General features: G+C 61.0%; 103 protein-coding genes, 2 tRNA genes and 1 pseudogene (1 of these 106 cut by a window edge). 51 read left to right on the top strand and 55 right to left on the bottom strand.

Annotated features, from left to right (window positions below; all coding sequences use genetic code 11):
• On the top strand, positions 1-3,679 hold the 3' portion of the coding sequence (smc, locus tag NZ585_03525) for a chromosome segregation protein SMC (GenBank protein MCS7079106.1). The gene continues 107 nt to the left of window position 1, outside the view; 3,679 of the gene's 3,786 nt are visible here — the last part of the coding sequence; its start codon lies beyond the left edge, outside the window; its stop codon occupies positions 3,677-3,679.
• 663 nt (positions 3,680-4,342) lie between these two features.
• On the opposite strand, the gene lpxK is transcribed toward smc, so the two are convergent.
• From lpxK to NZ585_03510, 3 genes are all read right to left on the bottom strand, one after another.
• Positions 4,343-5,488, bottom strand: coding sequence for a tetraacyldisaccharide 4'-kinase (lpxK, locus tag NZ585_03520; GenBank protein MCS7079105.1), 1,146 nt, complete (start codon positions 5,486-5,488; stop codon positions 4,343-4,345).
• Between the two features lie 26 nt (positions 5,489-5,514).
• Positions 5,515-5,599, bottom strand: a tRNA-Leu gene (locus NZ585_03515).
• A 4-nt stretch (positions 5,600-5,603) separates the two neighbouring features.
• Positions 5,604-6,806 (bottom strand): RDD family protein, encoded by a 1,203-nt coding sequence (locus NZ585_03510; GenBank protein ID MCS7079104.1) that lies wholly within the window; start codon positions 6,804-6,806, stop codon positions 5,604-5,606.
• 340 nt (positions 6,807-7,146) lie between these two features.
• Between NZ585_03510 and NZ585_03505 the strand changes: the two genes are divergently transcribed.
• The 4 genes from NZ585_03505 (at position 7,147) to NZ585_03490 (ending at position 14,073) form a co-directional block, all read left to right on the top strand.
• Positions 7,147-8,346, top strand: coding sequence for an aminotransferase class I/II-fold pyridoxal phosphate-dependent enzyme (locus NZ585_03505; protein ID MCS7079103.1), 1,200 nt, complete (start codon positions 7,147-7,149; stop codon positions 8,344-8,346).
• A 391-nt stretch (positions 8,347-8,737) separates the two neighbouring features.
• Complete coding sequence (polA, locus tag NZ585_03500; GenBank protein MCS7079102.1) at positions 8,738-11,410, top strand: DNA polymerase I; 2,673 nt, start codon at positions 8,738-8,740, stop codon at positions 11,408-11,410.
• Positions 11,411-11,612: 202 nt separating this feature from the next.
• Complete coding sequence (gene hslU / locus NZ585_03495; protein MCS7079101.1) at positions 11,613-12,998, top strand: ATP-dependent protease ATPase subunit HslU; 1,386 nt, start codon at positions 11,613-11,615, stop codon at positions 12,996-12,998.
• Between the two features lie 19 nt (positions 12,999-13,017).
• Complete coding sequence (locus tag NZ585_03490; GenBank protein ID MCS7079100.1) at positions 13,018-14,073, top strand: fibronectin type III domain-containing protein; 1,056 nt, start codon at positions 13,018-13,020, stop codon at positions 14,071-14,073.
• Here the strand turns inward: NZ585_03490 and NZ585_03485 are convergent.
• A complete protein-coding gene (locus NZ585_03485) occupies positions 14,041-15,408 on the bottom strand; it encodes a S8 family serine peptidase (protein MCS7079099.1) in 1,368 nt (455 codons plus the stop codon). The genes NZ585_03490 and NZ585_03485 overlap by 33 nt on opposite strands.
• Positions 15,409-15,545: 137 nt before the next feature.
• Positions 15,546-15,998, bottom strand: coding sequence for a DUF721 domain-containing protein (locus tag NZ585_03480; protein ID MCS7079098.1), 453 nt, complete (start codon positions 15,996-15,998; stop codon positions 15,546-15,548).
• Between the two features lie 260 nt (positions 15,999-16,258).
• Between NZ585_03480 and NZ585_03475 the strand changes: the two genes are divergently transcribed.
• A complete protein-coding gene (locus tag NZ585_03475; protein MCS7079097.1) occupies positions 16,259-17,722 on the top strand; it encodes an NADP-dependent isocitrate dehydrogenase in 1,464 nt (487 codons plus the stop codon).
• Positions 17,723-17,929: 207 nt separating this feature from the next.
• Here the strand turns inward: NZ585_03475 and NZ585_03470 are convergent, their stop codons facing one another.
• From NZ585_03470 to NZ585_03455, 4 genes are all read right to left on the bottom strand, one after another.
• The gene (locus NZ585_03470; protein ID MCS7079096.1) at positions 17,930-18,628 is read right to left on the bottom strand and encodes a hypothetical protein; all 699 of its coding nucleotides are present in this window, start codon (positions 18,626-18,628) and stop codon (positions 17,930-17,932) included.
• A 150-nt stretch (positions 18,629-18,778) separates the two neighbouring features.
• Positions 18,779-19,702, bottom strand: a complete 924-nt coding sequence (locus NZ585_03465) for a hypothetical protein (protein MCS7079095.1) — start codon at positions 19,700-19,702, stop codon at positions 18,779-18,781.
• A gap of 39 nt (positions 19,703-19,741) precedes the next feature.
• Positions 19,742-21,928: a sodium-translocating pyrophosphatase gene (locus tag NZ585_03460; protein ID MCS7079094.1), complete on the bottom strand. Its 2,187-nt coding sequence runs from the start codon at positions 21,926-21,928 to the stop codon at positions 19,742-19,744.
• 201 nt (positions 21,929-22,129) lie between these two features.
• On the bottom strand, positions 22,130-22,966 hold the full coding sequence (locus NZ585_03455; protein MCS7079093.1) for an alpha/beta hydrolase: 837 nt from the start codon (positions 22,964-22,966) through the stop codon (positions 22,130-22,132).
• A gap of 106 nt (positions 22,967-23,072) precedes the next feature.
• Here NZ585_03455 and thrB point away from each other — a divergent pair, with 106 nt between their 5' ends.
• Complete coding sequence (thrB, locus tag NZ585_03450; protein ID MCS7079092.1) at positions 23,073-24,050, top strand: homoserine kinase; 978 nt, start codon at positions 23,073-23,075, stop codon at positions 24,048-24,050.
• A 184-nt stretch (positions 24,051-24,234) separates the two neighbouring features.
• On the opposite strand, the gene NZ585_03445 is transcribed toward thrB, so the two are convergent.
• Together NZ585_03445 and NZ585_03440 are read right to left on the bottom strand one after the other, a co-directional pair.
• Positions 24,235-25,575 (bottom strand): hypothetical protein, encoded by a 1,341-nt coding sequence (locus tag NZ585_03445; protein MCS7079091.1) that lies wholly within the window; start codon positions 25,573-25,575, stop codon positions 24,235-24,237.
• Between the two features lie 85 nt (positions 25,576-25,660).
• Positions 25,661-26,926: a protein kinase gene (locus tag NZ585_03440; GenBank protein ID MCS7079090.1), complete on the bottom strand. Its 1,266-nt coding sequence runs from the start codon at positions 26,924-26,926 to the stop codon at positions 25,661-25,663.
• 167 nt (positions 26,927-27,093) lie between these two features.
• Here NZ585_03440 and NZ585_03435 point away from each other — a divergent pair, with 167 nt between their 5' ends.
• From NZ585_03435 to NZ585_03410, 6 genes are read left to right on the top strand one after another with little or no spacing between them, the layout of a single operon-like run.
• The gene (locus NZ585_03435; GenBank protein ID MCS7079089.1) at positions 27,094-27,744 is read left to right on the top strand and encodes a hypothetical protein; all 651 of its coding nucleotides are present in this window, start codon (positions 27,094-27,096) and stop codon (positions 27,742-27,744) included.
• A gap of 9 nt (positions 27,745-27,753) precedes the next feature.
• Complete coding sequence (locus NZ585_03430) at positions 27,754-28,575, top strand: RNA methyltransferase (protein MCS7079088.1); 822 nt, start codon at positions 27,754-27,756, stop codon at positions 28,573-28,575.
• Positions 28,572-29,471 carry a ChbG/HpnK family deacetylase gene (locus tag NZ585_03425; protein MCS7079087.1) on the top strand — a complete coding sequence of 300 codons (900 nt, stop codon included), beginning with the start codon at positions 28,572-28,574 and terminating at the stop codon, positions 29,469-29,471. Before NZ585_03430 ends, NZ585_03425 begins: the two co-directional genes overlap by 4 nt.
• Positions 29,464-30,486, top strand: coding sequence for a glycosyltransferase family 2 protein (locus tag NZ585_03420; GenBank protein MCS7079086.1), 1,023 nt, complete (start codon positions 29,464-29,466; stop codon positions 30,484-30,486). Before NZ585_03425 ends, NZ585_03420 begins: the two co-directional genes overlap by 8 nt.
• Before the next feature lie 53 nt (positions 30,487-30,539).
• The gene (gene prfA, locus NZ585_03415) at positions 30,540-31,613 is read left to right on the top strand and encodes a peptide chain release factor 1 (GenBank protein MCS7079085.1); all 1,074 of its coding nucleotides are present in this window, start codon (positions 30,540-30,542) and stop codon (positions 31,611-31,613) included.
• Between the two features lie 19 nt (positions 31,614-31,632).
• Positions 31,633-32,076 carry a (deoxy)nucleoside triphosphate pyrophosphohydrolase gene (locus NZ585_03410; protein MCS7079084.1) on the top strand — a complete coding sequence of 148 codons (444 nt, stop codon included), beginning with the start codon at positions 31,633-31,635 and terminating at the stop codon, positions 32,074-32,076.
• A 1-nt stretch (position 32,077) separates the two neighbouring features.
• On the opposite strand, the gene NZ585_03405 is transcribed toward NZ585_03410, so the two are convergent.
• The 4 genes from NZ585_03405 to NZ585_03390 form a co-directional block, all read right to left on the bottom strand.
• Entirely contained in the window at positions 32,078-34,282 is a 2,205-nt protein-coding gene (locus NZ585_03405) for a diguanylate cyclase (GenBank protein MCS7079083.1), read from the bottom strand.
• A 132-nt stretch (positions 34,283-34,414) separates the two neighbouring features.
• Positions 34,415-35,503 (bottom strand): 23S rRNA (adenine(2503)-C(2))-methyltransferase RlmN, encoded by a 1,089-nt coding sequence (rlmN, locus tag NZ585_03400; GenBank protein ID MCS7079082.1) that lies wholly within the window; start codon positions 35,501-35,503, stop codon positions 34,415-34,417.
• A gap of 163 nt (positions 35,504-35,666) precedes the next feature.
• Positions 35,667-38,135 (bottom strand): SpoIIE family protein phosphatase, encoded by a 2,469-nt coding sequence (locus NZ585_03395; GenBank protein ID MCS7079081.1) that lies wholly within the window; start codon positions 38,133-38,135, stop codon positions 35,667-35,669.
• A gap of 150 nt (positions 38,136-38,285) precedes the next feature.
• Positions 38,286-38,693: a hypothetical protein gene (locus NZ585_03390; GenBank protein MCS7079080.1), complete on the bottom strand. Its 408-nt coding sequence runs from the start codon at positions 38,691-38,693 to the stop codon at positions 38,286-38,288.
• 94 nt (positions 38,694-38,787) lie between these two features.
• Between NZ585_03390 and NZ585_03385 the strand changes: the two genes are divergently transcribed.
• The 7 genes from NZ585_03385 to NZ585_03355 all read left to right on the top strand — a co-directional run bounded on the left by NZ585_03385 (position 38,788) and on the right by NZ585_03355 (position 43,988).
• Positions 38,788-39,969, top strand: coding sequence for an acetyl-CoA C-acetyltransferase (locus NZ585_03385; protein MCS7079079.1), 1,182 nt, complete (start codon positions 38,788-38,790; stop codon positions 39,967-39,969).
• A gap of 42 nt (positions 39,970-40,011) precedes the next feature.
• A complete protein-coding gene (locus NZ585_03380) occupies positions 40,012-40,356 on the top strand; it encodes a hypothetical protein (protein ID MCS7079078.1) in 345 nt (114 codons plus the stop codon).
• A gap of 102 nt (positions 40,357-40,458) precedes the next feature.
• Positions 40,459-41,943, top strand: coding sequence for a hypothetical protein (locus tag NZ585_03375; protein ID MCS7079077.1), 1,485 nt, complete (start codon positions 40,459-40,461; stop codon positions 41,941-41,943).
• Entirely contained in the window at positions 41,940-42,665 is a 726-nt protein-coding gene (locus NZ585_03370) for a hypothetical protein (GenBank protein MCS7079076.1), read from the top strand. The genes NZ585_03375 and NZ585_03370 overlap by 4 nt, the downstream gene beginning before the upstream one ends.
• A gap of 13 nt (positions 42,666-42,678) precedes the next feature.
• Positions 42,679-42,954, top strand: coding sequence for a hypothetical protein (locus NZ585_03365; GenBank protein MCS7079075.1), 276 nt, complete (start codon positions 42,679-42,681; stop codon positions 42,952-42,954).
• The gene (locus NZ585_03360) at positions 42,951-43,265 is read left to right on the top strand and encodes a hypothetical protein (GenBank protein ID MCS7079074.1); all 315 of its coding nucleotides are present in this window, start codon (positions 42,951-42,953) and stop codon (positions 43,263-43,265) included. Before NZ585_03365 ends, NZ585_03360 begins: the two co-directional genes overlap by 4 nt.
• Before the next feature lie 3 nt (positions 43,266-43,268).
• Positions 43,269-43,988, top strand: a complete 720-nt coding sequence (locus tag NZ585_03355; GenBank protein MCS7079073.1) for a tetratricopeptide repeat protein — start codon at positions 43,269-43,271, stop codon at positions 43,986-43,988.
• A 117-nt stretch (positions 43,989-44,105) separates the two neighbouring features.
• Here NZ585_03355 and NZ585_03350 read toward each other — a convergent pair whose 3' ends face one another.
• Entirely contained in the window at positions 44,106-44,942 is an 837-nt protein-coding gene (locus NZ585_03350) for a formylglycine-generating enzyme family protein (GenBank protein ID MCS7079072.1), read from the bottom strand.
• Positions 44,943-45,250: 308 nt separating this feature from the next.
• On the opposite strand from NZ585_03350, the gene NZ585_03345 reads away from it, so the two are divergent.
• Positions 45,251-45,829 carry a thioredoxin family protein gene (locus tag NZ585_03345; protein MCS7079071.1) on the top strand — a complete coding sequence of 193 codons (579 nt, stop codon included), beginning with the start codon at positions 45,251-45,253 and terminating at the stop codon, positions 45,827-45,829.
• A gap of 9 nt (positions 45,830-45,838) precedes the next feature.
• Complete coding sequence (locus NZ585_03340) at positions 45,839-46,489, top strand: riboflavin synthase (GenBank protein ID MCS7079070.1); 651 nt, start codon at positions 45,839-45,841, stop codon at positions 46,487-46,489.
• On the opposite strand, the gene NZ585_03335 is transcribed toward NZ585_03340, so the two are convergent.
• Entirely contained in the window at positions 46,483-47,943 is a 1,461-nt protein-coding gene (locus NZ585_03335) for an insulinase family protein (protein ID MCS7079069.1), read from the bottom strand. The two genes, NZ585_03340 and NZ585_03335, sit on opposite strands and share 7 nt — an antisense overlap.
• 196 nt (positions 47,944-48,139) lie before the next feature.
• Between NZ585_03335 and NZ585_03330 the strand changes: the two genes are divergently transcribed.
• From NZ585_03330 to NZ585_03320, 3 genes are read left to right on the top strand one after another with little or no spacing between them, the layout of a single operon-like run.
• Positions 48,140-49,984, top strand: a complete 1,845-nt coding sequence (locus NZ585_03330; GenBank protein ID MCS7079068.1) for an ABC transporter ATP-binding protein/permease — start codon at positions 48,140-48,142, stop codon at positions 49,982-49,984.
• 29 nt (positions 49,985-50,013) lie between these two features.
• Entirely contained in the window at positions 50,014-51,618 is a 1,605-nt protein-coding gene (gene murJ / locus NZ585_03325) for a murein biosynthesis integral membrane protein MurJ (GenBank protein MCS7079067.1), read from the top strand.
• A 51-nt stretch (positions 51,619-51,669) separates the two neighbouring features.
• Complete coding sequence (locus tag NZ585_03320; protein MCS7079066.1) at positions 51,670-51,840, top strand: hypothetical protein; 171 nt, start codon at positions 51,670-51,672, stop codon at positions 51,838-51,840.
• Here NZ585_03320 and NZ585_03315 read toward each other — a convergent pair.
• Together NZ585_03315 and NZ585_03310 are read right to left on the bottom strand one after the other, a co-directional pair.
• Positions 51,837-53,012, bottom strand: coding sequence for a trypsin-like peptidase domain-containing protein (locus NZ585_03315; GenBank protein MCS7079065.1), 1,176 nt, complete (start codon positions 53,010-53,012; stop codon positions 51,837-51,839). The genes NZ585_03320 and NZ585_03315 overlap by 4 nt on opposite strands.
• Positions 53,013-53,029: 17 nt before the next feature.
• Positions 53,030-53,860, bottom strand: a complete 831-nt coding sequence (locus tag NZ585_03310; GenBank protein ID MCS7079064.1) for an NAD(P)-dependent oxidoreductase — start codon at positions 53,858-53,860, stop codon at positions 53,030-53,032.
• Positions 53,861-54,033: 173 nt separating this feature from the next.
• Here NZ585_03310 and NZ585_03305 point away from each other — a divergent pair, with 173 nt between their 5' ends.
• The 6 genes from NZ585_03305 to NZ585_03280 all read left to right on the top strand — a co-directional run bounded on the left by NZ585_03305 (position 54,034) and on the right by NZ585_03280 (position 60,661).
• Entirely contained in the window at positions 54,034-54,156 is a 123-nt protein-coding gene (locus tag NZ585_03305) for a hypothetical protein (GenBank protein MCS7079063.1), read from the top strand.
• Positions 54,157-54,313: 157 nt separating this feature from the next.
• Positions 54,314-55,669, top strand: a complete 1,356-nt coding sequence (locus NZ585_03300) for a DUF92 domain-containing protein (protein MCS7079062.1) — start codon at positions 54,314-54,316, stop codon at positions 55,667-55,669.
• 45 nt (positions 55,670-55,714) lie between these two features.
• Complete coding sequence (locus tag NZ585_03295; protein MCS7079061.1) at positions 55,715-57,652, top strand: bifunctional serine/threonine-protein kinase/formylglycine-generating enzyme family protein; 1,938 nt, start codon at positions 55,715-55,717, stop codon at positions 57,650-57,652.
• A 209-nt stretch (positions 57,653-57,861) separates the two neighbouring features.
• The gene (locus tag NZ585_03290; GenBank protein ID MCS7079060.1) at positions 57,862-58,452 is read left to right on the top strand and encodes a formylglycine-generating enzyme family protein; all 591 of its coding nucleotides are present in this window, start codon (positions 57,862-57,864) and stop codon (positions 58,450-58,452) included.
• A 132-nt stretch (positions 58,453-58,584) separates the two neighbouring features.
• Entirely contained in the window at positions 58,585-59,214 is a 630-nt protein-coding gene (locus tag NZ585_03285; GenBank protein MCS7079059.1) for an HD domain-containing protein, read from the top strand.
• Positions 59,189-60,661: a carotenoid oxygenase family protein gene (locus tag NZ585_03280; protein ID MCS7079058.1), complete on the top strand. Its 1,473-nt coding sequence runs from the start codon at positions 59,189-59,191 to the stop codon at positions 60,659-60,661. The genes NZ585_03285 and NZ585_03280 overlap by 26 nt, the downstream gene beginning before the upstream one ends.
• A gap of 408 nt (positions 60,662-61,069) precedes the next feature.
• Here the strand turns inward: NZ585_03280 and NZ585_03275 are convergent, their stop codons facing one another.
• From NZ585_03275 to NZ585_03240, 8 genes are all read right to left on the bottom strand, one after another.
• Entirely contained in the window at positions 61,070-61,330 is a 261-nt protein-coding gene (locus NZ585_03275; protein ID MCS7079057.1) for a hypothetical protein, read from the bottom strand.
• Between the two features lie 43 nt (positions 61,331-61,373).
• The gene (locus tag NZ585_03270; protein MCS7079056.1) at positions 61,374-62,294 is read right to left on the bottom strand and encodes a hypothetical protein; all 921 of its coding nucleotides are present in this window, start codon (positions 62,292-62,294) and stop codon (positions 61,374-61,376) included.
• Between the two features lie 74 nt (positions 62,295-62,368).
• A complete protein-coding gene (locus NZ585_03265) occupies positions 62,369-63,007 on the bottom strand; it encodes a class I SAM-dependent methyltransferase (protein MCS7079055.1) in 639 nt (212 codons plus the stop codon).
• A gap of 15 nt (positions 63,008-63,022) precedes the next feature.
• On the bottom strand, positions 63,023-63,790 hold the full coding sequence (locus tag NZ585_03260; protein MCS7079054.1) for an SDR family oxidoreductase: 768 nt from the start codon (positions 63,788-63,790) through the stop codon (positions 63,023-63,025).
• Positions 63,791-63,792: 2 nt separating this feature from the next.
• Positions 63,793-64,596: a thiazole synthase gene (locus tag NZ585_03255; GenBank protein ID MCS7079053.1), complete on the bottom strand. Its 804-nt coding sequence runs from the start codon at positions 64,594-64,596 to the stop codon at positions 63,793-63,795.
• Between the two features lie 22 nt (positions 64,597-64,618).
• Positions 64,619-64,822 carry a sulfur carrier protein ThiS gene (gene thiS, locus NZ585_03250; protein ID MCS7079052.1) on the bottom strand — a complete coding sequence of 68 codons (204 nt, stop codon included), beginning with the start codon at positions 64,820-64,822 and terminating at the stop codon, positions 64,619-64,621.
• Between the two features lie 108 nt (positions 64,823-64,930).
• The gene (locus tag NZ585_03245) at positions 64,931-65,314 is read right to left on the bottom strand and encodes a peptidoglycan-binding protein (protein ID MCS7079051.1); all 384 of its coding nucleotides are present in this window, start codon (positions 65,312-65,314) and stop codon (positions 64,931-64,933) included.
• A 60-nt stretch (positions 65,315-65,374) separates the two neighbouring features.
• Positions 65,375-65,914 (bottom strand): hypothetical protein, encoded by a 540-nt coding sequence (locus NZ585_03240; protein ID MCS7079050.1) that lies wholly within the window; start codon positions 65,912-65,914, stop codon positions 65,375-65,377.
• Positions 65,915-66,337: 423 nt separating this feature from the next.
• Here NZ585_03240 and NZ585_03235 point away from each other — a divergent pair, with 423 nt between their 5' ends.
• Positions 66,338-68,053: an N-acetylmuramoyl-L-alanine amidase gene (locus NZ585_03235; GenBank protein ID MCS7079049.1), complete on the top strand. Its 1,716-nt coding sequence runs from the start codon at positions 66,338-66,340 to the stop codon at positions 68,051-68,053.
• A gap of 311 nt (positions 68,054-68,364) precedes the next feature.
• On the opposite strand, the gene mutL is transcribed toward NZ585_03235, so the two are convergent.
• From mutL to NZ585_03220, 3 genes are read right to left on the bottom strand one after another with little or no spacing between them, the layout of a single operon-like run.
• Positions 68,365-70,341 carry a DNA mismatch repair endonuclease MutL gene (gene mutL, locus NZ585_03230; protein ID MCS7079048.1) on the bottom strand — a complete coding sequence of 659 codons (1,977 nt, stop codon included), beginning with the start codon at positions 70,339-70,341 and terminating at the stop codon, positions 68,365-68,367.
• A 36-nt stretch (positions 70,342-70,377) separates the two neighbouring features.
• Positions 70,378-72,870 carry a primosomal protein N' gene (gene priA / locus NZ585_03225; protein MCS7079047.1) on the bottom strand — a complete coding sequence of 831 codons (2,493 nt, stop codon included), beginning with the start codon at positions 72,868-72,870 and terminating at the stop codon, positions 70,378-70,380.
• A 52-nt stretch (positions 72,871-72,922) separates the two neighbouring features.
• Positions 72,923-74,590, bottom strand: a complete 1,668-nt coding sequence (locus NZ585_03220; GenBank protein ID MCS7079046.1) for a ribonuclease J — start codon at positions 74,588-74,590, stop codon at positions 72,923-72,925.
• A gap of 147 nt (positions 74,591-74,737) precedes the next feature.
• Here NZ585_03220 and NZ585_03215 point away from each other — a divergent pair, with 147 nt between their 5' ends.
• The 3 genes from NZ585_03215 to NZ585_03205 all read left to right on the top strand — a co-directional run bounded on the left by NZ585_03215 (position 74,738) and on the right by NZ585_03205 (position 77,095).
• Positions 74,738-75,553 carry an ABC transporter permease gene (locus NZ585_03215; protein MCS7079045.1) on the top strand — a complete coding sequence of 272 codons (816 nt, stop codon included), beginning with the start codon at positions 74,738-74,740 and terminating at the stop codon, positions 75,551-75,553.
• Positions 75,554-75,880: 327 nt separating this feature from the next.
• Entirely contained in the window at positions 75,881-76,609 is a 729-nt protein-coding gene (locus tag NZ585_03210; protein MCS7079044.1) for a DUF4339 domain-containing protein, read from the top strand.
• Positions 76,610-76,651: 42 nt separating this feature from the next.
• A complete protein-coding gene (locus NZ585_03205; protein ID MCS7079043.1) occupies positions 76,652-77,095 on the top strand; it encodes a hypothetical protein in 444 nt (147 codons plus the stop codon).
• A gap of 12 nt (positions 77,096-77,107) precedes the next feature.
• Here the strand turns inward: NZ585_03205 and NZ585_03200 are convergent, their stop codons facing one another.
• Together NZ585_03200 and NZ585_03195 are read right to left on the bottom strand one after the other, a co-directional pair.
• Positions 77,108-77,377 (bottom strand): hypothetical protein, encoded by a 270-nt coding sequence (locus NZ585_03200; protein ID MCS7079042.1) that lies wholly within the window; start codon positions 77,375-77,377, stop codon positions 77,108-77,110.
• Between the two features lie 141 nt (positions 77,378-77,518).
• On the bottom strand, positions 77,519-78,370 hold the full coding sequence (locus tag NZ585_03195) for a sterol desaturase family protein (GenBank protein ID MCS7079041.1): 852 nt from the start codon (positions 78,368-78,370) through the stop codon (positions 77,519-77,521).
• Positions 78,371-78,570: 200 nt separating this feature from the next.
• On the opposite strand from NZ585_03195, the gene NZ585_03190 reads away from it, so the two are divergent.
• Positions 78,571-79,452, top strand: a complete 882-nt coding sequence (locus tag NZ585_03190) for a hypothetical protein (GenBank protein MCS7079040.1) — start codon at positions 78,571-78,573, stop codon at positions 79,450-79,452.
• Positions 79,453-79,581: 129 nt separating this feature from the next.
• Here the strand turns inward: NZ585_03190 and NZ585_03185 are convergent, their stop codons facing one another.
• Both NZ585_03185 and NZ585_03180 read right to left on the bottom strand, forming a co-directional pair.
• Positions 79,582-80,187 (bottom strand): superoxide dismutase, encoded by a 606-nt coding sequence (locus NZ585_03185; GenBank protein ID MCS7079039.1) that lies wholly within the window; start codon positions 80,185-80,187, stop codon positions 79,582-79,584.
• A 132-nt stretch (positions 80,188-80,319) separates the two neighbouring features.
• Positions 80,320-80,925 (bottom strand): hypothetical protein, encoded by a 606-nt coding sequence (locus NZ585_03180; protein ID MCS7079038.1) that lies wholly within the window; start codon positions 80,923-80,925, stop codon positions 80,320-80,322.
• On the opposite strand from NZ585_03180, the gene NZ585_03175 reads away from it, so the two are divergent.
• Positions 80,924-81,601 (top strand): CoA pyrophosphatase, encoded by a 678-nt coding sequence (locus NZ585_03175; GenBank protein ID MCS7079037.1) that lies wholly within the window; start codon positions 80,924-80,926, stop codon positions 81,599-81,601. The two genes, NZ585_03180 and NZ585_03175, sit on opposite strands and share 2 nt — an antisense overlap.
• Positions 81,602-81,619: 18 nt before the next feature.
• A pseudogene (cmk, locus tag NZ585_03170) lies at positions 81,620-82,336 on the top strand ((d)CMP kinase).
• A 60-nt stretch (positions 82,337-82,396) separates the two neighbouring features.
• On the opposite strand, the gene NZ585_03165 reads toward cmk, so the two are convergent.
• From NZ585_03165 to NZ585_03155, 3 genes are all read right to left on the bottom strand, one after another.
• A complete protein-coding gene (locus NZ585_03165) occupies positions 82,397-83,260 on the bottom strand; it encodes a DUF445 family protein (protein ID MCS7079036.1) in 864 nt (287 codons plus the stop codon).
• A gap of 87 nt (positions 83,261-83,347) precedes the next feature.
• Positions 83,348-83,677 carry a DUF962 domain-containing protein gene (locus NZ585_03160; protein ID MCS7079035.1) on the bottom strand — a complete coding sequence of 110 codons (330 nt, stop codon included), beginning with the start codon at positions 83,675-83,677 and terminating at the stop codon, positions 83,348-83,350.
• A gap of 143 nt (positions 83,678-83,820) precedes the next feature.
• Positions 83,821-85,071 carry a PilT/PilU family type 4a pilus ATPase gene (locus NZ585_03155; protein ID MCS7079034.1) on the bottom strand — a complete coding sequence of 417 codons (1,251 nt, stop codon included), beginning with the start codon at positions 85,069-85,071 and terminating at the stop codon, positions 83,821-83,823.
• Between the two features lie 544 nt (positions 85,072-85,615).
• On the opposite strand from NZ585_03155, the gene NZ585_03150 reads away from it, so the two are divergent.
• On the top strand, positions 85,616-86,431 hold the full coding sequence (locus NZ585_03150; protein MCS7079033.1) for a dihydroorotate dehydrogenase electron transfer subunit: 816 nt from the start codon (positions 85,616-85,618) through the stop codon (positions 86,429-86,431).
• 46 nt (positions 86,432-86,477) lie between these two features.
• On the opposite strand, the gene NZ585_03145 is transcribed toward NZ585_03150, so the two are convergent.
• The 14 genes from NZ585_03145 to NZ585_03080 all read right to left on the bottom strand — a co-directional run bounded on the left by NZ585_03145 (position 86,478) and on the right by NZ585_03080 (position 99,129).
• Positions 86,478-87,389 carry an ABC transporter ATP-binding protein gene (locus NZ585_03145; protein MCS7079032.1) on the bottom strand — a complete coding sequence of 304 codons (912 nt, stop codon included), beginning with the start codon at positions 87,387-87,389 and terminating at the stop codon, positions 86,478-86,480.
• Positions 87,390-87,405: 16 nt separating this feature from the next.
• Positions 87,406-88,344 carry a hypothetical protein gene (locus NZ585_03140; GenBank protein MCS7079031.1) on the bottom strand — a complete coding sequence of 313 codons (939 nt, stop codon included), beginning with the start codon at positions 88,342-88,344 and terminating at the stop codon, positions 87,406-87,408.
• A 107-nt stretch (positions 88,345-88,451) separates the two neighbouring features.
• Complete coding sequence (locus tag NZ585_03135; protein ID MCS7079030.1) at positions 88,452-89,180, bottom strand: lysophospholipid acyltransferase family protein; 729 nt, start codon at positions 89,178-89,180, stop codon at positions 88,452-88,454.
• A gap of 13 nt (positions 89,181-89,193) precedes the next feature.
• Positions 89,194-89,550 carry an aspartate 1-decarboxylase gene (locus NZ585_03130; protein MCS7079029.1) on the bottom strand — a complete coding sequence of 119 codons (357 nt, stop codon included), beginning with the start codon at positions 89,548-89,550 and terminating at the stop codon, positions 89,194-89,196.
• A gap of 38 nt (positions 89,551-89,588) precedes the next feature.
• Positions 89,589-90,077 (bottom strand): hypothetical protein, encoded by a 489-nt coding sequence (locus tag NZ585_03125; protein ID MCS7079028.1) that lies wholly within the window; start codon positions 90,075-90,077, stop codon positions 89,589-89,591.
• A 40-nt stretch (positions 90,078-90,117) separates the two neighbouring features.
• Entirely contained in the window at positions 90,118-91,098 is a 981-nt protein-coding gene (gene panC / locus NZ585_03120) for a pantoate--beta-alanine ligase (GenBank protein MCS7079027.1), read from the bottom strand.
• A gap of 50 nt (positions 91,099-91,148) precedes the next feature.
• Entirely contained in the window at positions 91,149-91,580 is a 432-nt protein-coding gene (locus NZ585_03115) for a hypothetical protein (GenBank protein MCS7079026.1), read from the bottom strand.
• A 6-nt stretch (positions 91,581-91,586) separates the two neighbouring features.
• Entirely contained in the window at positions 91,587-93,032 is a 1,446-nt protein-coding gene (locus NZ585_03110) for a DUF58 domain-containing protein (protein ID MCS7079025.1), read from the bottom strand.
• A 58-nt stretch (positions 93,033-93,090) separates the two neighbouring features.
• On the bottom strand, positions 93,091-94,245 hold the full coding sequence (locus tag NZ585_03105; GenBank protein MCS7079024.1) for a hypothetical protein: 1,155 nt from the start codon (positions 94,243-94,245) through the stop codon (positions 93,091-93,093).
• Between the two features lie 48 nt (positions 94,246-94,293).
• Entirely contained in the window at positions 94,294-94,920 is a 627-nt protein-coding gene (locus NZ585_03100) for a carboxypeptidase-like regulatory domain-containing protein (protein MCS7079023.1), read from the bottom strand.
• A gap of 12 nt (positions 94,921-94,932) precedes the next feature.
• Positions 94,933-95,541 (bottom strand): hypothetical protein, encoded by a 609-nt coding sequence (locus tag NZ585_03095; GenBank protein MCS7079022.1) that lies wholly within the window; start codon positions 95,539-95,541, stop codon positions 94,933-94,935.
• 43 nt (positions 95,542-95,584) lie between these two features.
• A complete protein-coding gene (cobS, locus tag NZ585_03090) occupies positions 95,585-96,346 on the bottom strand; it encodes an adenosylcobinamide-GDP ribazoletransferase (protein ID MCS7079021.1) in 762 nt (253 codons plus the stop codon).
• The gene (locus NZ585_03085; GenBank protein ID MCS7079020.1) at positions 96,343-98,793 is read right to left on the bottom strand and encodes a Smr/MutS family protein; all 2,451 of its coding nucleotides are present in this window, start codon (positions 98,791-98,793) and stop codon (positions 96,343-96,345) included. Before NZ585_03085 ends, cobS begins: the two co-directional genes overlap by 4 nt.
• A gap of 162 nt (positions 98,794-98,955) precedes the next feature.
• The gene (locus NZ585_03080; protein MCS7079019.1) at positions 98,956-99,129 is read right to left on the bottom strand and encodes a PLDc N-terminal domain-containing protein; all 174 of its coding nucleotides are present in this window, start codon (positions 99,127-99,129) and stop codon (positions 98,956-98,958) included.
• 6 nt (positions 99,130-99,135) lie between these two features.
• Here NZ585_03080 and NZ585_03075 point away from each other — a divergent pair, with 6 nt between their 5' ends.
• The 4 genes from NZ585_03075 (at position 99,136) to NZ585_03060 (ending at position 100,902) form a co-directional block, all read left to right on the top strand.
• Positions 99,136-99,348, top strand: a complete 213-nt coding sequence (locus NZ585_03075) for a hypothetical protein (protein ID MCS7079018.1) — start codon at positions 99,136-99,138, stop codon at positions 99,346-99,348.
• 79 nt (positions 99,349-99,427) lie between these two features.
• A complete protein-coding gene (tpiA, locus tag NZ585_03070) occupies positions 99,428-100,231 on the top strand; it encodes a triose-phosphate isomerase (GenBank protein ID MCS7079017.1) in 804 nt (267 codons plus the stop codon).
• Positions 100,232-100,261: 30 nt separating this feature from the next.
• Entirely contained in the window at positions 100,262-100,783 is a 522-nt protein-coding gene (gene secG / locus NZ585_03065; GenBank protein MCS7079016.1) for a preprotein translocase subunit SecG, read from the top strand.
• Positions 100,784-100,822: 39 nt separating this feature from the next.
• Positions 100,823-100,902 (top strand) — tRNA-Leu (locus NZ585_03060).
• Between the two features lie 18 nt (positions 100,903-100,920).
• Here the strand turns inward: NZ585_03060 and pdxT are convergent.
• Complete coding sequence (gene pdxT / locus NZ585_03055; protein MCS7079015.1) at positions 100,921-101,532, bottom strand: pyridoxal 5'-phosphate synthase glutaminase subunit PdxT; 612 nt, start codon at positions 101,530-101,532, stop codon at positions 100,921-100,923.
• 391 nt (positions 101,533-101,923) lie between these two features.
• Between pdxT and NZ585_03050 the strand changes: the two genes are divergently transcribed.
• The 6 genes from NZ585_03050 to NZ585_03025 all read left to right on the top strand — a co-directional run bounded on the left by NZ585_03050 (position 101,924) and on the right by NZ585_03025 (position 109,319).
• A complete protein-coding gene (locus tag NZ585_03050) occupies positions 101,924-104,521 on the top strand; it encodes a hypothetical protein (protein MCS7079014.1) in 2,598 nt (865 codons plus the stop codon).
• A 175-nt stretch (positions 104,522-104,696) separates the two neighbouring features.
• The gene (locus tag NZ585_03045) at positions 104,697-105,203 is read left to right on the top strand and encodes a 4Fe-4S binding protein (protein ID MCS7079013.1); all 507 of its coding nucleotides are present in this window, start codon (positions 104,697-104,699) and stop codon (positions 105,201-105,203) included.
• Positions 105,204-105,460: 257 nt separating this feature from the next.
• Complete coding sequence (locus NZ585_03040) at positions 105,461-106,558, top strand: bacteriochlorophyll a protein (protein ID MCS7079012.1); 1,098 nt, start codon at positions 105,461-105,463, stop codon at positions 106,556-106,558.
• Positions 106,559-106,657: 99 nt separating this feature from the next.
• Positions 106,658-107,920 (top strand): ArsA family ATPase, encoded by a 1,263-nt coding sequence (locus tag NZ585_03035; protein MCS7079011.1) that lies wholly within the window; start codon positions 106,658-106,660, stop codon positions 107,918-107,920.
• Positions 107,921-107,973: 53 nt separating this feature from the next.
• Entirely contained in the window at positions 107,974-108,636 is a 663-nt protein-coding gene (locus NZ585_03030) for a c-type cytochrome (protein ID MCS7079010.1), read from the top strand.
• A 113-nt stretch (positions 108,637-108,749) separates the two neighbouring features.
• Complete coding sequence (locus NZ585_03025) at positions 108,750-109,319, top strand: c-type cytochrome (GenBank protein ID MCS7079009.1); 570 nt, start codon at positions 108,750-108,752, stop codon at positions 109,317-109,319.
• A 268-nt stretch (positions 109,320-109,587) separates the two neighbouring features.
• Here NZ585_03025 and NZ585_03020 read toward each other — a convergent pair whose 3' ends face one another.
• Complete coding sequence (locus NZ585_03020; GenBank protein MCS7079008.1) at positions 109,588-110,706, bottom strand: phosphotransferase; 1,119 nt, start codon at positions 110,704-110,706, stop codon at positions 109,588-109,590.
• On the bottom strand, positions 110,675-112,048 hold the full coding sequence (locus NZ585_03015; GenBank protein MCS7079007.1) for a PEGA domain-containing protein: 1,374 nt from the start codon (positions 112,046-112,048) through the stop codon (positions 110,675-110,677). The genes NZ585_03020 and NZ585_03015 overlap by 32 nt, the downstream gene beginning before the upstream one ends.
• Positions 112,049-112,235: 187 nt before the next feature.
• Here NZ585_03015 and NZ585_03010 point away from each other — a divergent pair, with 187 nt between their 5' ends.
• Positions 112,236-112,853 carry a HEAT repeat domain-containing protein gene (locus NZ585_03010; GenBank protein ID MCS7079006.1) on the top strand — a complete coding sequence of 206 codons (618 nt, stop codon included), beginning with the start codon at positions 112,236-112,238 and terminating at the stop codon, positions 112,851-112,853.
• Between the two features lie 287 nt (positions 112,854-113,140).
• Complete coding sequence (locus tag NZ585_03005; protein ID MCS7079005.1) at positions 113,141-114,076, top strand: formylglycine-generating enzyme family protein; 936 nt, start codon at positions 113,141-113,143, stop codon at positions 114,074-114,076.
• A 273-nt stretch (positions 114,077-114,349) separates the two neighbouring features.
• Here NZ585_03005 and NZ585_03000 read toward each other — a convergent pair.
• On the bottom strand, positions 114,350-114,880 hold a 531-nt coding region (locus NZ585_03000; GenBank protein ID MCS7079004.1), incomplete at its 5' end, for a Uma2 family endonuclease.

Here is a 114,880-nt window from a genome sequence, read left to right as displayed (position 1 = left end):
CGGCAAAAGCAACATCGTGGACGCCATTGCTTGGGTGCTAGGTGAACAGTCGGCCAAAAATCTGCGCGGCGGAAAGATGGAAGATGTCATCTTCAACGGTACACGCAATCGGAAACCGCTCGGTATGGCCGAAGTCTCGCTGACGTTGACGGCGGTGCAGGATTTGGTCGAAGGGCGACCCGTCGCCGACCCGGACGACGATCCAACGGCCGCGCTGGCCGCCGCCAACGAGGCCGCACATGACGAAGCCGTACAGGACGACCGTGCGCCGGATGCAACACGCCGTCGCCGTCCGCTCCATCTACCGCGTTTGCTGGCGGGTGAAACAATCACCATCAGCCGGCGGCTTTACCGCAGTGGCGACAGCGATTATCTGATGAATGGTCGCCTCTGCCGTCTGCGCGACATTCAAGACTTCTTCAGCGGGACGGGTTTGAGCCGCGCCCACTACGCCATCATTGAGCAGGGGCGCATTGGGCAAGTGCTCTCCTTAAAGCCGCAGGATCGGCGTGCGCTGATTGAAGAAGCCGCCGGCATCGGACGCTTTAAGGCTAAGCGTCACCAAGCTGAACTCAAGCTTGAAGCCACCCGCCAAAATCTCGCACGGCTGGACGACCTCATTGGCGAAATTGAGCGTTCCATCGCCAACCTCAAGCGCCAAGCGCAAAAGTCGCGCAAGTTCGTCGCCCTACGTGAGGAACTCCGCGCCGCCCAGCGCCGATACTTTGCGCTGCTGTGGACGCGATTGCAGGCAAGCCGGTCCGCGGCGGCAGAGACCTGCGCTGCGCTCTATGCCGAGCGTGATCGGCTCGCAGCCGAACTTGCCCGTCTGACGGAAGCCGTCGCCGCCGCCCGTGAAACAGCCCGCCAGGCCGAAGAGACCCTCAACGCCGCGCGACAGACCGCCGCCGCCGCTGAAATTGAGCGTGACCGCTTACGGCACACCGGAGCGAACCTAGAAGCCGAACTAGTTCGCATTGACGAGCGCGACGCCGAACTCGCCACTGCACTTGAGCAAACGCAGCGGCGGCGACGGCTCATCGAGAAGGCGCTGGACGCCTCTAGAGCCGGCAACGACCAACTGGTGAATGAACTGGCGCGGCAGGAGCGTGAGTTAGCGTCCGCTGAAGCGCGTCATCGCGAGCTGGGAACGGCGCTGCGGGAGGCCGAAAGTGCGTATGAGGAAGCCCGCCGCCGGCACCTCCTCCATCTGACGCGCGCCGAACGCCTGCGGCATCAATCGGAGCAACTTGCCGAAACAGACACCCGCCTGTCCCGTCAGTCGCAATCGCTCAAACAGGAACGGCAACGCGCAACGGAACGCCAAGCACAGGCACAGTCCGAATGTGCGGCAGCGGAACAGCGTCTTACTGAACTTGAACAACGCTGGGCTGCCGTCAAAGCCGACGCCGACGCTGCGCAGGCCGAACTCGACGCCATGGACGCCACCCAGAAACGGTTACAGGAGCGCTTGAGCGAGATGCGACGGGCGCAGCAACGCGCCGAAGACCGTCGTCAAGCGCTTGAAGAGCTTGATCGCCGCCACGCCTACTATGCGGAGACCGTTCGCGCCCTGCTGGAGCGGGCAAATGACATCGCCGGTTTTCATCCGCTCGGCACACTGGCCGATTTCCTAACGGTTGTGGAGGGCTACGAGTCGCTTGTGGAAAACGTCTTGGGCGACACCCTGCAAGCGGTCGTTGTCCCTACACCGGCGTCTGCCCGCGCGGCGGCCGAGTGGCTGACGAAGGCTCAGGTTGGACGGGTGACGCTGCTTGTCGCCGGCGTGCAGGGTGGGGCCGACGGCACATCCGGTGTGGCCGCCGCCAAACCGACTTCGCCTCCGACGCGCCTATGGGACGTGCTGGGCGTCCCGGAGCATTTGGCGCCAGCTTTCCGGCAGGCCTTTCCGGAATTGGCCGACGCCGTCCTTGCGCCGTCGCTTGACGCTGCATTGGAGGCCGCCGCCGATGCGCCGGTACCGTGCCTGATTACACCGGCGGGTGAGCAAGTCAGCGGCGGCGTCCGACTGACGGCCGGCGGCGGTGCGGCGAAGAGCATCTTGCGCGTCAAACGCGACATCCGCGCCCTGAAAGCTGAGGCTGTGGCGCTGGCGAAAGACATCGCCCTCCTGATGCAGGAACAGCAACAGATGGAGGTTCGGCGAACAGCAGTCGCGGCCAACTATGCCGCGCTAGACGCCGAACTGCGCCGTTTGGAAACTGAACGCGCCGCCCAAACGGTAGAACTCGGCCAGCGCCGCCGCGAGGTGGAGCGCGCCCACCAGCACCTCGCCGTCATTGCCGTCGAGCAGCGGCAACTCGCCGCCGAAGCCGAACAGCTTGCGGCCCGTCGGACGAAACTAGAAGCAGAACTCGCAGAAGCCGTCGCCCAGCGTGAAGCCGCAGAACAAGCGGTTCTGACCGAACAACAGCGCGCAGCAACGCTTCGCCCGGCGGTCGAAGCCGCCGCGCAAACGCTGGCGGAGCATCGTGCGCAGGCTGCAAGCCTGCTGGAACGCCGCCGGGCGGCGGAGAGCGAACTACGTCGTCTGGAGCGCGAATGGCGCGAACTCGATCAGACCTCCGCCCAGCTCACACTCGAACAAACCGCGCTCCAGACGCGGCGCACCGACGTTCGGCGGGCACGCGCTGATGTGCAGGCGCAAGAAGCGGCGGCGGAGACGGCGTTGGGTCGGGCGCGTTGCGCCGTTGCCGCAGCTGAGTCCAATCTCACAAACTGCCGCAATGCATTAGACGGTCTAGAAGCCGAACTGCGGGGCGCACAGGCGGCGGAACGCGATGTGCGCGACCGGCTGTCCGTCGCCGAACTGGAGGCTGCCAAAATCGTCGCCGAACTCGATTACCTTGCTCGTCACTGCCACGCCGAACTGGGCTGCACGCTTGAAACCCTCCCACCGCCCGCCGCCGAAGGACCGTCGGAAGCGACGCTCGCAGAAACTATCACGGCGCTCAAAGAGGCGATTGCCGCGCTCGGCTCTATCAACATGCTCGCCGTGGAGGAACTCGCTGAAGCTGAACAACGCTACGAGTTTCTAACGGCGCAACGGACTGACGTTCTTGAATCACTGGCCGCAACGGAGGAAACCCTGAAGGAAATTCGCCGCCGGACAAAACATCGCTTCCGTGAGGCCTTTGAGCGCATCAACGCCTACTTTGCAGAAACCTTTCAGGAGTTGTTCGGGGGCGGACGCGGAGAAATGCTGCTGATTGAGCCGGACGACCCACTAGAGTCAGGTATTGATATTGTGGCTCAACCGCCGGGCAAGCGGTTGCAATCCGTTCTACTGTTGTCCGGCGGCGAGAAGGCGATGGCAGCGATAGCGCTTATTCTGGCTATCTTTCGCTATCGGCCGAGCCCGTTTTGCGTCCTCGATGAAGTGGACGCCCCGCTTGACGAAGCCAACATTGATCGCTTTACGGAAAAGGTCCGCGCCATGGGCCAGCACACGCAGTTTCTCATCGTGACGCACAACAAACGAACCATGGAAGCCGCCGACTCGATTTACGGCGTCACGATGCCAGAGCCGGGCGTCTCAAAACTGCTTTCCGTGCGATTTGACGACAAACCTTCCGTTGCGCCCGCCGCGACGGATGCCGCCGACGGCTCAGATTCCACAACCGACATCGACGCCAACGCACTGGGCGTCGTCGGCTGACGCTGGGCGTCACAGGTACACACCAGCGACGAACCGAGCGCCGGATGGAAGCCGTTGCAGCCGCTGACGGAAGCGGTAACGCCCACGGGGGTGGTCGGCGGCGCAGCTTCCAAGGGTGGCGCAGCTTCGAAGCGCAGCGCGGCGGCGCGCTGTGCCTCGGCTTTGGCCTGAATTTCACGCAGCCCGCTGGCGACAAAGGCCGTGGCCATTTTGTCCATCCGGTCGGTGACGACACGCGCAATCCACTGTTCACCAAACAGTCCAGCCAGCGGGTGGATGTCGTGCGCGCGCGGCCGCCAAACGCACATAAACAGCCGTACGTCAGCGTCCGTCGCGCCGTTCGGATTGGGGCGCACCTGGACGTCGCACTGAAAAAAGTCCGGTGAACCTTCGGCGGCCGAGTAGGCGATCTCGCCAGTCGCTGGATTGACTCGCCGGTACATGACAAACTCCCACGTAATGGGCGCGACAATCGGTACGCGGACGCAGAACCGCCAGCGCGTCACGTCGTCGCTGTCGGCGACCGGCGTAATCTGTTCAATAATCGGCATGTGCCGCGCAAAACTGCGTGGGTCAGCGAAGAACTCACACAACTGCTCAATAGTGGCCGGCACCTCAAAAATCCGCCGTAGGTGAGCACGAACAATGAACATCTGATGTGCTTCAACGCCTGTCGTGGGTTGACGCGGCGCCGCTTGGCGGCGCAGACGACGGCTTGCGGTAGTACTTGCCCTTCTTCCTCACAATCGTTCGCAGCAGTAGACTTTTCAAGCCTACTTCATCTTCAAATCGGGTTTTGATTTCCACAACGGAAACCGGCAGACCACCGAAGTCAAAACCTTCGACCTTGACGGCATCTTTTTCGGTCGTCACCAATCGTTCTGCCCCGGCCGCTTTAGCTTCCGCCGTCAAAGCGGCGATGTCGGCCGCGGTGTAGGGATGATGGTCGGGAAAGCGTTTGGTGAAGACGACATTCGCACCCAGATTCGCCAGATCATCCTCGAACACAACCGGCTTGCCCAGCGCAGAAAACACCCCGATTGGCTGTCCAACCAGTGTTCGTTGCGCCTGTGGGCGACGGGTTCCGAGTTCGTGGACGCCGACGATATCGTGGTAGGCGAAAAACACTGGCGCTGTCACGTCGCAGGCGGCAAGGACGCCCAGCAGGTGCTCTTGGTCGAAGGTACGGTCCGAGCGCGTCACCACGACGGCGTCCGCGCGCTTGAGGGCGTAGAGCGGTTCGCGCAGGCGACCGAAGGGGAGCAGTTCGCCGTCACCGAACGGGTCGGTGGCGTCCAGAACTAGAATGTTGAGATCGCGCTGGAGCTGAAGATGTTGGAAGCCGTCGTCCAACACCAACACGTCGCAGCCGTAGGTCGCTTCGGCGAATCGCCCGTTGGCGTAGCGATCTGCGCCGACGATAATCTTCACATCAGGCAACCGCCGCGCCAGCATCAGGGGTTCATCGCCGGCCGTCGCCCAGTCCGGCGGCGGCTGTCCGTCATTGAGGACGAGGCGTGCAGTGGAACGCCGCCCATAACCGCGCGTCAGAATAACTGTCTCGTGACCTTCGTCCGTCAGGTAGCGCGCAATGTATTCCACCAGCGGGGTTTTGCCCGTTCCCCCAACGGTGATGTTCCCGACCGAGATGACCGGTTTCGTCAACGACTTCGGTTTGAGATAGGCCGTTTCGTACAGCGCTATTCGTAGGCGGACGCCAAATTCGTAGAGTTTGGCCGGTGCATAAAGCGCCGCCCGCAACGTGGGCGACAGGGTATCAGGATTGACGGCCGACAGCGGCCACGGCATGAATCGCGTCCGCTCCTTGCTTGGAGTGCCGAGGGCGGGACTCGAACCCGCACGCCCCTTGCGGAGCAACGGATTTTAAGTCCGTTGCGTCTACCATTCCGCCACCCCGGCTCGCTTACCCGCTCGTCCGTTTATCGTCGGACGGTAGCTCGACGTACCACTCACGGACGAGTTGCGTCGCCGAAACGTATTCATGCCAACCGCGCTGGTTGCGGTCAATGAGAACCCACAGAAAACCTGCGCCCAGCGGCAGAAGAGACACGCCACATCCGATTGTGCGCAGTAACGCTTGGACAGCTGTCAGTTCGTGATCTTCGTAGATGCTGACTACCCGCAGCCCCATGTACATCATCCCGAACGTCTGTCCGGCGACCGTCACCGTCCCAAACAGGTACATGCCGGCAATAAGCGCGGCGGACGACGCCAAAATCGCCGCCACACCTGGATGCACAAGCGTCACGCCCGTCACCACCACAACGCAGAGCAGTGGTAGGCACGAAAGCGCCACAACAGCTGCGTCTATCAGTCCAGCCAGCGCCCGCTCACGAACAAGCGGACGAATTCGCCGTAGTACGCGGGTCGGCGCCGGGGAAGCTAACGGGGCCGGCGTTGCTTGAGCAACCGGCGATGCAGACGGCGGCGCAGCGGGTGCTGGCGTTGTCGCTGGTGTTGGTGGTTGATTCAACAGGAGATCAAAGTCCCCCAGCGCAGCGTCTAGTTCGCCGGCGATTTCACCGATGTCCACTGGCGGTGCAGCAGGCGGCGGCGCAACCACCGCCGAACTGTTCAACGTCAGGGTGTCGTGGGCGGCGGCGCTGACGCGACGTGGTGGAAAGGTCACCGGGCGGGGCGACTCCGCCGCCCGGCGGACACGCTGCAGCGCGCCGCGTACCAGTGGGTTTTCAACAGCTTCAAGATTGTCAAGGGGCGTCTCTTTGCTCGCGTGAACCGCTTCCGACAAAGGCTCAGCCGCAAGGTCGTCAACCAGCGGTGGGATTGAAGCCAGGTGTTCATCCCGCCGCCGGTGTTGTCCCTCGCTGCGCTGGTCACGGCGGGCGGCTTCAAGCTCGGATTCCATCATCCGGCGGGCCTTGACTTGCCGGACGCGCGCGCTCAACTCGGCCCGCCAAGCCGGTACATTGCCAACCGACTGCACCTCACGGGGAAACGGCCCACCTGCGCCTATCGCTTCCGTACTTGTGGGTGGCAGTTTACTTTCCATGCGCGCCGGAACGTGACGAACGGCAATGATATGTCCGCAGCGCCGACAAACCCGTTCACTGTCGGCCTGAATATACCCGCAAACAGAGCAAATCATGGTTTTCCAGTTGGAAAACGCGCCCATGCACCGTTGCGACGACTCATCGGTGCGGGCAGCCGGTGACTCCCTGGTCGAACGATGCCTTGGTAACGACGTGCCCTGGTTCTGAGCGCGCGACTTTAACAAAGCACCCGCCGGGCGTCAAAGTGAAAGTAAAAACTTAGCTCTCAAAGCAGAAAGGAATGAAGGATCACAGGTTCCGAAGCGCCAAGATATCTTGGACGGCGCTTCACCGAAGCCTTTCGCTGGCGTCACCAGTAGGGATAGCGTAAGGTTGGCCACACGTCCAGCGTGATGCAACATACACACAGCTCACCCTGTGTCGAGGCAAGAAACGATGTCAGCTCCCATGCCTTCCCCGGCGATAACGAATCTGCGCTTGTCGGCGCGCTTTGCGGATGTCGGCTTTTCAGAAATCGTCCGTATTCGCAACCGTGTCTTGGAACTCAAAGCAGCTGGCGAGACGGTACACCAGTTTGAAGGAGGTGAGCCTTTTTTCGAGACTCCAGAAACCATCAAAGCGGCGATGCGCCGCGCACTAGCGGAGAACAAAACGCGCTATGCGCCGTCAAGCGGCATCCCGCCGCTGATTGAGGCCATCGTTGATAAGCTGCGCCGAAAAAACGGCATCCCGGCCGAGCCGTCGCATGTGGTTGTCACCGTCGGCGGCATGCAGGGTTTGTACGGCGCGTTCAACGCGCTGCTTGATCCGGGGGATGAGGTTTTGTTGCTGTCACCCTACTGGACGCCTACCCGTGACCTCATTCACATGACGGGCGGGCGAGCGGTTTGCGTTGAGACGGCGCGGATGCTTGCGGAGGGGGTCGAGGCTGCGCTGGCGGCGCGGCTGACAGCCCGCACGCGCGCGATTCTCGTCAACACCCCCAACAATCCGACGGGCCAAGTGCTCACTCGCGCCAACTTGGAGGCCGTCGCCGAGTTCGCCCGGCGGCGCGATTTGGTGGTGGTGTCAGACGAAGCCTATGAAGATTTGGTCTATGACGGCGAGCATGTTTCCATCGCCGCCCTGCCGGAGATGTACGCCCGGACAATTTCAGTTTATACGCTGTCGAAGTCGTACGGGATGACCGGCTGGCGCATCGGCTACGCCGTTGCGCCGGAGCCGTTTATCACGGGCATCAAAACCTCCGTTCTCTACTCGACAAATGGCGTGAGTACGCCGACGCAGTGGGCGGCGTTGGCGGCGTTGCGCGACATACCGGAAAGCTTCTTTGCGGAGCAGCGGGCGGCGTATCGGCGGCGGCGCGACCGGCTCATTGCCGGACTCAACGAACTGGGCTTGCCTGTCAGTCCTGTGCCGGACGGCGCATTTTACGTCTTCCCGGATGTCACCTCCCTTGGCGGGACGAGCGCCGAGATTGCCCTCCGTCTGCTCAATGAAGCGCGTGTGGCGACCGTGCCAGGCACGGCGTTCGGTTGCGCCGGCGAAGGTCACTTACGCCTGAGTTATTCGTTGTCGCTGGAAGCCATTGAACGTGGGTTAGAGGCTCTGCAGCAATATCTCGCCCGGCAGTGACCCCTGTCGTCCGCCCGTTATGTTGGCTGGCTGGCGTCGCGCTGTCCCAAAGAGGCTATGCGCCATGACGGAGAAGGCGCTGTGGTTTCGGCGCAATTGCGAGCAGTATGTGGCGGAGTGGTCGGCGGACGAGCGGTTGTGGATAGCGGAGGCGGCTCCGTATCCTTGGAATCTTTGAAGCATAGCACGGACGTACCCTGCTTGAGGGGCAGTGGTTGGGGTCTTACGACAAACGAGGGTGTTTGATTCCGACGGGCGTGGAATGAGAAGAAGCCGCTTTGAAGCCGGTGGGAACGGCTCACGGCTCTACCGTCAACAACCGATGAGGCATCCGACGCGAAGCGAGACAACCCGCGCCGGACGATAATACACTGGGACGGGACGACTGTTTATGACCACCGCGCCTGCGCCGCGTCATCGAATCTTTCTAGTGGACGCCATGGCGCACATTTACCGCGCCTACTACGCCGTGCGGGGGCTGGCGACTCAAGCGGGGCAACCCACCAACGCGGTGTTTGGGTTTACTTCAATTCTCCGCAAGCTGCAAAAGACCTACACGCCGGAGTACCTCGTCGTGGCCATGGACTCGGCCGCGCCGTCCTTTCGCAAGGCTTGGTACGACGCTTACAAAGCCCACCGCGCCGAGATGCCGGAAGACCTCCAAGAACAGATTCCGGTCATTGAGGAAGTCTGCGACGCGCTGCGGATTGCGCGCGTCAAAGTGGACGGTTATGAGGCGGACGACTTGATCGGCACGCTAGCGCGGCTCGCCGTCGAGCAGGGGCTGGAGGCCGTCATCGTCAGCAACGACAAGGACATGGCGCAGCTTGTCGGCGACGGCGTCAGTCTGCTGCGCGTGGATACCAAGTCAGGCGAGTTTGTTCTGTGCGACCGTGCCGGGGTTGAGGCGTGGATAGGGGTTCCGCCGGAGCAGGTTGTTGACGTGCTGGCCCTGTGGGGTGACAGTTCGGACAACATCCCCGGCGCTCCCGGAATTGGCGAAAAGGGGGCGGTGCAGATTATTCGCCAGTTCGGCTCGCTGGACGCAGCGCTGGAGCGTTACGCCGAAGTGTCGCGCAAGACCTACCGCGAGGCGCTCCGCGACCACCAAGCGGCCATTCGACTGGCTAAGCGGTTGGTGACGATTTGCCGCGAAGCGCCTGTCGTCCTCGATCTTGAAACCTTTCGCAGCCGTCCGCCGGATGCGGCCGCCTGTCATGCGCTGTTTTCTCGGTTAGAGTTCAAGGCGCTCACTGCCGAGTTCGCCAAACTGCTCGTTGCTCCGGCGGCGGTGCCATCCTCAACGCCGACAGTTGAAATCCTGACGAACTACCAAACGCTCGCAAACCCGGCGGAACTCCGCCGTGCTCTGGATAACGTGTATGCGCGCGACCGCTGCGCCTTTCATTTTGAAGATGAGGCCGGCGTGGTAACGCGCGGCAGTCTATCGTTCGGCGTCGGTCACGCACTGCATTTTGAACGGACGCTGCTTGACACGGAAACGACGGCGGCCCTTCTGGAAGTTCTCGCCAACGGCTTGATCGAGAAAGCCGGTTACGACGCTAAGCAGGCGCTGTACCTTATCAACTGTCCCCCCCACGGTGCAGCCTCGCCGGAGTACGCCCTCGATCCGACGCGAACCTTCCGCTTTGAAAGTTTGACCGACGATGTGTTGCTCGCGGGCTACCTGCTTGATCCGGGCGTCAAGGCCGAACGTCTGACGTTGGCTGCGTTGGCTGAAACACACCTTGCGTTGGACGCCGCCGCATACGCACAGCTCGATCCGGCGGATGTCGTGTCGCGCCTGCAGTCAGCGCTGCGGAGAAAGTTGACCGACGAGGGCTTGCTGAATGTCTATGAAACAATGGAACTGCCGCTGATTCCGGTGTTGTACGAGATGGAGTGCGCCGGCGTCCGCATCGAGCCGACGCCGCTCGCGGAGCTTGAGACCGAACTGCGGGCTGAACTGGAACGACTGACGACCGAAATTCACGAACTGGCGGGCGGACCATTCAACATCAACTCGCCGCAGCAGGTGGCCGAAGTCTTTGAACGGCTCAACTATGAAACCTCAAAGAAGACGGCGACCGGCAGGATTTCGACCAGCGCCGATGTGCTTGAAGAGCTAGCGGAAAAGTATGATTTGCCGAAGTTGATTCTGGAGTACCGGGAGTACGAAAAGCTGCTCAACACCTACGTCACTGTCTTGCCCCGCTTGGTTCATCCCAAGACCGGCCGTCTGCACACAACGTTCACCCAGACGGTGACGGCGACCGGCCGCCTGTCGTCGGTGCGACCCAATCTGCAAAACATTCCTGTACGGACGGAGCTGGGCCGTCGGACGCGCCGGGCGTTCGTCGCCGAGGAGGGCAACTTGCTTATTTCGGCTGACTACTCGCAGATTGAGCTGCGTCTGCTAGCGCACATCACCGGCGATGCGCGCATGACGGCCGCCTTTCAAGCTGGGGAAGATATTCACGAGCGGACGGCGCGCGACGTGTTCGGCGCGCAGACGCCGGAGGAGCTGCGCGCCACCCGCCGCTTGGCCAAGGCGACTAACTTCGGGATTGCGTACGGCGTTGGGGCGTACGGTTTGGCGCGCAACGTCGGCATCGGGCGCAAGGAGGCCAAAAAGGCGATTGATGCCTATTTCGCCGCCTATCCGGGGATCAAGCGGTATATGGACGAGACGCCGGAACAAGCGCGGCGGACGGGCGTTGTGCGGACGCTTTACGGGCGCTTACGCCGCATGCCGGACTTGCAGAGCCGGAACTTCACGCTGCGCGCGCGCGCCGAGCGGGAGGCCATCAACGCGCCGATTCAGGGGACGGCGGCGGACTTGATGAAGCTGGCCATGATCGCGGTCGCTGATCAACTACCGCGCGTCTTTCCACGAGCGCGGTTGGTGTTGCAGGTGCACGACGAACTACTGCTGGAAGCGCCGGCGGAGGATGCGCCGGGCGTGGCGGCGCTGGTCAAGACGGCAATGGAAGGCGTGGCGACGTTGACCGTCCCGCTGGTTGTGGAAACCCGTATCGGCGCGAACTGGCTTGACGCCAAGTAGAGTTGCAAGGCTTTCCATCCGACTTTAGATGTGAATGCAGTGGAAGCCTGTAATGGGAGAGGCGCGGCATTGCCGTTCGTCCGTTGACAAGCCGGGCCAATCAGATTATGTGCACGTAGGCGGCCAAGGTTCCGCCTACGCTGCCGCCGGCTGCTCGGCGGGAACGTTCATTCTCAAGTGAAGCCTCTGCGTCGTTACCTCCATGGTCATCTACTTACCCGGTACTGTTGAAGAAACGCCGCGACTTGACGACCTTACACCCCGTCAGATTGTTCAAGAACTCGATAAGCATGTGGTTGGCCAAGCGGCGGCAAAGCGCGCCGTTGCCATTGCGCTCCGCAACCGGGTACGCCGCCAGAAGCTGCCGCCCGACCTCGCTCAGGATGTTATCCCAAAAAACATCATCATGATTGGCTCTACCGGCGTCGGGAAGACGGAAATCGCCCGTCGTCTGGCTCGTCTAGCCAACTCACCGTTTCTCAAGGTGGAAGCCTCCAAGTTCACCGAAGTTGGCTATGTCGGGCGGGATGTGGAATCCATCATCCGCGATCTGGTGGACATTGCGGTTGACTTGGTGCGCGAGGAAAAAATCGCCGAAGTCGAAGAAAAGGCACGCCAAAACGCCGAGGAACGTCTGCTGGACATCTTGTTACCGGCACGCCGGGACGGCGAATCAGTCCTACCGGAAGACGAAGCCGCCTTTCAGCGGACGCGCGAAAAACTCCGCCAGCAGTTGCGGGAAGGGAAGCTCGACAATCGGATTGTCGAAATTGAGGTCAAGGAGCGTAGCTTCCCGTCCGGCATCGAAATCATCACGCCGCAGGGCGTCGAGGAGATGGACATCAACCTCCGCGACATGCTGTCTGGCCTCTTTCCAGGCACACGCACTAAGCTGCGTAAGATGTCCGTCAGTGAAGCCATTGAGTACCTCGTGCAAGAAGAGGAACAAAAGCTGGTGGACATGGATCAGGTGGCGCGGCTGGCGGTTGAGCGCGTCGAAGAGTCCGGTATTGTCTTTCTTGACGAAATTGACAAAATCGCCGGACGCGAAAACGGCAGCGGCCCAGATGTCTCCCGCGAGGGCGTCCAGCGCGATATCCTGCCGATCATTGAAGGCACAACGGTCAACACGCGCTACGGCATGGTGCGCACTGACCATATCCTGTTTATCGCCGCTGGAGCGTTTCATGTTTCCAAACCTTCCGATCTGATTCCGGAACTCCAAGGGCGGTTTCCGATTCGTGTCAATCTGGACCCGCTGACCAAGGAAGACTTCAAACGGATTTTGACAGAACCGCGCAACTCGCTGATTCGGCAGTACGTCGCCCTGCTTGAAACCGAAGGCGTCACCTTGGAAATCACTGAAGACGCCATTGAAGCAGTGGCCGACTTCGCTTACACGGTCAACCAAAACACTGAAAATATCGGCGCGCGCCGGCTGCATACGGTCATGGAAAAGGTGCTGGACGAGGTTTCCTTCGCTGCGCCGGATTTGGAAAACAAACACTTTAGGGTGGACGCCGAATACGTCCGCAAGGTGTTGGCCGACATCGTCCAGAATGAAGACCTCAGCAAGTACATCCTGTAGCCGGGCAGTCCGGCGCTGGATGCAGTTGGGGCTGGTGTGGAGTGGATTGGCCGCCGTCGTCGGCGGGTTTGGCTGCGCCAAGGTCGGCCCGCCGGTTCCGCCGCCGCGCTTTACATTGGCGGCGGCTGGCGACCTAACCGTCACGCAGTACGGTGAGCAGATCGTTTTGCGCTTTACCAGACCGGCGCGGGCGGTGCGTGCCGAGGTTCTGCGCCGTGTTGAACCGCGCGATGCGCCGCCGGCGCTGCCGGAAGACGTTTTCCTGCGCGAGGCGCGGCTGATCGGCTTCCTTGATGAGGCGGCGTTGGCGGCGGCTGTGTCGGTAACCTACACTGACCGATTTGACCCGCAAGACGCCGGTTGGTCCGGCCGACGGATTCGGTACGCCGTGCGCTTGGTGGACGCCCAGGGGCGGCCGTCTCCGTTGTCGAGTTATGCCGTCGTTTATCCGGCGGCGGCTGTTGCGCAACCACCCGACGAACTGCGCGCCGAAGTCACGCAGGACGCCGTGCGCCTAACGTGGCGCCCGCCCACCAGCAACCTCGACGGCTCGCCAGCCGCCGATGTGCAGTTCAATGTCTATCGGCGGCGAACGGACGGTGGAGTGCTCTCGCGGCGCAATGACGTGCCGTTGACCGCTCCAACCTTCGCCGATACTGACTTTGTGTTTGGGGAAACGTACGAGTACGTTGTGCGGGCGGTCAGCCTTGTTCGCGGCGAACTGATTGAAAGTCAGGACACACCGCCGTTGCAGGTGCGCCCAGTAGACACCTTCCCACCGGCCGCGCCAACCAATGTAACCGGCGCTTCGGCTGCCGGGTTGGTGAATTTGTTTTTTCCGGCGAATACGGAAACCGACCTGCGCGGCTATCTCATTTATCGGAGCGAGGTTGAGAGCGAGCCAGGGAAGGCGTCTCCGCCGATCAAGCTGACGCCGACGCCCATTCAGCGCACGACGTTTCAGGATCGCACCGGCATCGGCGGCAAGCTCTATCGGTATTTCGTGACAGCGGTAGATATTTTCGGCAATGAAAGCGCGCCCTCAAACTCCGTTGAGGTGGAGGTAGTTCCCTAACCTTGGTGTGTCGCCCCCGTTGAGGGCAGCGGCGACCGCCAGCCGGGCGTTGACCACGCCCCATCCTTGGCGGTCGGGATCAACGTTTGGGAGTCGCCGCGCTGTACGGATGAGAATTCGCTTGACTTGCTGTGGCGTGAGGCGCGGGTTGACTTCCAGCATCTGCGCCACAATCGAGGAGACAATCGGCGCGGCGAAGGAGGTGCCGTCCACGTGTTTGTAGTGGCCGGAGATGACCTTCTCATTGCGCATTTTGCCTTCCACAAGAAGACGGAGTTGGTACGGCTCAAGGTGGGCGGCCGCGTCCAATTCAGGATCAATGCCGGCGTGCTGCGCTAGAAGCGACTTGAGTTCGCTGTCCGGCGCGTGCGTGAGCTTTTCGTAGAGTGCGGCCTGCTGGGCCGTCGGCGTGCCTGGCAAAATCGGTGCAGCAATCCAAATGCTGGGCGCAATGACTTCCGGCTTCTGAAGACCGTCGGGCGTGACGCCGTAGCTGGAGTGGTAGACATCGTGTTCGTTGGGGTCAAGCGTATTCTTGTCGTCGAAGCCGCCGACGGCGATGACTGACGGAGCGCTAGCGGGCGGCAGCACCGGATGTTCCGCTTGGTGTCCGGCATTGCCGCTGGCCGCCACCACGACGACACCGGCTTTGACCAGTCGTTCGGCTGACTGGGAGAGGGCATCTTCAAGGTAGGACGCCTCATAGTCGCCGCCGCACGACAGGTTGACGATACGGATGCCAAAGCGTTCACGGTTGCGATACACCCAATCCAGGCCGCGCCGAATGTCGTCGTGGTAAATCCGGCGCGTTGTGCCGACCTTGACCAGTACCAGTTTGGCGCTAGAGGCGATCCCACGGTACAGCCCCTTAGAGAGAAAGCCATTCCCCGCCGCCACAACCGAAGTCATCAAACCGTGCCAACTGGATTCATCCGGCGTGGATAACTCGGCTGGGTTGGCGCGGCGCGTCAGGATGTTGTGGTAGTGCAGAATGCGGTTGACTGGCTGGGTAATGTCTGGGTGAGCATAAAAGCCGGAATCGAGAAATGCGATGGTGACGCCGCGTCCCGTATAGCGCGGACTCGCGCCCAACCGTAATGGCGTCGGAAGGATTTTGAAGCGAGGGAGCGCCGCCCCGTCGGCTGAGGGCAGATACAGACTGACTCGTGCGCGCGCATGCGCGAAGCGGTCAAAACAGTCCCGGCAGATGCCCTCCTGCTCATCCCAGTACGGTAGATTGAGATGGAGCAAGTCGCGCGACAAGCGCGACATCGTGGAGGGGTCAACCCGCAGCTCGTCATCCAGCGCGTAGTGGCAAACAGCGCAAAGAAACATGAAAGCGTATGACTTTGCCCGCCCCAGACGGGTGGAGGTGAAGCTACCGCGCAAGATGTGGCCAAGCAGGTAGGATTTTACCGTTGGCCTCAGGGTCGTGCATCTATCACCGCCGCAGCGCGCAGCGGGAGTGACGCCTACCCGCAACCGCGGCCCAGACACACGGCCGCCAAGCGGAGGAACTGTGTACGCAGGTCTTCGTCGGCAATGGCTTGTGCGCCGGCGACAATCTCTTCAGGGAGCAGTTCAGGGCGCATCGCCGCCGGCAGTGGTGACGCCGCACGCGACGGCGTACGGGCGACAAACCGCCGATCCACGACAAGGTGAATTCGCGTCACCAGCGGCTGCCGCAAGATGCTGTTGAGGCGGAAGAGGATCTGGGGGGCAAGCGCCTCCAGTTGGCGTTTCCAGCGGGCGTCCTGCACTGCCACGGTGAGGGTTCGGTCGGTCAGCGTTATCGCTCGACTGACCTTGAGCGTTGCGTCACCAACAGCCAATCCCCACGCGGCGCAGCAGGCGGCGGAAACAACATCCGCCTGCCCATCGGCGAACTTGATCACATCGGGAATCAACCGCGCGATACTTTCCACAGCGACCTCGGACAACCTCCTCGATTCAGCGAACGAGCATATCAAAAGAGTTGTTCGGCGGCTTCTGTTTCATTTCAGTAAGCGCGCCAAACTCCTACGCTCTCCACACAAGCGGCAGTATGTCCCTTGGCATCAGACCAGCGACAGGCTGCCTACAGGTCGGCGCGCCGTCGCACTTCCTTGACCGTTCTCATGAAGCACACTAGACTCGCGCCATATTCGTACGCTTTCGTACATTTTCCTTTGAGGTCATCAACGCCATGAAGTTTCATATCACGGAGGACGGCAAAAAACTGGTGACGCTCATTCCGGGGGACGGCATCGGACCGGAGTGCATTGCGGCGACACGGCGCATTATTGAGGCGGCCGGCGCGGCGGTGGCCTGGGAAGAACGCGCCGCCGGAGCGAGTGTTTTTCAGCAGGGCGTGCCGTCGGGTGTTCTGCCTGAAACGATTGAATCCATTACGAAAACGCGCGTCGTGCTCAAAGGGCCGCTGGAAACGCCGGTCGGCTTCGGTGAGAAGAGCGCTAACGTCACCTTGCGGAAGTTGTTTGAGACTTACGGGAATATTCGCCCGGTGCGTGAAATGCCGGGCGTCGTTACGCCCTTCACCGGTCGGCGGCTTGATCTGGTCGTTGTGCGTGAAAACGTTGAGGACCTCTACGCTGGCATCGAGCACATGCAGACGCCGGGCGTGGCGCAGTGTTTGAAGCTGATTTCGCGCAAGGGCTGTGAGAAGGTTGTTCGGTTGGCGTTTGAATTGGCCCGTTCAGAAGGGCGAACGAGAGTACACTGCGCCACAAAGTCCAACATCATGAAGCAGACCGAAGGCATGCTCAAACGCACCTTCGAGGCCATTGCGCCGGAATACCCCGACATTGAAGCCAACCATATCATCATTGACAACTGCGCGCATCAGCTTGTGAAACGGCCCGAGCAGTTTGATGTCATCGTCACCACGAACATGAACGGGGACATCATCAGCGATCTCACGTCAGGACTCATCGGCGGCTTGGGCTTTGCGCCGTCGGCGAACATCGGCAGTGAAGTGGCGATTTTCGAGGCCGTCCACGGCTCAGCGCCGAAGTACGCCGGCAAGGATGTCATCAATCCGACGGCGGTGCTGCTGTCGGGCGTGATGATGCTGCGGCATCTGGGTGAGTTTGAAGCCGCCGCTAAAATCGAACACGCGCTGCTTGTCACGCTTGAGCAGGGCATCCTGACCCGTGATGTCGTCGGGGATGAAAAAGCCGTCGGGACGCGCGCCTTCACCGACGCCATCATCGCCAACCTCGGCAAAAAGTCGGAGAACTGGCGTGTGCGTGATTACAAACCGCTTCAGATGCCGGTATTTCCGTCTACGCCGGATGTAGTAAAGGTGGAAGTTCGGCGTACCGTCGGCGCGGATCTTTTTGTCGAGACCGGGCAGTTGCCGGAGCAACTGGGTCCGGCGTTGGAGGCATTGGCGGAAGGAACAGCGCTCAAGCTCAAGATGATCTCTAATCGGGGGACAAAGGTCTATCCGTCGGTTGGCGCGATGACGGACTGCGTGGATCATTACCGTTGCCGCTTCATTGGGCGCGACGCGGCGAGCGATGTAACGGACGCGCAGATTCTTGAGTTGGTACAACGCATCGGCGCGCAATACCGCTGGATGCACATCGAGAAACTGCAAGAGTTTAACGGCGAGGCGGGTTATACGAAGGCGCAAGGAGAAGACTAGGGCGCGCTTTCCAAGACAACGTAGCGATTGAGCCGCTACCTTTTGGGCGATTCACACCGGCCATTATCCGCTTAGGCGGAAGTTGCTCTAGAGCCGTTTCACGGGCGCGGCAGCGGAGCGAGCGGGACAGCCAACAACACCGGTTGACGACGGCGGTTGCTCCGCCGGCGGCCGCCGTCACCACGGTGGCGTTGTCCCACCAGCCCGCTAGGGCGTGGCGGTACGCGGCAGCAGGCGAAAGAAACCTTCCACATCCCACCGATATTCACCCGACAACGCCGGCATCGGCGGTTCATTCGGTCGCGGCGCGGCACGCTGCGCCAATGCTGCAAAGCTCTTGGCGTCGAAGCGATACAGAAGGACGCCGGACGCCATAACGCCCCGCGTCCCGGCCAGCTCGCGCTCCCAGTCGGCGTCGAGCGGACGGAGGAACAGCAACACCACGTTGTAATCCCGCCCGGCGTAACGGGCGACATCCGCTGCAATCGCCGCCAGCGAAGGCGCGTAATAAACCCGCTTGCCGGAAATCGCCAGTAGGTGCGGCGGGTGGGTGGGAATCTCAAAATCGGGTGAAAAGACAATGTCGGATTCGGTAACGGCTGCGCGGACAAACCGCCCCAACGGTTCAATGACCGGAGACGGTTCGGGGAAAAGCGTCTGAAACTTGGCGTGCGCCGGCGCAACATAAGCCGACGCGGCGACGAGTAAGGCGGCGACGACGCTCCAGCGTCCGGCGCGATGCACCGACCACGCCGGCGCAACGTCCGTCAAAACGGCGGTCGGAAGCAGAACAAAAGGCGTCGTCGCCATCGGCAACACAAACTTCAGTGCACTGAAGTCATGAATCGCCGAATGGTTGCGGAGGGCGTACACCTGCAAGAAGCAGGGGACGGTAAAAAGCGTCATCGTCCAGACGGCAAGTGAAACGCCGGGCTGCAACTCGCGCCCGCCCGCCGCCTGCCGCCACAACCAACCGCCAAGGACAAAGCATCCAGCTAAAGCGAGAAAAGCGAGGACCGGGCCGAGCGTTCCAAACTGCGCCGGGACATACTCGCCCTAGAAGACGGCGTTGAACCGCTCCGTTAGGTTGGCGTTGACTTCCGTTGCGCCGATGCGCTCTAAGAATCGCTCCTTCAGGCGCGGCAGCATGCCCAGAACATACAGTTGGGCAAAGAACAGCAACAGCGTAACCAGCCCGCCCAAGCCAAACCGGACGCTGCGCAGCAGCCAGCGCTTCAGTGACCGCCACGGGAGCGGAATGTCGCCGTCAACCAAACGCTTTACGTAGGCGACCGCCAACAGACAAACAAACAGCCAATCGCAGGCGACGCCCCACGCCGTTATCAAAACCAGCCATCGGTCACAGGCCGGACGAGCGGCAGGAAAGGCGTCACGCAGCGCCTCTAAAAAAACGAACAGCGTAAACGGCAGCAAGACCGCTTGGTCGGCGAAATAGACGTTCTGGTACCAGTAGAGCGGACCCGGCGATAGCAGCGCCAGCGCCGGTGGCGCCGTCGCCAGAAAGGCCGCCGGCGCACGATCCAACCGCAGCCGGCGCAGTACGAGAAACGCCGTTGCGCCCAACATCAGGGCGATGAGCGCATGGTTGATGAGGTTCCACTCCATAATGGCGCGAATGGTCGGCTCACCGTCGCGCAAGACGCCGTAGGCGTAAGCCGTCAGGACAAACCCCGGCGGATAAGACACATACGGATCGCGGCTGACTAGCGTTGGGAACTCGATAGACTTAGGCTCGTCTAAAAGCGCCAAACCGAGCGCCCAATGTCCCTCGGTGTGCCAGTTGCGTGCGAAGCGGAGCGTATTGGCCGTCAGCCACTGGTGATGTTCATAGCTCAATTGCCCAAACCAAGGACGGCGCAGAAATACCGTGTAGGCAAACAACCCCAACGTGACGCCGGTCAGCGCCAAACCGGCGACGATGGTTTTCGGGTAAAGCACCGGCAAGGTCACGCAGGGCATAGCGAGAGACGACTGGGAAGCCGTCCCTTTGAGCGTCGTTCAGATAAACAGCGGCGCCATCACCAGCGTAATCGTCGCCAGCAGTTTGATGAGCACGTGCAGTGACGGCCCGGCCGTATCCTTGAACGGGTCGCCCACCGTATCGCCCACAACGGCCGCTTTGTGGGCGTCGCTCCGCTTGCCGCCGTAAGCGCCGGTTTCAATGTACTTCTTGGCGTTGTCCCACGCGCCGCCGCCGTTGTTCAAAAACAACGCCATCAGAATGCCAACAATCGTCCCGATCAGAAGCAACCCACCGACGACTTCCGCACCCGTGGCACTGACCGAGGACATGCCCTGTGAGATGTAAATCTGACGAAAGACAACCCCGACAACAACCGGCGTCAGGACAACCAATGCGCCCGGCAGAACCATTTGCTTGAGCGCGCCGCGCGTCACAATGTCCACACAGTGGCCGTAGTCCGGCTTGCTTGTCCCCTTCATGATGCCGGGGTTGCTCTTGAACTGCCGCCGCACTTCCGTAATGACTTCCTGCGCCACCGCACCCACCGCCTTGATGGCCAATGAGGCAAAGAGCATCACGAGCATTGCGCCAATCATCGCGCCGATGAACACCTCCGGCTTGGCCAAATCAATCCGTTCCAGCGTCGGGCCGTAGGTGAAGGGCCAGTAACTGCGCACTTCGTCCAGATAAGCGGAAAACAACAGGAATGCCGCCAGTGCCGCTGAGCCGACTGCGTAGCCCTTGGTCAGCGCCTTGGTCGTATTGCCAACGGCGTCGAGGCGGTCGGTTTTCTCGCGCACCTCATCCGGTTGCTCCGACATTTCTACAATGCCGCCGGCGTTGTCCGTGATGGGTCCGAAGGTGTCCATAGCAAGAATATAGCCGGCTGTCCCCAGCATCCCCATCGTCGCCACCGCCGTCCCAAAAAGACCCGCCTTAGCGAAACCGGAATTCATCCCAAGGTAGTACGAAGTTAGGACGGCGATGGAAATCACAATGACCGGGATAGCCGTGGACTCTAAACCGACCGCGATGCCTACGATGACGTTCGTGGCGGGGCCGGTCTTGGAAGCGTCAGCGATGGATTTCACCGGCCGGTAGCGATATTCGGTGTAGTACTGTGTGATGAAGACAAACGCCAGCGAGGTCAAAATCCCGACGACGCCACAGCCGAAAAAGCTCAGGTAGGCGTTTGGCGCGGCCGCGCTCGCCAGCAGCCACTTCGACGCCACGAAAAACCCGGCCGTCGCAAGCACGCAGGTTAGGTAGAAGCCTCGGTTGAGCGCCTTCATCGGGTCGGCCTTTTCATCCGTCCGCACCACCATCACGCCCACCATCGAAGCTAGCAGCCCGAAGGCGCCGACTACCAGCGGATACAGCAAAACGCCTAACTGCTGAGACTTTTCAAATGCGGTCACATTCGCCGTAAACAGCGATGACGCCAAAATCAGCGCGCCGATGTTTTCCGCCGCCATGGATTCAAACAGGTCCGCGCCGCGTCCAGCGCAGTCTCCAACATTGTCACCGACCAAATCGGCGATGACGGCCGGATTGCGTGGGTCGTCTTCTGGGATGCCGGCCTCAACCTTGCCGACCAAATCCGCGCCCACGTCCGCCGCCTTGGTGTAGATGCCGCCGCCTAACTGCGCAAACAGCGCCACAAACGACGCCCCAAAGCCATAGCCTGCAATAAGCAATGGTATCTTGCTCGTGTCGGTGAGGTTGAGCAGGTTCACCACGGCGAAAAGCCCGGCGACGCCAAGCAGCGAGAGCGCCACCACGAGCAGGCCTGCCACCGCTCCGCCCCGCAGCGCTGCCTGAAGCGCGCCGTTGAGACTTGTCAGCGCTGCCGCCGCCGTGCGGATGTTGGCGCGAATTGAAATCCACATGCCAATGTAGCCCGACGCCACTGAACAGGTCGCTCCAAGCAAAAACGAAACCACCGTAACAAGCGCCAGTACGCGCGGGTCCTTGACGGGATCGTTCATGCTGGGCGTGCGGACGAAGGCGTAGAGGATAAAAATCAAGGCTGCCAACGCCACAGCCAAATAAGCAATCGTTACATTTTGACGCCGCAGGAAGGCTTCCGCACCTTCCTTGATGGCGTCGGAAATTTTTCGCATTGCTTCCGTTCCCGTTTCGAGCGCTAGCACGTTTTTGGCGAGAAAAGCGGCAAAGCCGAGCGCGATCACGGTGAGTCCAAAAATGACGGCATACTGCATAACCAACCAGTTCCAAGGCACAGCGCGTCGCAGATCGGCGCAGCGCCGGTTCCTTTCAAATCAGATAAGAGGCGGTGAAACAAAAGGTAAACTTTATAACGCTGCGTCGGTGCGCTTCAACCGGCTACGAACCGTATGGCGCGAAGCGTCCGTGCGCCAAGCAGTCTTCGCTGCGGCTTGGCGTCAGCGGCGTCGGACGGCTTAGGGGCGGTAGGCGGGCAACGACTCCGTACGGAAAAAGTTCACCAGCAATGCGGCGCACTCGTCCGGGTATTCCAGCGTTGGCAGGTGTCCGGCGTCGCGCACCGTCGCCGTTTGTCCGCGTTGGATACGATCGAACATGGCGCGGTGGACTGTGGAAGGCAGTACGTCGTCGAAAGCGCCGCGCACGAGCAAAATAGGCAGCGGAACGTGGCGCAGGGCGTCCCAAAAACGAGTCCGGATCACCACGTCCCGGACGGATCGGGCTAACCCATAGGCAGCGCGCGGGTCGGTCGCAGCAAAGTCTTCGTAAAGGTCGGTTCGATATGGTTCCGGTACACGTCGGTAGCGCCACAGCAACAGTTGGCGGACGTAGGGGATGGTCGCCGCTTCCTGCAAGAGGATTCGCGCCTGCATCAGCAATAGATCGGTTTCCACCTCGCGATCCGATCCGGACGGCGGCGGCGGGCATTCCGTCCCGATCAAGGTCAGCGAAGAAAAGTTCTGGGGGCGCTCACGAGCGGCCAGCAGCCCCACAACAGCGCCAATGCCCTGTCCGACCACATGGGCGTCCCAACCGCTAACATACCGGAGAACGGCGTGTAAGTCGGCGACGGCATCCTCAACCTCAAAGCTCACACCCAGCGTCGTAGCCAGTGACCGTCCCGTACCGCGCGGGTCATACAGCACGCACCGGTGCAGCTTGGACAACCGCTCGACCAGTGGCGACCACATCCGGCAGGTCGCCGCCCAGCCGTTGACAAAAATGATCGGGAGTCCCTTGTCGCCGACGACCTGCACGTAGAGCCGAACACCGTCTGTATCCAGAAAGGGCATCGCTGTTTGCCGTCTCGATTCGTTCCCTTGCCGCCAAAGTCGCCATGGTGTAATCCGTGGCTTGGTTGAGAAGCGTCCGACCGGAAGCCATCAACTAAGAGAAAGCATGGCGGCGCGAAGTTTTGAGATTTGTGTTCCGGCGTCAACCGCCAACCTAGGCCCTGGCTTCGACACGATGGGACTGGCCCTTAGCCTGTACCTTCGGGTGCGGGGACGAGTCCGACTGGAGGCCGCCGACTGGCGACTATCGGCGGCCGGCCGGCATGCGGCCGGCATCCCGCTTGACCCTGAAGAAAACCTCATCTGCCGTGTCGCCCGCCACACGGCGGCGCGCGCCTACGTCAATTTACCGCCGCTTGACCTGCACATCATCAACGACATTCCACTTGGCAGCGGACTGGGCAGCAGCGCTGCCGCTATTATCGCCGGAGTAGCCCTCGTGGAAGCCGTCACTGGCATGGAGTTCGCCCAGAGCGAGTTGTTACGCCATGCCATGGTGTTTGAAAACTACACGGACAACCTTGCTCCGGCGCGCTACGGCGGTTGGATTACGTCTTGTGGACGCGCCAACGGAACACCGATTCTGTTTCACCGCACTTTCCCGTCGGACATCCACCTAATCATCGTCACGCCGGACTTTGCGTTGCCGACCGAACAGATGCGGGCGATTCTGCCTGACGCCATCCCGCGCGCCGAAGCGATTTTCCAGATGCAGCATGTGATGATGTTTATCGGCGCACTGGAACACCGGCGCTACGATCTGTTGCGCGAGGCGATGCGCGACCACCTGCACCAGCCTTACCGAGCACCGTATGTGCCGGGTTTGACCGAGATTTTGGAACTTGATTGCGACGGCCTATGGGCAACGGCGCTGAGCGGCGCTGGCCCGTCGGCGCTGGCGCTAGCGTCACACAACTTAGACGGTATCGCTGCGGCCATGCAGGCCTGTTTTGCCCGCCATGGCCATCAGTCGGAGGTGTACCATCCCCGCATTGAAACTACTGGGCGGACGATTCGCTATCTGCGCCCGGAGGAAGAACTCCGCCCTGCCGCAACGACGACAGCGACCACAACGGCGGGCTGAGGAAGCGGCGTTAGTAAAGCGACGCCTCGGCGTGAGCTGCGTCAGATGGTTGGCAGGCTAATGCGCCACACTGCCTCGGGAAAGCACACCTAAGCGCCATCGCAGCGCCATCTGCTGGGAAGCAGCACCGGCGCATGGCTCTGCCGCCCAGCGTAGGCAGAGAACAACAGCCGCGGCCGCCTGGCTACGGCAACCGTGAAAGCGCTTCCTGAACTTGATTCCGCCAGAAGGGGTCAGTGTCCTTCTCATTGAGTTGAAGGACAGCCTCATAGCTGCGGCGGGCGTCGGTGAAATTTTGCAAAGCCGCCTGCGCCCGCGCCAGATTCCACTGCACGCCCGTTTCCAGCGTTCGATCCGGAGACTGGCGCAGTTCAGCCAACGCCGCCCGCTGCAGTTCCACCGCTTTCTTCAAGTCACCCGTCTCGCCGTACACGACACCCATCCAAGCGAGGAAAGCAGTTTGCAGACGAGACGAACGAGCCGTGCGTTGCACGCCGCGCCCGATTTCAATCGCTCGCTGAGCCTCCTCGCGCCGGCCAAGTCGCAGTGCGGTTTGCTCCAGCCAAACAGCGTTTTCAATGACGCCCCGTGCGCCGTCATCCAACGCCGTGTAGGCTTCAAGCCCCATCTCAAACGCGGCGTAGGCCGTTTCTAGGTCGCCGAGCCGGAAGAAAATACGTCCGGCGGCCGTCGCCAGCATGGCGTCTAGCTCACGGTCCACGAGCGGGCGACCGCTCAAGTTCGTACGGGCGGTGACGTTTTGAACAAAATCAAATCCGGCGGTCGCCGCGCGCCGCGCTGTGTCCAACGCTTTCCCTTCAAGGACATCCAAGTAGGCGGCGTGTACCTCTGACAGCAGAAGGGCGCGTTGGTTACCGGCGTTCTGGCCCAGATCGCGGGCGCGCTTGAAAGCCTCGCGCGCCTTGGCCGCTTGTCCAAGGTCCAGAAAAGCGGCACCGAGCAGGTAAAGCGCCGACGCTTCCCGTCCGGCATACTCCACCTCATCGAAGATGCGCGTCGCCCATGCAAAGCGCGTCAGCGCAATACGTGAGTCATCCGGGTTAGCAAGGAAATAGTATCCGAGGCCTTCTTTGAAAAAACGCTCCGCTTCAATGGCGCGCGAAGCTGTGTTTAGGACGGCGACACTCGTCGGCACAGGCGGCAGGCCCACAAGGAGCTGTCCAAACTTGCCCGGCCCGGTCGCCACCGGCGCTACGCGGCGCGTAATGACCAACCGCCCTAACTCCGACCAGTTTGCCTGCAATTGATGGCGCGCTAGCACGGCGTCTAAGACGACGTTCCACGGCTCATCTTGGGCGACCACCGTATCGGCGACCCGTTGCCACTGCTGGGCGTCAGGAAAGTCAAAGCGGACACCAGCCTTTACCAGAATCCCTTGGATCACGTCCGGGAGTGAGCAACTCCGACATTCAAAACGAATGCGTGCGCCCACAAAGCCGGGATCGCCGTAACGCAGTTTTGGCTTTGGGCCGGGGACGGCCTGCGCCGCGGCAAGCGTCGTCACACAACACAACCAGAGGAGGGCGGAAAAGACCACGGGTGAACGCATGTTTGCTTTGCCTTGTCCGGCGTTTGGAAACGCCCCATGGTTACGAAAAGATGTACAACAGGAAGCCAAGGATAACGGCAACTGCGACGACAACCGCCGCCACCACCCAGCGCAGCCGCGTCTCGGTGTCGGTAGAAGTTTGACCGTATGTCGCCAAGCTGCCCCCTGTCCAAGTGTAACCCGCCGACGAGGTGCCCTCTGCTGCTGCGCCGACGACCCGAGATTGACCCTCGGTCGGAGTAGGCTCGGTGGCGGCTGGACGCCGGGCCGACTCGGAGGCGGGCGGCGGTCCGTTACGCGGCGTGACGGAGGCGGTTAGGATTTTCTCCACCAGCGGCGTCACCGGGTCAAACGATGGACTGACGAGTCGTGCGACTCGTTCCAGTTCCTCGGCAAACTCCTGTGCGCTGGCCGGCCGGTCAGCCTTGGACTTCGCCAACGCGCGCATCACCAGTCGGTCAAGCGCCTCCGGGATTTCGGGGTTCAGGCTTCGTAGGCTTGGCGGCGGCTCGTTTGCATGCAGCAGGGCGACCGCCACCGGCGTCACCGCTGTGAACGGCACTCGTCCGGTCAGCATTTCAAAGAGGACGATGCCCAGCGAGTAGATATCCGAGCGGGCGTCCAGTTCCTGCCCGGTGCATTGCTCCGGCGACAAATAGTGCGGCGAGCCGATGATCATGCCTTGGCGGGTCAGCGGCGGGCCGCCCTTCGAGGTGTCCGTCACAATCTTGGCGATGCCGAAGTCAATGACTTTGACAAAGTACGACCCATCAGGTTGAGGAGAGACGAAAATGTTTTCCGGCTTGATGTCGCGGTGGATAACTCCACTACGGTGGGCCGCTTCCAACGCCCCGCACACCTGACGCGCAACAGCAATGGCGGTGGTGTATGGCAGCTTTTTCTCTCGCTCGAGAACCTTCCGCAGCGACTCCCCTTCAAACAGTTCCATGACGATGTAGTTGATTTGATCGTCCGTGATGCCGAAGTCGCTGACGGCGATGGCGTTCGCGTGCCGAATTCGCGCCATCGCTTGTGCCTCGCGTTGAAAGCGCGCGACGGAAGTGGCGTCGGAAACCAATGACGGATGTAGTACTTTGATCGCAAGCGGAATATCCATCAAGACGTGGCGCGCGCGATACACAGACCCCATCCCGCCTTCGCCAATTTTAGCCTCGATGTGGTATTTCCCATCGAGCGTACGGCCGATTAGGGCGTCGCTTTCCACCGCATCCAAAGCGCCGCCGTCAAACGGACAAAACCGCATGTTGTCGTCGAATTCCTTGCCGCAGAGAACGCAGCGCTTCATAGCTTTAGCCAAATCAGAAACACAACGGAAGGAGAGGACGGACGTCGCGCGACAATGCTGGGCAACTGTGGGCGGAACGCGCCAGACTGTACAGAAGCCGTCTTTTGATTGTCAAACAGACTCTTGACCTTTCCCGGCGCGGTCGCCAGACGTCGTTGGCGTCAATCATGTGGCAATGGTTGCGGAACGCTTGGGAGCGCAGTGAAAGCGTACTCGATATATTAGCTAAACTACACCAAGACAACACGTTGGCGCGCCTAGCGGCTGGGGAAATCCGCGTGTCGGAAGCGCATCTCAACACGGCGCTGGCGACGACGCCCATGCGCGGCGTGCGCGACGTGTCACTCATTACGTACGACGGCGGTTTTACCATCACGGCGCGGAGCGAGCGATTTTTCCTCGCGCGCGTCAGCGTACCATTGCAGATTGAAAGCGTAACGTTTACCCGCTACCGACGACGAGTTTACCTTATCCCGGCCGGTCGCGTCACAGTTCAGGGGACAACCCTGTGGCAGCGCGCCGCCGCCTACTTACTAAGTTTGTTGTTCCGCCGCCTCCTCGGCGACGCCCAGGCGCTGCGCGAAGCGGGCGATCCTTCCGCCGGCATCCACTTTGACGGGCGCGGCCTTGAAGTCAACTTGAACCGGATTCCAGAAGTGCGCGCGGCGCTCAATTTGGAATATGTCATCGCTGGTCGCCGACTGCGGCCGTTGCACTTTGTCACAATAGACGCCATTACCCCCGTCACCGGGTACTTCTTGGTTCGCTCCTCCATCAACTGGGATGAAGTGGCCGACGCCTTGCGCCGGACCGACTAAACTGTCCCCATGCTGATTGAAACCATCACAAGTCGAAATAACCCGCTTGTCAAACGCTTTCTCGCCGCGCGTGACGGGCGTGAACGGCGGGTGGTTTTCATTGAAGGGATTCGGCTGGTGGAGGAAGCCCTACGCAGTGCGCTTCCCTTGGAAGCTGTCGCCTACAGTCCGCGTTTGTCGGAAACATCGCGCGGCGCAGCACTACTCAGCGCGCTGCGACAGCAACCCTGTCGCGGAGCCCTGCTGCCGGAAACGCTCATGGCGCACATTAGCGATGTTGAAACCGCACCCGGCGTCGTCGCTCTTGGACGCCGCCCCATCGCTGCGTTCCCCGACGCTTGGGGTGACGAGTCGCCGTTGTTCGTCCTCGCCGATGGTCTGCAGTCGCCCGGTAACCTTGGTGCCCTGATTCGGACGGCGGAGGCCGCCGGCGCGACGGCGGTGATGGCGACTGTCGGAACGGCCGACCCCTTTCAGCCAAAGGCGCTACGGGCATCCGCCGGAGCGATCTTTCGCCTACCAATCCTTGCTGGCCCGGAAACAATGGCGCAAGTACGCCGGCTGCGTCAGCAGGGCGTTTGCTTGGTCGCCGCCGACCCGCACGGCGATACGCCGTATGACGCTTTTGACTGGCGGCGTCCGGTCATCATTTGGTTTGGTTCGGAAGCCCACGGCCTGCGCACTGCAACCGACAGCGTTCAACAACAGTTTGACGCGCGTCTCGCCATTCCAATGGCCGGCCGCGTGGAATCCCTGAATGTCGCCGTCGCCGCCGCGATTTTGCTCTATGAAGCGCGACGGCGGCGGGCGGTGGGAGCGGGAGCTGGATGACGCGCCGGCGGCTCATTGTCAATGCGGATGACTTTGGTATGTGCGTCGGCGTCAATACTGGCGTCATCCGTGCGCACCAGTCCGGCGTCGTCACCAGTACGACGCTGATGGCGAACGGCGCAGCCTTTGACGACGCTGTGGCGCGCGCCCGCGACTGTCCAACACTTGGCGTCGGCGTCCATCTTGTCCTCTTAGGCGGGCCGCCGGTTGCGCCGCCGGCCGCCGTGCGCAGCCTGCTGGGGCCGGACGAAACCATGCCGAACGACTTCGGTGTTTTTCTGCGGCGGCTCGTGCGGCGTGAACTCAAGCCGACGGAGATCGAAGTGGAGTTCCGCGCCCAAGTGGAGAAGGTTTTGGCGGCGGGATTGCAACCGACACACTTCGACAGCCACAAACACACACATGCCCATCCCTTGGTGCTCGATGTGATGCTGCGTGTAGCCGAAGCCTACGGCGTCCGGTACATACGGCGTCCCTACGAACGTCTTACCTTCGTCTCAACGACCGGTTTGCGGCTGGGTGAAGTCGTAACCTTCATCAAACAAAAAGTTAGCGCGCTGGCGTTGGTTCGTTACGAAACGGTTTTCCACGCGCGATTGCGTACAACGGGCCTGCGTGCGCCGGACGCCTTTTTCGGGTTTGCCCACACAGGATTGCTTAACCCGGCGCTTCTCTGCTACGTACTTCGCCTTTTACCTGTCGGCGTGAGCGAACTAATGTGTCACCCGTCTGATTGGGACGACACCCTCCGACGCTACCCGACGCGCTTGAAGGAAGCGCGGGTACGAGAGCTGGCCGCCCTGACGGACGCCCGCGTGCGGGCGGAAATCAAACGGCGAAACATTCAACTCGTCAACTTCAGCGACTTACAAATCACCACGAATGACTATGTTTGACGCTGCAGAGCGCCCAGACTCGACGCCGGAACTCTCTGTGGTCATCCCGATGCACAACGAAGAAAGCAGCGTTGAAAAGCTGTACGAGCGGTTGTGCGCCGTCCTTGAGGCTCATTACCCATCCTTTGAAATCATCTTCGTGGATGACGCCAGCTGTGACCAGACCTACCAGCGGTTGACCGACATCGCCGCCAGTGACTCACGGGTGACGGTCATCAAACTCAAGCGTAACTTCGGCCAGACGCCGGCCTTGGCCGCCGGATTCGATTACGCCCGTGGCGAGATCATTGTCTCAATGGACGGCGATTTGCAGCACGATCCAGCTGACTTACCCGCCTTGGTGGAGCCGATCTACGCCGGCTACGATCTTGCGAGCGGCTGGCGGCGCAAGCGGGTGGACAATCTCGTGCTGCGGCGCATTCCGTCGCGCGTCGCCAACTGGTTGATGGCCAAGCTGTCGGGCGTCAAACTCCACGATTTCGGAACGACTTTCAAGGCCTACCGGCGCGATACCATCAAACGCATTCGGTTGTATGGTGAGTTGCACCGCTTCATCCCAGCGCTTGCCAGTTGGAACGGAGCGCGGATCATTGAGGTCCCCATCAAAAACGTCAACCGCGAGGACGGGCGATCACACTACGGTCTGTCGCGGACCTTTCGCGTACTGTTTGATCTCGTCACCGTGCGTTTTTTGCTCAAGTATGTCACCCGTCCACTGCACTTTTTCGGCATGCCAGGCCTGCTGGCGCTGTTTATTGGCCTCGGCATTTGGGTTGTCCTGACGGCCAAGAAGCTCTTAGTCGGCGGGGATGTTTTTACGGTGCATGCGCCGTGGATGATGATGGGCATGCTGTTGATTCTGGCGGGGATTCAGCTCTTCTCGACCGGTCTGGTGGCGGAGTTGCTGGCGCGCACCTACTTTGAGTCGCAGGGGCAGCCGATTTACACCGTGGAAAAGGTGGTTCACTATCCGTCCGCGCGTCCGCCGGCCTCTGCGACGGCTTTACGCGATTAACCGCCTCGCGTTCCGACGACGCGGTGACGACACATAGTTCACCTCCGTTGGTTATGTTCGACAAACTAGCCGCTCTGGAAGAAAAATACGACGCGCTGACGGCGCAACTGAGCGATCCCGAAGTTGTTTCAGACGCTGCGCGTTACGCCAAACTGGCCAAGCAGCACAGCGAGTTGGCGGAAGTCGTTGAAAAGTTTCGTGAATATAAGGCTGTCGAAGCCAATCTCGTGGGGGCGCGCGAACTTTTGAATGAAACGGACGACCCCGACCTGGCGGCGTTGGCGCGCGAAGAAATCGCGTCGCTCGAAAAACAGCGGGAAGCGTGCCACCTTGACCTAGAACGGCTGCTGACGCCCAAGGATCCCAATGACGGGAAAAATGTCATCCTAGAGATTCGCGCTGGAACGGGCGGCAATGAAGCGTCGCTGTTTGCCGCTGAGCTGATGCGAATGTACTTGCGCTATGCCGAACAACAGGGCTGGCGGGTGCAGATGCTCGATGAATCGCTGTCGGAAGTTGGCGGCTTGAAGGAAGGCATTGTGTTGATTGAGGGAACGGGGGTGTACTCCCGCCTCAAGCATGAGTCGGGCGTCCACCGCGTCCAGCGCGTACCGGCGACGGAGTCCGCCGGCCGCATCCACACCTCGACGGTGACGGTGGCGGTTTTGCCCGAGGCGGAAGAGGTGGACATCGAGATTGACCCGAAGGACGTACGGATTGACACCTTTTGTTCATCCGGTCCCGGCGGCCAGTCGGTCAACACAACGTATTCAGCCGTCCGGCTGACGCACTTGCCGACCGGCATTGTGGTTTCGATACAGGATGAGAAGTCGCAGATCAAAAACCGCGAGAAGGCGTTTCGGATTCTGCGCGCCCGTCTGCTTGACTTGGAGCGCCAAAAGCAGCACGAAGCCATCGCCGGGGAACGGCGGGCGCAAGTGGGAACAGGTGAACGCAGCGAGAAAATTCGCACCTACAACTTTAAGGAAAATCGCGTTACGGATCACCGCATCGGGCTGACGCTGCATCAACTGGACTCCGTGCTGGAGGGTGAGCTGGACGACCTGCTTGATCCGCTGGTCGCTCACTTTCAGGCGCTCAAAATGCAATCTGAAGTCGCCGCCTAACCATTTTTCGGGGGCGGGTATGGCGGAAGGTTTACAACCGACAACGACACTGGTAGCGGCGGCCGTATGCGTGGACGGCCCGCGCGTCCTGCTGACGCAGCGGCCGGCTGGAGGGCGATTCGCCGACCAGTGGGAATTTCCGGGCGGGAAGCTTCACTGGGGCGAAGAGCCGGAAGCCGGGCTGCGCCGCGAACTAGAGGAAGAACTAGGCGTTGAGATTACCGTAGGTCGCCCGCTGCACGTCATCCACTATGCGCTGGATGCGCACCAAGCCTTCGCCGTGGTGTTTTACTGGGCGCGAATTATCGGCGGCACCATCTCCTTGCGCGCCGTTCAGGACGCGCGCTGGCTACAGCCGGCTGAAATGGATGACTTGGCGATTTTGCCGCCAAATCGCCCGGTCGTTGCGCGACTGCGTCAGTGGGCGGCGCATCCTGACGGGTTACGTCCGCAGTTTGATTGAGTTAGGCCGACGGCAGGGGCGGCGGCCCGGCTTCCGGCGGGTTGGGGACTTGCCAGAAACCGCTGGGGCGCGGGCGTCCGGTCGCTTCGGCCTCGACAATGCAGACGCGGTTGCGGCCATGCTGCTTGGCGCGGTAAAGCGCACGGTCGGCGAGTTCAAGAAGTTGCTTGTGGTCGTCGGTATCGGACGGCATCGCTGCTACGCCCAGACTGATGGTGAGTTGTCCGCCCGGTTGCGATTCACGTCCAACGAAAGGATATTCGGCTACACGCCGGCGCAGACGCTCGGCCAAAATTGCTGCTTGGCTTTTCGGAGTGTTCGGCAGCAGCACTACGAATTCCTCGCCGCCGTAACGCGCCAGCAGGTCGCTGCGCCGGAAACAACGCTCCATCAAGCGCGCCAAGTCCTTGAGCAACTCATTACCCGCTTCGTGACCGTTGGTGTCATTGAAGTGCTTGAAGCGATCCACATCAAGCATGATGATGGAAAGCGCCTGCCCTGTACGTTGCGCCAACTCCGCTTTCCGGGCCAGCTTTTCCATAAAGTAGGCGTGGTTGAAGAGTCCCGTTAGGCCGTCAGTGATGGCGCGGTGCTTGGCGCTGTGGTAGGCGCGCAGCATCGCCTCAAATTCGCGTTTCTGGGCAATCAGCGCCTTGACGCGCATGATGAGTTCCTTGCGGTTGACCGGCTTGGTCAAAACCTCGGTTGCTCCTACTTCAAGACCACGTAGTTTCTCGGTCGTTTCTGGCGAAGCCGTCAACATCAACACCGGCAAATACCGGGTCGCTTCGGTTTGCTTGATGAGACGGCACAACTCGTAGCCATCCACCGGCCCGAGGGCGGCGTTAATCAAGACAACATCCGGTAAGCGAGTGAGTTGCTCGAAGTAGCTAGCGTGCAGCGTTGCAGGGGTGTCGTGGCTGGACGCCGCAACAAGCTGCGCCTTGAAGCCTTCGCCTTCCAAGATGTTACGCAACAGATGGCTGCTTTCAACCTCGGTGTCAACAATCACCACTTGCGGAGCTTCGGCCGGTAATGGAGCGACGCGATGCGGTAGCTGAAAGGTCAACCGACAACCGCGCGTTGTATCGCCTTCCACTGTGAGGGTCGCGCCGTGGAGTTGGAGAATCCGGTGTGTGACGCTCAAGCCCAACGCGACGCCCCGCAGAGGCAGCCCGGCGGCACCGTTGTGGGTCAGGCTGCGATAGGTCGCCAGACGTTGCTCAGCGACGATGCCAGTCGTGTTATCCTGAAGCGTCACCACGAGATTCTGGATATTGTTGGAAATGCGGCGTAGTTCACCGGTCAGCCGAATGATCCCGCCGCGCGGGATGAAGCGCAGCGCGTCATCAAGCAACTGAGAAAACGCTTCGTACAAGCGCAACTCGTCGCCGACAAGCATCTCACAGGCCGGGTCCAGCGTCACTTCCAACGTCACTTGCCGCCGTTGCGCGATTGGCGCAAAGGACGCTTGGAGCGATTGGAACATTCGCGCCACCGAAAACTCCCGAATGTCTAATACGTCGCCGCCGCGTTCAAGCCGCACCAGGCGCATCAGATCATCCACGATGTGCAGCAACGCTTGCCCGCCAGCTTCAATATGACGCACAAACTCGCGCTGCGCATCGGTCAGCGCTCCATACGAAGCGTCCTGCAGCATTTCGCAGTAGCCGAGAACCGTCGTCAGCGGGGCACGCAGTTCATAATCAACGTTGGCGATAAACTTTTCACGGTCGCGGATTGCTTGTTCACCCAGTTCCGTCAGGCGCTCCACCGCATGGCGAGTCGCCTCCAGCTGGCGGCCTAGTTCGGCAAGCTGGGTTTCAGCTTCCGTCAAGCGAGCGCGCCAACCGCTCTCACGAAGCAAAAAGGCCCAGCCCAGTTCGCGGCCGTCCAGCGCCTGCTCGAGATTGACCGCCTGCGCATACTCAACCAACAACGCCCCGCACAGCAGATAATCAAGCGTGAACCGCCGGATCAGCAGTGTGGGAACATCTTGCGTCGCAAACGGAAAACTGGGTAAGGCGCTGCGCGAAACCGGCGTTAGCCGATCCGCCTGAATTGTCGCCAACCGTTCGGTCAGCGTTGCTTCGAGGGTTTCGCGCGCATACTCCTCATAACCGACCGAGGTCAGCAGCCGAAAGCGCTCGTCGTCAAAGAAGGCGACCGCCAGCGGCGCGTCCCCCAACCGACGCGATAAGCTCAAAGCTGACTCCTGAAGTCGATACATCAACTCCGGCGTGAGCAATTTGGAAACCCACACCCGTAGAGACACAACGGACGACCTCTCCCAAGTGGAAAAATCTCCACGCCGACGCTGAATAACCGCGCTGGACGCTCATGACGCCGACAGCCCAGCGGCGGCCAGCATGCCGCAGGCGGCGAAGATATCACGTCCGCGCGGCCGACGAATGTAGGTTGGAAGTCCCTTAGCGCGCAACACCGCCTGAAACTGTGCGATGCGCTCCGGCGGGGACGGACGAAACGGTATACCCGGCGCTGGATTATGCGGAATCAAGTTGACCTTCGCCGCTTCGCGGGCGCGCAACGGCGATAGCCAGCGCAGCAAGGCGCGCGCTTCGGCCTCACTGTCATTGACACCGTCCAGCAAAACATATTCAAACGTAATGCGTTCTCCCGCGCGCAGGGGAAACTCTAAGCAGACCTGACGCAGGGCCTCCAACGGGTAGGTGAGGTTGACCGGCATCAATCGAGCACGCAGTTCGTCAGTCGGAGCCGTCAGAGAAACCGCCAAACGGGGACGATCTGGCTCACAGCCCAGGGCAGCGATCTTAGGAACAATCCCCACCGTTGAGAGCGTCACCCGGCGAGGAACGATATGCAGACCTTGCGGATCAGCCAGCACGCGGAGCGCCTGCATGACTTGCTCGTAGTTGAGCAGCGGTTCACCCATCCCCATGAGCACGAGGTTGACATTCGCCGCCTGTGCTGGCTCGGGTCGCCGACCAGCCTCGCGGAGTACATAAAGAACCTGGGCGACGATTTCGCCGGCCGTGAGGTTGCGTTGCAGCCCCAATGTCCCTGTCGCACAAAACGCGCACATCATCGGACAGCCGGCCTGAGACGAAAGACAGAGCGTGACTCGCCGCCCGTCGGGAATCCAGACGGTCTCAATGGCGTGGCCGTCGCGAACGGTGAACAAGTAGCGCCGCGTCCCGTCGGTCGCATCAAAAACCTGTACCAGACGCAGGGGCGCAAGGTTCAACTCCGCAGCCAACGCCAAACGCAGGCTTTGCGGCAGCTCGTGGATGTCCTCAACCGACGTGACAAGTCGCCGGTGTAGCGCGTGAAAGATTTGTCGCCCGCGGTAAGCTGGCAGCCCGCGTTCCGCGACATACGCGGCGAATTCCCGGCTGGTCAGCCCCAACCAATCGATCCCGGATAATGTTTCCCGCGTAGATCGCATCCTTGACGCTCCTCTGGCTAGTGAACGAGACGACGCACCTGTTGCGTCAGCATGAAAGCACGGCGCTCCGCCGACTACAAAGTTGTGAGGGCGAGTGTGCTAGTGGAGTGACGCTCCCGGGCCGGCGATCCGCTCACAAGGGTTTTGAGGTTTGCGGCGGCCGTCAAAACTCAACGCACACAACTGTAATTTCAGCATTCGGCGCTTTGAGCGGCGCACCGAGAAGCTGCTGTAAGCGCTCGCGTCCCTGGCCAACAACGGCGGCCGGGAATTCCTGCGCCGGAAGCTCGCCGAAGGTCGCCAACAACGCCGCCGTTCGCCGAGCCGTCGCCTCAGCGTCGGGAGCTAAACCACACAACTCCCCAACCCAATCGCTGGTGAGGACTAGGTAACTGCCCCGTTCAAGGTAGGCGGTGTCGCTGCGCCAGCAGCCGCCGGTGAGACTTTGCAGCGGTGGATTAAGCACATATGGCAGGTCGGCCGGTCGGCGAACGCCGCCGTCATGTTCCGGCTTGAGCGCTACCGGTGGAACATAACCGGCATTGCAGTACGTAAACGTCCCAGCCTGCACGTCGGCGATGCCGTACAGTAACCGCACCTGCGCATTTAGGCGTTGCAGACGCGGCGACAGAAACTCGTTGAGGCGCTCAACAACCCGCGCTGGACAGGTCGAATGGCGCGCAGCCTTGGATTTGATGGCCGCCAGCGCAGCCGCCATCAGCAACGACGCCTCTAGTCCTTCTCCACTGACTTCCCCGATAGCTAGGCCGACACGGTGCTCTGTCAACGGCAAGATGAGAAACCACTCCCGCCCTTGCTCCGGCAGATGCGCGTATTCCGCCGCCACGCGCCGCTGCGCATCCCGAAAACCAGACGGCGGAAGCAGATTGCAGTGAATAAGCCAGCGCACGTCTAAGTCTTCGCGCCACCGTTCGAGCCGGAGCCGATCCCGTACGTAACGCGGTGCCAGATCGAACGCTTCGTTGCGTGTGCGACGTGACGGTGGTCGCCGCCAAGCAAGCGCTGCTGGCGCCGCCGCCGCTGCGCCGCCAATGAGGAACACCGGCTCGAAGCCATAGGGAAAGCGGAGCGACCACAGGATCGGTGACAGACCACCGATCAGTGCACAGCCGAAAACCACCGTCGGCCAACCATACATGAATAATGTCCAGAGTAGCCCGCCAAGCAAGAGCAGATAACCAATCACTGTCACCCCAGTATTGGCGAAAATGGGCAATCCAATCAGTCCGACACCTAGCCCAACCGCCAGTGCAGCGGAAGCATCCCGAAGTCGGTCACGGGCAAACGCCGCCAGTGGTAGAAGCCAAACGGTGATGATCCAGACGTCAGTGAAACACTTCACCATGATTTCCCGACCCGGCCAGTATCCGAGGGCAAACTCCTGCGACCAAGCTGAAAAATCGTGCCAAGGCAGGACTGGACGGCCACACTGCCACTCAACAACGGCTTCAACTGCCAACACCCACAGTGCTAAGGCCAATCCACCAACCCACAACCGCACGACCTGCTCTGGCGGCAGCCATCCACGTCGCGCCAACCGATACACATCCCCTAGTAGTTGACGCTGCCGCTTCCAGTCATACGACTCCGTCACCGCTAGAGAAACAAAGCTCATCGCCCAGACGCCCAGCGCCGCCGCGCCAAACATCACCAAACCCAACAGGAGCAGCAGCACTCGGTCAGTCGTGTCTAATGACCCTATAAACTCTTCCTCTGTAATCACGGGCTCCTGCCAAGCGAAAGGCGCGGCGACGGTTAGCATGGAGGCGCTTGGCAAAAGTAGAAATGACGCGGCGATCACGACGGCAGTGACGAAAACGGTGCGTGATCCCATCGCCCCTTGCAAAACGCCGCGCCCAAACACAATGAGCCATGGCAGCCACAGAGCTAGAGCCAACAATCCGACAAGAAACCGCCTACCGACGGCGTTGGGTTCAACCGGACGCGGCGCTTCAGCCTGAGTCAGCCCCAATGATTGTAAGGTTTGCCCTTCAAAAACCACCTCGACGAAGGGCCACTGCGCATGGCCAGTTTTCCAACGGCGAATGTAGTCGCGACCACGTCCCGGAAACGGGCTTTCGCGAACCACAGGAGGGACTTCCGTGGTCGGTGGCGGGGCGATCCCGGCTTCGGCTAGAAGAAACGCCCGCCATACCGCAAGTGCCGTAGAGCGTTCGAGCTCACCAGAACGAGCCGCCGTTTCCGCCGCTGGCATGCGCCGATACACCGCGAAGAATCGAAACTCTCCTCGGCCAGTCAGCGTCAGCCGATAGAGATGACTGTTGTCCGGCGCAAGAAAAGCCGACTCCCAGTGGGCTTGGTCAATTGGGTGAGGCTGACAGCGCAGGCTCACTTGGTAAGCCGCCAGCGGTTGGTCAGCCAAGTCCGGCGGACGCAGACGTTCCAAGAGACGTTCAGCCCGCGCCCGCGCTTCCGCTTTGGGTAAGCGCAGTATAGGCGGCGAGTACACTTTGCTGCTGCACAGCGCGAGGACGCCGAAGGCAAGCAACGTCATCCAAGCCGTCCACACCTGTGGAGACTTCCACGCTGCTCTCCAGTTCCAAGCCGCCAGCTTCGAGACGCCGAGCGGTGTCAGCAGCAGAGCCGTCATTCAAGAGATATTCAGGAAGCGCTTTTTGGGAAACGCACCCTTAGGCTACAGGGGCGCATTTATGCTCAGCACTTTACACAAGCCGATCGCGGCTTTCAAACCAGAGGGCCAAATCCGGCTGGCTCACGCCGAGGCGCAGCGACAGACGACTCAGGCGCTGCGTTCAACAACTAAAGCAGTGGAACCAGCGCTAACAGGACGCAGTGGAAACAATACCACCCGCGACCAATCCGGCTCATGCGCCGACCGCACCGGCGCAAACTGCGTTGTCACTAATTGTTCAAGTGCGCTTAGGGCAGAGTGCGTGGCAGCTGCCGCGGACACTTTCCACAACACCAGCCGCCGCGCCGTATCAAACGCCGTGAGGATGGTCGGCAGGCCGTCGCGGCCGGCGGTTAGCGTGTAACGTACGCCGTTGTCCTCAACGACAAACCGCGCCACCGGCGCTGTCGCCGTCGGCCGCCAGTGGAGGTCGCCGCGTTGCGTGCGCGCCGTCAACTCAACGATGCCCTCGGCGGCCAGCCGAGCGACTGACGTATAGGTGATTTCACCAGCCATGCCGTACTCCGAAATAACGACCGTAGTGTGCGAAACCTGAAGCTGACATATACTAGGGTTGCGTCATTATTCCCTGTGCGAGAAATCATCCACAATGCCTACTTCCGTCATTCTTTCCGCCGTTCGGCTCCCGATTGGAAAATTTCAAGGAGCGCTCAAATCCTTTACTGCGCCGGCGCTGGGCGCAAAAGCTGTCCGCGCTGCCATCGAGCGCGCTGGCATTGACGCCGTTCAAGTCGACGAAGTCGTTATGGGCTGCGTTTTACAAGCTGGGCTGGGACAAAACCCGGCGCGGCAAGCGGCGCTAGGTGCGGGTCTGCCGCCGGCCGTGGCGGCGCTGACGATCAATCAGGTTTGCGGGTCCGGGCTGCGCGCCGTCATGTTAGCGGCGCAGGCTGTTCAGAGTGGCGACGCCGAGTATGTCGTCGCAGGCGGCATGGAGTCCATGACCAACGCCCCATACATCCTTCCCAAAGCCCGCGGAGGCTACCGGATGGGGCACGGCGAACTGCTCGACGCCATGATCCATGACGGTCTGTGGTGCGCTTTCGAAAACTGGCACATGGGCTGTACGGCGGAGGTCGTCGCTGAGCGATACCACATCTCACGCGAGGCGCAGGACGCTTTCGCCGCCGGCTCGCAGGCCAAAGCCATTGCCGCTCAGCAGGCTGGAGCGTTTCGGGCGGAGATTGAACCGGTGACGATTCCGCAGCGGCAAGGCGATCCGGTTGTCTTTGCCGAAGATGAAGGGCCGCGCGCCGACACCACCGTTGCGGCGCTGGCCAAACTTAAGCCGGCTTTTCAGCCCAACGGCACAGTGACGGCCGGCAACGCCTCAACCATCAATGACGGCGCGGCGGCGGTGGTCGTCACTTCTGAGGCCTGCGCTAAACGAATGGGGCGTCAGCCGTTAGCGCGCATCGTCGCGCAGGCAATGAGCGGCATTGAGCCGAAGCTCATTATGATGGCTCCAGTTGAAGCGACTCGGCGCGTCCTTGCTAAAGCCGGCTGGAAGGTGGACGACGTGGATTTGTTCGAGTTCAATGAAGCCTTTGCCGCGCAGGCCATCGCCGTCACGCGGGAAGTTGGAGCCGACCCAGCCAAAGTCAACGTTAACGGCGGCGCGATTGCCCTCGGCCACCCGATTGGCGCCAGCGGCGCGCGTATCCTTGTCACGTTGCTATATGCCATGCAGGCGCGGCAGGTGAAGCGCGGCGTCGCAGCCCTCTGTTTGGGCGGCGGCAACGCTGTCGCGCTAGCCGTCGAACGCGATTGAAAAATGCCAACCGTTATTTTCTCAACCCCGTGAGTGTCCGCAATGCAAGTCAAGTTGTTTGAAATCGCCCACGCTCGGTCGGGCGACAAGGGCGACACATCCAACATCGGTCTTATCGCCCGCCGGCCTGAGTTTTATCCCATCCTGTGCGAACAAGTGACAGCGGAGCGTGTTAAAGCGCATTTCGCCGACCTGTGCTACGGCGAGGTCGAACGATACGAGCTGCCCAACTTGGAAGCCCTCAACTTCTTGCTCCACAAGGCGCTTGGCGGCGGCGGCACGGTTTCGCTGCGCAGCGACGCCCAAGGCAAAACCTACAGTACGGCCCTGCTACGGATGGAAATCGAGATACCTGATGCGTTAGCCGATTTGGTTCGGCGGGGGTGAGCCTGGCGACGGCGCGCCGTAACGGTCGCGCCCACCTAAGTCACAACCCTATGATGCTCATGTTATGCTTGCGTCACACTTCACAATGTTCCACCAGCGTCCATGAGTCGGTTCACCACGCTTGAAGCCTTCGTCGTGGGTGTGGAAGACAGCACCACGCTGTTGAAGCTCTACTTGGAGCGGATTCGCCGTGCGCCGCATCATCCAGCGTACCACTTAGCGGTCTGCGAACATACAGACGAGCTGCTGACAGCGGTCCGCGAGTTGCGGCGTGCGTCCGGCGAGCTTTCGCCAGCGCTCGTGGAAGGCGTTGACGCCCTGCTAGCGCTGGCGGAAGCGGCGGCCGCGCTGGCGCTACGCCTCGCTGTCCTCACCCCGGAACGCTTGACGACGGGGCTGGACGGTTTGGCGCAGGCGACGGCGTGCTTTGTGGATATGGTGCGTTCATTCAGCGGCGAAACCGCCGCCCCAGACCTCTCACTTGCCTGGCACATCACCCGGCGACTCCAAGCGTTGCTGTCAGCGGAACAGCCGTCTTCAACCAGCCCTTCAACAACCCAAAACATCCGTCGCATCACAACGGAGGTGACTTTTGATGGGCACGAAGACCCCTTCGACGACCTTGCTGTAGATACAGACGACGATTTCCTCGACGACGTGATTGGGAGTCTCGAAGGCGCGTTCGACGCCGTCATCCATGAGGAGCCAGCGCAACTTGGCGACAGGCTATGGTCAGAGGAGCAGCCTGAAGCCGACACCCCACCGGAGGTCAAGCAGCTCTTCACCGAGATTGCCGCTGGCTACATTCAGCCAATCAAAGATTTTATCGCTGAACTGCGGAAGGGTAGTTTTACGCGCGACTGGCTGGAAGCCTGTCGTCCGGCGGTGGTGAACCTACGGCGCGCATCGGAAACGATTGAGTTCACTGACCTGAGCGGACGGCTGGAGCGGCTTGAATCAGCCCTGCTGCAAGACCACACCGAAGGCGACCGGCGACGTTACGGGCGGCACTGGAAGCTTCGTGTCCTTAGCGCCTATGCGGACTTGGAGGCTTACCTCCCAGCCACGTTCTTCATTCCACCGGCGGCGGCTTCGTCGGAAAGCATTATTGTCACGACCCTGCTCAAACAGGTGGAAGGCGTCGGGCAGCGCACGATTCAGAAACTCTTTGCCGCTGGCATGTCACGGCTGGAAAGCTACACGACGGGACTACCAAGCGACATCGCCTTGGCGGCCGGCATCAAGCGCGCGTTGGCTGAACGCATTTACGAGCGCTTTCACACCTACCTACGCGCCCGCAAGGCGACCAACGCCGACCTTCAGGCGCGGTTTCTGGCGCTGGTGGAGGAACTCAAACAACGCCAGTTTGAGTTCAAGCGAGCGACGTTGGAAGAATGGTACCGCCGTACCGACTCGACGGAGAAAAAACGCTGCCGGAAAGCCCGGCAGCAGGTGATGTGGCAGATTAACATCGCGCTGGTTGAACTTGAACAGCTCGACGTGTTGCACGAAATTCGGAACGCCGTCTTTGACAAACGCATTCGTCGGCTTGAAGAGCTGGCGGCGGCGCTGCCGAGGCCGTCATGAGGTTGCTTCGTCACCAGACCATTCTTTTCGTCGGGCAAGATGATGAAACGGCACACCTTGTAGAGAAAACCCTGACTATGTCCGGCTACCGAGTGTTGGTCGCCGCCGACCCGGATGCGGCCCGCCCGCTCTGCGAACCGCCGCCCACATTGGCGATTGTGGACACCACGCCGGGCGTCGGCGAACTTGCTCCAGCGCGCATCATGCGTGAGCGGCTGGCGACAACGCCGATCATCGTGTTGACACGCCTCCCAGATGAGATTCTCTCACGCGCCATGGAGCGATTGCGGCTTTCGTCGCTTGTCAAGCCGGTAACGCCGTCGCTGCTGTTGGCGACGGTCACCGACGAAATTGAATGGGCGCAAAATCAAGGAACACACACGCGCGTCACGTCGCCGCTGGAAACGCTCGCCATGAGCGACGATTTGGTGCTTTTTCTAGGCGACCCACGCTTAGCGCCCCCGCTCAATGTCGTTTATCGCAAGACTTCAGACTTGGAAGCGGCGCTGGCGAAGGCGGAGCTTGCGCCGACCAACATGGCGCTCTTTGACCTCTTTGACGGACAGCATACGCTGGCCGACATTCTCGCTAATCTGCCGCACCTTGAGGCGAAAATTTTGTTGCTGGCGACCTATCTTGTCCGCGTCGGATGGATTGTCCCAGTGATCGGTGAGTTTGCGCCGGATACGGCTGATGTTTCAGCGGTGACGCAGCGACGATGACCGTGACTGCTCAGTGAAAACAGCTAAGGATGACAACGGCATGAGGGTGGTGGATGTTATTCTGTGGGCGAAGGAAGTCGAGTTGCGCGGGTTGCCGCGCGCGCTGGAAGCGGAGTACGAGGGCCGGGGCGCGTTCTGGGTGACGCGCGGGCTGCGAATGACGCGCAGCCTGTTTGAACGGCTTGAGCGGGAACACCCGGAGTTGACGTTTCGCAAGTATGAAGTGCCTTCGCCGCCGTCCACTGCAACGGCGACGGCAAGCGATATGGAAGAGGAAGGTTCGGTATGACCACGTCGCGCCTTGAGGCGCTGCACAAGATGCTCGCCGCCAATCCCAACAACGCCATGGCCCACTACGGGTTGGCCAATGAGTACTGGAAGCTGGCCGACTACCCAGCCGTCGTCAGACACCTCACAGCTTACCTCGCAGCCAGCGATGATCAGGGTGCGGGCTATCGTCTGCTTGGGCAGGCGTACCAACGTTTGGGTGACGTAGAGGCGGCGCGGGCGGCGTGGCGGCAGGGACAGCAAGCCGCCGAGCGGCACGGCCATCCGACAATGGCCGCTGAAATCGGCGAACTGATCGCCGACTTGGGGTAAGCGATGAACGAGCGCAGTCTGCACGATGAACCGGCGCCGGTTGCATCGTCGCCGGTACGGCGTCCGCGCCGCCGGGCGGTCGGGTTAGCGCTGGGGCTGCTGGTCGTCATCGGTGCAACCAGCGGCTACCTGTGGCTTCGGCATTCCGGCGGCGTTACGTCGCAGGCCGAGACGACGCTTCGACGCATTGCCGCCACAAACGGTCTGGCGCTTGACGGGCGGCTGGCCGACTTACCCGATTCCAAGCAGGCGGTGGTACACCGGAGCAGCCGGGCGAACGATGATGCGCAATTTCAACTCAAAGCGACTCGCCAAAACCTCGAACAACACCTCGTGCGCCGGCCGACGCCGGACGGACACCGTGCCCTTGGCCGCGTTTACTTAGCCGAGGGACGCCCTCTCGCAGCGTTTGCGCACCTGCAACTGGCGCTCCAGCAGTCCCCCGGCGACGCCCGCCTGCACAGCGACTGCGGGTTGGCGTTGCTTGAAGTCGCCCGCCGGACGCCTGAAGCGGTGCAGGAAGCGCTGGAAGCGTTTGATGAGGCGCTGCGCCTTCAGCCCGATTTGCTGGAAGCCCGCTACAACCGTGCGCGGGCGCTGGAAATGGCGGGACGGCGCGCCGAGGCGCTGGACGCTTGGCGCGACTATGCCCGGCGCGATCCGCAGTCGGCGTGGGGTGCCGCCGCCCGTGACCGCATCGCTTTCCTTGAGCGTTACCAGTAAGCTTTCACGACTGCGCTTGTGTCGCCCGTCTTGTGGGCTGAGAGAAGCGCCGCTGGCCGACGACGCTCGCCGACCGTCACGCTGGGGTGATGGCGTTATACTCCCTTAGAAACTGCTCTAACGAACACTCGCCGCAATCCGAAACCCAACGGAGTCGAGTCTCAGTTCCGGGTCAAGCTTATATCGTACCGCCGACCGGCAGGCGGCGCTGTTGGCAAGGTACGAGCCGCCCCGAATTACGCGCCACAAGCCGTTGGTCGGCCCTGTTGGGTCGTCCACCGGTGTCTTCTTGTAGTAAAGATCGTCGTACCAGTCCTGGCACCACTCGCGGACGTTGCCGTGCATGTCATGCAGGCCAAACGCATTCGGGGCTTTTTTGCCTACTGGGTGTGTTTTTCCGCCGGCGTTGTCAAAGTACCAAGCGGAAGCCCCCAGCTCACCCGCATACTTACCGGTTGTTCCAGCGCGACAGGCGTATTCCCACTCGGCTTCCGTTGGGAGACGGTAAAAAAACGGGTCGCCAGCGTCATTCAAACGCTGAATAAATGCCTGGACATCCTTCCAAGAAACACTGTCCACCGGCAGGTCGTCGCCGACAAACTTGCTGGGGTTGCTGCCCATGATTTGTTTCCACTGAGCTTGTGTGACCTCGTACTTGCCGAGGTAAAACGGTTGGCTAATGACGACGCGGTGGGTAGGCTGTTCGTCCGGCTCGCCGCTAGGGTCACCCATAGTGAACTCGCCGGCTGGAATTAGGACGAGTTCAATGCCGGCCACACCGGCCATTGTTTTGGGCAGGTTGTTGGGGTCAAGGGTCGGCGCAGCGCTTTTAGCACGTGGAACGACACTCACAGCGCCGCCCGGATTAGTCGCGTCGCGGTCGCACGCCGCACCTGCGAACCAGCAGGTCAACAGGACACACCAGCCAATCAAAACCGGTCTCTGAGGTTTCATCACCACCAATCGCCTTAACATTCCTTCTTGTCTCCTTTTAGCGACGCCAAACGGTGGCGCAGAGCTTTACCAAGATTGCCGCCGCTTCGGGGTGAAAGCGGCCGGGGCAAGTGGAGTTATTGTTGATGCAGGCTCTTATGAAACCGGAAAAGCCTTAACGGCGTGTTACAAACCCATCGCTCGACCGGAAGAAGCTGCCTCTAGGGGTGGAAACGCAGTTGTAGGGGTTTTAAGCCAGCCGCATTTGCAAACGCGCCGCCTTCAGCGTAGAAATTTCGCCACTATAGTTCCAAAGGAGAAGCTCTGTCATGGCTCTGACGCCATCCACGATGCCGGCGTTGGGAACGCCGGCCCCGGATTTCACGCTGCCGGATGTCACGACCGGACAGGATGTTTCACTGGCGACCTTCGCCGAGTTTCCCGTGCTGCTGGTCATGTTCATCTGTCGCCACTGCCCTTACGTCAAACATGTCCAAGTTGAACTGGCGGCGTTGGCGAATGAGTACATCCCCAAGGGCGTCGGCGTCGTCGCCATCAGTTCCAATGACATATCGGCCTATCCGGAGGACAGCCCGGACATGTTGCGGGCGATGGCGCGCGAGCTGGATTTTCATTTTCCCTACGTGTTCGACGCCACACAGGAAGTCGCCAAAGCTTTCCAAGCCGCCTGCACGCCGGATTTCTTCGTCTATGACCGCGCGCGGAAACTCGTTTATCGCGGGCAGATGGACGACAGCCGTCCTGGAAATGGTCTCCCTGTCACTGGCGCTGACCTCCGTCGCGCGCTTGACGCTGCGCTAGCTGGCGAGCCGCCTCTACCCGACCAGAAGCCGAGCGTCGGGTGCAACATCAAGTGGCGTCCTGGCAACGCGCCCGCCTACGCCTAACGCCGACCTATGTTTACCGGTATCATCGAGGAAGTCGGCCGCGTCGAGCGGCTTGACCGGCGCGCAAGCGGCGGCGTCTTGGCCGTCGCCGCACAGACCGTGCTTGAAGGGACGAAGCGCGGCGACAGTATCGCCGTCAACGGCGTCTGCCTCACCGTCACGTCGCTGACGGCGACTGGCTTCACGGCCGACGCCTCGGAAGAAACCCTGCGAGTGTCCAACTTGGGCGCGTTGCGGACGGGCGACGGCGTCAATTTGGAGCGTGCGGTGGCTGTCGGCGCGCGCTTGGGCGGTCACATCGTCCAGGGTCACGTGGACGCCGTCGGGCGCTTCCTCTCACGCCGACCCAGCGGCAACTCGGTCACGATGCGCTTCGGTTTTCCACCGGAAATCGGACGCTACTTGGTTCACAAAGGCAGCATCGCCGTGGACGGCGTGAGCCTCACGGTGGCGGCGCTGGGCGAGGATTGGTTTGAAATCGCCGTCATCCCGACGACGCTCGACTGGACAACGCTGTCCCGACTCAAGCCGGGCGCGGCCGTCAACCTTGAAGCTGATGTGCTGGCTAAGTACGTCGAGCGGCTGGTGAGTCACTTGTCGCCCGCAGCCCCTGCGCCGTCGCCCTTGACGGTGGAGCGCCTGCGCGCGTTGGGCTACTGACCGGCCGCCGCCCAACCCGGTTCACCAATCAGTTCAGCTTCCGTCAGTTTCAGGCTTGCCTGCGCCTCCGGCGACATCAACGCCACGGTCACGTGCGGCTGTCCGAGGATGTACTTGCGCAGATAACGCTGAATGTCCGCCCGCGAGGTCTTACGCAGCGTCGGGAGATACCCACGGAAGTAATCCAGCCCCGTCGAAGCCCACCAGAAACTCAGCGAGTGAATGTGTTCGCTGACCTTCTCACGGGAAAATAAGTCGTCGGCTTCGAGCAGGGTCTTGGCGACGGCGAGTTCTTCATCGGTGAAATAGTCTGGGTCGGCGAAGTGCGCGATTTCGGCATAGACGGCCTTGAGCGCGGCGCGCGCTTTGTCCGGCGTCGTCTGGAAGGTCAGTGTAATCGGCCCGACGTTGCGCTGCGTGAGATAGATCAAATCCACGCTCGTCGTCAGCCCGCTGTCCACGAGCGCGCGCTGAAAACGCGAGTTCGGCTGCCGCAGAATGAACGAAAACACATCCGCTGCGTAGGTCGCCGCGTTGTCCTTGCCAATTGAGGGGCCATGCCAGCCGATCTGAAACGTCACCGTCTGCACCGGCTGGGTCACGACGACGCCTTCGCTTTTGTTCAGCGGCGGATGCTCAACGAGCGGGTACTTCTCGAAGGGGTCGTCGCCGCGCGGCCAGTCGCCGAAATACTGCGCGACAAGACGAAAAGCTTCTTCGGGCTGTACGTCGCCCGCCACCAACACCGCCGCGTTGTTTGGGATGTAGTAGCGCTGTTGAATGAGCCGCATCTGGTCGGTCGTCGCCTTAGCGACGGTTTCGCGTGTGCCAAGTGGATTTTTGCGGCTGGTGTACACAGCGAACAGCCGGCGGGTCATTTCGGTTGAGAGGTAGTGGTATGGGTTGGATTCGTTGCGGTCAATCTCGCCAAGGACGACTTCTTTTTCACGGGCGAACTCTTCTTCATCAAAGGCGGGATACAGGGCGGCGTCGCGCATAAAGCGCAGCGCTGTCGGCAGGTGGCGGCTCAACGTTGTGAAGTAGTAGTTGACCAATTCCGTCTGCGTCGTACCGTTGTAAATGATGCCCAGTTCGCCGATGGCGCGCAGGTACTCCTCTTGGTTCTTCACGGCGCGATTAGCCTTGAAGAACATGTGCTCATAAAGGTGCGACAGACCGTTGAGTTCAGGCGGTTCGGTGTAAGAGCCGTTGCGACAGGCCAGCTCAATCGTCACCAGCGGTACAGCGTGGTCTTCATAGACGATGACCTCCAGCCCGTTGGCGAGGCGGCGGTTGAAAAGCTGGGCGTATTCGGTCGGCGCGCGGTCGTCGGACGGCGGAAGGCGCGCAGGCTTGGGCTTCTGAACAGCCCGGTAGGTCGCACCCGGCGGCAACGCCAATCCCGGCGCGGACAGCCAACACAGGAGCAACAGGACGACCAAGCAGAAACGCATGGCGGCGGTCAGTAACAAGCTGGGATGGCCGACGCTTTGTCGGCGGCGTCAGCGGTTATGTTGGGCGAGCGCTTCAGGGCGCGTCAATCGTCAGCCGGCGCGACGTGTCAACCGCACCCGACTCGGCTATAAACACGCTTTCGCGCCGGGGTTCCCCCGGCTGTCACCTTCGCGTTCGCTCGCGGCATTCGCCCGTATGACGCTTTCCACACCGACCGCTTCGCTCGCCTCAACGCGCGCCGTCTCACAAACAACCCAAGCAACCACGCACCCACTGACGCCACCGCCGACGCCATGGCGCCGACTGATGGGGTTTTGCGCGCCCTACCGGTGGAGCTTCGCGCTGGGCGGCGCGTTCATTTTGGCGAGCGCCTACGTCAATCTTTGGTCGCCGCAGGTCATTCGGACGGCCGTAGACGACCTTCGCGCCGGCGTCACGCGGGAAAAAGTGGCGCGTTACGCGCTGCTGGTCATCGGGATTGCGGCGGTACGGGGGCTGTTTTTGTTCTGGCAGCGGCGCATTCTCATTAATCGTTCGCGGGATATTGAGTACGACCTGCGCAACGCCTTTTACGCGCACCTGCAACAGCAGCCGCCGGCGTTCTTTCATCGCCAGCGGATTGGCGATCTGATGTCGCGCGCGACGAACGACATCGGCGCAGTACGCATGCTGATTGGGCCGGCGGTACTCTACGGCCTCAACACGCTGTTTACTGTGGCGTTGATTTTACCGGCAATGCTCGCCGTCAACGTTACGCTCACGGCCTTCGCCCTGATGACTCTGCCGCTGGCGGCGGCGGCGACCAAGTACTTCGGCGCGCGCATCCACGAGCGTTCGGAGCAGATTCAGGAATACTTTGGTTTAGTCACGGCCAAGGCGCAGGAAAACTTTTCGGGCGTGCGCGTGGTGCGCGCCTTCGCGCAGGAAGCCGCCGAAGAAGCCGCCTTTGACGCCATGAACCGCGAGTTTGTCCGGCGTAACCTGCAACTGGTCAGATTATCGGCGCTTTTTCGTCCCGTGCTGGACATCTTGTTCGGACTTGGGCCGGCGATTGTCCTGTGGTACGGCGGGCGGCTTGTCCTGCGCGGCGAACTGACGCTGGGGCAATTCGTGGAGTTCAACCTCTATCTGACGATGCTGGTCTGGCCGATGATTGCGCTGGGGTGGGTCGTCAACCTGACGCAGCGCGGACTGGCGAGCATGGGACGGCTTTCCAAAATCCTTGACGAAGCGCCGGCCATCCACGACGCGACGGCCGTCTCGCAGTTGCCGCCCATCGAAGGCGACATTGAGTTTCGGGGCTTAACCTTCACTTACCCCAGCCCGGACGCAGCGCCGCGTCCACCGGCGTTGCGCGATGTTTCGCTTAGGATTCCACGCGGGACGACGCTGGCCGTGATTGGCCCGACGGGCGCGGGTAAGAGTACGCTGGCGAATCTCATCCCGCGTTTGCTTGACGCGCCGCCGGGGACGCTTTTCATTGACGGTCGTCCCATTCACGACTACCCGCTGCATCAACTCCGGGCCGCCATCGGCTATGCGCAGCAGGAAAGTTTTCTCTTCAGCGACACCATCGCCGCCAACATCGCTTTCGGCGTCGAACAAGCGTCGCCGGAAGCCATCGTGCAGGCGGCTGAGCAGGCCGGACTGCGCGAGGATGTGGAGCGATTTCCGAAAGGCTTTGAAACCGTCGTTGGCGAGCGCGGCATTACGCTTTCCGGCGGACAAAAGCAGCGGACGGCGCTGGCCCGCGCGCTGCTGCGCAATCCGAAAATCCTGATTCTCGACGATGCGCTGTCGGCGGTGGATGCCGATACGGAGGCGCGCATTCTGGGGCATTTGCGGGAAGTCATGCGCGGAAGGACAACCATCCTCATCGCCCATCGGATTTCGACCGTCAAGGACGCCGACCACATTGTGTTTCTCGAAGACGGACGGATTGTCGAGCAGGGAACGCACGCGCAGCTGCTCGCGCTGGGCGGGCGGTACGCGGCGCTCTACGAGCGGCAGAAGCTGGAAGCCGAACTTGCCGCGCTCTGACGGGACGGCGACTGACGAGGCCGGGAAAGATGCGCATCCCGACGCTACCGAAGGTTTCGGCGTCGTTGCTGGTCGGGCTGGGGATTCTCGTCAGTCGGCTGTCAGGACTCGTCCGCAACAAGGTGTTTGCCTACTACTTTGGCGACTCCGACTTGGCCGGCGTTTATCGCGCGGCGCAGCGCATCCCGAACGTTTTGCAGAACCTGCTTGGCGAGGGCGCGTTGTCGGCGTCGTTTATTCCGGCCTACTCGCGCCTGTTGGCCGAAGGTCGCGCGGAAGACGCCGGACGGTTGGCCGGCGCGATTTTCGGCTTGCTCTGCGTCGCGGTGTCAGTGTTGGTGGCACTGGGCGTGGCGCTGGCACCGTGGCTGACGCAGTTCATTGCACCGGGCTTTACGGGCGAAACCTACACGCTGACGACGCGGCTGGTGAGGATTTTCTTTCCGGGCGTCGGCGTTTTGGTGCTGTCGGCGTGGTGCTTGGGCGTACTCAACAGCCACCGGCGGTTTCTGCTGCCCTACGCCGCGCCGGCGGCGCTCAATCTTGTCGTCATCGCTACGCTGCTGCTGTTCGGCGGCCGACCGCTTGAACAGCTTGTCGTTTGGACAACGTGGGGCGCGGTAGTCGGGAGCGTCGTGATGTTCGCCGTACAGCTTCCGGCGGTTTGGCGTGCAGCCTCGCCGTTGGTTGTCTCACTGCGGCTGGATTTCGCCCCGACGCGCGAGGTCGTTCGCAACTTCCTTCCGGCGCTGATGAGTCGCGGCGTCGCGCAAATCAGCGGCTATTTGGACAACATCGTGGCTAGTCTTGTTTCGCCGGGAGCGGTCGGCGTCTTGGGCTATGCGCAGGATGTGTACATGCTGCCGGTCAGTCTGTTCGGCATGGCGATTTCAGCGGCGGAGCTTCCGGCGCTGGCGAGCGCCACAGGGGAGCGCGAAGCGGTCGCCGCACAGATGCGCGAGCGGCTGACCCACGCCGCCCGGCGGATGTCGTTTTTCGTGATTCCCTCCGGCGTCGCGTTTTTGGCGTTGGGCGGAAGCATTATCGGCGTGCTGTATCGCGGCGGACGCTTTGACGACCGGGCGGCGGCGGCGGTCTGGCTGACGCTGGCGGCGGCGGCGGTGGGCTTGCGGGCGGCGACGCAGGCGCGGCTTTACGCTTCCGGCTTCTACGCGCTGGGCGACACGCGGACGCCGCTGCGGTACGCGCTTGCGCGGGTGACGTTGGGGGCGGCGGGTGGGGCGGCGGCGGCGCTGTACGCGCCCGGCTGGCTGGGGCTGCCGCGTCTGTGGGGCGTGGCCGGACTGGCGGCGGCGTCCGGCGCAGCAGCGTGGGTCGAGTTTTTTCTGTTGCGCCGGGCGCTTCAGCGCGTTCTAGGGCCGATGGCGACCGACGGCTTTGAACTGACCGGTCTCTGGCTCTGCGCCTTGCTCGCCGCCGCCGGCGCGTGGGCGGCGACAGCGCTGGTGGGGCAGAGCTTGACTCAAGCGAGTACGGCCCGGTGGTTGGTGGATTTGGGCGGCTTGGCGCTTTACGGCACGCTGTACCTTGCGGCGACGGTCGTCTTAGGGATTGCCCCGATGGACTTGCGCGCCGGGCTGCGTCGTCTCAGCGGTCGCCCGACAGAAGATTGAGTTCCGTACGCCTCATTACCGAACGCCGCTTTGTTCATAAGGAGGAATCCAATGACGACATCCGCCTCATACCGGCCAAGCGGCTGCGTTCTCACCATAGACGACATAGACGACCTCCCTGACGAGTCGAGGACGAAAAAAACCCTGCTCACCGACTCAAGCTTCCCTTTCCTGTGCGGGCGAGTCCACCTGAGTTCTTCAGCTGAGGCATGGGCGTTTTAGCTTGGGCGTTCCTGAAGCGTGACGCTAATGGTGAGCGGCCGACCAGCGCGAATCACCGTCACCGGTACGGTGTCGCCAATTTTTTTGTCCCGCAGCGACCGGTACAAATCCTCGTTCGACTTGATCGGTGTGTCCCCAACCCTGATGATCACATCGCCGATCACGATTTGCCCGCCGCGCTGAATGACGCGATCGCTGGCGTACAAGCCCGCTTGTGCGGCCGGGCCGCGCGGCGCAATACCGGTCAGAATCAACCCTTCGCTGACCGGTAAGTTCAAACGTTGCGCCAGTCGCGCATTGAGCTGGTAGGTTTCGGTAATCCCCAGCCACGGTCGGCGGACGCGACCATACTCAATGAGGTCGGGAATGATTTGCTTGGCGATGTCCACCGGCACGGCGAAACCAATACCGACGCTGCCGCCGCGCGGCGAGTAAATCGCCGTGTTAATACCAATCATTTCACCGGCTGAATTCAACAGCGGCCCGCCCGAATTGCCGGGGTTAATTGAGGCGTCGGTTTGAATGACGTTTTCAATCGTGCGACCGTTTTCGCTGCGCAGCGGTCGCCCCAACGCGCTGATGATGCCCGAAGTCAGGGTCTGGCTCAGCCCAAATGGGTTTCCAATCGCCAGCACCTTTTGGCCGACCTTCAGGTTGCGCGACGACCCCAGCGGAACGACGCGCAACCTTTCCGGGGGCGCTTGGATGCGAATAATCGCCAAATCATTGTCAGGGTCGGCCCCAACTACGGTCGCCGGGTATGACGTATTATCCGACAGCGTGACATCCAGCCGACTTGCGCCCTCAATGACATGGTAGTTCGTCAGGATATGTCCCTTTGTATCAATAATTGAACCCGATCCGCTGCCCTGCTGCGGATAAGCGCCAAAGAAGAAATCCTCAACAAAGGAAGTCGTGTTGATGTTGACGACGCCGGGACTAACGCGCTCGTACACCGCGATGTTGTTGCGCTCGTCTGCGTCGAGCGGCTGGGACGGCGGCTCGGCGTCTGGGCGCGGGTCGGAGTTGACCGTCGGAGCGATGGCTGGGGGCGTGCGCTGCGCGTCAAGCCACTTCGCTGTGAAATACGCAGCGACCGTAATCCCGCCGCCGCCGATAATGGATGCAGCGATGACCAACCAGATGACTTGGCGAACCGAAAGGCGCAGCATTGTCGGACACTCACGTTTCAAATGAAGAAATCGGGTATGAGTTCGGCGGAAGGATCAACCGCGTAGGCGGTGAAATCCGTCACACCGGCGTCGCGCAGTACGTCCTCGTCAATGAAAAAGTTGCCCGTACAGGCGCGGCTTGGCCGCGTCAGAATCGCGTAGGCGGCGTCAGCCATAATCTCCGGCTTCCGGCAACGCCGCATCGCTGCTTCGCCACCTAACAGGTTGTTGACGGCCGCCGTCGCAATTGCTGTCCGCGGCCACAGCGCATTGACGGCGACGCCCCGGCTGCGAAACTCCTCCGCCATGCCCAGAACGCACATGCTCATGCCGTACTTGGCCATTGTATAGGCGATATGCGGCGCAAACCACCGCGCTTCCATATTGAGTGGCGGCGAGATATTGAGAATGTGCGGATTGTCGGCCTTGAACAAGTGCGGCAGACATGCCTGCGAGCAGACAAATGTTCCGCGCGCATTGATCCGATGCATCAGATCATACCGCTTGATAGGCGTCTCCAGTGTCGGCGTCAGGCTGATGGCGCTCGCATTGTTGACGAGAATGTCAATGCCGCCGAAGGTCTCCACAGTACGCGCCACCGCCTCGGCGACACGCTGTTCGTCCTGAATGTCTACAATGAGCGGGAGCGCGCGCCCGCCAGCGGCTTCAATCTCAGCCGCCGCCGTGTAGACCGTGCCGGGGAGTTTCGGATGCGGCTCAGCCGTCTTGCCGACGACGGCGATATTGGCGCCGTCACGCGCCGCACGCAGCGCGATCGCCAACCCAATACCGCGACTGGCGCCAGTGATGAAAAGCGTTTTCCCTGCAAGGCTCGAAGGTGATGTCATGGGCGCTTTGACCTTGGCTCTCGGAATCTCGGCCGTCATTTGACAACCGGGCGGAAACGTTTCTAGCACAAGTCCGGGAAAAAGGACGCCCTTTACGCCAAGGCGCATGTGGTAGCATGGCTCCCGAAGCGTCCCAGGTTCAACTTTTGTGAGAGCAAAGGGAGGATGTGGTTATGGAAGACATCAGCAAGGTCGCTTGGGCCTGGTTTGGCGTGTTGCTAGCGATCTGCATCATTGGCGCGTTTGGCAACTACATCCCGAAGTTGTTTGTCAAGATGCTGATGTTTCTGAACTGACTTTCCAGTTGACCTTTTTCGTCAGGCATCCGGCGCCGACCGCATGTAAAACAGCGTTTTAAAAACGGTTTGCTCGGCGGACGCCGGTTTCAGTAGGTTGAAGGCAGGCGGCAAGCGTGTCCCCCTGCCTTTTTCCTTGTTCAAGAGAGTGCGCGTGATGGAAGTTTTTGACCATCCTTGGCGCGCGGCGCTGCCGGCCAGTGCAGTGGATAGTTCGGAGACCCGGCGGCGATTGGTGCATGTCGGTATGGGCCTTTTTGCACTGGTCGTCGTGTCGTTCTGGCAAACGCTCCTGATGGGTTTGTCGGGCCTTGCCTTGGCCTGGGTTCTGCCCAAGTGGATGCCCAGCCTGCTTCGAGCTCACGAACAGGCGCAAGGATACTCCGTCGGCGTCATCGCCTATCCGGCGGCAGTCGTGGCGCTCACGCTGTTGTTCCCAAATGATTTGTGGATTGTCGCGGGCGGCTGGGCAATGATGGCCTACGGCGACGGCATGGCGGTTGTTTGCGGGCAGGGGTTGCGTGGGCCGCGTCTGTGGTGGAATCCGCGCAAAAGCCTGTTCGGGACGCTGGGGTTCATTCTGTTTGGTTGGCTGGGGACGCTCGCCACGGTGTTGGTGGTGGGTGGACATCCATTTACGCCCTCGGGTCTGGCGCTGGTGGTGTTAGCGGCGGCGGTCGTCGCGGCGCTGCTGGAGTCGTTGCCTTACGACATCTGCGACAACCCGCTTGTCGCCGGTGCCGCCGCGCTCGTGCTGTGGTTGGCGGCGCAGATTGACATCAACGCTTGGTACGCAGCGCAGACAGCGGTTGCGGCGCGAACGCCCATCGCCGCCAGCCTTGCGGTCGTTTTGGCGCTACTTGCCCGCGCCACCAAGTCGGTGGACTGGTCAGGGGCGATAACCGGGGCGGTGTTTACCTTCGTCCTCTACGCTGCGCTTGGCGGGCTAGGTGTCGCCGGGCTCATGGCTTTTTTCATCGTCGGAACGGTCGCCTCGAAAATTGGCTACGAGCAAAAACGCGCCAAAAAAGCGGCGCAGGAGATTCGTACGTGGCGCAACGCCGTGGCGAACGCAGGCGTTGCGGCGGTGTGCGCGCCGTTTGTCGTGCTGACGCCACGCCCTGACCTCTTCGCCGTCGCCGTGCTGGGCGCATTCGCCGCCGCCGCTTCAGATACCGTCGCCGGTGAAATTGGGCGCGTTTATGGAGGGACGCCTTACTCCATCGTTTCGTTGCGGCCAGCGCGCGTCGGCGACAACGGCGCAGTGTCTTTGGTTGGCTTGGCGACGGGACTGGCGACCGCCGTCGGCTTCGGCGCGCTTGCCTACCTTGCCGTGGACGCTAATCTCCATCGCGCCGTCTGGTGCATCGCCGTTGGCGGGATGGTCGGCAACCTTGTGGACAGTCTGCTTGGCGCGACGGCTGAAAACGCCGGTTATCTCGACAATGAAGCTGTCAACTTCGCCTGTACGCTGAGTGGGGCGATGCTTGCCGTTTTTCTATTCGCGTTGTAAAACCGAAAGCTGTCACTTTGCTTAGCAAGCGTGCAGGGCGGCGGCATGGCGCTTCTCAAGAATCAGTACCGGCTGTTGCAAGAACTGGGGAGCGGCGCGTTCGGCAGGACTTACCTGGCGGAAGACACCCATTCTCCGTCAAACCGGCGCTGCGTCATCAAGCACTTAACTTGGAATCATGACCCGCAGCTAGCTCATATAGTGCGAGAGCGCTTCAAGCGTGAGGCGATACTGCTTGAAAAGCTAGGGCGTGGTTCACAGGGCGGAATCCCGGAGCTTTACGCCTACTTCACCGAGGGCGAGGAGTACTACCTTGTTCAGGAGTGGATTGACGGTGAAACACTGACGCAGAAGCTGCGGCGCGAAGGGCCGCAATCGGAAGCTGCGCTGGTTTCGATTCTGCTAGGGACGCTGCGTATTTTGGATTACATTCACACGCTTCCCACGCCCGTCATTCACCGCGACATCAAGCCGGACAACATTATGCTCCGCCGCGCCACAGGTCAGCCGGTGCTGATTGATTTCGGCGTCGTCAAGGAAATCACCGCGCCCGAAAGTACCGGAGCCGGTAATACGATTATGGCCGGCACAAGCGGTTACATGCCGCTGGAGCAAGCCGCTGGACGGCCAACCTTCGCCAGCGACATTTACGCGCTGGGGATGACGGCGATTACGTTAGCGACCGGACGGCATCCGCGCGAACTGGTGAACCCAATCAGCGGTGAAGTGACATGGCGAGCGGCCGCACCGCAGATTCGCCCGGCGCTGGCGGCGACGCTTGATATCGCCGTCCGCCGTAGCGACCGCGACCGCTACCAAACCGCGCGTGACTTTGCAATGGCGATCCAGGCAGCGCTGAGCAGCGACGCATCGGCTGGTGGCGGCATTGACCCAACGGTGTACGCTCTCGGGTCGTCCTCTTCCAACGCAGCGCCGTTGCCGCCGCTTTCCGCCAGCTTATTACCGACGCTTTTGCCGCCGACCTTACCGTTGGTTCCATCCAATCCATCGGTAAGTCCAACACCGGCCGGCGGCGTGACGGACATTATCCAAAACCTTCAGGCGCAACAAGGCGGCGCACAGAAGGTGGGTTCGTCAAAGCTGTTCGCGCCGCTGCTTGCTGCTGTTGGGGGATTCCTCCTGCTGACGGCAGCCGGCGTGACGGCGTGGTGGTTGCTTGCGCCGACGCCCAGCCAGCGTTCGGTGACCGTGAAGTCCAACAGTCCGCCGGACAAGAAAAAATCAACCGACGATACGCCAAACAAAGCGACGCCCACACCGCCGCCGGTGTCGTCCCCGCCAGCGCCAGCGGGTATGGTCTTTATTGCCGGCGGGACGTTTCGCATGGGCCGGGACGACGCCGAGCACCCTTCGGAAAAACCAAGTCACGTTGTCACCGTCAGGCCGTTTTTCATAGACAAGCACGAAGTCACCAACGCGGAGTATGAGGCGTTTATCAAGGCGACGCAGCATCCGGCGCCACCGGACTGGGTGGACGGGTCCTACCCGGCTGGGATGGCCAACTACCCCGTCGTCAATGTTTCTTGGCAGGATGCGTGCGACTACGCCGCTTGGGCCGGCAAGCGCCTACCGACGGAAGAGGAGTGGGAAATGGCGGCGCGGGGTGTTGAAGGGCGACTATATCCGTGGGGCAATCAGTTTGACCTGCGCCGCCTCAACATCAAGGAAAGCAACCTCGGACGCCCCAAAGCAGTTGGCAACTACCCCACCGGCGCGACGCCGGAAGGCGTACTCGACCTAGCCGGCAACGTCGCCGAATGGACGGCCTCGGATGACAAATCTTATCCGGGGAGCGCCTACAAGCCGGAGACCAAGGCCAAGATTGTACGCGGCGGAGCCTTTTCGCTGTCGCGGGAGTATGCAACGGCGACGAAGCGAACGCAGGTGCCGCCTGACACACGCGATCCGGCGCTCGGCTTTCGCTGCGTCAAGGACCTTCCGAACGGAGGGCGACAGCTGTGACGCCGCCGCACCGCACGGCTTGCAGACGCCCGGTTTTCACCAATGTTCAGGCGGTTGGAGTCCTTTGCCTTCTCGCGGCGCTGTTGTTTTGGCGGCCGGTGGCCGGCGCCGTTCTGCAGGGAGACAATCCCTTCAAATCTGGGAAACCTAAAGCGCCTTCCAGCCGGCCTAACCGGCAAACCTCGGCGCGAGCCAAGCGCCCAAAACCGGTGATACTCACATCGTCTGAGCAACCTCCCCGACCCTTTCTGGCAAGTCTGATTGATATGGAAATGATTCCCGTACCCATCGCTGGGCGGGCGCTCTACTTCAGCCGGTACGAGGTGACGCAAGCGCAGTGGCAAAAACTCATGGGCTTCAACCCAAGCCGTCATCAGGGTCGTGACTTACCTGTAACCAACGTCTCGCTGGACGACATCCGCGAGTTCCTCAACCGGCTCAACGCGGCGGAACGCGACCGACCGGTAACGTATCGGCTGCCCTCCATAGAGGAGTGGAAGGCAGCGGCCAGCATTGGTTTCAACCGCGACGCACAGAGTTGGCACAGCGGGAATTCGCTTGGCAAGCCTCAACCGGTGGGTGGCAAATCACCCAACGGCTTTGGTCTTCACGACATGACAGGCAACGTCTGGGAATGGTGCGCCGATGGGTTCGTGTGCGGCGGTGCATATGACAGTTCGCCGGACGATGCCACACCAGAGACGGTCCACCCAGCCCCCGGTCGTCGTCCGCTCCCATCCAATTCTCGCATAGATAACGTCGGTTTTCGGGTTGTGGCTTCATTCACAGAAAAGCGATGAGACCGTTGTTTTTACTGGGGGCAGGATTCACATTGGTGAATTCATCTTTCGAGTTGGGGCAGGTTTGTCGCCAACCTGAAACTTTGGGTGGGTCATCACCGCCACTCGCCGCTGTTTGGAAGGAATACGGGCATGCTCAGTGAACGCTACGATGAGGCGTTGGTCTTCGCCCATCAGCTGCACCGCCGCCAAAAGCGCAAGGGTGGCGCGACGCCCTACATTGCGCATCTGCTCTCCGTCTCGGCTCTTGTCTTGGAACATGGCGGCGACGAAGACCAAGCCATTGCGGCGCTTTTGCACGACGCGATTGAGGATCAAGGCGGCGAGGCCGCCCGCCGGGAAATCCGGCGGCGCTTCGGCGACCGCGTCGCGGCCATCGTGGACGACTGCACCGACACCGATCAGACGCCTAAACCGCCGTGGCGGGCGCGCAAGGAAGCTTATCTGAACCGCTTGCGGACGCTTCCCGAAAGCTCGCGCCTCGTCTCGTTGGCCGACAAGGTACACAACGCGCGTACGATGTTGCTTGACTACCGTACGGTGGGCGAGGCGCTGTGGACGCGCTTTGAAGGCCGCCGCGAGGGAACGCTGTGGTACTACCGTTCACTCGTAGAAATCTTCGCCGCCGATTCGCCTTCCGCGCTCGCCAACGAACTTGAACGTACGGTGGCGGAACTCGAACGTCTCGCATCATGCGCGTCGCCCCAAGCCGAATCTCGGCTATTAGAAGACAACCATGGCTGCTCCCGCTCCACAACCTGAAACCCGCCGCTGGAACCGCGACGATTGGGTACGCGGCTACACCTCGCTGACCGAAGAACGCGACGATTGGCTGGATGACATTGAGGGAGCGCTGCCGCGCGATTTGTGCGGTACGCTTTACCGCAACGGGCCGGGTCTGCTCGAACGCGGCGGCCAGTCCGTTCAGCATCCCTTTGACGGCGACGGGATGATTTGCGCCTTTGACTTTATTGGCGACGGGCGCGTTCGGTTTCGGAACCGCTACGTCCGCACCGCCGGGTTTGTCGCCGAGGAAAAGGCCGGACGCTTCTTGCAGCGCGGCGTCTTCGGAACGCAAAAGCCCGGCGGCTGGCTGGCGAACGCCTTTGACCTGCGCGCCAAAAACATCGCCAACACTAACGTCGCCTACTCGCCCAAGAAGCTGCTGGCGTTGTGGGAAGGCGGAAAGCCCTATGCGCTCGATCCGCACACGCTGGAAACCATCGGCGAAGACGACTTGGGCGGTGCGTTGGCCGGCGACGCCAACTTTGCGGCGCATCCGCGCTATGACCGGCGCACCGGGCGGATGGTCAACTTCGGCATTCAGCCGGGGCTGTCTTCAACCATCACCCTGTACGAGCTTGACGCTGATTTCACCGTCCTGTCGCAGCATCGGTGGGAGACGCCGGGCTTCGCCTTCATTCACGATTTCGCCCTGACGGACGACTACGCCGTGTTTTTTCAGAATCCGGTGACGGTCAACCCGTTTCCGTACTGGTTTGGCTTTCGCGGGGCGGCAGAGTGCCTTGTTTTTCAGCCTGACCGGCCGACAAAAGTGCTGGTGCTGCCGCGCAGCGGCGGTCGGATGCGCGTTTATGAAACTGACGCCTGCTTTGTTTTTCACCACGTCAACGCACACCTTGCAGGTGAGTGGCTGACTGTAGATTCGATTGCTTATGAGACGTTCCCCGCGCTGAAGCCGGGGACGATGTACCGCCACGTTGACATTGAGAACATCCCTGCATCGCAACTCTTTCGCTTCACCATCAACTTGACAACGGGCGAAACCCGCTGCGAACGCCTGATGGAGCGCGCCGTGGAGTTTCCAAGCGTTCATCCGGCGCGGGTCGGTCTGCCGCACCGATGGGTGTTTATGGCGATGGCGGACGCGCCGACGGGCAACGCGCCGTTGCAGGGCGTTCTAGCGTACGACGTGCGAACGGGAGAGGCGCAAATGTATAGCTTTGCGCCCAAGGGCTATGTCGGCGAGCCGGTGTTTGTCCCGACGCCGGGCGCGGCGGAGGAAAACGCCGGGTATTTGCTTCAGATGGTCTTTGACGCCGAGCGCGGCGCAAGTGATTTGGCTGTTTTTGACGCGCGGCATGTGGCGCGCGGCCCTGTGGCGCGGTTGCATTTGCCGGTGACGGTGCCTTACGGCTTGCATGGCGCGTTTGTCCGCCGCGAAGGAGCGCCGACGGCCGCCGGATGACCAAACCGGACGATGTAGTACACGCCGCCGTGGAAGCCGCTGCAGGCCGGATCGGCCTCGCCACATGCTCTCGGCAAGTGTGCTATGAAACCTCCATCCCCCGTTCCCGCATCACAGCGCGCATTCTCCCATTGCCGACCAGACCAACCACGTACGCTGAAGGCGTCGGCCGAACGCGCGATTTCGTTCAGCAAAGCCGTTGTCGCTTCGGCAGCCATGCGGCAAGGCTCGCCGCCGGAAGCCAGTCTTCACGCAAAACAATCTCCATCGGCGGCGGCGCAAGCGTGATGGCAGCCATAACCGCGCGCAAGCGTGTCGCTTCCACTGGCAGCCAAGTGTAGGCGACGACGGCGAGCGATTGGCTTAAGGTTCAGCCGCCAACCCAAAAACGCTACGCCGGTCGTCAGCCTAAAACCGGCCGCGCTGACCGGCAGAAGCAGCACGCCACCACCGCGTACACAACCTGCCCGGCGCGACGTAGCCAAACGTCGAAGCTCGCTGACTCGCGCAGACGAGGACGCGGCGGTTGTAACGCAGGGCGTCGGGCGTGGGCGGCGTTGTTCCCAAAACGGCGGCGCAAGCGCAGACCACCCCGCACAGGGGTAGTCCGATGACAATAGCCGCGAGCATCAGCGCGTCGTCGTCGGAGCGGCTTCCGCGCTCATTCAAGACGACGCCCCATGCGGCAAGCAACGCCGGACGTAGGCACCGCTTAGGCGGCGTTACGCCGCGATTTTTTTGGCGTCGCGGCGGTTTCGTCGTCGGAACGGCTCAGGTACGGGCGCGGCTTGAAGTCGGGCGGCGTGTCCAGCATGGCCAAGTTATCGGCGATGATCGCCACGTACAGGCCGGTACTCAGGCATTGCTGACGAACTTGCGCCGGGAAGTCCACCGCCGCCGCCATGCCGTAAACCTCCTTGCCGGCGAACATCAGATCAAAGCTTGCCGCGCGCCGTATCACATCCAGCAGGCGCTTGACAGCCTTTGAATCGAAGCGGGTCTTGATTTCGACAATACACGCCGTATCGGGCCTTTCCGTGGAAAAGGCGGCGGCGTCCAACTCCAGGTAGTCCACGCCCTTCTGGATGGCGAGGCGCTGTACGATGTAGTCAAACCCAAGCTGTTTCTGGAGTAACCGCTTGAGTGACGGATACGGCAGCTCTTCATTGTAACGCCCGAAGCTGTTGCCGGCGTCGCCGAACTGCTTGCCGAGCTTCTTGATTTGCCGGTCGGTCTCTTTAATTTGCCGGTCGGTCTCTTTGAGCCGCTGGTCAGTCTCTTTGAGCTGCCGATCCGTTTCTTTGATGAGCTGTTTGATTTCCTTGAGTTCCCGTTTGGACTCCTTGGCCAGGAGGCTGTTTTCTTGAATCTGCCGGGCGTTTTTCTCGATGAGCTGTTCGGTTTCCTTGAATCGCCGGTCAGTTTCTTCCATCCGCCGGGCGTTCTCCTGAATGACCTCTCGGAGCAACCGGTCGGTTTCTTCCATCCGTCGGTCGTTCTGTTGAATGAACTCTCGGAGCAACCGGTCAGTCTCCTGCTGCGCGTGGCGCAGCTCGCGGATTTCCGACGAAAGTAGTGAAATCTCTTTTGAGGTCTGTTCGAGTATCGCCCAGACACGCTCTTCCGTGGACATGCAACTTGCTCCCGCCGGTCGGTTGCGTCTTCGCCAAGATTTGTCCGCCCGGTGTCGGAAACGTAGCGTCTTTGTCAACGGGTGTCCATCAGTGAACTTGGCTTGCGGGCGACAAGGTCAAGCAGCGCCGACATCCCCCGGTGCGCCGTGCCTTCCTCAAGCACGGCGTCGCGGGACGCCAAGTGCAACACTTCAAAGTCGGCGAAAGTTGTGCGGATGAATTCCTCCGTATAGAGGTTCTCGACACAGGGTGGCCCGCCGGTACGGTAGTTCAACTGCTCCGTTCGGTAGCCTTCCAGCAAAAACAGCCCGCCGGGCCGGAGCGCGCGCTTGAGCTTGACAAAGAGTTCATCGCGGGCGGGCGGCCCGGCGAACTGAATAAAAATCGCTACGACGACATCAAACTCGGCTTCAGGAAGCGCCAAAGTCAACAGGTCGGCGCATGCAAACGCGACGGCGACGCCGCGCCGCGCCGCCAATTGCCGCGCTCGATCCTGCGCCACCGGCGACACGTCCACGGAAAAGACATCTAATCCCTGCTCCGCTAGCCAGACGCCGTTGCGGCCTTCGCCATCGGCGACGGCTAGCGCCTTCCAGCCGGGCTGCAACCGGTACGCCTGCGAGGCGAGGAAGGCGTTCGGCGCTTCGCCCAGCCCGTAGCCGCTCCGGTATCTGGCGTCCCACTCGGCTTGATAATCGGGCTGGTTGTCCATATTCCCCGCGCCGCTTCATTTGGCGAGCAGACCGCCGTCCACGACCAAGTTGATGCCCGTCACCCAGCCCGCTTCGGCGGACGCCAAATACAGTGCGGCGTAGGCAATGTCTTCCGGGCGACCCAGCCGACCCAGCGGGTAACCCGCCTCAAACTCACGGCGTCGCGCCGCCGGATCAGGCGCGTCGTCAATGAGTCCCCGGTTGCTTTCCGTCGGGACAAAGCCGGGCGAGATGCAGTTGACCCGGACACCGTCACGGCCGTAGCGCACAGCCAGCGATTTCGTCAGCGACAGCAGCGCCCCCTTGGAAGCGGCGAACGCTGGCGACGCGCCCGCGCCGCCCTTGACGGCCAGCAGTCCCGCGATGTTGATGATGCAGCCCTGTCGCTGCGCCTGGAAGTGCGGCATCGCATGCTTGGCGTAGAGAAACGCCCCCCGGACATTGACATCAAAGGTCTCCCGCCAGTCGTCGTCGGTCGTCGCATCAAGGGCGACGCGCCGATTGACGCCCGCGTTGTTGACGACAATATCGAGGCGTCCATAGCGGTCGAGCGTCGCTTCTAGACTACGCCGGACATCGGCTTCGTTGGTCACGTCGGCTTGGATGTGAATCGCCTGCCCACCCATGAGCGTCAGATGCGCGACCGTTTCCTGTCCGGCCGACAACCGCCGCGACACGATGGCGATGCGCGCACCGACCTCGGCGAAAAGTTCAGCAATAGCGCGACCAATACCGCTGGAGCCGCCGGTAATCAGCGCTGTTTTGCCGTCCAAGCGAAACATCGTCACGGACGCGATCCAATAAGGCCGTCCAGCGGGCTGCTCGCGCTCGCGTAGAGGCGGCGCGGCATCCGTCCCGCAAGGTACGCCATGCGGCCGGCCTCAATCGCGTGTTTCATCGCCGCCGCCATCAACGGCGGGTTCTGCGCCGTCGCTACGGCCGTATTGAGTAAGACCCCATCCATGCCCATTTCCATTGCAATAGCAACATCCGAGGCTGTGCCGACGCCGGCGTCCACGATGATGGGAACTTCGGTAATCATCTCGCGCAAAATGCGCAACGTCGTGAAGTTCTGAATGCCCAAGCCCGACCCAATCGGGGCCGCCAGGGGCATGATGGCGGCCGCGCCGGCGTCAATGAGTCGCCGCGCCACAACCAAGTCGTCATTGAAGTAGGGCAGAACGATAAAACCTTCCTTTACCAGCGTGCGCGTCGCCTCGATGAGGCCGGCGTTGTCGGGGAAGAGTGTTTTTTCGTCGCCGATGACTTCCAGTTTAACCCACGGCGTACCGAGAATTTCACGCCCTAGGCGCGCCGTACGAATGGCGTCTTCCGCCGTGTAGCAGCCGGCCGTGTTCGGCAAAACGAGCATCCGGTCAAGATCGAGAAAATCCATCAGCGACCCAGCCGAACGGTCGGCCAGATTGACCCGCCGGACGGCGACCGTCACGACTTCCGCGCCGGAGGCGCGATGCGCAGCGCGCATGGTTTCAAAGTCCGGGTACTTGCCCGTGCCAATCATCAGCCGTGAGCTAAACCGGCGACCGGCAATCACAAGGGCGTCGTCGGTAGGTATAAAGTCGGCCATAACGCAAGGCAGGAGGAACGGCTCAGCCGCCGCCGACAAAGTGGACAATTTCGAGTCGGTCGCCGTCCGCAAGCTGCAGTTTGTCCCACTCGGCGCGTGGCGCAAGCGCCCCGTTGTGTTCGACGGCGACACGGCGCATGTCGGTCAGACCCAGCGCCGTCAACAGTTCCGCCAGCGTAGTCCGCTCGGAAAGCATGCGCTTTTCGCCGTTGATGGTGACTTCCATAGGTTTATGCAACCAAAACAAAGACGGTTTCAATGCGATGAACATACGCCGAAACCGTCCTGGCTTTCAAATCAGTTGTTCCGCTTCCCTATCGGAAGCGTGCCTACCCTATGAAGAAGGCGTGGTTTGGCCACCTTCTTCCTTCTTCTTTTTCGCCGGAGCCTTGCGCTTGGGCAGACCCATCTTTTCGCGCGTTTCATTGGTGAGCGTACCGGTGACCTTCAAGCCGTTCTGTTCCTGGTACTTGCGCAGCGCCTCCGTCGTTTCGGCGTTTTTGTAGCCGGTGATTTCACCTTTGTACAAACCGGCTTCCTTGAGGATGGTCTGCGCCTTGCCGTAGTCAGTGTTGGGGTTGTTGGCGCGCGGCTTCTTCTTGGGTTTGGACCCTTCTTCAGCCGCCGGCGTGTCTTGAGTGAAAGCAACCGTCATCCCGCTGAAGCTCACCAGCAGGCAAGCGACCAGTATGGCAAAGAAAGCGTGTTTTCGTAGCATGAAACGTCCTCCTTGAAGAAAAATTTCAAGCGGTGAAGCGTTTTCCGAACAATGGAAACTTCATGGGTCAAACGGCTGGTAGGCTGACTCCGGCGGCGGATCCTCGCTCGGTAAAGCCACCAAAATCATTCCTGTTTGACGGCGCAAAACTGTAGAACGCAGGCGATAGCGGAAGCGGCGACAGCGCCGGACATAGGCTGGCTGTGGGTCGGCGTCGAGCGTAAAACCGGCGGCGTCGGCTTCAAAGCGCAGGCTGTAGCCGTACCAGCCGTCGCCGATGACCTCGCTGGCGGCCGCCCCCACCAACCGTCGCTCAAATCCATTCAGCAATCCCATCTGGTCAATCAACTGTTCCCAGGTCCCAAACCGGCCGTGTACAGCATAGTAGGCGGTCTGCGCCGTCACTATGACGCGGACATTGTTGACGGCGCGGCGCTCAGCCACGACGACCCTGACCCACCGGTACGCCGGAACTGACAGCACCAGTAGAATTCCAAGAACAATAATAACCAGCAGCGCCTCGGTGAGACTCACGCCGCGTGTGCGGGCGAGCTCCCACGAAGCAAAGTATGGCAGCGGACAAACAGCGCGGCGTCGCATCCAACATAGCACCACCCCGGTTAGCTCAAACGCCATCGGTTGCTTTGGAAGCAGCTTACTGAACAGGCCGCGTTAGAAACAAGACTCAATGGCGTTTCCATAATATTTTCGGGCTATCCAGCAAAGCATCACTGTACCGCCTGCCAAGAACGTGTTGTGGCGCTATAACTCCCTGGAAACTACGACCAATCGCGACTGAAACCTAAGTGAGCAACGTGAGCGGCTGCACGCAAACCACAGCCAAAATAGTGATACAGCTTATGGCCTTTCTTGCCGCACGATGTTCGTCGGCCGGCTTGCAGTCTGTGTTATGCTTCCGCTAGCCACGGTAATTAGGTAGGGGTTTTCATCTCTGTCGGCTTCCAGGGACATATCCGATGATCTTCGGCGTCCAGGTCATCATTGTCACCGAGGGAATAGACCGTGAAACGCTCGCTCAGGCTGTGCTACTCGCTCCTGTTCAGCTTGCTGCTGATTCTGCTGGCTCCGCTGCGTGAACATCAGGCGCATCCGCAGGCGACCCCTGCCCTTTCCGCTTCAGACGAACTGATGCATCGGGCGACGTTGTTGGCCCAGTCGCTCTACAGCCGTCCGCCGGCGGCGCGTGAGGAAAGCGAGTATCTGGCGCTGGCGAATGTTTATACGCGCGCAATTGCGCTGGATGCGGCGGCGATGACCGGCGACGCGGCGCTGGTGGCGCGGGCCGAACTGTTTCGTGAGATGGCGCAACTCTTCAACAAGCCGCGCTATTTCTACGCCGCATTGGACAGCTATGACGCGGTGCTGCGCCGCTACCCGGATGGGCCGTTTCTCGTGCGTGCGCTAGTCGGCGTAGCGCGCATTCACGAACGCGATCTGCACGCGCCGGATGCGGCTGAACAAGCTTACCGTGAGATCATTCGGCGGTTTCCGCAATCGGTCAGCGCTCGCGAGGCGGCGGCCTGCATGGCGCGGTTGAGGGCGACTGCTGGACAGCGCAGTCCCCGAGATGTCGCTGAAGCTGGTTTGGAGGAAGACGCCACCGGCGTCGCCACCATTAGTCAGGTTCGGCACTTTTCAGGGCCGGATTACGCGCGCGTGATTCTCGATTTGAGCGCCGGTGTGGCATACGAGCGGCGCGTAGAAGGCACAGCACTCGTGATCAAGCTCCCGTCCGCCAAGCTGTCGCCGTTGGTAGCGCCGGTGCAAAACTTCACGCCCGCCAACGGGATGCTGCGACACATCCGGCTCAACAGTCGGGAGGGTGGGGTTGAGGTGCGGATTGAGTGCGCTCGCCTCCGTGACTTCGCTATTTTCGCCTTGGACAGCCCCCCTCGGCTCGTCGCCGATGTACGCGGCGCGCAGCCGATTATAGAAGAACCCTCAGTGGTGGCGGAGTCCCCAACACTGCCACCGTCTGGTACTGCTCCGAGATCGCTCGTCCGCGCGTTGGGTCTGAAAGTGAAGCGCATCATTATTGATCCCGGTCACGGCGGTTCGGACACTGGCGCAATTGGGCGGGACGGCATGTACGAAAAGGATGTCGCGCTGGACATCGCCTTGCGGTTGCGCGCCGCCATTCAGCGTGAACTCAAGGATGTTGAAGCGATACTGACGCGCGATACAGACCGCTTCGTCCCGCTGGAGGAGCGGACAGCGATGGCCAACGCGCGCCAAGCGGACTTGTTTATTTCGATTCACCTCAACTCCAGCCCGACGCCCTTGGCCAGCGGCGTGGAGACCTACTTCCTGAGCCTTGACGCCACTAAGGAAGAACTCGACGTAGCGACTCGTGAAAACGCCACCACATCGCGGAGCGCTGGAGAGTTGCAGGGGTTGCTCCAGCGCATCATCACGGATACGCGAATTGCTGAGTCGCGGATGTTCGCGCAAAGCATTCAAACGAGCCTTGTCGCTGGTCTAAGCCGGATTAGCCCGACGGCTGGCTTCAATCGGGGCGTCAAAAAAGCGCCTTTCGTTGTCCTGTTGGGCGCGAACATGCCGAGCGTCCTGACAGAGGTTTCTTTCTTGAGCCATCCCAAAGACGGAGAGGCGTTGCGAACGATTGAGTTTCGCCAGAGCATTGCGGAGGCGCTGTGCGATGGCATCAAGCGTTACATTGAAACGCTCAAGCGCCCTAGCCTAGTCGCAGCAGAATGAACCGTCCCGTTTGGGAAGCTTGCTCGAAGCGGTTTTTGTAAGAAAGCCAACCCCAACCCGGCGAAAAGTCCATTCCTTGCCTGTGGAGCGGTAGAATGTCTTTGCGGTGGTCGTACCGCAAGATTTTTTCGCCTGCCATTTTGCGTACTGCATACGCTCCGTACACCAACGCCCACCAAACAATGCCGACGAGGCAGGTTGTGTGAGCCGTACGAAAAAATCTGGGCCAACTGTGGGGAGCAGCGAAAAGGCTGTGTTTTTTCCGCGCCTATCCCGCCACCAATGTCGGCTTCACGCCGTCGCACGGCTTCCTAGATTCGCTTAAAGCTGCGCTCAATCATCGGCATATCAAAGCGCAAAACAATTGGCCGACCATGCGGGCAGTTGGTCGGTTGTTCGCACTTGAAAAGCTCATCCACCAGCCAAGTCATTTTCTCCGGCGTCAGGTTCATGTTGGCCTTGACGGCGGCGCGGCAAGCCAGACTCGCCGCCAACTCACGCAGAAAATGTTCGTGGGAAACGGCTTGCTGTTCAACGGCCAACGTGTCAAGTAGTTCGGCAAGTAAGTTTTGCGCGTCGGCGGCAGCAAGGTCAGCGGGGACACCCTGAACGGCGACCGTGCGGCCGGCCAGCCGCGTTGTACGGAAGCCGGCCGTCTCCAATTCGCCCGCCACAGCGTCAAACGCTGCCGCCTGCGCCGGCGACAAGTCTATAACGATAGGCGTCAGCAACATTTGCGTCGTTATGTCGCGCGCCAACAGCGCCCGGACGCACTGCTCAAACAGGATCCGCTCGTGCGCAACGTGCTGGTCAATCAGCAACAGACCGTCGGCGTCAGTCGCCACAATGTAGCTGTTGTGCATTTGACCCAAAATGCGAATGTCGGGACGTGACTCGCGCCGAAGCGCGGCTTCAAGCGGACGGGGGGCCGCCCCGTGAGTCGGACGGTAAGCCCCGGCGCAACGGACGCGCGTTCGCCCTTCCAACACGGCGCGCAGGCACTCCGCCGCCGTCGTCGCTTCCGTCGCCAAGGCTTCGGCGGGCGTTTCCGAAGTCGGGATCGGATGCGCCTCAGCAACGGGCGGTTCAACGGCGGTCGGCGCTGGGAAAGACGGCGGCCGGTGCTCGCCGCCGACGGGCGACGTGGTGGTCGGCGGCTCATACTCCGCTGGCGGCGGAGCAAAAGCCCGGAGCGCCGCTTTGACGGCTGAAGGATGAGACGACGGCGTCGGCGATAGCGCGTCAGCGGCGTCTCGTGGAAGCGCGGCGGCCGGCAACGTCGGAAACGGTGCGAATTTAGGCGCAACTCCCAGCGCCTGCCGCACCGCCGCCGTAATGCCCTCTAGCACCTGCTGCGGTGACCGAAAGCGAACTTCGATTTTCTGCGGATGAACATTGACATCCACCGCATCCGGCGGCACGTCCACAAAGAGCATCGCCGCCGGAAAGACGCCCGGCGGCAGAATGTTGCGGTAGGCGTCTGAAAGCGCGCGGCTGATGAGCTTGTCGCGGACAAAGCGCCCGTTGACGAAGAGGTACTGCCCATCGCGGGTCGTTCGCTGAATATGCGGGCGGGAAGCAAAGCCGCGCACCACAACGCCGTCCTGTACCAACTCAACTGGGGCAAGACCGTCAAGCAGTCCGGCGCCGAAGAGTTGGTAGGCGCGTGCTCGCAGGTCGGTCGTCGCCGTCACGGCCAGCACCTGTCGGCCGTTGTGTTCGAGTGTGAAGCCCCGCGTGGGGTTGGCCAAAGCATAGTGGGTCACAAGGTTGATGACATGGAAGGCTTCCGTCGCGTCGGTTTTGAGAAACTTGCGTCGCGCCGGAAGATTGAAAAACAAGTCGCGCAACACAATCTCCGTCCCGCCTGGTGCCGCTGTGTCGCGGACGCGCCGAATTTTTCCGCCTTCAAGCACAACTTCGGTGCCGGAAGTCGCGCCATGGAGCTTGGTCGTCAGTGTGACGCGCGTAACCGAACCGATGGCGGCCAAGGCTTCGCCGCGAAAGCCAAAGGTTTGAATCGCCGCCAAATCTTCGGCTGTACGGATTTTGCTGGTCGCATGCCGCTCGAAGGCCAGCAGCGCGTCGTCGCGCGTCATGCCTTCGCCGTCATCCCGAATGCGAATGTAGGTTTTCCCGCCGCGCTCGATGGCGATGTCAATCTGTTGGGCGTTGGCGTCCAGCGCGTTTTCCAGACATTCCTTGACAATCGAAGCCGGTCGCTCCACGACTTCTCCGGCGGCGATCCGATTGGCGACGACATCCGGCAAGATACGAATCTTCGACATAGGGCATGCGGGGCGGCGACGGGTGACGCCAGCCGTTCACATCAAATCAAGCGGGTCAATTTCAACAAAGACGTGACGACGTTCGCTGTCGGTGAGTTCCGGCAGCATGTCTTGCAGCGCTTCCCGAAGGCGTCGGCGCTGACGCGCCTTGAGGAGGATTTGAAAGCGGTACTCGCCGCGCAGTCGCGCCAGCGGCGCCGGTGACGGCCCTAGAACCCGTAGAGCATCTGGTGAGCCGTTGGATGCCGGTAGCGACCGCCGCAACAAAGCAGCGGCTTTTTCAGCCAGCGCCTGCCCTTCCAGCTCGCGTTCGTGACGAATGACGACGTTGGCGAGAACGCAGAACGGCGGGTAGTACAGTTCGCGGCGCTGGAGGATTTCCTGCTCAAAAAACGCTTCGTAGTCCTGCCGGCAGCCGGCGACCAGCGCATAGTGCTCAGGTCGGTAGGTCTGGACAATGACGCGCCCCGGCCGGTCGCCGCGCCCGGCGCGGCCGGCGACCTGCGCAATAAGCTGGAAGGTGCGTTCCGGGGCGCGAAAGTCCGGCATCATCAAGCCTGCGTCAACCGAGACGACGCCCACCAGCGTCACATTCGGGAAGTCATGCCCTTTGGCAATCATCTGCGTCCCGACGAGGATATTGAGACTGCCGGAGGCGAAATCGTTGAAGATGCGCTCAAAAGCGCCGCGCCGGCGCGTAGTGTCGCGGTCTAGGCGCGCAATGGATAACATCGGGAACAGCTCGCGCAAGCGCGCTTCAAGTTGCTCCGTCCCCTCGCCGATGTACGCGATGCCTTCCCCACGACATTCCGGACAGACGACGGGCGGCGGCGTCGTGTGGCCGCAGTAATGGCAAGCCAAGTAGTTGTCGCTCCGGTGGTACGTCAGCGTGACGGAACAGTGCGGGCACTCGGCCACGAAGCCGCACTCCCGGCACAGCCAACAACTGGCAAAGCCGCGCCGATTCAGCAACACCATAACCTGTTCACCCTGCGCGCAGGTCTCCGCGATGGCGGTTTGCAGTTCATCGGAAATGAAGCGCGTCGCGCCGTGGCGCTTGAAGACTTCGCGCATGTCCACCAGCGTCACTTCCGGCAAGCTACGGCTGCCAATGCGTTGGGATAAGACCAAGCGCGTGTACTTGCCGCTCAGCGCATTCTGAAACGTCTCGACGGCTGGGGTGGCGCTGCCCAATATCACCGGGCAGTTAAGCCGGCTGGCGCGCAAGATCGCCGTGTCGCGCCCGTGGTAGTGCGGCGCGCTTTCAGACTGCTTGTATGAAGCGTCGTGCTCTTCGTCCACAACGATGAGCCGCAGGTTGACCAGCGGCGCAAACACAGCCGAGCGCGTTCCGATGACAACCCGCGCCGCGCCGGAACGAATGCGCTCCCATTCGTCTACGCGCTCGCCCGGCGCAAGCGAGGAATGCAGCAGCGCGACTAGCGGTCCGAACCGCTGGATGAGCCTCCGCGCCAGCATTGGCGTAAGGCCGATTTCCGGCACGAGCATCAGCGCCGAGCCGCCACGTTCCAGAACAGCGCTGATGGCGGCCAAGTACACTTCCGTTTTGCCGGAACCAGTGACGCCATGCAGCAAAAACGTCTGGAACTTGCCGGCGTCATGGGCGGCCAGCACAGCCTCACAGGCTTGGCGTTGTTCAGGCGTGAGTTCAAGCGGCGGCGCAGGCGGCAAATCGGCTAAATGCGCGAGCGGATCGCGGCGAACGACTTCAGGAACAACTTCAACCAGCCCCTTTCGAGCCATCTGGCGGATGACAGAGGGGCTGACGCCGGCATGCAGGGCCAAGTCCGTCACGGTTTCGGTTTTCCCTTCCTGAAGTCGCGCCACAACGCGCGCCTGTGCTGGGGAATCCGGTGTCTCCGGCAAGTTCAAGGGTCGCACCACCAAGCGTTGCTTCACGCCGACGCGCGTTTGCGCCGGGCGCGTCGTGATTGTGACCAGTCCGGCGCGTTCAAGATCACGCGCCATCTGACGCCGGTGCTTCCCAAAACGATCCGACGGTAGGGCGTCGAGTAAGACGGCGCCGCCAATCTCAGCCAGCCAAGCGAGAAAACGGCCGTCGCGCGTTCGGACGTCTGTTCGCTGTAGGGCGGCAGCTTGCCGTCCGGTTTCCGTGAGCGTCACCCAATCTTCAAGAATGACATCGAGTCCAGCGGGCAGCGCCGCCTTCAGCGTCTCGCCCCATGGCGCAAAGTAGTAGTCGGCGACCCACCGGGTTAGCGACAACAACTCCGCATTGACGACAGGTGTTTGATCCAGCCAGTAGGCAATGTCCTTAATGTCAGCCGCTTTCAAACCGCTAGGCGGTTGCTCGCAGACGGCGACGACGTAGCCCACGAGAGTTTGCCGTCCAAAGGAGACGACGACGCGGCAGCCCGGCTCAGCATAGGCGTGGTGTTCAGGTGGAATCCGGTAAGTATAGGTGCGCATGACTGCCGCCGGGACAGCGACTTCAGCGAATAACTCCGGTTGAGAGCTGTCGATCTGCGAATGGGTGACTTCTGGCATGACGCAGCCGCTTCAAAACGACCCCGCCTGCGGCGCGGATATGACCAAGCGGTTAGACGACGACCACCAGCGGAACAATGGTCGGCTTTTGCCCGGTCAGGCGCACGATGTGGCGCTTGAGGGCAAGGCGCAGGTGTTCTTGAAAATGCTCCTTCCCGCCGTTGACACGCTCTTTGGGCGGCATCGCTTCGACGGCAGCCAGCACCACGTCGCGCAGTTCAGCGATTTCCTCTTCGTCACCGTCCACCCCCAAGTAGCCACGTGTCGTGATTTCCGGCGGGCCGAGCAATGTTCCGGTCGCCTCTTCAACAGCAACGCCGGCGATGACGACACCCTCATACGCCATGCGGCGACGATCACGAAGCAGAGTCTCATCAAGTTCAAGGAAGCAAGTGTCGTCAATATACACCCGGTTGATCGTGATTTTGTCGCCGATCTGGGCGGTTTCGCCGTCCAGCGTCACCACGTCGCCGCTTTCAATAAGGAGTACGCGGTCAGGGGCGAACCCCAGCGTTTGGCACGCGAACAGCTTGTGTTGGTAAAGCTGGCGGTACTCGCCGTGAATGGGGATGAAGTACTTCGGACGAATCGCTTCCAGCATCAGACGCAGGTCCTCCTGCGCGCCGTGCCCTGAAACATGAATGCGCGCCTGCGTGGAGTCCACAACCTGCACTTCGTTGCGATAGCAGCGGTTGATGAGCTTGGAGATCGCCTTTTCGTTGCCCGGAATCTGCCGCGCCGACAGCACAACCGTGTCACCCGCTTCCATCCAAGCCTGCCGATGACTTCGGTCGGCGATCCGCCACATTGCGCCCATCGGTTCGCCTTGGCAGCCTGACGCCAAAACGACGATTTCACAGGGATCAAAGTGCTTGAAGTCCTTGGCGTTGACGAGAATGCCCGCCGTGTCGAGAAAACCGGTCCGCTCGGCGATCTCAATGTTGCGTTCCATGGCGCGGCCGACCGCTACGACTTGCCGTCCGAACTGCTGGGCCAGATCGAAGATAATCTGGATGCGATGAATGCTTGAGGCGAAGCAACTTACGAAAATGCGCCCGGCGGCGCGGTCGAAAATGTCTTCCAGCGCTGGAATGACGACCCTTTCCGACGGCATTTGCCCTGGACGTTCCACATTGGTGGAGTCGGAAAGCAACGCCAGTACGCCGCGCCGACCAATCTCATGCAGTCGCTGGACGTCTATTGGGTCGCCGCACACCGGTGTGGCGTCAAACTTGAAATCGCCGGTATGCACCACCGTCCCGATGGGCGTTGTAATCGCCAAAGCGCAGCAATCCACAGTAGAGTGCGAAACGCGAATGTATTCGATGGAAAATGCGCCGACTTCAATGGTTTGGCCAGCCTGCACCACCCGTAGTTCCGTAGAAGACAACAAGTGGTGTTCCTCCAGACGCGGCTCAACGATCCGCAGGGTGTAGGGCGTCCCGTACACCGGCACGTTCACCTTCTTGAGCAGGAACGGCAGCGACCCAATGTGGTCTTCATGGCTGTGGGTGAGAACAACGGCGCGAACTTGGTCTCGGTGGCGTTCGAGGAAGGAGAAGTCCGGCGTCATCGAATCCACGCCGAAGTGACCGACTTCGGAAAACATCAGCCCGGCATCAATCACGATGATGTCGCCGCCATAGCGCATGACCATGCAGTTCATGCCAAATTCGCCAAGCCCACCCAGTGGGATGATTTCGAGTCTAGTACCGTTCACGACGCCCATACATCCTTTCTCGAGTCAAACCTACCGTGGCCGGAGGCGCTTAAGAGAAGCTATAGTAGCGAAGTTCGGCGTCTGGGGCGACGAATAAAACCTGCCGCTCTTGTCTCCGGCGCTCGCCGGGAGCGTTTCTAGAAGGCCATGAACCTGACGGGCAAAATTGGGCTGGTTATCGTGACGGCGCTTACGCTGATCGCCCTGTTGGGGCCGTTGTTCATCCCGCCAGAACAAGTGACATTTCAGGATTTGGAGCACAGCTTTGATCCGCCGTCGTGGGCGCATCCGATGGGACTGGATGAGAACGGCCGCGACATTCTGGCGCGGGTTGTCTACGGAGCGCGGGTGTCGTTGACCGTCGGCGTCATTGTGGTGGCTGTTTCGTCGGCCGTCGGGTTGTTGCTGGGTATGCTCTCCGGTTACATCGGCGGCTGGGTAGATCGCTTCATCGCTGGCTTTTGGTTCAATGTCTTTCTGGCTTTTCCCGGTATTCTGCTGGCGATTGCAACAGTCGCCTTTTTAGGAGCGAGTTTGGCCAATCTCATCTTGGCCCTCTGTGTCATTGGATGGGTTGGATACGCGCGTCTCATCCGGGCGCAGGTGCTCAAGGTGAAGGAGTACGATTTTGTCACCGCCGCCCGCGCATTGGGGGCAAGTGACGTGCGGATTTTGTTTCGGCACATCTTACCCAACGCGATCCAGCCGCTCATTGTTCAGGCAAGTCTCGGGATGGCTGGGGCCATCTTAGCTGAGGCTAGTCTCAGTTTTCTTGGTCTCGGCGTTCCGCCGCCAACGCCAAGCTGGGGCGCAATGCTCAGCGACGCTCGCACGCACTTTGCTTCAGGATGGCACATGACCGTTTTCCCGGCGGCAATGATCACCCTGACCGTCCTTGGCTTTAACCTGCTGGGCGACGGCTTGCGCGAATGGTTAGATCCCAAGCAGCAGCGCCCCCGCTGAACAGCCGACCCATTGGGCCTTGGACGCGAGCGCTTCTTGAGGTCTCCAAAAATCACTGAAGTGCAACGACTCTCTGCTGATTCGAGCGGCCCACCTCAAGGAGCGACTGAATGCACTCAGCCTCGGTTGTGAGAGCAAGCCGAAAAAGGCGTTTGTCGAGTGTTTCAGCATCCGGTGATTTCCCCTGCGCGCGCTCTAACGGAACGGCGTCCGTTGCTCTTTACACATATTATCCAAGGGCTTTACAGGCACTTAACAAACCACTCGTTTCTCCTGTCAAAGACTAAGCCTAAGTGGAAAAACTGCTCTTGGACGGGAGAAAAGAAGATGGGCAAGTGGGCGGTAAGGATCGAGGGGTATGAGTATGAAACTGACATTGATGAGCTAAGGCAATGGGTTGTTGAGGGGCGAGTGTTACCGGAAGATATGGTCTTTCGGCAAGGACTAGGATGGAAAAAGGCCGGAGAAGTGCCAGCATTAAGAGAAGCCTTTATCGAACAAAGAAAGAAACCACCCTTGCGGAATGAACAGTCTGAGTCATCATCGTTTCACTTATACACACCTATTTCTCAAAATCCTTACGAAAATCTCAGTCTACCAAAGCTCAGTCAACGAGCAATTGGCTACTCGATAGATATGATGTCATATTCGCTATTTTCCGCACCAGCTTGGTTGCTGGAGTATGTTCAACGCGCGGAAGCTGTCGCCCAAGGACTCAATCCAGAAGAAGTAGCATCGTCAGCACCGGCTTTCGTTATGTTCTTCGGCCTCGTCGCTCACTTCATTCTCAATATCTATCTGACGAGCACGTACGGTTGTTCCGTCGGCAAACGATTGGTCGGCACGGTCGTTCTCGATGAGAAAAAGAAAACATTTCTCAGCTACGGAAAAGCTGCTGTTCGTGAGACGCTTCGCATTCTTGTTGTCGCTCCGAGCCTTAAGAATGTCGCCTGCTGTTTGCTCTGGCTACCAAGCATATGGCTGGTTTTTGATGCCAAGCATCAGCAACTTTATGACAAACTCATCGCCGCAAATGTCTATGACAAAACATCCTAAAACATCCCACCGCATCAGTGCTTAGTGGAGTAGAGTCAAGATATGCGTCATGAAGAACAGGAATTTTTGAGTGAAGGTAGTTTTTGGAGGACATATTTTGCGACAACAGCGATTGTCTTAGCCATAGGCTTACTACCTTCCATCATGATTGTATCCAAACAAGGAATCAGGGTTATCTTCCCAGAGCGTCTTCGGGAAGAGTCAGTTTCCGATGTACTCGCACAGGATTGGATTATTCATCCTAGGTGCGTCACAATGATGACCGGACGCGAAAGGGGCGAAATACTTCTTCAATTAGATTGTTCCGAACTGAAAGATAACCTAGTCGCCTACTACGAGGAGCAATTTGAAAAGCAAGGCTATGTTCAAAAGATTGCACATGACAGAGAAACTACGACCATTACAGCGAAAAAAGACCAAGTCCAATGTCAGGTTAAGATTTCCGGCTTTTCTGTGCAGATTATCCTTAGTAAAACGAAGTCTTAAGTCCCGGACGAGTCAGTGTGCTGTCGTGCGGCTGTGACCGCGATCGCCGCTGGGCAAAACGTTCATTGAGAAATGGTTGAGATCAATCGCTCGCCGCCGTTCAACCACACGGTGGCGGCTGTACACGTCAAAGCCAAGGACATCCAGATAGAGCGCAAGGTCAAAGTCGGAAGCCAAGTACAGCTTGGCCGTCCCAGTGTCCTCCCTCTGACACAGCGCCAGCAGGCGCTCGATCACTTCCACCGGCGCAAAGTGCTTTTGCGGATCGTGAAAGCAGGCCATTGTTCGCCACCTCGACAAGGCGGCGTCCTACTGTTAGGACACCTTTCAAGCTGGACGCCGCGCTATCGAAGGGGACGAAACAACACAGGATGGATAGGCGGCGCAGAAGAACCTTGCCCCAGCCGCCGCCGCCGGTGCAAGTCAGGCGCGTGAGACAACCGCCTTTGCTTCTGAGTGGCGCGCCAAGGGGTCGGTCGGCGTCATCGCTGGCGGTCCCCAGACACAACGCCACCGCTCGCGCCACGTTGGACGCGCGCGCATCGCCTCAATCATCTCATACCAAGCGTGGAGATTCGCCCAAAGCGGGTTGTAGCTGCGAAGCGGCTTGATGATACCGTACCGCACCGGCTCGGTTTCCTCAACAAACGTCCCAAACAAGCGATCCCAGATAATCAAAATGCCGCCGTAGTTTTTGTCCAAGTACGGCTCGTTGACACCATGGTGGACGCGGTGGTGCGTCGGACAGTTGAACACCCATTCCAACCAGCCCAGCCGTCCGATAAACTGCGTGTGAATCCAGTACTGATAAAGCAAATTGATGGCGTGCGCCGTCAGCATCATCTCCGGCGGAAAGCCCAGCAAGGCAATTGGGACGTAGAACACCCAGGCCACAAGACCGCCGAACCAACTCTGACGCACCGCCACGCTCAAGTTGTAGTGGTCGCTCGAATGGTGAACGACATGCATGTTCCAGAAAAACCGGCTTTCGTGGCTGATGCGGTGAAACCAGTAGTAGAAGAAGTCATCCAGCAGCAGGACCAGCGCCCACGACCACCACGCCGGTTCGATCTTGAACGGCGAAATATACCAGCAAAACCAGTAAATGGCGGCTGTGGGAACAAACTTCCCCATCAGACTTCCGGTTCCGATGGCGATGTTCGTCAGGGTGTCTTTCCAACTGACGAAGCGCGTTCCTTTGAGCTTGTCCCAGAGTGCCTCCGCCAGAATCGTGACAAGGAAAAATGGAATGGCGGAAATGATAAGGTTTTTCATAGCCAGCGGCGCAACCTAAAAACACAAATGATGTGAACCATCATGCCTTCCTCTGGGACGAACGGCAACTGGCGGCGCAGCTAACTAGGAAACGACTCGCTGAAGCTGTGCTTCTAACAGGTTTGCGCGCCGCACTGCCGCAACCGTTTGCCCAGGAAGGCCGACCAAGATCACCCAACGTATCAAAGGGGACACCGACCATGACAACCAACCCTGTTCGCAGCCCACAGTTGACCATCGGCGTACTGTGTCTTGCCGGCGTTTTGCTGGGAGGCGGCGTCTTCGGGACAGCGACCACGCTGACGCAAGAGGGGCGACGCCCGCGCGCCGTCCCGACCGAGCCGCCGCCGGACGTACAGGACTTCCCCTCGCCGAACGCTGGGCGACAAGCCTCGCCGAACGTCCGACGCAGCGGCGCGCCCGACATCGCCCAGATTATCGAGCGATTCACTGAAAATGAGTCGCTGCTGCTGCGGGAATTCGCCAACTACATCTACCGCCAAGAAGTCCGCATGCAGACGCTGGGCATAGACGACCGCCCGACCGGCGAATACTATCGGTTGTCGGAGGTCTCATTTACGGAGAGCGGCCAGCGCCGCGAAGAAGTCAAGCGATTGCCACCTTCCACGCTTCAGGGCATACAGGTTACGCCGGCCGACTTAGAAGACTTCGGCGCTACCAAACCTTTCGCCATCACCAAGGAGGACGCGCCGCTTTACAACATCGAGTATGTCGGACGTGAACGTCTCGATGAGCTTGACACCTACGTGTTTGAGGTGCGCCCTAAGCGTGTCCCGAAGTTTCAACAGGGCGGCAAGCGATTTTTCATGGGGCGCGTCTGGGTGGACACTCAAGACCTCATGGTGGTCAAAAGCGCCGGGCGCACCCTGCCTGAGGATAAAAACAACAAGTTCCCGCGTTTTGAGAGCTACCGTGAGAACATCGAGGGCAGGTTTTGGTTTCCGACATACGTTTACGCCGACGACGTACTGGACTTCCCAAGCGGCTCTGTCCACATTCGGTTGGAAATCCGTTACACGAACTACCGGCGCTTCCAAACGGATGTGAAGGTGATTGACTGAAGCGCGCCTACCCAGTAACGCAGTGCAACGGGCCGCACCGCCAAACGCAACCCACAGGGACGCAGAGCTAAGCTCCACGTCCCTATGGGCGAGCGCGCGGTACGCCGCCGGGCGCGTCGGGGAAAAATCCTAAGCCGCCGTCGCTTTAGCCAAGTTCTCGGCAGCGAAATCCCAGTTGATGAGATGATCCAAGTAGGCTTGGAGGAAGTCCGGGCGACGGTTCTGGAAGTCAAGATAGTAGGCGTGCTCCCAGACGTCGCAGGTCAGCAGCGCCGTCTGCCCGTGAACGAGCGGTAAATCGGCATTGGCGGTTTTGGTGACTTTCAGATCGCCATTGTCCAGTACCAACCACACCCAGCCGCTGCCGAACTGCGTCACGCCGGCCTGCTTGAAGGCTTCCTTGAACTGGTCAAGGCCGCCGAAAGCATGATTGATCCGCTCCGCCAGTTCGCCCGTCGGAGCGCCGCCGCCGTTGGGTTTCATCGAATGCCAGAAAAAGGTGTGATTCCAGACCTGAGCGGCGTTGTTGAACAAAGCCGTGTTGCCCTCTGTATGCGCCGCGCGAATGATTTCTTCCAACGGCTTGTCAGCGTGCGGCGTCCCTTCAATCAGCTTGTTGGTGTTGTCCACGTAAGCCTTGTGGTGCTTGCCGTGGTGAAACTCAAACGTCGTCGCTGAAATGTGCGGTGCAAGAGCGTCTTTCGCATAGGGCAGTTCTGGTAATTCAAAAGGCATGTGCGTTTCACTCCTGAGAACATTGTAGGTGGCGCGTTCTATTGGTTGTCGGCGCAAAGAATTTGGCATTGGGACTTTATCGAAAGCGATAACCGAGCGGCTATCTTTTCCAGTAGGTCGCTACCGGATAGCTTACGGCCGCTCGGCGTCAGACGTATCGTCCAACAGACTCCGCAGCCGCCCTTTGAGCAGCTCAATCTCCGCGTTGACCTGCATCAGTTCAGCGCGTTTTTCATTGAAGCGCGTTTCAAGGCTCGTTAGCCGGGGCTGCAAGGCCGCGTCCCGATTAGCCACATCCGCGCGAATGCGCGCTTCGGCGTCAGCCTGTGAAACATAAGCCATCCGTGAGAGTTCGCCGGCTATATCCTGAAGGCGCGCCAGATTGGCCGCCCGCTCGGCGCGCAGCCGGTCATACTCCGCCTGAATAGCCTCCGTTTGGCTCTCAAGCGTCGCCTGACGCTTGAGTAGGGCGTCCAGCAAGACGTTCGCCGCTTGGATTTTGGTCTGGGCTTTGAGCGCCGCCACCGCCTTGACCAGTTCCCGGAGTTCCCGCACGATGGGATTGGTTGTCTCCGCCTCGGCGGTAGACGCCGGTACCGCGGTGGGTTCAGCCGGCGTTCGGTCAGGAGCTGGCGCGGGCGGCGGAGGCGGCGGAAGCGCCCGCCGGCGCGGCGTCTGTCCCTCAACCGGTGGGCAGCAAACGCCAAAAAGCAACAGCAACCACAGCAGCATCCGCATGACAAGTCGTCTCCAGATCAGTGAATCAATCGCCGGCGCAAGCCGGTCGGTACGGCAACGCTATACGTTGAGTGTTGAGTTTACGAAGCGGGCGGCGCAGGCGCTGCAACCCAGCGACGCCGGCTACCCCCCTGCGCGGGGTGAGGACGTTCAGGCGGCGGTGCTGGTTCCACTCTTTTTCAAGCACGGCGTTCCTCACTTGCTGCTGACAAAACGCGCCGCCCACCTGCGCCGTCATCGAGGAGAGGTGGCGTTTCCGGGTGGACGGCGTGACCCGCAGGATGACTCACCGGCGGCGACGGCGCTGCGCGAAGCGTATGAAGAAATCGGCCTTCCGCCGGAACAGGTTCTGGTCATCGGCCTGCTGGAAACCTTTGAAACCCACACCGGCTTCCAGGTAACGCCGGTGGTTGGGCTCATCCCCTATCCGTTAGAGTTTCGGCTAGATCGGCGTGAAACTGAGCGCCTGATCGAAGCCCCCCTACCGGTCATCGCCCGCGCTGAGGCTCGCGAGGTGCGCGAATTCATCATCAACAATCGTCCCCGGAGTGTGTATTTTTTCCACTATGCGGACGCCGACCCTATCTGGGGCGCGTCCGGTTACATTGTGCAGCGGTTTCTCGACGTGGTGTACCCGCTTGTTCTGGCCGATCTGGCCGGAGAAGCCGTGCTATGAGCTGCGCGTACGGCGCTTATGCAGGATTTGACGCTCCCAACGCCGCACATCGTCATTGCGATTGATGGCCCGGCCGGCGCCGGCAAGAGCACCATTGGCAAACTGCTAGCCGCTCGACTAGGGGCGCTCTACATTGACACCGGCGCTATGTACCGGGCCATCACGCTCAAAAGCTTCCGTCTTGGCGTCCTACAACCCAGTGAGACACCTGAGCCGCTCCGCCCGGAACAGGAGGCCAAGCTCAGCGAAATTGCCCGCAACACGAAAATCACTCTCGCCGGTGATCCCTTCCATTTGCGCGTTCTTGCCGACTGCGAGGACGTTTCGCAGGATATTCGCCTGCCAATGGTGAGTCGGTACGCCTCGATTGTCTCCGCCGTCGCCGGCGTTCGGGCGGCGCTCGTCGAACAACAGCGTCGGATGGGCGCAACCGGAACGGTAGTGATGGACGGCCGCGACATCGGGACACATGTCTTCCCGGACGCGGACGTAAAGTTTTTTCTTGACGCCAGTGTGGAGACGCGCACCGAACGGCGCTACGCCGAGCAGCGGGCGCGGGGCGTCGAGTGCACCCGTGAGCAAACCCGTCTCGACGTGCTGGAACGCGACCGGCGTGACTACAATCGCGCCGTTGCGCCGCTGCGGCGGGCGGACGACGCCATTTGGCTCGACACTTCCGCGCTGTCGCCGGAGGAAGTGCTCGAAAAAATGCTAGCGCTGATTCGCGAGCGGTTGCCTGCGTCGTCCACCAAGGAAATCACCGGACTCGATGCACCTATGACGGGTTCGCCCCCGTCAGGACTCGGCCAGCAGAAAGAGTCCGGCTTGCACCAATCCGACCACCAACCCAACGAGCGCACCGAAGCGAACAATCATGCGTAGTTCACGTCCGGCGGCGCGATAGATGAGTTCCTCGATCATCTGGTCGGTGAGCTGTTCGAGTTGAGTGCGCAACAAATTTTCAATGTTAAGTCGGCGGCCCAGGGACTGCACAAACTCCGTCACCGGCGTGACCTCCGAAGCCGACAGCCGTGGGGTGGTCGGCTCGGCGCTAAACAAATGGCCGCCGACGGTCGCAATGGTCTCCACCATCGCGGCGCGCGCTGCCTCGTTCCGACTCAACGCTGCCGCAATGTCTTCAAGCGCCAACGTGATCATCCGCTTGAGCATACCGAGTTCAATCAAGCGGCGGGCGATCAGACGACCAACAAGGCCATACGTCGCCCCAACTTCTTCAATGACAACGTTGGCGAATACCTCCGTCAAGCGCCGGCTAATGTTGGGTGCGTTACGTTCATCCGCAAGGAGTGCGACAATGCGGCGCGCAAGATGGTGGAGAAAATCATCGCTGGAGGTTTGCTCAGCGTAGTGGCGGATGGAAGCCGCACCGACTTCGCCTTCTATACCAAGGGCCATGATTTCGTCGGCGATGGTTTCAACCGTCAGGACGCGCTCGGCAATTACACTCGCAAAGCGTTTGATAAAGGCTTCGCGTTCGGCCGGGATCATGCCCGGCGTAAAGGGGATGCGCCAGCCGAACAGTCGCCAGGCGCGACGCGGGCGAAACACCATCCGTACGGCTAACCATGCGCCGAGAAAGCCATGGCCCGTCGCAATCAGGAAATGCAGTAGCGCCGTTCCCCAGACGGAAGTCAGCATACCCCCGCCCTCGGCTCATTCACGAGACAGGCTGGGCATGGCGTCATCAGCGGCTAACGCCCGCCGTAACGCGCGTCAGCACGGCGACTAGCGCCACAACTGTCCGCGCAGCATGAGACCGACCATCTTGTAGTCGCCTAGCAGCGAATACCACGGATTTGTCCACGTCGCCGGGCGATTGCGCTCGAAGACAAAGTGTGAAAACCAAGCCAATCCGTACGAGACGAATGGAATGGTCAACAGCCCCCACCACCAGCCCGTGACGGCGCAAGCGATGACAATCGGAAGCTGAAGCACCGTTCCGATAAAGTGCAGGATGCGCGTCATGGGATGGCTATGCATGGCGAGGTACAGTGGAAAGAATTCCTCGAACGTGCGCGGCGACGCTGCAGCCGACGCCTTGGAAGCCGCATCCATACCAAATTGTCCTCCCGCGAGCGCATGGGGTTGGTACAAATAACGTTAGCCGAGCATTGCTTGAGGAAGCAACCAACCGGCCAAGTGCAGACATGCTGCGGAAGCGTCTTCCCAAGATGGGTCGCCGTCAAGCGCCTTGAAAGCTAACGCTCAAGCAGATCAAGCATCGAGCCGGGGGGACGCGAACCGGCGGCCGGGGACGGACGAGGCGCTTCACCGAGCGCCCGGTGCCCGCCGGTGACAGTCGCAGGCGCTGCCTCATGCGGCGACGAACGTCCCATATCGCTCAACTGGAGCATGAGGTTGCCGGGATTCGTCGCATAGGCAAGACCGTCTTCTTTGGTGATGATGTTTTGCCGAATTAGCTTCTCGATCACACCGTCGAAGTGCTGCATGCCTTCGATTTCGCCGTCCCGCATGGCATCCAAAAGCGTTTTGCCCGCGCTCTCACCTTTCTCAATGTATTCTCGCGTCCGCATGGTCGAGCGCAGAATCTCGACAGCCGCCACCCGCCCCCGCTGATCCGCGCGAGGGATCAATCGTTGGGAGATGATGTACCGAAACGACTGCGCTAAGCGCGTACGGACAATGTGCTCTTCACTTTTCGGGAAGACGCCGATGATGCGCTCCACGGTTTTAGCGGCGTCAATCGTGTGCAGCGTAGACAACACCAAGTGACCGGTTTCGGAGGCTTCCATCGCGATTTCGATGGTTTCACGATCGCGCATTTCACCGACCAGAATCACCTTGGGTGCCTGCCGAAGCGCCGCCCGCAGCGCTAGCGCGAAGTCGGGCGTATCACTGTGCAACTCGCGCTGGTGGATGGTGGAGTTCTTGTGCGGGTGAATGAATTCAATCGGGTCTTCAATAGTGACGATGTGATAGTACTTCGTCTCGTTAATCAGGTTGATAAGCGCCGCCAAGGTTGACGACTTACCGCTGCCGGTCGGTCCCGTCACCAACACAATGCCGTTTTTGAGGTCGGCGATTTGCCGCAACTGCGGCGGCAGCCCCAGTTCCTCCAGCGTGGGGATACGGTTTGGGATGACCCGCATGACAATAGCTTCAGTACCGCGTTGTCTGAAAACATTGACACGAAAGCGCGAATGTCCCGGTACGCTGTAGGACAAATCCACCGACCCAAACTTTTCCAACTTTTCAAAGTTGGCAGGGTTATTCGCCAGTAAAACTTGGGCGAAAGCATGCGTATGCTGCGGGGTAAGTTGCTCCAGGCCCTGAATCTTGACAGCGCGGAGTTGGCCGAACAACTCGACTTGCGGCGGTCGCCCTGGTGAAAAAATCAAGTCGCTGACTTTGTCGGAGACCGACAGCATCATCTGCAAGACCTGATTGAAGCTTTGCTGGATGTGACTCAGTTGGTGCGGCGCAGACATACGGGCAACTCCCTCCCCAGACCCAAGCGATTTAGGGAACAACGCTAACGTACAGCCGGTGTAAGCGCAGCGGTTTTGCAGGGCGCAGTTAGGTTCGATGCTAGGCGATAGCCGAACAGCAAAGCAACTAACGCCGGCTTGACGAGGCGGCCTCATGGTGGAAAGAGGCGTAACGGGAAGTCCTTGAACGGCGAACGACGGTTAGTTCTGACGTCTTCGGATGGGCATCCTCATTGACTATTCACCCTAACTCGCTCTTCACCATCCTCCCTGAGCGGCTTCACCTCGCGGTTTTCAGGTCTGGCGTCGCAGCGAAGCCACAGGCTTTCCACATCTGCGTTTTTGTCCGAGCGGGACGGGCGACCGCTTTTGATTGTGCTTGGGGGTTGCGGTGGGCGCGGCTTAGTCATACCCGGAAGGTCACCTGTCACCCCGTCGGTTACAAACACTGCCTTTACCAGCGGATTCGTCAGTGCGGTTTGTGATAAAAGGCTGGTCGAGCCAAGCGTGCCCTCAACAATCAGGTTCGCCACCGGAGCGCGGCGTGAAAGACTTAAAGCTGACTGTAACCAGCCATCGCGTGTTCGGCGTTTACGGCCATTTGACCCTGACGACAGAGGAAAAACTGACGTTTGCGCCAGGGCAGTTTGCCATGCTGAAGCCGGCGGGCGCGTTGGAACCACTCTGGCGGCGCGCAATGGCGATCTATCGGGCGCGAACAACAGCGCAATCAACCAGCGTCGAGTTCATCTACCAAGTGTTCGGGCGGGGTACGCAGGCGCTGCGACGTTTGCGCGAAGGCGACCACGTACAAACCCTGCTGCCGCTCGGCCGACCCTTCGACACCGCGCCGGTCGCCGTCGGCGGACGAGAAGCCCTCCTCGTCGCAGGAGGCGTCGGAAGCGCCGCTCTACTGGCGCTGGCTGAACAACTCAAGCGGGAGCAAGTTCCGACGCGCCTGTTTCTGGGCGGACGCTCACAGACAGACCTCATCGGGCTGGACGACTTCACGGCGCTGGGCGTTTCGGTTCACGTCGCCACCAACGACGGCTCCCAAGGCGTAACTGGCTTCGTCACGGTTCCGTTTGAACGCTTTTTGTACGACCGTGCGGAGGAAGTACGAGCGGGGCGCTTTGTCGTCTACGCCTGCGGGCCGCACCCGATGTTGGCGCGTGTCGCGGCTCTGACGGCGAAAGCGTGCATTCTAACCTACGTCTCGGTCGAAGAACGGATGGCGTGCGGGTTCGGCGTCTGCGTCGGTTGCGTCGTCGCCGTGAAAAGTGAAGACGGCGACAGCGACTACCGCCGGTCATGTGTGGAAGGACCAGTGTTTCGCGCCGACGAACTGGACTGGGCGTGAAGCGTAGCCCCCGTCAAACAATCGGGTCACGGGAAACCCGCGCCAGTTATCCGGCGCGCTCGTCAGTGCCAATGGTTTCCAGAAAGAGCGTTTCCAGCGACGGCCGCTGAACCTGTACGCTGTAGACCGCCGCCCCGCGCTCAACCAGCCGGCGCACCACGTCCGGGACGACGGCCTCGGACGCCACCCGCAGCCGAACCTCACGCTCGGTCGTACCCAACACTTCGCCGAACGCTGCCAGTTCGCCCGTCACGTCGGGCGTCACTGCGCCTAGCGTCATGCGCAACTCCGGCGCAAAGCCTTCGCGCAGCGCAGCTTCATAAATAACCCGCCCGCGCTTGAGAAATACCACACGGTCGCAGACAGCTTCGACATCGCCCAGAATGTGCGAGTTGAAAAACACTGTCACGCCTTCGTCGCGCAGGCGAAGGATCAGGTCACGGACGAGTATCCGCCCAATCGGGTCCAGCCCTGAAGTCGGCTCGTCGAGGAAGACCAGACGCGGACGGTGAATGAGCGCCTGCGCCAGCCCTAATCGCTGCTGCATGCCCTTGCTGTACGTGCGCAGCGGACGGTCGGCGGCCTCCGTCAAATCCACCTGCGCGAGCAAATCTTTGACGCGCTCAGCGCGAACGGACGCCGCCAAGCCATGCAGCCGACCGTGAAAGTCAAGCAACTCGCGGCCAGTCATCCAGTCGTGAAAGCGAAAGTGTTCCGGTAGAAAACCAACCCACCGGCGCGACTCGCGCGACCCGACCGGATGCCCCAGTACGCAGCCGCGTCCGGCCGTCGGGTGAACGAGGCCGAGCAGCATTTTCATTGCCGTGGTCTTACCGGCGCCGTTCGGCCCCAGAAAACCGAACACCTCGCCGGCCGCCACCCGGAACGAAAGATCAGCGACAGCGATCTTGTCGCCAAAGACCTTCCGCAACCCCGCGGCCTCGATCACCCAGTCCATCCCCGTGCGCGCGGCCCTACTGCAATGCGCCGGCGATGGTCAGCGCCTCTTGGGTAGTCAGTGCGCCGCTCAGGATGAAGAGTTGCTCGCCTTCCGTCCACATCAGCGAGGTTTCCCTCGTGCGCCGTCGCAACCGACGGCTTCCCTGTTCTTCGTCGTCAATCACCCTGACGCGCGGCGTCATCAAAAAAGCCGGCCGGCCGCGAACGATGACCTGCCGAAACTCTCCTATCCGCGCCGGGACGGGAACAACGAACGTCGAACGCCAGTCGGTCGCCGCCGCCGTTTCATGCGCTTTAGCAGGGTCCAGGCCCAGCAGGCGCAGGTAGGCGTAGCCAAAAGGCGTCAGCGACGCGCCCTCCGGTAAGGCAACCTCCGGCAGTCGCGCCTGAACCAGCGAGAAAAGCGGCTTGTCGCCGCGCACAAAGCTGGTTTCGACCCGCCCGCCGAACTTGACAGCAATAGGTTGACCGTCAAGCGTCGGCGGCAACATCGCATCCTGTAGGTCCAGAAAATCAAGCACCTGATTGGCGAACTTGGTGTCCACCTTGAAGCGTACGCCCCCGCCCTTCGGCGTCGCGCGCGTTTCCCCGACAGTTACGCCCTCCGGCAACCACGTCGGCGTCAGTACGGCGACGCCCACCGCGCGTCCAGCTTCGAGCGCCGATGGAAACACCGCCGGCCGTGCGGTCGGTTTTTCAACTTCGATGCTGTCGCCGACAAGCGACTGGAGTTCAAACTGGGACTGAATGCGCCTGAGCCGGTTTCGCAGCGTCTCCATCTGCTGATCGTCAAGGCCAATTGCCACAATGCGCGGCAGACGAAACGCCTCAAGAAATGATTGTCCGACGGCGCGAACGGTTGGGGAAAACAGCGCCGCCGCCGCCAACACACCGCCGCCCAACACAGCGAACCACCAGATGCGACGCCGACTCACCGAAACAGCTTCCGACATGGCTTTAGGCTCCCCTGCCGACCAAAAGTTGCCGCAAAAGCGCAGTTCCGTGTATGACACGGAACGACACTCTCCGCAAGCCGCCCGCCGGTGTTGTCTCAACGCTGTCACCCAGTCAGCCGCGCCACCGTATCGGCGTAAACATCGCTGACAGAACGCCGTCCCCGCAGCGCCAACGTGAAACCTTCCCGACGGCGTTCCCAGACGGCGTCGCGCAGGGCGTCCATCTGTTCGGTCAGCCGCTGTTGCAGGCGGCGCGTCAGTTCGGTGATATCGTTGACCTCCGAACCCCGCAGTAGATCGCCCTCGCCGAAATCAAGAAAAGCTTCCGGGCGCGGCTGGTCGTCGAACTCATAGCGAATGGCGGCCGGCACGGCGACGCAGGCCGGCGTCCGGCGCAAAATGTGCGCCACACCGGGAAAAAACACGACCGGACGTTTGTCCGGCGGGACAATCTCCCCCTGCGGAAAAATCCACAATGCCGTCGCTGGCGACTGCAGCCGCTCGGCGGCGTAGCGAATGGACTGCGCGACATCACGGGCGTTCGTCCGATCCACCGAAAAACCGCCCATCCAACGAAAAAACCGAAAGGTGCGCAGCGTTTTTTCCTCGCTCATCATGTAGCCATCACGTCCCGTCCGCCGGACGACGAAGAAAGCCAGCAAGGGGTCCCACCAGCCCGGATGGTTGGCGTAAATCAGCAGCGGGCGGCGCGGCTCCGCCGTGAAGACGGCGACGCCGCGCCACCAGACGGCATGGAAGGCGCGGCGCAACAGGTACAAGTTGTAGTAGTGAAAAACCCGCTGAAAACCGGGCGACGGCTGCGCCGGAAGCACGACCGGAAACCGCTCAGGCGTCGTTGAGCGGGCGATTGGCGGCGTCCACCCTCACCACCCTGGGTTTGAGGCTGCGGGCCTCTTCGTCGGTGAACAGGCCGTAGGAAATAATGATGACCAGATCGCCCGGCGCTCCCAGCCGCGCCGCCGCGCCGTTCAGGCACACGACGCCTGACCCACGCGCGCCCGAAATGGCGTAGGTCTCAAAGCGCGCGCCGGTGTTGATGTTGACGACGGACACTTTCTCGTTGGGCAAAATATCGGCCGCATCGAGCAGGTCTTGGTCAACTGTGAGGCTGCCGGTGTAGTTGAGGTTAGCGTCGGTCACCGTCGCGCGGTGAATCTTCGATTTGTGCATCAAGCGAAACATAGGCGCATTGCTGTTGTGAGCTGAGTCCGTCCCGCCGCTCACCGGAGAAAAATATCCACGTAATCCGTCGCCGCATCACACGGGTTTTGCATTTGCTGAAGCCGCCAGTAGCGCCGCTTGCCCTTGATAGCAAAAGTCATCGCGCCCTCGCGCGTACAAGGGTCGCCGTTGTTGATGTGGCTGACACGGGTGACAATAGTTCCCTCAAAGTCAAAGGAGCGCTCTTCAACGCGCGTCACAACGCCGTCAATCTCGATAAAGTCACCAGTTTGGTCGTCGCTATACCGACCGTTGACGACCAGTAGGCCGTCTCGGTTGGTCACGGTCAAATCGCCGAATTTCTGCCAATTGCCCCAACTGATCCAGTGCAACTGGAACTTGTGGCGGCCAATGAGTTGAGCGTAGCCCGTCCGACTGTTGACTATCGTGCCGGTGCGCCCAGTGGACGCCTGAGCCCCGGCGCTTGCAACCAGCAAAGAGGCCAAAAACAGCCAAGAAACGCTGAGCTTGGTCAACCACGCCTGCATCAGTCTCCCTTCCGTAGTCGCTCCCTACCGGGGCGGCGCGCTAGGGAACATCGGAAATATCAAGTAGGTCAGGTGTAGGCGGCGGCTCCGGCTTCGGCGGCGTCAGGACAACGCTGTCAATGAGGCGTACGTCGCCAAACCAAACCGCCAAAGCAACCAACGCAGGTTGAGTAATCGCCGTGATGGGTTCGAGCGTTTGCGCGTCCACGACTTCGACGTACTCAATGCGCGCGCGCGGCTCCGCCTGAAGACGCTCGCGGACGCGCGCTTGAATCACCGTCGGGTTGGTCTCGCCGGCGGCGAAACAATCCTGCGCCAGTTCGAGCGCGCGCGGCAAGACAACGGCCGCCCGGCGATCTTCGGGCGAGAGACGGATGTTGCGAGAACTCATCGCTAGCCCGTCCGGTTCGCGCACCGTTGGGCAAAACACCAGATCGGGCGGAAAGTGGAGATCGCGCGCCATCTGCGCGATGACACGGCACTGCTGATAATCCTTGAGTCCGAAGTACACGCGGCGCGGCTGGGTAATCATCAGAAGCTTAGCCACCACCGTCGCCACGCCGCGAAAATGCCCCGGCCGCCGCCCGCCGCACAGCGGCTGCGAAACGCGCGTCACCTCGACAAAGGTCTGGGCGTCGGGCGGGTACATTGCGGCGACGCTCGGCATGAACAGAATGTCCACGCCGACCGACCGTGCAATGGCAAGGTCGGCGGCCTCGTTGCGCGGATAGTGTTCCAAATCCGCCGGGTCGTTGAACTGAAGCGGATTGACAAACAGCGACACGACGCACACATCGTTTTCCTGCTTCGCGCGGCGCATGAGCGAAACGTGGCCGTCGTGAAACGCCCCCATGGTCGGCACTAACCCAATACGGATAGCTTTGTCGCGCAGCGTCAGCGCAGTTTGTTGCATTTCGTGCGGCTCGCGAATAACCTTCATCGCTTGTTTGAAGCCCTCCAACAGCAAACGATCCCCGACGCTGTGACCGCGCGCGCCTGGCTTGGCATGAAGGCGAGACATTACGCAGTGCGTCGCGCCAGCGCAAATGGTTTTTCACGCGGCGGGCGCGGTCAGCCAAGGCGACCGCCGCAGACACGGCAAACGCAGCGTTCTTCGCGAATCAAAAAGCCGATCCAAAACAGCGGCCAGCAGAACAAAAGCAAGACGACCAACGTGATCCAGCCAGCCGTTGAGACTCGGCTGATAAGGCGCGGCGGCAGGTTCGTTTGACAGTAGGGACAAACAAAGCCACCTGTCACCGGCGGGTAATGCAAGTAAACAGGCCGGGTGACCGGCGGCGGAGTCGGGAACGGGTCCATCGTCGGCGTTGGCCGGAGCGGCGTGTAGGGCGGCGCCTTCGGCGGTGGGGAAGGGACGGGCGCCTTCGGCGGCGAATCGGGCTGACCTAGATAACTTGGGAGTTCAAAGACGGAAGCGCCGCAACGCAAGCAGCGGCTGGCCGCCGTTTCATTCACCTGTCCACAGTTGACGCAAATGATCATACCGTCTCACGAGGGGCGTACTACGGCGGCGACACGACCGTTGTGGGGTAGGTCAGCTAGGCGGAAGTCGTCCAACATCACCACCAGCGTCGCTGCGCTGTATGTTGCAGCGGAATCAGCCCAAGCGAAGACAACTTCCAAACTGGCGTCCTTGACGGCGCGGCGAGCGCCATTGACCGGCGGCGAGAGCGCCCTGTCCATCTGCGGCTCAATCACCGCCAAGATGCGCAGCATGTCGTCAATGTGACGCGGCGTGTTGCCGAACTCGGTAGCGGCGTCGGGCGTCGCCAAGCGCACCAGTATGCCGGCTCTAGCCAGTTTGGTCGCCAGCGACGCGGCGTGCGTCACGCCGACTTCAAATGCTCTTAGGTCATCATCCGTCAGCGCGCGCGCCGTCCGGGGATCAAACCGCAGCGTGACGCGCTGCTCATCCTCGCACATCCGGTCACGCACCATGAGCTTGCGTGTCTTGGCCGTCGCTTTCCAGTCAATGTCGCGCCGCCGGTCGCCGTCGCGGTACTGCCGGATGGCGTAGAGGTCAGCGCCCGGACCACGCCGGTTGGTTTCACGTACTCCCAGGGCGTCGGACAGTCCCGCCGGCCACGCTACGGCGGCGTCCACGGGCGGATAAACCAAGAGCGTTCCGGAGGCTGTAAACCGGCGCGTCTTTTGCAGAAACCCGAATGGGAACTTGGTCGTGACGGTGAAGCCAACAATCTCATACCGACCGCGCGCCGGGAAGGTGTGTTCAACCGTCTGACGCACCTTGGCTCGCGGCCCAACTGCGACGAAGTGAACCAGAGGGTCAATATCGGCAGTGGTCTCAGCGGTTGGTTTTTTGAGCCAACGCCGTCGTATGGGTGGGTTGGTCGCCGCCGTCTGCGGCCCGGCTTTTTTCACCAGACGCACGCCGACCGTCAGTGACATTGAAGGAACAAGATACTTCTCATTGGCCACGCTCACCTCCAGCAGCGTCGGCTGGCTGGCGTAGATGTGTTCCGGGAAGCGCAGCCCCACACTCAATCCGCGCAGCATGCTCTCCGAGACAATCCCCGACGCCACAATGACGCTAATGAGGATGGCGAAAATCAGGTACAGCAGATTGTTGCCGGTGTTGAAAGCCGACAGCGCCACGATGACCGTAATGAGGACAAAAAACGCGGTTTCCTGCGTCGGCGCGTAGCTGATGTCCAGACGGGCCAGCTCTAGTCGCACCCGGCGGGCTAACTTGGGCACGATGTACAACCCGCCGACAAGCGCCAACACCAGCGACGCCATGAAGAGAAGCTGCGCGGCGGCATAGAGCCGAACAAACTGCGCCGTGAAGGCTAGAAACAGCGACAGAAACGAACCGCCGAAAAGAAGGCTGGTGACGGCAAAGGCGACGGCGGCGCGTTTGAGTTCAGCGCGGAAGTTGGGGTCAGCAAGCCGGTCACGAAGTCGTTGGAACATGACGGCGAGGAGGGGCGTTGGTGGGTCGTTTGTCTCCCTGTAGATTCACGTCGCGGAGCTACGCCGTCCGTGAGCCGTTCCCCTCCGGCAGCAGCGCGCGAATGGCGCGGACAATCCGCTGCACGTCGGCCTCGTCCTCAAAAGCCAGCATGACAAGTTCATAGCCGCTGTAGATACACACCAACCCGTTTCCAAACAGCCAGACCGTCTCCAGCACGGGATTGCCGCCCAACACGATGCTGATCGGGAAGCCCACAATTCGTCCGGGCGAGAAGATTTCCGCCCAGAGGGCCGTTCCCAACGCAATGTTGAACGCCCCCAGCAACGGCGCACCGACGTACCGCGCCGCTTTGCGCTGAAACGCAACGCGCGCCTGCGCCGCTTCATCCAGCTTGCCCTCCGCAACCAGTTTTTCCTGTTCGCGCAGAAAATCAACGTAGCCTTCCGCCAATTTCTTTGCGCCGTAGGCGGCCAGTCCGCTGTGAAAGAGCCAATGGCGCGACTGTCCCAACACAACCCGGTCAAGACCGGGAAAGGCCGCGCCCAGCCGGAAGCCGAGCAGCAATGACAGCCCCATCAGGGCCGACGCGCCGGGATTGGCGACGACCCATTCGCGCGCCTTGCGGTAGCCGTCCCGCGTCTCAACGGTCGCCCGAAAGACCCGCGCGCTCAAGTCGTACGCTTCCTCAGCGCGTGCGTAGTACGACCGCGCCGTCTCACGGACGGCTTTGAAGGCCTCGCTCGCACGCTCAGCGACCTCCGAAGCTGTTTCCGTTCCGGTGCGCAGGGTTTCCCCACCGACCTCCGCCACCTTGCCGGCGACCTTTTCAGCCGCCTGCCTGAGGTTTTCCGTGACGTGGTGTTTCTCTTCAAACTGCTTGAATTCCTCACGGACGGTTTCGACGACGTGCGACACCGTACTTGTCACTGCCTGTGCGTCGGGCAGCTGTTCGGCGACATCCTCAACGACTTCCGTCACTTCCCGAACGACCTCGCGCACCGCTTCGGGTGCGTTTTCCGCGACGCGCTGAACGCTTGACGACAGGCGGCTGGTTGTCCGCCGCACCTCTTCGGCGAGCTTTCCGGTTTGCTCAACAGTTTTCTCCACCGTCTTCTCAATGGCTTCCGACAGCCCCAGCTGTTCGTCCACTTCCCGGGCCGTACGCTGAATCTTGCGTCGCCACTCGCTGAAACGGTCGAAGTAATCCGCCATAACGCACCTCCCTCTCTGACCGTCCATCTGGTGGGACAGTCGCCGCCGTCAACGCTTGAACATCACGGCCGTCACCTGCAAGGTGACGGCTTGGTTTTCCGACCCGCGCAGCTCAACTTTTTCGTCGGTGATTTTGAGGGAAAAGCCGTTCGCCGCTGCCACGCTCATTTCGTTGCCCGCCGGCAGGCGCACCGTCAGTGTTGGCGCACCCTCACAGCTGAACGTACATGAAAGCGTGTCGCCTCCTCTGGTCATCAACGCCTTCCGATCGCCGCATGGCAAGTCCAGCTTGTTTTTTTGATACTTGACGCGCGCCCGCCCGACTTCGACCGTCGCCGTCAAGTCGGCCCGCAGCACTGGCTGAAAGGCCGTGTGGAAATACTTTTCGCGGTAGTCCGGGTGGCTGAAAATCAACTCGAACTCACGCAACTCGCGCCCAGCCGTGACCTGAAGGGTGTAGTACCCCTCGGCGTCGGTCAGGGTTTTGTAGTCGTCGTACTGAGTGCGGACGTTGACCTGCGCGTTCACTAGCGGTCGCCTGGTCTGGGCGTCCAAGACCCGTCCGCGAACAGTCATTGAACCGGCGGCGATAGAAAACTGCGCTTCGGCCGCCGTCCACAGCCCCCCAAGCCACAACCCCAGCGCCGCCATCCAGCCATATCGCAGGTGCTTCATCACGACGCGCTTTCACTCCTTTGTCGTCGGCGACGTTATCACATCCGCCGCCGGCAGTTCGATGCGCGTCGTGTGGCGCTTGCCCGCCGACTCCAGTTCGATGTGGAGCGACAGCGCGCCGATGGGTTGGTCGCGCCGCGCTGGTGGGATGTCAAAAAACAGAAAGCCGTCCGCCCGCGCGCCCGGCGTCAACACCCCTGCCGTCGGAAACAAGACGCTGTCATGGCGCGCGCGAAATGTTCGGTAGCCGTCCACGCTGTAGGCGCGAATGCCGTACGACTTCATCAGCCGCTTCTCCACCTGCTTTCCCGACAGCAACCGCCATGCCCGCCCGTCGGCGTCGCGCAGGCGAAACCGAACGGATTTGAGATCGAGCGCGCCCGCCGCGCGCCGGTCAAGCCAAACATAGACGGGCAAGATGCCGACCGTCAGATGGTTGGCGTCGAAGCGATCCACCAGTTCGTTGCCGTCACAAAGAACCCGTGCGCGAACCTCATACTCGGCGGCAGCGACGGCGACCGCTTGCGTTTCAGGTACAGGGGGATCGGCCTTGGGTCGGATACGAAACGGCTCGCGGGCGCAGGCTGCCGCCAGCAGGAGCGCCGGCGGAAGCACCGCCAAACCGAGGCTCCACCCTTGCTGGCGGCGCGCTGTGTTGTGTGATTCACGGCCGGAGCGTAACCCAAACGCCATAAGCCAAAGTCTCGCAGATTTGGCTGACGGCCCCCAGCGCGTCGCCGGTGACGCCGCCCAACCGGTCTTCAAAATAGCGTCCCGCCATCACAACCAGCGTCGCCGCCATGGCCAGCAGCAAGCCTCCTAGCCGTCCGCCGATGACTAGCACAATGCTGCCGCCGAGCAGCCACGCGCCGAGTACGTGGCCGCCATGCAAGAACTCGACAAACCGCCCCGTACCGCCTTCGGCGCGTGCATAGGGTAGTCGCCACGCAAGCCACACAATGGTCATCCGCGCCAGACAGGGGGCGACAATCAACGCCCGACAGAGGGATTCGAGGTCGTGAAAGCTTTTGAGTGCGACAAACTGCGCCGCCGCCGCCAGCAGTAACGCCAAAACCCCGAATGTTCCAAGGTGCGGGTCTTTCATCACCGCCAGCCGTTGTTCGCGCGACCAACCGCCGCCCAGCGCATCCACCGTATCGGCAAGACCGTCGTAGTGCAACGCGCCAGTCAGAAGGACGGTGACGGCAATCAGTGACAACGCCAACGCTTCCGGCGACACGAAGCGGTGCAGCGCCAACGCGCACCCCGCTTCAAACAGACCCAGCGCTGCGCCGACCAGCGGGAAATAGACCGTCGCCGCCGCGAGCGTCGGCGCGTCGGGATGCGCCCAGTGCGGCACGGGCAGGCGCGTCAGAAACGACACCGCCGCCAGAAACCGACGCAGCGCAGTGGTGAGCGCCGTCATGGGTGCAGGGTGACAATAGTCGCGCCGTCGCCGCCCTGCCGCCGGTCCGCGCGCGTAAAGGTTTCCACATGCGGATGACCGGACAGGAAGGCTTCGACGGCGCGGCGCAGCGCGCCCGTCCCAATGCCGTGAATGACTCGCACCTGCGTCAGCCCAGCCAACGTCGCACGATCGAGGTAGCGGTCGAGCGTCTCCGTGGCTTCATCCGTTGTCAGCCCGATGAGATTGATTTCGGGCGGGACCTGGCCGGTGGCGGCGACATTGTGCATCGCCGTCAGGATTTGCCGGGACGGAGGCGCTTGATTGGTCTTAGCGGGGGACGGCGGAAGCTTCCCCAAACTGGTCGCTGGCACTTTCAGGCGCAGCGCGCCGCTGGTCACCGTCACTTCGTCGCCCGAAATGGCTTCGACGCGACCAAGCGTCCCAAACGCCGTTCGCACCCGGTCGCCGGGACGCAACTCAGCCGCCGAGGTGACCGGCTGTGCTGTGAGCGCCGCATCCGCCCGATGAACGGCCTTTGGTTTCGGGGGGAGCATCAGAGGCGGCGGAGCGGCCGACCGCTTTTCCGCCGACGGGGTGCTCGCCCCCGCCACGACAGCGTCCAGTTCGCGCTTGACTTCGCGGCGTAGTCGCTCACGGTTCTCCGTCAGCTTGATGCGCTCCAGTAGTGGGGCCAGCCGAGCCTCAAAGTCGGCTGCTAACCGTTGTACGTGCGCTTCAACATCGGCTTGCCGCGCAGCATCGCGGGCGGCGAACTCCGCTTCGAGTTGGGCGTAACGCCGCGCCAGTGCGGCCCGCTCCTCGTCCAGCGCCGCCGCCGCATCGCGGGCCTCGGTCACACGGCGTTCGAGTTCTGCAACGTACCGCGCCAGCGCGATTTCACGTTCGCCGAGACAGCTGCGCGCCTGCTCAATGATGGTTTCCGGCAGTCCCAGCCGCCGTGCAATGTGCAACCCGCTGGAACTGCCGACGGCGTTCAAGTGCAATCTGTAGGTCGGCGTCAGCGTTTCCATGTCGAAGGCAACGGCCGCGCTGACGACGCCGGGCGTCATTTCGGCGTAGGCCTTGAGCGCATTGAAATGAGTGGTGGCGATCACGTACGCGCCGTGCGTACGGAAGTACTCAATGACCGCCTGAGCAAGCGCGGCGCCTTCGTCGGGATCCGTCCCTGTACCAGCTTCGTCCAGCAGTATCAGGGCGGGCAGGGTGAGATCGGCGGCGAAGCCGACCAGCTTGGTGATGTGGGAGGAAAAAGTTGAAAGGTTGGCGGCGAGCGACTGTTGATCGCCAATATCGGCGCGGACTTGCGCAAACACCGGCAGCTCGGCGGCGCAGGCTGGGACGTGTAAGCCTGCCTGCATCATCAGCGCACAAAGCCCGGCCGTTTTGAGCACGACGGTTTTGCCGCCAGCGTTCGCGCCGCTCACTACCAGCGCCCGGCGCTCGGCGTCAAGCGTGAGGCTGAGCGGCACAACGTCGCGGCCCTGCGCCTGAAGCGTCAGCGCCAGTAACGGATGGCGGGCGTCAGTGAGCTGAAACCGTCCGGCTTCTGACACGGACGGTTCGACAGCGTTGAGGCGGTCGGCGAAACGCGCTTTGGCGGCGATAAGGTCAAGTTCTCCTAGCGCCTCCACTAGCGCGGCGATGGCCTCCCGTTGGTCGCGCAGCGTAGCGGACGCTTCACCGAGTAGCCGTGCGATTTCGGCTTCGGCTAGCTCTTCGAGGCGGATGAGTTCATTGTTGAGCGGAATGGCTTCCAGTGGTTCGACGAAGGCTGTCATGCCGCTGCTCGACAGACCGTGAACAACGCCCGCGATTTTGCCCCGGTTGTCGTCACGTACCGGAACGACGAAGCGCCCGTGGCGTTGCGTCACAATGTCGTCGGAAAACACGCCTTCGAGGTCACGGCGTTGCAGCAGGCGTTCCAGCATCCGCCGCAGCCGGTCGTGCTGGACGCGCTGTTCGGCGCGCAAGCGCTGCAATTCCGAACTGGCGCTTTCATCGAGCCGGCCGTCCGGTGTGACGATGCGGCGCACGCGCGCCAACGTCTCCCGCAGGTCAGGAATGCGTTCTGCGACGGCGGCCAGTCTGGGAAACCGCTCTCGATGCGGCCGCAGCGTTCCGCGAACATCCAGCCCGGCGTCAATCGTCCGCGCCAGTGCGTGGATTTCGTCAATTGTCAGGACGGCGTTTTCTAGGCACAGGCGGCTGAGCAGGGGGCGTACGTCCGGCGCTTCGCCGACGCCAAAACCGCCTTGTTCGGCGAAAAAACGGCGAGCTTCGGTCGTGAGCCGCAACCAGTGCCGAACTTCACCAGCGTTGGCTGAGGGCGTCAGGCTTTGCGCCAGTTCACGGCCGTAGGGCGTGCGCGTTTCGCGCGCTAGATGCGCGCGCACCACATCAAACTCCAACGTTTCAAGCTCAGCAACGAACGACGTTTCAGCCATCGCCTTGATGTTGTTCCGTTCGGGACTACGCGACAGAGCTTAGAGCGTGTCCAAAAAGCCTTTCAAGGCGCGTTGGATGCAGACGCTGACCGTTCCGAGGTAGGACCTGAGAAGCCCCTGTAGCCTCGTCTGTGTTTCGCGCCTACGCTTCAGCAGCCGCGCCTATGAGCGTCCCTGCGCCCAATCCCGGAGGATAAAGAGGTACACGAGCGGGCCAAGCACGGGAAAGGCGAGGATGAGTGCAACGGAAATGATTTTCCGACCAAGGGTTCCTCCGCTGCGGATGGCGTCCGCCAAGGCGACAATCCACAACGTCGTTGTGATCAGCCAGAACAAAACTTCATGGGCGACGACCTCCTGCGTTACATCTCTGGCTTTGTTCGGCGACGTAACCAGTCTGGCTTTGTTCGGCGACGTAACCAGCCGCTGCGTACGACGCGCTGGTTAGCTCGACTTCAGCGCTTCTGCGGCTTTCTTCTCGTCACAGCCCCCGTTACGGTTAAGCGGTCTAAAAAGTTTGCTCGACTGGGGACGGCGGGTCTGGTTTTTTATTAGGGTAAACGTCGCCCTCAGTCGAGGCGTTTACAGCGCCGCTGGGGACTCACCTACGACCAACGCATTGGCGGACATCAAGATGGCCCACCGTATACCGCTCATCATCGGAAACTGGAAAATGCACAAAACCGTCGCGGAGGCGGTGTCTTACCTTATGGCGTTCAAGCCCCACCTCGCTCATCTTACCGGCTGCGAGGTCGGCATTGCGCCTGCTTTTGTAGCGCTAGCCGCAATGCAGGCGGCGGTACAGGAGACAGCGCTGCAAATCTTTGCACAAAATGTGGCGGCGGAAGGCCCCTTTGGAGCGTTCACAGGTGAAGTTTCGGCGGAAATGCTCCAAGCCGTCGGCTGTCACGGGGTCATTATCGGCCACTCCGAGCGACGCCGCTACTACGGCGAGACGGACGCCGTCGTCGCTGCCAAGGTGCGGCGGGCGCTGGCGGCCAGCCTACTTCCGGTAGCCTGTGTTGGCGAAACCTTGTCCGAACGTGAAGCGGGTAAGGCGTCAGAGGTGGTGGAAAGGCAACTGCTTGCGATAGCGGATGCGTTGACAGACGCCGACGCGCACCGTATAGTTGTCGCCTATGAGCCGGTCTGGGCCATCGGCACCGGTCAGGCGGCGTCGCCGGAGCAAGCCCAAGGAATGCACCAGCGCGTACGTGCGGTTTGGGAAGCGTGCTTCGGGGCTGCGGCGGCGGAGGCGTTACGCATTCTGTACGGTGGAAGCGTAACGGCCGACAACATTGCGGGCTTTTCCTCGCAACCCGATGTAGACGGCGCGTTAGTCGGCGGTGCAAGTTTGTCTCCAGACGGCTTCGCGGAGCTCATTCGGCGCTTCTGTCAAGCGGCTACGAAAGGCGATGGGGTGAAACTCGGACAGTAGTGAGGCGGTCGGTGGGGTGAATTCAGGTCAATGCCCTGGTATGCTTACGTTCTCTATGCGCTCTTTGTCATCGTTTGCCTTTTGCTGATTGGTGTCGTGCTGCTCCAGCCGGGGAAAGGTGACATTGCCTTGTTCGGCGGCGGCAGTCAGACGGCCTTCGGCCCGCGCGGGGCGCAGAAACCCCTTGAGCGTGCGACATTCGTTCTCATGGGGTTGTTTATGGCGCTGGCTTTTGTGTTCTCCGTGCCGGGCGTGCTAGCGCCGCGCTCTGTCGCTTCGGGCATCAGGGACGAGCCGCCGCCTAAGAAGGAAGAAAAGCCGGGAGACAAAAAACCGGAAGACAAGAAGGAAGGCAGTGACGCCGCGCCTGCTGCGAACGCTGGTGAGCAGCCGAAAGGTAACGCTGGCGAGCAGCCGAAAGGCGAGGGGCCGAAAAACAGTGAGCCGAAAGACGCCGGTAAGCCGGAAGGCGACAAGAAGTCCGAAGCGCCAAAGAGCGCTGGCGGCGCTTCCACGCCGAAGACAGAGAAGTCGGCGGGGACTCAAAAATGACATTTTGGGGCGGCGCAGGCATAGCGTCCGCTCACTGCTGCCGAAGTGGTGGAATTGGTAGACACGTACGTTTGAGGGGCGTATGGGCAACCGTGGGGGTTCGAGTCCCCCCTTCGGCACTCCATCAAAACGGCGCGTCAGTGTGACGCGCCGTTTTGTTTTGTCTCGGTCTCCATCAAACCAAAAACAAACCGGTGCAGGCGGGTATCGTCGGTCATTTCGGGGTGGAAAGTCGCCGCATGGACCAATCCCTGCCGCACCCACACCGGGTGTCCGCCGTACTCGGCCAACACCTCAACGCCCGCTCCGACCGAATCAATGATGGGCGCACGGATGAAGACCAGTTCAAAAGGGGCGGAACCGATGACTGGAAGCGTCGTGGTCGCTGTGAAACTGTCAATTTGGCGACCGTAGCCGTTGCGTCGAACTGTAATGTCCAACAACCCTAGCGACGCTTGCATAGGGTGCGTCACCGTACGGGCCAGCAAAATCGCCCCCGCGCATGTCCCAAACAGTGTCCGTCCCGACGCTGCAAAATCGCGCAGGGCGTCAAACCACGGCTCAGCCTGCAGGAAGCGCAGCATCGTCGTGCTTTCGCCGCCCGGTAGAATCAGTCCCGACACGGTTTCCAACTCGCGAATTCGACGGATGAAACGCGGCGTCGCACCGGCGCGTTCCAGCGTCCGGGCATGGGCGGCAAAATCGCCCTGAAGACTGAGAATGCCAATCACTGGAAAACCGCTTGTCATAGCGTTTCGCTTTCACGGATCAGCGTCAAACACGCTACCACGCCGACGGAAGCCCCGCCAACTTTGTCTCGACCATCAGGCCATGACGGGCGCAAAGCAGCGCTAAACCCTGACGCCGAAGTAATGTTTGACCTTGGTTTAACGCCAAAGTAGGTTGAAACCATCACGGGATATGCGCGTTCGCCCGACGCGATTCATACGCTCTGCACGAATTCTTTGGATACCGATTCCTCGAATAAACGGGCGACGGCAAGGGTCCCGCAACGGCCGTTTTCGCGCCGTCCTTCGCTTCCGTCCCCGCTTCAACGTCCCCGTGAAGTCAAGCTGTTGACGACGCCGCGCGTGGTTGTGGCGCGGTTGGTGAGAGAGTCCTCTACAGAGGGAGTTGCATATGGCCAGTTTTTCGTCCTACGCCAACGGGGTGAAGCGGTGGTACCAGAAACTGGAACTACCGATGCCGCCGGAGCGCATTTTCGGCGCGCACATGATGTTGATTGGTGGACTGGCATGTCTGATCGGGACGTACTTCTACGCTAGTATGACGATGTGGAATGACGGCTACGTCAACATCACGCTGCGGCCGCGTCTCATTTCACTGGGGATTTACGATCCGTACGACACCGAGCAGATCCAGAAGGTCTGGCTGCCGCTCATCGGCGAGTTTAGCACCAAGCACCTACCCTTCTTCGGGCAGTATCCCCTTACGATGACCGATTTTCGGCTCTTCGGTTGGGGATCGTTCCATATTGGGTTGGGGCTGTGGCTGATTTACGCTGGCGCGGCGCACTACTACGGTGCGCGCGGCGGCGCTACGATTGGCGAAATCTTCTGGCTGCTGCCTTACGTGCCTGGTCTGAAAAGGCTATGTCAGATCAAGTGGTTTACGCCGGACGGGCCATGGTACAAGGTCGGCCTGCCGTGGGGCAGCTTTGCGAACACGCCGTGGAAGATTCTCAGGCGAACCTACGCCGACGCCCTCAGTCCGCACACCATCTACATCGGCCTGCTGTTTTTCATCTGGGGTTTCGTCCTGTGGTTCGTGCTCGATAAGCCGCCTGTTCCCCTGCAACCAGCGCAGGTGATGACGCCGAACGGGATGATGCCGATTGAGCAGGCGCCGTTCCCGTATGGCTGGTATGACCCGTACCTCCAGCAGGTCATGCACCCGATGAACACCATCAACGGCGAAACGACGATGTGTTTTGTCTGGGGTGTGTTGTTCATCGCGTTGGGCGCGTACTGGTGGTATCGGCCGCCGCGCAGCATCAACATTACGCACCTGGAGGACACCAAGGCCGTCTTTCACGTTCACCTGACGGCTATCGGGTATGTGAGCTTCGCGCTGGCGATTGTGGGCTTCCTCGCGCTGCGCAACCACCCGTCATACCTGATCCTCAACGACATGAACGTCATCATCTACGGGAAGAAAATCGTCAATCCCGGTCGGATGATTCACAACATGATCACGTTCAACCACGTTCAGGTGGGCTTGCTCTACGTGGCGGCGGGCGTCTTCCACGGCGGGCAGTATCTGCACGGGCTGAACATCTCCGGCGCTTACAAACAGGCGCGCTCGAAGTTCATTACGTGGTTCCAGAACCCCGACCTCCAGACCAAAATTGTCGGGACGACGATGTTCGTCAGCTTCGTGACCGTCGTCTTTGGCTACGGGATGATCTGCTGGAACACCGGTGCCGAGCTTGACCTCAACTTCGGCATCTATCAGTTCCGCTCCTACCGCGCCATTCAGATGGATGGTGAAGCCGGCAATATCGGCTACCGCGTCTTCCGTCCGAAGAATCCGTGGGACCCGACAGCTGGCGGTGAGTGGCTCACCAACCCCGACGGAACGGCTAAACTGGTCAAAGCGCGCAACTTGCAGGTTGGTGACCGAATTCTCAACGAAGAACTGGGCATCGGGTCGTCGCCAACCTACAGCTTCACGACCATTGAAGAAATCAACTACATGCCGGAGTGGGGGCAGCCCAAACTGTACGCTGTACAGTGGGGAAGTTGGACGCACTTCCTGCGCAAGGTCAATCCGCTCTTCTGGGTAGACAAAGGCATCTGGTATCTCCAGAACCAGAAGACGGTGGAAGGTGATAAGAAAGCGCGGAGTGATTACTTGGCGGCGCACCTCAAGGCGGTTTCACTGCTGAACGCCGTTGACGACGCCAAAACCGAGGAGGAGAAAAAGCGCGCGCAAGCGGCTCTTGATGAGTTCCGACCAACGTTGGAAAAGGCCCATGCCAACCTGCTGGCTTGGCGTGAGCGCCTAGAAAGCACGCCGGCGGTGCTCTACTCGAACCTGCGCGACCAGCATCGAGACGGCGAAATCAACGACGCGATCTTCTTCTGGCTGATGATCGGTGGGTGGCTGTTCGGCTTCATTCCGCTGCTGCGCATTGCTTTCCACAACTACCAAAGCCCGTGGTATCGGGACTTTGAATGGCGCAAGCAGTCGCCGGACTTCCCCTGCATCGGGCCGGTCAAAGGCGGGACGTGCGGCGTCTCGATTCAGGATCAGATGTGGTTCTGCATCCTGTTCTCCATCAAACCGCTGTCGGCAATTGCTTGGTATCTCGACGGCGGCTGGATTGCGACCATGATGGCGCGCGGCAACGAGGCGTACTACCTCACGCACAACATCAGTCACACGGGCGGTGTGTTCCTCTACATGTGGAACGAAACCACTTGGATTTGGACGGACAACCACCTGACAGCCATGTTGCTGCTGGGACACCTCATCTGGTTCGTGAGCTTTGCGCTCTGGTTCAAGGATCGCGGCTCCCGTGCCGAAGGCGGCGACATCCAGAGTCGGTGGGTGCGACTGGTGGGCAAGCGGCTGGGTATCAAGACGCTTCAGGAAGTGCGCTTCCCGGTCTCAAACTTGGCGACGGCGAAACTCTGGGGAACAGTCTTCTTCTACACGGGAACGTTCGTGTTGGTGTTCCTCTACTTCGCTGATGGTTTCTTCCAAAATCGTTAGCGGAGCGCGTCGGCGGCGCACGGCGTGTCGCCCAAACGCCGCCGACGCTTTCGCAGCTGTACGCCGAGTCCTGTGACAAAGTTCACATTGCCGCCGGTGATGGTTATGGACATTTTTTCAACACGGGGCTTGAAAAAAGTATCCGTCATCTCCCGGTGTGAAAGGCAAAGTCACCATGGCAGACGAAAAGTTGGAAACAACCAATGACGCTGCGGCGAAAGCGCCTGCGAAGGCGGCCGCCAAAGCCCCCGCCAAGGCAGCCGCCAAGGCGGCGGCGAAAGTCGCCCCGCCGCCGATTCCAGGGCCGCCGAGTCGGTTGTCGCGGCCGAAGGCTGCGCCGCCCAAGAAGAAGCGCGAGCGGCAGATTTACACGATCATCGAAGAGCTGTGCATCGGCTGCGGCTACTGTACGGATGAGTGTCCGCCCAAAGTCAACGCCATTCTGCCGCGCGACGTGGAAGCCGTCTTGGACGGCGGCGAAACCTACTGGATTGACCAAACCCGGTGCATTAGTTGCTCGTTGTGCTTTGTCGCCGGAACGTGTCCGACCGACGCGGTGGTCTTCACGGAAGGCGGCGTCTCGCGGACGCAGTACATGGAGGATTACCTGCACATCGAAATGGTGGACGAACCATACTGGCGTCAGCGGGATGAATTGACGCGAATCGGATCGATTTTGTGAAGTAACTTGGAAGTGTGAGAACGCCCCCGCGACGTTCCACACGGTAGACAACCAACCCCCGGAGACGCCGCCGCAGCCCACTCGGCTGCGGCGGCCGGACGGATGGAAGCCCCGTCCCGAAAGCACGGTTTCCACATTTTTGCGTCCCCTGCACAGCAGTAATCCGCCGCCCGCCAATACGAAACGGGCGATTGCGGCCGGCGCGTCGCGCCGCCTGCCGGCCGGTGATTTTCTTATCCCTTGCAGGAGACCGCCGTATGGGAAGCAAACTCACCACTGCAAACTACGACCTCGACCTTGACGCTACTGGTTGGGGTACACTTCGGGCGGAAGCCCGCATTTCCAATGTTCCTTCGGCTTCGCCGCTGTTGCCGATTGACGGCGAACTCAAACTCGAAGCCAAGAAGATCGAGGACGACGTGGTACGGCTCACCTTCTTTGGGCAGTCCATTGTGGACGGCATTCTAGGCCGTGTTGAAGGTGAAACCGACATCGCCAACGAGTCGCCGACGCGCCGTGTCGCCGCTGGCGACGGCAAAATCACGGTTGGGAAGTTTTCACATCGCTTTGAGTTTGAGGGCGTCGTGGATTGCCTGCGCTACTGGCGGTCGAAGGCGATTGACGACAACATCATCGCGCGCAAGCAGCGCCTGTTGTGCGGCAATCTCTTCCATGACCTGTCGGTGCGCGTCCCGCTGGATAGCGAAGAAGTCATTGATACGTGGCTGGAAATGCAGGATGCCTTCCGCAACTCGCCCAACTTTGGCGACTACATCAAGGACGTGTGGCTGATTGGGCCGTTGTGGAATGCGCTGGAGCAAACTGGGCAAAGCCTTGACAATATTGACGTGTACTACTTCTCCGAAATCGAAGGCGGTGAAAAATCCCGCATTGACTTCCGGTTTGCTGGCGGCGGCACGGGGATTGTGGACTCCATCAGCCGTTGGCTTGAACTTTTCCCGATTGATGGCTTGGGCAAGCCGGTCAATCAAGGCGGCCGCGTTGCACGGCTGCAAGGCAACTTCAACGCCAGCGTCCAAGGGATTGAGGTTAAGTTGTTCGTGGAGTTGCCGGGCTTTTCTGTTCCGATTGAGGGCGGCAAGCGGAAGGTGCTCAACCACCCGCTCGTCCCACTGGCGCACCACGGCATCGCCGTCAACTCTGAGCCGGCCGATCTAAGCATTCGCTTCAAAGTGTCCATTCCGAAGGGGAAGAAGTTCATCGAGACGGCCAACAGCTTTGAGTGGGATCGCGTTGCGGAGAACGTCCGTGTGTTTACGGGCGGACGCTACAAAGCGTGGGCCGAGGGTATCTGCAAAGGCAGTTACTCACCGTTTGACATCTTCTTCGGGTGACGCGCTTCCCCCAGCGCGCCGAGACGCCGTTACCGACAAAAATCACATTTGATGCGGGAAGTGTGGGCAGGTAATGCCCACACGCCAGCCGGGGCGAAGATGACGGACACACGAGTCATTATCTATTCCGGGAAGGGCGGCACGGGCAAGACCACCGTTTCGGCGGCGACAGCCGTCACGCTGGCGACCGCCGGCAGAAAGGTCTTGGTCATTTCCAGCGACCCGGCGCATTCCCTTGGCGACGTTTTTCAGATGTCGCTGTCGCGGACGGAGCCGACGCCTATTACAGACAATCTCTTCGGCTTGGAGATTGATACGCTCTACGAAGCGAAGCGCAACATGGGCAACTTCGAGAAGTTTGTGGCGGAAAGCTACGAAAAGCGGGGCATTCGCGCCTCGGTCGCTTCGGAGCTTTCGACACAACCGGGACTGGACGAGATTTTTTCGCTGGTACGGCTGCATCGCGAAGCGCTGTCCGGGCAGTGGGACGTGGTGATTCTTGACACGTCGCCGACGGGCAACACCCTGCGGTTGCTGGCCTACCCGGAACTCATCGTCGGCGGCAGCATGGGCAAGCGACTCTTTCGCGTGTACCAAGGAATGGCTTCAGTGATGAAGCCGCTTGGCTCGTCCAATGGCCCTGACCCGGAGTTCTTCGACGAAGTCAACCGGTTGCTGGACTCAATGAATCAGGTCAGCGCCTTCCTGACGGGTGCGAACGTGACGCTGCGACTGGTTATCAACCCGGAAAAGCTTTCGATTCTGGAAAGCAAGCGCGCCTACACCTTTACGCACATTTACGGCCTAACGATTGACGCCGTGGTGGTTAATAAAATCTACCCAGTCGGCGATGCCCTCCACGGGGCGGAGTTAGGCAGTTATTTCAACTACTGGGCGAAACTGCACGGGCGGTATCTCGATGATATTGAGTCGGCGTTTGCGCCGCTGCCGATCTTCAAGCTGTTTCTCGAACCCTGCGAACCGTTGGGGGTTGAAGCGTTGCGTGAAGTCGGCGCTAAGGCGTTCGGTGCAACCGACATTGGGAGCGTTCTCTACAGCAAGAAGAACATGTGGGTTGAAGACCCGCGTGCGACCGACACGCCGGACATCCGGCGGTTTGTGGTGCGGATTCCGTTCCTATCTGAAAACGACCACATTGAGGTTCAGCGCGTCGGGATGGACTTGTATATGTGCATTGGGCGGATTGCGCGCAGCGTTTCGCTGCCCCGGATTCTGTCGAACGCCGACATGATTGACTACACGGCGGAAGGCGAACTGCTGACGGTGACATTCCGTGAACGCGCGCGCGAACCCGAACCACCCCGTTTGACACGGCTGCGTCGTTCCCCGGCCGGTGCTTGATTGAGAGGGCTGGGCTAGTCCACCAACGCCCCGTCCGCGCGAGGTTAACGGTTATGAAAGACGTGAAGATCATCGTGCTGGGCTGCGCTTTGGCGCTTTTTGTCGGCGGTTGCTTTGTCGGCTCTCGGGATCCAAATGAGACCCGCTACCCGAAAGAGCCGATGCCGCTTCGTAATCAGACTTCCAAGACGGCGGAAGAAATCGTGCGTGAAAGTATCGCCCAGAATACCCAGAGCGCACGCGACGCCGCCGCGCTGCGCGACCGCGTTACGCCGCTCAACCTGCAGCAGGTCAACGAGCAGGATGTAGCGGGGAATGACCCGCTTGGTTCGCCGGCGCGCGTTGAACTCAATGAAGCTGAAATGTACCGTGATCCGTTGGAGATTTATCGGGAGGGCCGCGCGCTGTTCCAGAACAACTGCGTTGGCTGTCACGGCCACAACGGTTGTGGAAACGTCCCGCGCTCGACGAACTTCACCGATCCCGGTTGGCAGGAAAATAACTCCGACGGCGGCATTTATTCTTCGATTTACAACGGCAAAGGGATTGGGAACGGCGGCGGCGCAATGCCGGCCTACTACAATCAGTTGAGTCCGAAGCAAATTCGTTACTTGGTGGCGTATCTGCGCGCCTTCAAGGGCAGGCAATGCAACGGGCTGCCAACGCTTAGCGATGTCGAACGGATGGTAGCCGAACGTCAGAACAAGCAACCCTGAAGCCGGCTGGTTCACGGCGCACGGGAGGGGGACGGTCTCGAGGCGCGGCGCTGACGTGGTATGAGGTGGTCGCCCCGGAGGCCGTTCAAGAAGTTGGATTGAGGAGTACGGTCATGACAGGCAACATGAAAAAGGTCGTCCTGCTAAGTCTTGCCGCCGTATGCGCCGCCGGCTGCTTTGTCGGCGCGCGAAGTGCAAGCGAACCACGGTTGGGTGTGTCGCATATCGCTTCTTCGCGCGCCACGCCGGCCTTTCTGCGTGAAGCGCAGGTTCTCTACGAGGGTTCGACGGATAATTTGCCGGAAGGGACGCCGCCGGAGGAGATCGCCCACTACAAGGCGATGCTGGCGGAACTCCAGACGCGCAACTATGCAGCCTGCGCCGGCTGTCACCAAGTCAACGGCGGCGGCAACAAAGCCATCAACGCTACCAACTTCCAAGACCCCGGCTGGCAGCGGAACAATTCTTCGCCGGGCATGGTGACATCCATTGTCAACGGCAAGGGCAAGGTTATGCCAGCTTACAAGGACAAGCTGACCTTGCAGCAGATTTACTACCTTGTGGAGTACATTCGTCGCTTCGAGAAAAAGCAGACCGACGCAGCGCCAATAACAGCCGGCATTCCGTACGGAACAGCGCCGGTTGAACTGTCTCCGGCGTCTGAGGCGACGGCGCGACGGTAACGAGCTTTCGTCAGGCGGCGCGCAGTAGCGAGGCACACCCTTAGAGAGCCAAAGCGATACAGCGCCGTAACACCCAGTCGGCGGGCTGGGGGCGGCGACACACCTTCCACAGCCTGCGAAGGACATGTCGCCAGTCCCGCCGAACATAAGGAGAACAGCCCACCTTTGCCCGTTGCGCTGGCTGTCACGGTCCGTCGCCAAAACGCGCTTCCATGCGACGCCTAGCAAGGCGGGCGATGACGCTTACGCGGCCGTCAGGTGACCAGCGCTACGCCTTTGCCGGCGGTTCACCAACCGTCACCGCCTCAAGCGAACTCACTTGCTGGGTTTCACATTCCAGCGCCGTCTGAACCAGCCGCGTCACCCATGGCAGGTCGGCGATGTGCGTCAATGCCTCGGCCGCGGTTTGCAAGGCGATGGGAATGTACCCCAGATAGACGGGATTGTTGCGTACGGCGAATTGGTAAGCGTACGTCCCGACGGCCTTGAGCAAACGCTGCACCAACATCAGCTGGTACTCATGCTCAAACTGCGCGCGCGAGGCATAGTACCGTGTGCCGAAAGTCGCCATATGCAACTGCCAGAACCGTTCCTTGAGCGTCGCTTGGAAGTCCGTGTCTAAGGCGGCGTACGGGTCGCCCAACAGCGAGGCTAAGTCATACGTCGCCGGCCCCATTCGTGCGTCCTGATGGTCAATCACCCAGAGCCGTCCGGCGTGACACATCAAATTTCGGGCATGGTAATCGCGGTGACAGACGACGCGCGGCGTCCGCGCCAAGCGATATGAGAGAGCAAAAAGCTCACCCAGGGTTAGCGCCTCCACTTCCGGCGACAACCGCCACCGCCGATATCGTTCGACGTAGTTGCGGAAAAAGTAGTTCATTTCCCAAAACAACTTCTCGTCGTCGAACGCTTGCCGCCAAGCGATGGAATTTGTCGCCTGTGCGGCGGTTGTTGTCTTCTGGATGTCCACAATCAGGCGCAAGGCGTAGTCGTAGTCTATCCGACGGGTGCTCTCCGGGCGGGCGGCCAAGGCGTCTTGGAGACGGCAATCACCAACATCCTGTTGCAGCACGACGCCGCGCCGGTCGTCTACCGCCAACACTTGCGGAACGGGAATACCAGCGGCTTGGAAGAGGTTGGTGACATCCAAGTAGGCGAACGCTTTGGCGTCAAACGGCTCTGCATAGACAGCCGCAACGAAAGTTGCCCCGTCCCGGTGAATACGGAAATACATTCGGGTGGAGGCATCGCCAAGCAGAGGTTCGATGGAGAGTGTAGCCGTCGAACTCGAACCGAAGTAGTCCTGTAGAAATGCCGTGAGTCTATCTGTCGGGCGTGGCGGTGGGTTGTCGTCAGGGTTCATGCGGGTTGGGTGGGGGAGCATCAAAGTGTTCTTTCTGCGTTGTTTGGGCATCGTCCGGCGCCGTCTTTCGCGCCGCTCGCCAGACGGCAACCCCGCGCTCAAGGCCGCGGCCTGTAAAGGTGTAGGTTTCACCCGTTGCCATCGTCACGGTCAACCGTTCGCCCGCCAAGGTGAGTTGGCGTATGGACTCCGTCGTCAGGGAAAGACTTTCCGCGCCGTTTGGGGCGGCAAACACCAACCCCGTAGCGGAAAAGCGGAGCGTCCCCATTTGCCCCGCCGCGCGAGCCTTCGTGTAACGAATCGCGGGCAGTGAGACGGCGGCCACGGTTGAAACCGAGCCGGCGGTTGGTTGGCGCTCAAGTTGGCGCAAGCGGTTATACATCGTGCGGTCTTCCGGGAAAAGGCGTACGAGACGCCGATACTCGGCGATGGCTTGAGCAAGGTCTCCTTTGGCGACGTAGGTTTCGGCTCTGGCCTGCGCCCGGCGGCGTACCTCGGCGCGGAGGGATTGCGCCTGTGGCTGGTTGCGGTCATGGGCGAGCACTTGCGACAGGTAAAAGTAGGCGCTCGACTCAGGCGGATCGAGGTCATGGCCCTCGGCCAGCGCCGCTTCGGCAAGAGCGAGGAAGCGCGTCGCCCGCCCACGGTTGGCCTCGATCAGGTCGGCGATCCGCGCCACGCCGGCTGTGGTTCGCTCGTCGTTAGGAAAGCGCGTCAACAACAACGTGTAGGTCGTTTGCGCCGTCGCCAGGTCGCCGCGCCCGGCGGCGAGTTCGGCTTGACGGATAAGCGCGTCGCGCACCTGTGCGCGCAGCGCCCGCGCCGGTTCGTTGTCGGGTTGAATGAGCAGCACGGCGTCAGCGTAATAAAGCGCATTGTCGTTGGCGGGCGTTACCAAGTCGCCGCGCCGAAAAGCTTCCACGGCGCGCTGAAGAAACTCGGCGATGCGTTCAGTCGGAGCGCCGTCGGCGACGGCTGTCGGCGGCTGCTCCGGTTTGATCGGCTGAAGGACAAAGCTGACCGCCTCTGTGGCGTCGTTGGGTTCAATCAGCACCTCGCGTTCGGCCAACAGAAAGCCGTCGTGTGCCGCCCGCACGGTATGCAGCCCCGTTCCGACTCGTTCAATAGTGCATGGAGCTGTCCCGACGCGCCGGCCGTCGAGCCATACTTCCGCACCGGGCGGCGTGGTCACAACGTCTAGCTTGCCTAGTGTGGATGGATACCGGAGATAGAGTAAGACGCCGGCCCCCACCAAACCAGCGACTAACGGAAACCCCAACGCGACGGCGATCCAGCGCCCAAAGCGGCTGCTTCCGGCGAAGATGAGTCGGGGCTGGGGGCGTGAAAGAGAAGTTGTCGCCATCAGTCGTAGGGGCGAGGTGACGCCGTCGCTTGCAAGCTAGCGCCACGCGCCAGCGCTTACTGGCGAAATGACGCCAGTGGACAAAAATTTAGGTGTGGCTGTCTTTGAGCGTCAACATACCGTGAGCGGAATGACTCGCTCTTAGAATCCAACCACAAAAAAACATTCTCCGGGCCGCCAACACACTATGAGCAGCACGCCTGCCTTTTCGTCTGAGACGCCCCTGGAAACCCTCGTCGCGTATCTGTCGGATGCGTCGGCGCAGGTTCGCTTGCAGGCGGTGGAGGCGCTTCGTTTGCGTAAAGCCACCGCCGCCTTACCCCATCTTCTGCCCCTCTTGCATGACCCGGATTGGTGGGTGCGGGTCGCCGTCGCCGACGCCGTAGGCGAGCTGGGCGATGAATCCACACTGCAAACCCTGCTTCCTGACTTGCAACACCCCGACCCGCTCGTGCGCAGCTCGGTCACAGTCGCCTTGGGACGCCTGCACCATAAGCCTGATCTCGAAACGATACTGCCGATGGCGAGCGATCCCCATCACTGGGTACGCTACGCCGCCGCCGTCGCGTTGGGCGAACTCGCCGATGCACGCGCCGTCGAGGCTTTGCTTGCTCTGCTAAAGGACGCTGACTACCTTGTGCGGGCCGGCGCAGCCCGCTCACTAGGCAAAATCAAGCATCCCAAAGCGATTCGGCCGCTGCGCCGCGCCGTCATCAAGGACGACAACGAACTGGTGCGCGCCGACGCGCTAGAGGCGCTGCGGTGCATCTGGAACGGCTCGCTTGGCGAGGAGGATGAAGCGTAGCCGATTCGGTTGTTTCGGTTGTGTTGGCAGAAGAGTGACCAAAAGCGGCGGGTCGGTAAAGCGCGCGGTGCGCTGACCCTTCCGGAAGATTTTTCTGTTCCACGACTTTGTCGTTGGGTTTAGGGACGTGGCGGTTTGTGGTAGGCGTCGCCGAACAGGACAGGCCCTAAACCCAGAGAGCTTTCTGAGACGGTGAGGGTCAGGCAGCGGTGGTACAAGGCGGCAGCCTTGGCGGTGCGTCACGCGGCGCAAGGAATGAAGAGCGAAAATTGGGCAGGGGGAAAGCCATGGCAGTGAAATGGGGGAGGCTGTGCAGTGGTGTGTGGTTGGCGGTAGTTATTGCGGCGTTCTGGTGGGCAGCGCTGTGGCCCGTGGCGCGGAGGGTCGGTGCGTGGGGCGCTGCACCGCAAGAGGCAAAGCGGCTGCTCAGGCGCGGCAAGACGGATGAGCGGCAAGTGGTGTTGGTGATTGAGAACGGAGCGTATCAGGCGGCGCGGCCGCTGGCAGGCGGGCGCACAGGGCAGGTATGGGAGAGTCCGGCTGGGATCAGGTTGGTGTGGATTCCGCCGGGGGAGTTTGTGATGGGGTCGAACAACGGGGATGACGATGAGAAGCCGGTGCATCGGGTGCGGATCACACGCGGGTTTTGGCTTGGGGAGACGGAGGTGACGCAGCGGCAGTGGGAGGCGGTGATGGGAAAGAATCCAAGTGTGTTCAAGGATTGTCCGGCGTGTCCGGTAGAGAATGTGAGTTGGGAAGATTGTCAGCGGTTTGTGAGCGAGTTGAACACGCGGTATCCGGTAGGCGGTGGGTTGGTATGGCGGTTGCCACACGAGGCGGAGTGGGAGTATGCGTGTCGGGCTGGGACGCGAGGTGATTACTACAGTGGGGATGGGGAGGCGTTGTTGGGGGCGCTGGGGTGGTATTGGGAGAACAGCGGTGGGCGGACGCATCCTGTGAAGCGGCTGCGGGCGAATGGGTGGGGGTTGTACGACATGCACGGGAACGTGTGGGAGTGGTGCGAGGATTGGTATGGGAAGGACTACTACCGGATTAGCCCTGTGGATGATCCGCGGGGACCTGGGAGTGGAGAGGAGCGCGTCCTGCGCGGCGGGTCGTGGAGCAGCAGCGCTGGCCGCTGCCGCGCCGCCCACCGCCTCTTTGTCGCACCGCTGAAGCGGAGCAACAGCCTTGGCTTGCGCGTGGTGGTTGGCGCGCCGTAACCCTCCGTGTGATTCCGCTTGAGTCTTTTCCCTTGCGCCTTTTCTTTGCGCCGCGCGCGTCAGCACGCGGTGACGTTTTTTTATCCTTGTGGGGAGGGAGAGCCTTTGCTGGGGGGAGTGGGCGTGTGAGAGCTGCGCCGGGCGAGCATTTGGGGCGCTTTCCACGAGGATGGGCAAGACTTGGGTTGGCGGCAGGCTCAAGTGTTTGGTGTGGCAGCGTTTCCCTGCACGCCAAACGGGGGGCTAACTTGCATTGTCTTTGGGAGCAGTGTCCTAATCGGCGCGGTTCAGGTCGCGGAGTTTGGCTTTGAGGCGTTCGAGTTCCTGCAAGGCGGCTTCTTTGGCGGCGCGCTCTTGCTCCTTGGCGGCACGTTCCTGCTCCACTGCTTGCAACGCGGCTTCCTTCGCCTGCCGCTCCCGCTCCTTCGCTTCGCGCTCCAACGCTTCCCGCTCCGCCTTGGTCGGGATCAGCGCCCCTTGCCCATCATAGAACCGCACCCACAAACCATGCCGCCGCTCATACCACCCACGCCACGCCCCCACAAACAAGCCCGCCTCCCCCACCCACAGCCGCTCCCCAGCCGGTCGCTCCTCCACGTACCGCGCCCCGTCGTGCCGAAACCACCGCACCACCTCCCGCCGCTCGTCTATCGTCACGTAGTACGGCACCTTCAGCACCGACTCATAGATGTCCCACTTCCGCAGCAGCTTCCGGTCCTCCGACCACGCCCCGCGCCCATACTCGGCCAAATCATTACGGCGCGTCTGCGGCGACAGCGCCTCGACGATGATGAGCGGCGCGCG

Origin of the sequence: Chloracidobacterium sp. (assembly GCA_025057975.1) — a bacterium.
GTDB lineage: Bacteria > Acidobacteriota > Blastocatellia > Chloracidobacteriales > Chloracidobacteriaceae > Chloracidobacterium.
The sequence above is the reverse complement of the archived record's forward strand: the minus strand, read 5'-3'. Positions and strand labels throughout refer to the sequence as shown.

Excerpts from the sequence above, each read along its gene's own strand:
- lpxK (MCS7079105.1), bottom strand. The coding sequence starts at position 5,488 with ATGCCGTGGCCGCTGTCGGCCGTCAATCCTGATACCCTGTCGCCCACG.
- NZ585_03510 (MCS7079104.1), bottom strand. The coding sequence starts at position 6,806 with ATGATTTGCTCTGTTTGCGGGTATATTCAGGCCGACAGTGAACGGGTT.
- NZ585_03505 (MCS7079103.1), top strand. The coding sequence starts at position 7,147 with ATGTCAGCTCCCATGCCTTCCCCGGCGATAACGAATCTGCGCTTGTCG.
- polA (MCS7079102.1), top strand. The coding sequence starts at position 8,738 with ATGACCACCGCGCCTGCGCCGCGTCATCGAATCTTTCTAGTGGACGCC.
- hslU (MCS7079101.1), top strand. The coding sequence starts at position 11,613 with ATGGTCATCTACTTACCCGGTACTGTTGAAGAAACGCCGCGACTTGAC.
- NZ585_03490 (MCS7079100.1), top strand. The coding sequence starts at position 13,018 with ATGCAGTTGGGGCTGGTGTGGAGTGGATTGGCCGCCGTCGTCGGCGGG.
- NZ585_03485 (MCS7079099.1), bottom strand. The coding sequence starts at position 15,408 with ATGTTTCTTTGCGCTGTTTGCCACTACGCGCTGGATGACGAGCTGCGG.
- NZ585_03475 (MCS7079097.1), top strand. The coding sequence starts at position 16,259 with ATGAAGTTTCATATCACGGAGGACGGCAAAAAACTGGTGACGCTCATT.
- NZ585_03470 (MCS7079096.1), bottom strand. The coding sequence starts at position 18,628 with ATGACGCTTTTTACCGTCCCCTGCTTCTTGCAGGTGTACGCCCTCCGC.
- NZ585_03465 (MCS7079095.1), bottom strand. The coding sequence starts at position 19,702 with ATGCCCTGCGTGACCTTGCCGGTGCTTTACCCGAAAACCATCGTCGCC.
- NZ585_03460 (MCS7079094.1), bottom strand. The coding sequence starts at position 21,928 with ATGCAGTATGCCGTCATTTTTGGACTCACCGTGATCGCGCTCGGCTTT.
- NZ585_03455 (MCS7079093.1), bottom strand. The coding sequence starts at position 22,966 with ATGCCCTTTCTGGATACAGACGGTGTTCGGCTCTACGTGCAGGTCGTC.
- thrB (MCS7079092.1), top strand. The coding sequence starts at position 23,073 with ATGGCGGCGCGAAGTTTTGAGATTTGTGTTCCGGCGTCAACCGCCAAC.
- NZ585_03440 (MCS7079090.1), bottom strand. The coding sequence starts at position 26,926 with ATGAAGCGCTGCGTTCTCTGCGGCAAGGAATTCGACGACAACATGCGG.
- NZ585_03435 (MCS7079089.1), top strand. The coding sequence starts at position 27,094 with ATGTGGCAATGGTTGCGGAACGCTTGGGAGCGCAGTGAAAGCGTACTC.
- NZ585_03430 (MCS7079088.1), top strand. The coding sequence starts at position 27,754 with ATGCTGATTGAAACCATCACAAGTCGAAATAACCCGCTTGTCAAACGC.
- NZ585_03425 (MCS7079087.1), top strand. The coding sequence starts at position 28,572 with ATGACGCGCCGGCGGCTCATTGTCAATGCGGATGACTTTGGTATGTGC.
- NZ585_03420 (MCS7079086.1), top strand. The coding sequence starts at position 29,464 with ATGTTTGACGCTGCAGAGCGCCCAGACTCGACGCCGGAACTCTCTGTG.
- prfA (MCS7079085.1), top strand. The coding sequence starts at position 30,540 with ATGTTCGACAAACTAGCCGCTCTGGAAGAAAAATACGACGCGCTGACG.
- NZ585_03410 (MCS7079084.1), top strand. The coding sequence starts at position 31,633 with ATGGCGGAAGGTTTACAACCGACAACGACACTGGTAGCGGCGGCCGTA.
- rlmN (MCS7079082.1), bottom strand. The coding sequence starts at position 35,503 with ATGCGATCTACGCGGGAAACATTATCCGGGATCGATTGGTTGGGGCTG.
- NZ585_03395 (MCS7079081.1), bottom strand. The coding sequence starts at position 38,135 with ATGACGGCTCTGCTGCTGACACCGCTCGGCGTCTCGAAGCTGGCGGCT.
- NZ585_03390 (MCS7079080.1), bottom strand. The coding sequence starts at position 38,693 with ATGGCTGGTGAAATCACCTATACGTCAGTCGCTCGGCTGGCCGCCGAG.
- NZ585_03385 (MCS7079079.1), top strand. The coding sequence starts at position 38,788 with ATGCCTACTTCCGTCATTCTTTCCGCCGTTCGGCTCCCGATTGGAAAA.
- NZ585_03380 (MCS7079078.1), top strand. The coding sequence starts at position 40,012 with ATGCAAGTCAAGTTGTTTGAAATCGCCCACGCTCGGTCGGGCGACAAG.
- NZ585_03375 (MCS7079077.1), top strand. The coding sequence starts at position 40,459 with ATGAGTCGGTTCACCACGCTTGAAGCCTTCGTCGTGGGTGTGGAAGAC.
- NZ585_03370 (MCS7079076.1), top strand. The coding sequence starts at position 41,940 with ATGAGGTTGCTTCGTCACCAGACCATTCTTTTCGTCGGGCAAGATGAT.
- NZ585_03360 (MCS7079074.1), top strand. The coding sequence starts at position 42,951 with ATGACCACGTCGCGCCTTGAGGCGCTGCACAAGATGCTCGCCGCCAAT.
- NZ585_03355 (MCS7079073.1), top strand. The coding sequence starts at position 43,269 with ATGAACGAGCGCAGTCTGCACGATGAACCGGCGCCGGTTGCATCGTCG.
- NZ585_03350 (MCS7079072.1), bottom strand. The coding sequence starts at position 44,942 with ATGAAACCTCAGAGACCGGTTTTGATTGGCTGGTGTGTCCTGTTGACC.
- NZ585_03345 (MCS7079071.1), top strand. The coding sequence starts at position 45,251 with ATGGCTCTGACGCCATCCACGATGCCGGCGTTGGGAACGCCGGCCCCG.
- NZ585_03340 (MCS7079070.1), top strand. The coding sequence starts at position 45,839 with ATGTTTACCGGTATCATCGAGGAAGTCGGCCGCGTCGAGCGGCTTGAC.
- NZ585_03335 (MCS7079069.1), bottom strand. The coding sequence starts at position 47,943 with ATGCGTTTCTGCTTGGTCGTCCTGTTGCTCCTGTGTTGGCTGTCCGCG.
- NZ585_03330 (MCS7079068.1), top strand. The coding sequence starts at position 48,140 with ATGACGCTTTCCACACCGACCGCTTCGCTCGCCTCAACGCGCGCCGTC.
- murJ (MCS7079067.1), top strand. The coding sequence starts at position 50,014 with ATGCGCATCCCGACGCTACCGAAGGTTTCGGCGTCGTTGCTGGTCGGG.
- NZ585_03320 (MCS7079066.1), top strand. The coding sequence starts at position 51,670 with ATGACGACATCCGCCTCATACCGGCCAAGCGGCTGCGTTCTCACCATA.
- NZ585_03315 (MCS7079065.1), bottom strand. The coding sequence starts at position 53,012 with ATGCTGCGCCTTTCGGTTCGCCAAGTCATCTGGTTGGTCATCGCTGCA.
- NZ585_03310 (MCS7079064.1), bottom strand. The coding sequence starts at position 53,860 with ATGACATCACCTTCGAGCCTTGCAGGGAAAACGCTTTTCATCACTGGC.
- NZ585_03305 (MCS7079063.1), top strand. The coding sequence starts at position 54,034 with ATGGAAGACATCAGCAAGGTCGCTTGGGCCTGGTTTGGCGTGTTGCTA.
- NZ585_03300 (MCS7079062.1), top strand. The coding sequence starts at position 54,314 with ATGGAAGTTTTTGACCATCCTTGGCGCGCGGCGCTGCCGGCCAGTGCA.
- NZ585_03295 (MCS7079061.1), top strand. The coding sequence starts at position 55,715 with ATGGCGCTTCTCAAGAATCAGTACCGGCTGTTGCAAGAACTGGGGAGC.
- NZ585_03285 (MCS7079059.1), top strand. The coding sequence starts at position 58,585 with ATGCTCAGTGAACGCTACGATGAGGCGTTGGTCTTCGCCCATCAGCTG.
- NZ585_03280 (MCS7079058.1), top strand. The coding sequence starts at position 59,189 with ATGGCTGCTCCCGCTCCACAACCTGAAACCCGCCGCTGGAACCGCGAC.
- NZ585_03270 (MCS7079056.1), bottom strand. The coding sequence starts at position 62,294 with ATGTCCACGGAAGAGCGTGTCTGGGCGATACTCGAACAGACCTCAAAA.
- NZ585_03265 (MCS7079055.1), bottom strand. The coding sequence starts at position 63,007 with ATGGACAACCAGCCCGATTATCAAGCCGAGTGGGACGCCAGATACCGG.
- NZ585_03260 (MCS7079054.1), bottom strand. The coding sequence starts at position 63,790 with ATGTTTCGCTTGGACGGCAAAACAGCGCTGATTACCGGCGGCTCCAGC.
- NZ585_03255 (MCS7079053.1), bottom strand. The coding sequence starts at position 64,596 with ATGGCCGACTTTATACCTACCGACGACGCCCTTGTGATTGCCGGTCGC.
- thiS (MCS7079052.1), bottom strand. The coding sequence starts at position 64,822 with ATGGAAGTCACCATCAACGGCGAAAAGCGCATGCTTTCCGAGCGGACT.
- NZ585_03245 (MCS7079051.1), bottom strand. The coding sequence starts at position 65,314 with ATGCTACGAAAACACGCTTTCTTTGCCATACTGGTCGCTTGCCTGCTG.
- NZ585_03240 (MCS7079050.1), bottom strand. The coding sequence starts at position 65,914 with ATGCGACGCCGCGCTGTTTGTCCGCTGCCATACTTTGCTTCGTGGGAG.
- mutL (MCS7079048.1), bottom strand. The coding sequence starts at position 70,341 with ATGTCGAAGATTCGTATCTTGCCGGATGTCGTCGCCAATCGGATCGCC.
- priA (MCS7079047.1), bottom strand. The coding sequence starts at position 72,870 with ATGCCAGAAGTCACCCATTCGCAGATCGACAGCTCTCAACCGGAGTTA.
- NZ585_03215 (MCS7079045.1), top strand. The coding sequence starts at position 74,738 with ATGAACCTGACGGGCAAAATTGGGCTGGTTATCGTGACGGCGCTTACG.
- NZ585_03210 (MCS7079044.1), top strand. The coding sequence starts at position 75,881 with ATGGGCAAGTGGGCGGTAAGGATCGAGGGGTATGAGTATGAAACTGAC.
- NZ585_03205 (MCS7079043.1), top strand. The coding sequence starts at position 76,652 with ATGCGTCATGAAGAACAGGAATTTTTGAGTGAAGGTAGTTTTTGGAGG.
- NZ585_03200 (MCS7079042.1), bottom strand. The coding sequence starts at position 77,377 with ATGGCCTGCTTTCACGATCCGCAAAAGCACTTTGCGCCGGTGGAAGTG.
- NZ585_03195 (MCS7079041.1), bottom strand. The coding sequence starts at position 78,370 with ATGAAAAACCTTATCATTTCCGCCATTCCATTTTTCCTTGTCACGATT.
- NZ585_03190 (MCS7079040.1), top strand. The coding sequence starts at position 78,571 with ATGACAACCAACCCTGTTCGCAGCCCACAGTTGACCATCGGCGTACTG.
- NZ585_03185 (MCS7079039.1), bottom strand. The coding sequence starts at position 80,187 with ATGCCTTTTGAATTACCAGAACTGCCCTATGCGAAAGACGCTCTTGCA.
- NZ585_03175 (MCS7079037.1), top strand. The coding sequence starts at position 80,924 with ATGACAAGTCGTCTCCAGATCAGTGAATCAATCGCCGGCGCAAGCCGG.
- NZ585_03180 (MCS7079038.1), bottom strand. The coding sequence starts at position 80,925 with ATGCGGATGCTGCTGTGGTTGCTGTTGCTTTTTGGCGTTTGCTGCCCA.
- NZ585_03165 (MCS7079036.1), bottom strand. The coding sequence starts at position 83,260 with ATGCTGACTTCCGTCTGGGGAACGGCGCTACTGCATTTCCTGATTGCG.
- NZ585_03160 (MCS7079035.1), bottom strand. The coding sequence starts at position 83,677 with ATGGATGCGGCTTCCAAGGCGTCGGCTGCAGCGTCGCCGCGCACGTTC.
- NZ585_03155 (MCS7079034.1), bottom strand. The coding sequence starts at position 85,071 with ATGTCTGCGCCGCACCAACTGAGTCACATCCAGCAAAGCTTCAATCAG.
- NZ585_03145 (MCS7079032.1), bottom strand. The coding sequence starts at position 87,389 with ATGGACTGGGTGATCGAGGCCGCGGGGTTGCGGAAGGTCTTTGGCGAC.
- NZ585_03140 (MCS7079031.1), bottom strand. The coding sequence starts at position 88,344 with ATGTCGGAAGCTGTTTCGGTGAGTCGGCGTCGCATCTGGTGGTTCGCT.
- NZ585_03130 (MCS7079029.1), bottom strand. The coding sequence starts at position 89,550 with ATGTTTCGCTTGATGCACAAATCGAAGATTCACCGCGCGACGGTGACC.
- NZ585_03125 (MCS7079028.1), bottom strand. The coding sequence starts at position 90,077 with ATGCAGGCGTGGTTGACCAAGCTCAGCGTTTCTTGGCTGTTTTTGGCC.
- panC (MCS7079027.1), bottom strand. The coding sequence starts at position 91,098 with ATGTCTCGCCTTCATGCCAAGCCAGGCGCGCGCGGTCACAGCGTCGGG.
- NZ585_03115 (MCS7079026.1), bottom strand. The coding sequence starts at position 91,580 with ATGATCATTTGCGTCAACTGTGGACAGGTGAATGAAACGGCGGCCAGC.
- NZ585_03110 (MCS7079025.1), bottom strand. The coding sequence starts at position 93,032 with ATGTTCCAACGACTTCGTGACCGGCTTGCTGACCCCAACTTCCGCGCT.
- NZ585_03105 (MCS7079024.1), bottom strand. The coding sequence starts at position 94,245 with ATGGCGGATTACTTCGACCGTTTCAGCGAGTGGCGACGCAAGATTCAG.
- NZ585_03100 (MCS7079023.1), bottom strand. The coding sequence starts at position 94,920 with ATGAAGCACCTGCGATATGGCTGGATGGCGGCGCTGGGGTTGTGGCTT.
- cobS (MCS7079021.1), bottom strand. The coding sequence starts at position 96,346 with ATGACGGCGCTCACCACTGCGCTGCGTCGGTTTCTGGCGGCGGTGTCG.
- NZ585_03085 (MCS7079020.1), bottom strand. The coding sequence starts at position 98,793 with ATGGCTGAAACGTCGTTCGTTGCTGAGCTTGAAACGTTGGAGTTTGAT.
- NZ585_03075 (MCS7079018.1), top strand. The coding sequence starts at position 99,136 with ATGGGCGACGACCTCCTGCGTTACATCTCTGGCTTTGTTCGGCGACGT.
- tpiA (MCS7079017.1), top strand. The coding sequence starts at position 99,428 with ATGGCCCACCGTATACCGCTCATCATCGGAAACTGGAAAATGCACAAA.
- secG (MCS7079016.1), top strand. The coding sequence starts at position 100,262 with ATGCCCTGGTATGCTTACGTTCTCTATGCGCTCTTTGTCATCGTTTGC.
- pdxT (MCS7079015.1), bottom strand. The coding sequence starts at position 101,532 with ATGACAAGCGGTTTTCCAGTGATTGGCATTCTCAGTCTTCAGGGCGAT.
- NZ585_03050 (MCS7079014.1), top strand. The coding sequence starts at position 101,924 with ATGGCCAGTTTTTCGTCCTACGCCAACGGGGTGAAGCGGTGGTACCAG.
- NZ585_03045 (MCS7079013.1), top strand. The coding sequence starts at position 104,697 with ATGGCAGACGAAAAGTTGGAAACAACCAATGACGCTGCGGCGAAAGCG.
- NZ585_03040 (MCS7079012.1), top strand. The coding sequence starts at position 105,461 with ATGGGAAGCAAACTCACCACTGCAAACTACGACCTCGACCTTGACGCT.
- NZ585_03035 (MCS7079011.1), top strand. The coding sequence starts at position 106,658 with ATGACGGACACACGAGTCATTATCTATTCCGGGAAGGGCGGCACGGGC.
- NZ585_03030 (MCS7079010.1), top strand. The coding sequence starts at position 107,974 with ATGAAAGACGTGAAGATCATCGTGCTGGGCTGCGCTTTGGCGCTTTTT.
- NZ585_03025 (MCS7079009.1), top strand. The coding sequence starts at position 108,750 with ATGACAGGCAACATGAAAAAGGTCGTCCTGCTAAGTCTTGCCGCCGTA.
- NZ585_03020 (MCS7079008.1), bottom strand. The coding sequence starts at position 110,706 with ATGCTCCCCCACCCAACCCGCATGAACCCTGACGACAACCCACCGCCA.
- NZ585_03015 (MCS7079007.1), bottom strand. The coding sequence starts at position 112,048 with ATGGCGACAACTTCTCTTTCACGCCCCCAGCCCCGACTCATCTTCGCC.
- NZ585_03010 (MCS7079006.1), top strand. The coding sequence starts at position 112,236 with ATGAGCAGCACGCCTGCCTTTTCGTCTGAGACGCCCCTGGAAACCCTC.
- NZ585_03005 (MCS7079005.1), top strand. The coding sequence starts at position 113,141 with ATGGCAGTGAAATGGGGGAGGCTGTGCAGTGGTGTGTGGTTGGCGGTA.